A 115,343-nucleotide genomic window follows, 5' to 3' on the forward strand; every position below is an offset into this window, starting at 1 on the left:
GCCATCATAAAAAATCTAATAAATTCTGCGACCGCAACTGCTGTAGCAGCAACATAAGTCATTGCAGCTGCAGATAAAACACGTTTCGCATGTTTATATTCTTCTGCATTTACAATTCCTAGCTTTTCAATTTGATGCATTGCACGATTACTTGCATCAAATTCTACTGGTAAAGTAACAATTGAAAACAATACTGCAAATGACATTAAAATGACACCTGCCCAGATTGCCATCGTACCTATGCCGCCACCTTGAGCACTTAATCCCGTTAATACTGCACCTACCATAATGAGTAAGTAACTGAATGTTGTACCTAAATTTGCTAGTGGTAACAATGCACTACGTAACTTTAACATACTATAGCCTTTCGCATGTTGTATTGCATGCCCTACTTCGTGCGCAGCAATTGCTGTGCCTGCAACGCTCGGTTGTCTGAAATTTGAAGGACTGAGTACTACAAGTTTCTTTGTCGGATCATAATGATCAGATAAGAATCCTTCGCCTTCTACAACACGTACATCTGTAATACCGTTCGCTGCCAGAATTTCCTCTGCAACTTGTTGTCCTGATTTTCCACTGGTAGATTTAACACGACTATATTTATTATAAGTCGACTTAACTTTATACTGGAAATACATTGGAACTAACATAATAATAATAAAATAAAAAATATAGCTCATGTAAACACTCCTTCATAAGTATAGTTATATTTTAATTTATTGGTCAATTTTAATCAAATTATTTTGTTTGTATAAATAAAACAGTAGTAAGAAACTGCTTATAGTAAGCCAGAATGAAAAATAGCCAATATGATGTATGTAATCTGACAGCATACTATATACCGGATACTGCATATAGACGTAATCAATCACATCATTATGGAACACCCATACCGCACTAATCGTCATCACTTTTAAGTTAATTTTAAATAAAGGAAAAAACATAATCGCCTGAATGGCCATAATACCGTGTGAAATAAGAAGCATCATACCGATAGTCGTTATCGTATCGAGTTTAATAAATACGAGAATATTCATTACAACTGCCCATATACCGTATTTAAATAACGTTATAAAAGCAAGCGTTTCAAATAATGGTAAATGCTTTTTCAACAATATCGCTATTAGCGCAATAACTAAAAATAAAGATGCTGTCGGACTATCAGGGATAAATGGCATGAAATACCACTTTGCTTGCTGTAACTGTCCTGCATACCAATAGTAGCCATATAGCGTACCTAATATATTACAGACAATTATTATAGATAAAAATATTTTGTTCTGAATTAAGAAATAATATTGTGACATATCTTCACCTTATAAAAAAAGAATCATCTTTTGCAAGATGATTCTTTTAGTCATTATTTTTTAAGTGGTTTACCGTTCTCGTCAGTTTCTTCTAAACCTTCGATGAACTTACCAACTTCTTTAATTTGTTCTTCTGTCAATGTATCTTTAAATGATGGCATTGATCCAGCACCGTTTTTAACAAACGCTTCTACACCAGCTGCTGGTAAATTAGCTTTCACTAAGTTTGGACCAGCACCACCTGTTAATTCTCCACCGTGACATGAAGTACAGTTTGATTTAATAATCTTTTCATATGTTGGGTCTTTCTTATCTAAGTTCGTAAATACGATTTTACCTTGTGCAGCTTGTTTCTTCCAATCATGGTAATGTGAAGATTCCCAAGTTGTATAGAAAATAACTGCTACAGATAATAACATAAATCCAGAAGCTAACGGACGTTTTGTCCATTTACGTTCTGGTCCACGATCTAACCAAGGTGCTAACATTAATGCACCAAATGCAATACCTGGCATTACAATCGCACCAAAAGTATTAAATGGTCCTGAAGCATACGTATACTTTAAGATTTGGTATAAGAATAAGAAGTACCAGTCAGGTAAAGGTGTGTAACCCGTGTCTGATGGGTCTGCGATACGTTCTAATGGAGATGGATGCGCAACTGTTAAACATAAATATGCAACTAAGAATACCGCACCTGTCATCCATTCTTTTAATAAGAAATCTGGCCAGAAGCTTTCTGTTTTACCAGGAAATTCTGAATAATCTCGATTTAACTTTGGTTTTTCATACGATTTAATACGTGAATCACCAACAAATTTCATCCCTTTTCCGCGATGCATCTGTATAACCTCCTTTTAGAATATTCGTGTTTATAGTGGCCCCGAAATACCTTGTTTTCTAATCATAATAAAGTGAGCTGCTAACAACGCGAATAAACATGCAGGTAAGAAGAATACATGAATCGCGAAGAATCGCGTTAATGTCTGTGCTCCAACAATATGTGGGTCACCAGCTAATAATGTTTTTACCCATGGACCGATAAACGGTACAGATTCAGCGATTTGTAAACCTACTTTTGTCGCAAATAATGCTTTCATATCCCATGGTAATAAATAACCAGTAAATGATAATCCTAACATTACGAAGAAAATTAATACTCCAACTAGCCAGTTTAATTCACGTGGCTGTTTGTATGATCCAGTAAAGAATACGCGTAGTGTATGTAAGAACATCATTACAACTACTAAACTCGCACCCCAGTGATGCATACCACGTACAATAACACCTGCTGCTACATCATGTTGTAAATAATAAACTGATTTCCATGCGTTAACGATATCTGGTACATAATACATCGTTAAGAACATACCTGATAATACTTGAATTACTGTAATAAAGAATGTTAAACCACCAAAACAGTATACGAATGCAGAAAAGTGATAAGCAGGGTTAACATGCTCAGGCACCTCATGATCTGCGATATCGCGCCAAATTGGTGTAATATCGAGTCTGTCATCGACCCAATCATAGATTTTATCGATCATTTTGTCCCCTCCTATTTCACTAATTCATTTTCGTGTTTTTTACCGATTGTTAACATTCCGCCTTTTTCTCCAACTTCATATTGGTCTAAAGGTCCAAGTGGTGGTGTACCAGGAACGTTAGCGCCATTCTTCTCGTAACGACCATTATGACATGGACAGAAGAATTGGTTTGGGTTACCTTTGTCACCATTCCAAGATACTGTACAACCTAAATGTTTACATACAGGCGACATAGCAATAATTTTGTCTCCATCTTTGTAAACCCATGCGAATTCTGTAACTTCGCTCGTGTACCATGCATCTTTTTGTTCGAATTTAAAGTCAACCTTTGTTGGTTCTTCTTTAATTTCAGAAACTTTTACGCTAGTAGTGATCATTTCTCCAGCTGCACCACTTTTAAATACTGGATCTAGTGCAAAACGACCTAAAGGCATAACCATACCAGCAGCCATAAATGATCCAACTCCCATTAAGGAATAGTTTAAAAATTGGCGTCGTGTGACACGTTGGCTCATTTAATTTTCCCCCCTCTAATGCGATTCTTTTATAAAAAATATACTAGGACATATCAATTTTAGCCTATAAATATAGGTTGGTCAATAAGATGTCACAATTTAAGTACTAAAATTGTCATTATTTATTCCATATTGTAATAATATATTTCATTAATGCTTTTACATTGTCCTGAATAAATTCCTGTTTCATATTGTCATCCATTGATTCTAAAGGCATTACCGTCACTTTATGCAGATTTTCAGCTTCTATATTTAAAGTTTGAGGACAAACGATTACGACATGTTTAAAACCAAATTGTTTTAGTTGCTGCGTAACAATTTCAACTAGGTTTAATGCATCAAATAATTGAACCGGTGGTGTAACGAGCAGTCGTCCTTTAAACTGTTGTTCAGTGCCGAGCGTTACATATTGCAGCATCTCATATTCATCAGCAATTTTCAGAAGTTTTTGACTGTAGTCGACAGGAATAACTGGCACAATCGCTGTATCGATATAATCCAGCTGATCATTTAATAATAGTAAATCTCGATGATTAAATAACATACTTCATTCTCCTAACATTTGTTTAAAATTCATAAGCTGATTAAAACGTTCTTTATCTTTATTTAATAGCGTTACTTCAATGAGATTATCAATGTAATTATTTATATGTTGTTTTACAATTTTATTTCGTTGTATAATGTATAAGTTTCGTTCAATATCTTGTATCTGGTTTACATCAACTGAATGTACAAACAGATCGAGCTGTTCTTTCATTTCAATTTGCATATACTTTTGATTATGCGGTAAATAAACTAAATAAAGTGTATGTTTTAATGAAAGTAAGTAATGAAATATTACAAATGCATCTGTCACAATACCATGTGGAAGCACGAGATGAATTTTAAAATCATTGAAAATTATGAGCCGATTACTCATAGCATCATGTCGCATAAATTTTATTTTACTGAGTATATCTTCTCTGTCCTTTAATAAATTTAATATCCAGACTGTATTTTTATTTTCAATCTGATGCTGCATTAGTAAATACTTTAAGAACTGCTGGCGTTCATTTATTAAGTTAGTAATTTCCATCAAAATCCGGTTCCAGAGCAACGATTATTTTTAGCAGTTGTGCACTTCTTTCATTGTCTGCAATTTCTCTGCTGTAATAGTAATAGTCTTTTAAGAATGATATATTTTCGTTTAAACTGTTATATGCTTCCTTATAGAAATGCTTTGCTTCTTTATCTTTCTCCAGTTGTTGATAACTATATGCAAGATGCCATAATATTTCAGGATCTATATCTTCTTCATCAACGACGGTAAACAGCTGGATCATTTCTTCATACATCTCTTCTTTTCTGTAATAGTCCGCTAAAACTAAACCTGCTTCTGTGTATGAAGGATCAATCGTTAACGCCTGGATTAAATATTCTGTTCCTTTTTCGTTATGCATCTTAATCATAATACGCCCTGTATCTGCCAGCAACTCTTTATAAAATTCATTTAAGCGAATACCTTTTTGGCCAGCAATTATCGCATCTTCATATTTGCGCTCACTTTCAAGTAACTGCACAAGTAATAAATATGCCTGCATATAATCTGGATCCTTATCAAGTAACGTTTGAAGTGTTTGTATAGCTCGTTCTATAAAATCAGCTTTCTGGTAACTGATTGCTTTTTTGAAAAAGTCATCACTAGTGTAATCTTTTTCATCAACTTTTTCATAATACATTACAGCCTGTTCATAATCACCTGTTTGTAATAAACTGTCAGCTATTCTTAAATGAAGCATGATATTATTGATTTCATCAATACCACTATTAATCAACGTCTCATAATTTCTAACTGCTGGTAAGTACTGTCCATCAAAGTAATAAAGTTCAGCAAGTGCGAAACTAAGGACTGGGTCTTCACTTGACAATTCATAAGCTTCTTTCACTTTATCAATTGCAACTTCCGGCATATCCTGCTGCTGATAAATATCTGCTTCAAGCAATAAACGTTCTACTGTTTTTGGTAAACCGTGTAAGATCATTAATGCTTTATCCATTTCATTTGTATCAATTAAACTTTCAATATAGAAGCTTAGAACTTCCGGCTCTTCAGGATAAAGTTCAAATAATCTTTCAAAAACAAGCTTACCTTCCTGTACAATTCCAAACTGCATTAATGTTGCTCCGAGCTCGTATAACGCATCATGATCATCAGTAAACAATGCACCTTTCACATTTTCCGATAACCCTTCTAAATGCTGTAGATGAATTTGGTCAATTAATTGATTAATATCCATTATAAATCTCCTTTTAACTGCTTAATATGTTCTAAAAAATTAGGGTATGAGACATTGACCGCTTCAAAACGATGAATCTCTATCGGTTCTAATTCAATAAGTGCAGCAATTGCTAACATCATTCCAATGCGATGGTCATTATATGAATCAAATATATCACGCGTTCTATCTACTCGTGATTGTCCATAAACGATCATACCGTCATGAGTCGGTTGTATGTTGTATCCTAATGCATTTATTTCAGACACGACGGTGTCGATTCTGTTTGTTTCTTTCACTTTAAGTTCTTCAGCATCCTTTATTACACTTTTGCCGTTCGCATGCGCAAGTAAAAGCGCAATCACAGGAATTTCATCAATTAATTTTGGAATTAATTCTCCCTCTATCGTAATTGCGTTTAAATCTCTTGTATATGAAACGATAATATCACTTACTGGCTCTGCATTAACAGATCGCTCATTAATTTCGATATTACCCCCCATCATTTTAACGACTTCAATAATACCATTTCTAGTTATATTCGTCCCTACATTACTTAGAACAATTCTGCTGCCTGGTACGATAAGCGCAGCAACTATAAAAAATGCCGCAGAAGATATATCGCCTGGTATCGTAATGTCGTGCATCATTAATTTATCAATACTTAAAGGTTTTAATGTAATTGTATTATCAATAACGTCTAAATCAATATTGCTTTGATTGAACATAAGCTCCGTGTGATTACGTGAAATATCCTGCTCAGTAATTCGCACTTCACTATTTGCAAACAATCCTGCAAAAAGGAGTGCACTTTTTACTTGCGCACTTTTTACGGGCATAACATAATCAATACCATTGATGTCAGACGGTGTCCCTTCATTAATAACAACTGGCGTAAATCGATTTTCATTACCTTTTATATTCACGCCCATTTGTCTTAATGGCTCAATTACGCGATCCATAGGACGTTTACGAATAGAGTCATCTCCATCTAAGACTGTTTTAAACGGAAGACCTGCCAATAAGCCACATAAAAGTCGTGTTGTAGTCCCTGAGTTTCCTGTATATAATACGTCATCCGGTTCATGAAATGCTTCATATCCGGGTGAATCGACAATAATTTTATCTGAAGTGATAGATATATTTACACCGAGTTGTCTGAAAATATTTATCGTTGATAAACAGTCCTCACCTAATAGCGGCTTATGTATAACCGTTTCTCCATTATAAAGGCTCGCGAGCATTATTGCGCGATGCGTAATGGATTTATCACCAGGAACGGAAATTTCACCTTTTAGTGGACCGATAGATTTTAATTTCATAAAAACTCACCTTCTAGTTTTCTTAGCATCTCAAATGTTTGCTGTAGCTGTACTTCCTCAAATTGACGTATATGAAAGCCTGTTGATGCATTATAAACAACAAAGTTAATATGTGATGCCTCATTTTTTTTATCATTCTGCATAAGTTTATAATAAATATTAAATTCATCAAAATTTAATGACTGTAAACCTAAACGTCTCATCCAGGTTAAAATCAAAGTTAAATCCGACTTTTCAACGCCACTTAATATTAACGCAAAAATCATACCATGTAATACTGCAACACCGTGTGGCAATTTATGATGAAACTCAATCGCATGACCAAATGTATGACCGAAGTTCAGATGCTTTCTAATGCCATTTTCGAATTCATCTTCTAATATTACCTGCATCTTCGTTTTTATGCCAAATGTAATCCATCGCTCAATTTCGTTAAGATGACTTAATGCATGTTTATCAGGAATATCATTCATCAATTGCAGAAGCGTCTTACTTTCAATTATTTTACCTGTACTACTCAGTATTACATGTTTAATAATTTCAGCAAAACCACTGAGTTTTTCAGTTTGCGATAATGTTTTAAGAAAATTCAAATCATAAATCACTTTATCAGGACGTTTAAATGCGCCAATTAAATTTTTACCCGTAGTTGCATTAATCCCGGTTTTGCCTCCGATAGACGCATCATGTGCGAGTATCGTCGTCGGAATTTGAATGAAATGAATGCCACGTAACACTGTTGCTGCAATAAATCCGGTAAAGTCTCCTGTAGCACCACCACCAATTGCAAACAGGCAGCTGTTTCGCGTAACTTGCTTCGTTAATATTTGTTCAGTGAATTTAATATAATGCGCTGAAGTTTTTACTTGCTCACCAAACGGAATAAGCATTTTTTCGATATGATGTTGTTTGATAAAAGACTCAATAGCAACGCTATGTAATCCATATACATGTTCGTCAATTAATGCGATACGTTTATCATATTGCGTAAAATCATAGTTTAAATTTAATGCCCCATGCTCCACAACAATTTCATAATTGTTAACTTTATAATTAGTAGTAAATTTCATAAACACTCCTTAATATTCAAGGATAAATTGGTTGTGACGTGCTATATTTTCTTTAAGTTGATTTAAGTCATTACTCTGGAATTCATTTATTATTTCTTTCGCAAGTTCAAATGCAACAGCATGTTCACAAACGACTGATGCGGCAGGAACTGCACAACTATCGCTGCGTTCAATCGATGCCTGATACACTTCTTTCGTATCAATATCAATGGACTGAAGCGGTTTGTATAATGTCGGTATCGGCTTCATAACGGCATTTACAACGATTGGCATACCATTTGTCATACCACCTTCAAAACCACCTAAATTGTTAGACATTCTATTAAATCCGATTGCGCTATCATAGCCGATTGGATCCTGTACTTTAGATCCAGGTAAATGTTTCATATCATTTCCTGCACCAAAACTTACTGCTTTAAAAGCATTAATACTAATAACAGATTGTGCAATTTTGCCATCAAGCTTTCTATCGTAATGCACATAGCTGCCAAGTCCCGCCGGTACACCTTCAGCAATCACCTGTACTTCACCACCGATAGAGTCACCGTTAGATTTTGCTTCATCAATTTTATCGCGCATTTTTTGTGCCAATGTACCATCGATACAACGTACGTCATTTTGATCATTCTTAGACTTAATTTCAGACAAATTGTAATTACCTGTATCACGGGCGCCACCAATTTCAATGACACGTGAATAAATTTCGATTCCTAATGCATTTAGGAGCACTTTACATACAGCACCGACAGCTACACGAGCTGCAGTCTCACGCGCACTGGAACGCTCAAGAACATTCCTTAAATCTCTATGTCGATACCTCATCCCACCGACTAAGTCTGCATGACCTGGTCGTGGTTTTGTAATTTTTCTGCGATCCGGCGTCATATCTTCAGTAACTTCTACACCCATAATTTTTAACCAATGTTTATGATCATCATTATTAATTTCTATCGTAATTGGGCTGCCGAGTGTCACACCATGACGAACACCTGACGTTATTACAACTGCATCTTTCTCAATCTGCATACGACGCCCACGTCCATACCCACCTTGGCGCTTAAACATTTCTTTATTGATCATGTCACTCGTTAATGCCATATTAGAAGGAATCCCTTCAATAATAACCGTTAACTTTGGACCATGCGATTCTCCAGCTGTTAGAAATCTCATCTTAAAACCTCACAATATATAATAAGTATTATTATAACGCACTTATGACAATAATTATAATCAAAATGAAAAAGGTTAAGACAGTCTGTCTTAACCTTTTTCATATTCAAAGACTCTATTAGTACACCCAAGCAGATGTTACTAAGTCATATGATAAAATTTCTTCTTCTTTGAACCATAACGCGATTTCTTTTTCAGCAGATGCTACTGAATCTGAACCATGGATGATGTTTTTACCAACAGTCATACCAAAGTCTCCGCGAATTGTTCCAGGTGCACTTTCAGCAGGATTTGTTTTACCTACTAAAGTACGTCCGATTTCAACTACGTTTTCTCCTTCAAGAACCATCGCAAATACTGGTCCTGAAGTAATAAAGTCAACTAATTCACCGAAGAATGGTTTTTCGCTGTGCTCGCCGTAATGTGTTTTTGCTAATTCTTCTGAAACTGTCATTAATTTAGCGCCAACAACTTTGATGCCTTTGTTTTCGATACGTTTTACAATCTCTCCGATAAGGCCGCGACCTACACCGTCAGGTTTAATCATTAAAAATGTTTTTTCCATGGTTATCCCTACCTCTTTGTAATTTAGTAAATCCTTAAATAGTTTACCATTGTAAGCGATTACTTGCAATTGTTAATAAACACGTTTTAACATTTTTTCGTGGATTTCTTCTAAATAATTTTTAATATTACTATCCTGTAATTGACTCAAGTGATATTTCGCTTTATCACCATATTTTCTGCTCAGCACTTCTGCAGGTTCAATTCCATATTGTTTAACTTGCGAAACAATATATTGATACACTTCATCTTCTGATGTCGATGTTAATTGTTTAACAACCACTTCAAGTTCATCGTCATTACGCTCTTTCAAATTAGCGATAGCGGCCATAAGCGGATACGTAATATGACCGTTTCTTATATCGCTACCGACAGGTTTACCAAGTGTTGCTTCGTCACTTGTGTAATCTAGAATATCATCAATAATTTGATAACTCATTCCAATACAATGCCCAAATTGTTTTATATGGTATGTGGATTGTTCATCAAGCTGTGAGCTGAGAGCCCCTAAATGACAGCTTGCGTCTATCAGTATCGCTGTTTTACGATTAATACGTCTTAAATATGCAGTAAAGGATACAGGGTAATTAAATCGATCTGCCATCTGGTCGAATTCACCGAAACAAACTTCAAGTATCGTTTTACTAAAAATTTGATGGAATTTCGAATTATTGATAGTTGCAATATTTTGTAATGCACGTGCTAATAAAAAGTGTCCTGTGCGAATTGCTGTGTCTTTATCAAAAGCTATATGAACCGAAGTATTCCCACGACGCATATCACTATTGTCTATGTAATCATCATGAACGAGACTTGCCATATGAACGAGCTCAAGAGATACTGCAGTACGAATTAAGTTATCCTTTTGTGTATCATTAAGAAAACCACTTAACAATACAAACATCGGACGAACACGTTTTCCTCCTGAACTTAATATATGGTGTGCCGCCTTGTTTATCGATTCAGAATCACTCTGAATACACTCATATAACCTTTTTTCAACTTCAATGATATATGGGTTTAAAAACGCTTTATAACTCAAAGCAATCATCCATTCTATTTTTCTTTCGGCTTGTATGCAAGATGCATCGCACTCACGCCACCAGTAAATCCTTTAAATTTAATGTGTGTAAATCCAGTTTCAGCCATTAAATGTGCTAACGTATACTTATCAGGAAATTCAAAAGCACTTTGCTGTAACCAGCTATATTCCTTCATTGACTTAGCAAATACTTTGCCAAACAGAGGCATAACGTATTTGAAATATAATTTGTAGCCTTGTTTAAATACTGGCATTGTTGGATGACTCGTTTCTAAAACGACAATCATACCGCCAGGCTTTAATACACGATACATTTCTTCTAATCCTTTTTTATAATCCGGTAAGTTACGTAAACCAAAACCAATCGTTGTATAGTCAAATACATTATCTTCAAATGGTAATGCCATCGCATTACCATGAATCAATTCAATATTTTGTATATGATTTGTTTTTTCTTGTGCAACGCTTAACATATTCTCACTGAAATCAAGACCTGTAACATGACCATTTTTACCGACAGCCTGTGCCATCTGAATTGTCCAATCACCAGTACCACAGCATACATCAAGTGCTTTCGACCCATTTTTAACATTCATTTGTTTCATCGTATATTTACGCCAGGATTTATGCTGATTAAAACTTATGATATCGTTGAGGCGGTCATACTTTGTCGATACATTCTGGAATACATTATGTACAAGCTCACTTTTTTCCTGTCCATTTAACTGTTTACTCATAAGACACCACTTTCTCATTGTTCATATAAGGTTGTATGAACATATAATGAATTTGTTTATTAATATTATGCAAAGCAATTTCGTCTGTTATCGTTGCTCTTATTGATTTTAATTCATTGATACGACTTACACAATCCGTCAGTACTAAAAAATCATGCTGATAAAATGGCTCTGATAAATACTTATAAAATAATGCACTCAAAACATCCGTTGATAGTACATAATTGTCTTTATTATCTTCATTGATCAAATCCTGCATACGCATACTCGTATCAATGGCAACAATCGCACACTTTACATTTTCATCGACATTTAGATTATCAACGAGCTTAATGATTTCAGCATCAAATTCAATTTTTTTGAAATATGGATATCGACTTGTAAGTCTTTTTAATTCTAGTTCAATTTTATGTAAATAACGCATTGATCTACCTCTATTTTTGTCCTTTTATTATTATAACGATAATTTATAAAAAATGGTATAAGAACAAATAAAAAAAGCCCATAGTGGGCTTTAGATACAATTATTTAACTGCATCTTTTAATGCTTTACCAGCTTTGAATGCTGGAACTTTGCTTGCTGGGATTTCAATTTCATCACCAGTTTGCGGATTACGTCCTTTACGTGCAGCACGTTCGCGAACTTCAAAGTTACCGAAACCAATTAATTGTACTTTCTCACCATTAGATAATGATTTTTGAATTGATTCGAAAACAGCATCTACTGCTAAACCAGCTTCTTTCTTAGTTAAGTTAGCGCTATCAGCAACAGCATTGATTAAATCTGTTTTGTTCATGTCAATTCACCTCCCCAACAATTATGTAAATGATATATAAAATATCATTATGTAATGACTTTAACATAACAAACGTTGTCACTGCAACGATTATTGTATATATTCATGTAATTTTTTGTAGATTTTTAATGTTGAATGGTTTTAAAAACAGGTTCATTTTTGTCATTTACAGTATATGGAACAGAATATGCCGGTAAAATTGGATTATCCTTATACAAAATTGGTCGAATATCTTCACCTGGCTTGAATTTAACCTTATTTTTATTTAAAGCGCGCGCCAAATCGATGCGATAATCAATTTTGAAGTCATTACCACCATTAATGTAAATTGGTAAAGCTTCGCCAGAATATGGACTTTTTACCGTTGGGTATGATTTTAATCCATACTTTTTATAATCAATTTCGTATATGTTCGGTCCTATTTTCTTCCCTAATGCGAGTTCATCAGAACGCGTTTCTAATCTAATACGTAAGTTTTTTAGCGCTTCTGATGTACGGAGATCAATAAGCATTACTTTTGGATGCGTATCAACGTCCATCATCACATATTGATAGTATCCTCCCATTTCAAAAGAAGATCCTGGTAATTGAGATAAATATTTCGGTTTTAGTTTTCCAAAATCAATCGGGTGTTTTAAATACAATTCATAAGACGCATCTCTATCTTTAAGCGGTAGTAATCCTCCAGTATCTTTCTGATAATTCGTAATAGCCTGCTGAACCATATTTAACTGGTCCTGTGGTGCGACTTGATTTTCAGCTAATTCTTCTTTCGGATACATACAACCGCTTAGTAGTAATGAAACGACAACTAACAGTATCATTTTACGCATGACTGGAACCACCTAACACGATAAACATTAATAGTGCACTTATTACTAGTGCCGCATATGCTAAAAACGTTACAAATATATTTAATGGTTTATTCGTAATTTTAAAGCGTGCAACATAAATTAATATCATTGCTGCAAGCATTAACCCTAACGAATAAAACGAAACCCACATTAAGTCCATTCTAGATATATTAAACATATTGTACCTCTATTCGTTCGTTTTTTCTCTATTCATTAAATTTTGTACACCTTCGTGTACATCGAGTCCTTCAAATAAAACTTTGTATAATGATTGTGTAATCGGCATTTCAACACCGAATGCGTCAGCCATTTCATTTGCCGCTTCAGTCGTACGAACACCTTCTACTACCATGCCCATATTGCTTAATGCTTCTTCTAGCGTTAAACCTTTACCGAGCATATTACCACACTTCCAGTTTCTTGAGTGTACAGAAGTACACGTTACGATAAGATCACCGATTCCGGCAAGACCTAAGAATGTCATTGGATCTGCACCCATTCTTGTGCCTAAACGCGTAATTTCAGCAAGTCCTCTTGTCATTAAAGCTGCTTTCGCATTATCTCCATAACCTAAACCATCTGTAATACCTGCGGCTAGTGCGATAATATTTTTTAATGCCCCGCCGATTTCGACACCGACTAAATCATCATTTGTATAAATTCTGAAATATTCATTCATAAAGATATCTTGCGCAATTTGTCGAATCGTTTCATTCTCACTTGCGACAGCAACTGTTGTCGGGTGTTTGAGCGCGAGTTCTTCTGCATGGCTCGGTCCGCTAAGTACAGCTACACCTTCCATATTTTCAATGTCTATCTCTTCAGAAATCATTTCGGATATTCGCTTAAACGTATGCGGTTCGATACCTTTTGATACATGTATAAAAGTTTTTTTATTATTAATTACTTGATTGATTTGCTGCATTACAGAACGTATTGCTTTCGTTGGTACAGCAATAATAATAATTTCTGCATGATGTACGACATCTTCAAGAACGTCAGATGCAGCTAATTTAACATGTAAATCAATATCTTTTAAATACTTTTCATTTGTATGATGCGTATTAATCTCTTCAATTGTCGCTTTCGTCTTCCCCCACATTAATACGTCATGACCATTTTCTGAGAGTACATTCGCTAATGCAGTCCCCCACGAACCCGTTCCAATAACTGAAACTTTCATCATAATACCACTCCTAATTTCTCTTTCTTGCAATTAAATGTAATGGCGTCCCTTCAAATCCAAAGGCAGCTCGAATTCGATTCTCTAAAAATCTTTGATATGAGAAATGCATCATTTCAACATCATTAACAAAGAATACGAATGTTGGCGGCTCAATTGCAACTTGTGTCGAATAAAAGATGTTTAAACGACTACCTTTATGTGTTGGCGTTGGATTCATTGCAACTGCATCCGTAATAACCTCATTAAGTGTACTGCTTTGAACACGTTTACGATGGTTTTCACCTGCCATATTAATTAGTGGGAATAAAGTGTTTAAACGTTTACGCTCCTTTGCTGAAACGAAAGCAATCGGTGCGTAATCCAGGAACTGGAAGTTTTGACGAATCTTATCTTCGAACTTTTTCATCGTTTTAGAATCTTTATCAACAGTATCCCATTTATTAACAACGATTACGATGGCTTTACCTGCTTCGTGTGCATACCCTGCAATTTTCTTATCCTGCTCAATGATTCCTTCTTCAGCATCAATGACAACAAGTACGACATTTGAGCGCTCAATAGCTTTTAATGCACGTAATACCGAGTATCGTTCAGTCGATTCATAAACCTTACCTTTTTTACGCATACCGGCAGTATCAATCATTACATATTCCTGATTTTCAAATGTATATACTGTATCAATTGCATCTCGTGTAGTTCCGGCAACAGGTGATACGATTACACGTTCTTCACCTAAAATAGCATTAATTAAGCTTGATTTCCCTACATTCGGTCGCCCAATTAAAGAAAACTTTATGACATCATCATCATAATCTTCTTCATGCTGCTCAGGAAAATGCTTTGCCGCTTCATCAAGTAAGTCACCAATACCTAAGCCGTGTGAACCTGAAATCGGAAAAGGTTCTCCAAATCCTAATGAATAAAACTCATAAATATCTGCACGCATCTCTGGGTTATCAATTTTGTTTACGCCAAGCACAACTGGCTTATTTGATTTAAATAATAACTTCGCTACGAAGTCATCTTCATTCGTTATGCCATCTCGACCATTAACCATAAAAATTATTACATCTGCTTCATCAATTGCTATTTCAGCTTGTGCTCTAATTTGTTCCTGGAATGGCTCATCACCTAGTTCAATTCCTCCTGTATCAATAATATTGAACTCATGTGTTAGCCATTCTCCGCTTGAATAAATTCTGTCTCTTGTCACGCCGGGCGTATCTTCTACAATTGATACACGTTCTCCGACGATTCTATTGAAAATTGTAGATTTACCTACATTGGCACGTCCTACAATCGCTATCGTTGGTTTCGTCATTTTATCTATCCTCTCAAATAATATCCCTATTATTTTAACATATATTCGCTTATATTAATATTTAAATAAAAAAGGCAAGGATCAGTGCGATCCTCACCAAATATATAAGATGATTATAAATTTAAGTTTTTAAGTTTCTCTCCGAAAACATCACCTAATGTAGGTGCATCTTCGTCATCTTGTGCATTTTCATTACTTAAGTAAGAAGTATCAAAATCTTCTACTTGTTCCTGAGTTGCTTTAATTGATAAACCGATACGTTTTTCTTCTTTGTTAATATCTAAAATTTTAACGTTTACTTTTTGACCCACTTCTAAAACTTCAGATGGGTTGCCAATATGATCATGACTAATTTGTGAAATATGTACTAAACCTTGTAGTCCTTTGTCAATCTCAACAAATGCACCGAAGTTTGCAAGACGCATCACTTCACCTTCAACTACATCTCCAACATTGTATTTTTCTTCAATCGTTTCAAATGGCCCTGGTAATGCAGCTTTAATTGATAATGATACACGTTCAGCATCTTTATCTACGCTTAATACTTTAACTTTTACTTTATCACCAATTGATACAGCATCTTCAACTTTATCAATGTGGTCATGTGTAATTTGTGAAATATGCACAAGTCCGTCAACTTGACCAATGTCAACAAATGCACCGAAGTTAGTAATACGGAGCACTTCACCTTCAAGTACTGATCCGACTTCAATTTCATCTAGACGTTGTTCTTTCTTCACTTTATTTTCTTCTGCTTCAATCACTTTATGATTTAATATCACACGATTTTTCTCCTGATCAAGCTCTTCAATTTTTAAAGTTAACACTTGATCTACATAATTAGAAAAATCTTCAATGTAATTTGTAGAAATAAGTGATGCAGGAATAAATCCTCTTAAACCAACATCTACAACTAATCCGCCTTTTACAGCTTCTTTAACTTCAGCTTCAAGCGTTTCACCACGTTCGAATTTCTCTTTTAAAGTTTCAAATGATTCTGATTCATCAAGTTTACGCTTTGATAAAATATAATGTCCATCTTCTTCTTTGTCTTCAATCTTTGTAACAAACGCTTCAATCTCATCGCCAATTTGTACGACTTCTTCAGCGCTTTCGATATGTAAACTTGAAAGTTGACTAATCGGAATAATACCGTCATATTTCGCACCATCTAAGTTAAGTACAACATGCTTTTCTTCGATTGCCTGAACGGTACCTTTAACTTTATCTCCTTCATGAATTTCTTTAATCATTGCTTCGTTAAATTCTTCTGTCATTGTGGATTCCTCCTTGAGTTTACAACTAGTGTTATAATAAACTTCTTATAAATTGACTAGAAAGTCAAGAAATTAGCATTGTCTATTTCTTTCGTGCAAGTTCAATGATTCTGTTCGTTACTTCTTCAATTGACATACCTGTCGTATCAATTTCAATTGCATCATCTGCTTTTGTTAATGGCGAGATTTCACGGGTCATATCTAAATGATCACGACGTTCAATGTCTATTATTAGTTCTTCAAGTGTAGCTTCAATACCTCTATTTTGATTGTCAAGTAGTCTACGCTCAGCACGTTCCTGAACTGAAGCTATCATATAAATTTTAAGTTCAGCATCCGGTATTACTTTAGTACCGATATCACGACCATCCATCACTACACCTTTATTTTCTGTCATTTCCTGCTGTAACTTCACAAGTTTCGTTCTAACACTTTCGTAACTTGCGACTTTTGATACATTTAACGTGACATCATTCTCTCGTATACGGTCACTTACATCAATACCATTTAAATATATACGTTGTCCATTGTCATTGACAATCTTCAAATCAATCAACTGAACTAAATCATCAATTTCCTTATCCGGTTGTTGAATATGTAACAGCGTCATTGCACGGTACATCGCACCTGTATCAACATAAACCATTCCGAGAATTTCAGCTACACGTTTCGCAATCGTACTTTTCCCGGCAGCTGCTGGTCCATCAATTGCAATATTTATTTTTTTCATAACGATACCTACCTTGTTGTTTAATCTTAATTATTTTATCATAGAGCTATATTAATGTATATTGGAGGAACAAAATGAAGAATATTCTCGTCATGCATACAGGTGGCACAATCAGTATGTCTGAAAACGCACATGGTGTTGTAACAACGAATGACACAAATCCGATGACAAATATTGAAATGATCAGAAATATCGCAAACATTACTGAAAAACATCTTTTTCAAGTTCCATCACCTCATATGACTTTAAAACATATGAATATTTTGCGTAAAACAATAATAAATGAAATATATGAAGAAAATTATGACGGAATCGTCATCACACACGGGACAGATACTTTAGAAGAAACAGCATATTTCTTAGATTTAACTTTAAATGTTTCAATTCCGGTTATCTTAACAGGGGCAATGCGTTCATCAAATGAAATTGGTGCTGACGGTCTGTACAATTACATTTCAGCTATACGCACAGCTTGCCATGACGACGCTAGAAATAAAGGTGTCCTTGTCGTATTTAATGACGAAATTCATACAGCGATGAACGTTACAAAAACACATACTTCAAACACAAGTACATTTCAAAGTCCTAATTATGGACCTCTTGGCATTATTACGAAAAAGGACATTTTCTTTCACCACTTACCATTAACATATCCACCACTTGTAAAGGTTAATGAAAACGTAAAGGTAGGACTTATTAAAGCACATAGTGATCTGGATGCAGATTTAATTAAATTTTTTGCTGATAATCATTACGATGGACTCGTTATTGAAGCATTAGGTCAAGGAAATTTACCACCGAGTGCATTACATGGTATCCAATATTTAATCGACAAAAATATTCCAATCGTCATTGTTTCCAGATGCTTCAATGGTATTGCAAGCGGCAATTATCAATACGAAGGTGGCGGCTTCGAATTACTTAATATGGGACTTATTTTCTCAAATGGTCTAAACGGACAAAAAGCCCGACTGAAACTCATCGTAGCAATAAGCAATGGTCTGGCTGACACGTCACTTCAAAATTACTTCAAAAAATAAAGAGGCTTTTCAGCCTCTTTTTCTCTTTATATCTTCAGCAATCATTCCTCCATGAAATTTTCCGTTCTCAATGAAAATCGTATTAGCATCGTTTCCCGCTGCGATAACACCCGCAATATATAAATTCTTAATATTTGTCTCCATCGTTTCATGATTATAAAATGGTGCAGTTCCATATTCATTCGTGATAAGCTCAATTCCCATGTCACTTAAAAAAGTATAATCCGGGTGGTAACCAATCATTGCAAAGACTGTATCATTTTTAATCGTTTTTTCTCCATCAGGCGTTTCAATCGTAACTTCATCTTCAGTAATCGACTTTACATGACTATTAAAATGCAGTTTTATTTTTTCATGATTAACAAGTGATTCATAAAGAGGTAATATCCATGGTTTTACACTTTTAGAATAAGCATCTCCACGATAAACAGCTGTAACACGTGCACCCGCTTTCTCAAGTTCAATTGCTGCATCTACTGCAGAGTTTTTTCCACCGATAATGACAACATCTTTATCGAAATATGGATGCGCTTCTTTAAAGTAATGATGTACTTTCTTTAAATTAGCGCCTGGAACTTCCAGTTTATTTGGCTGACCGTAATATCCTGTTGCAACAGTCACATATTTACATTCATAGTTATTCTTATTTGTCGTGACGATAAACGTATCATCTTGTTTATATACTTTTAATACTTCTTCATTTGAATGAATATTTAAATCATGGTGCTTTACAACACTTCTGTAATATACAAGCGCCTGATTCCTTCTCGGTTTATGTTCTTCTACAATAAACGGAATATCACCAATACTTAACTTTTCACTTGTTGAGAAAAATGTCTGATGTGTCGGATAATTATAAATCGCTTCGACGACATTCCCTTTCTCAATAACGATATTTTCAATACCACGTTTTTTCTGCTCTATACTTGCAGATAAGCCACACGGTCCTGCACCTATTATAATACTTTCGATTTTAATCATAGTCGTCACCTTTCTTTAAAGAAAAAAGGACTCCTCAAGAGTCCAGTTTTTATTCGTGTTCCTGAATATCGAGTATTTTAAACCCATTGTTTTTTAAATACTTCGTAAATTTTTTTATATTTTTATGATCTTCAACTTTTACTATCATTCTGCGATGCATTTTATCTGTCTCATCGAATGTTACAAATGAAATTGCATTCAATTTATATTTTTTAAGTGCAGATGCTAAACGCATAATACGTCCTTCAGCATCAATTGATGTTATCGCAATACGTACACCTTTTTGCTTCATTCCGAATGCAGATTTAAATTGTTCCATCACGTCAAAACGCGAAACTACGCCTAAAAATTCATTTCTATCATTAATAACACTTAAAATCGGAAAATCCTGTAATGTTAAAAATGATTCTTCAAATAACGTGTCATCTTTAACGCTATATTCATCTAGAGGTAAAATATCTTTAATTTTAGTTTCTTCAATAAATTCATCACGCGTTTTATTTGATTTCATAAAGAAGAAATGCCTAAAAATACTATAACGTGTAGCAGTGCCTACATACTTACCAGCTTCTACTACCGGCATCCCATCTATACCATGATGTTCAAGCTTATCGATAACACTTTTTACGGTATCATCCGGATTTGCAACATAACACTTTTCTTTAGGAATCATTATTGATTTTAAATACATAAATCCATCCCCTTTAATATTATTTAGGAATTACTAAAGTTTGGCCTTGAGCAACATTATTTCCAGATATTCCATTTGCTTGTCTAATTTTTTCTACGTTTTCTGGAGATCCACTACCATAATATTGAATTGCAATACGATATAAATTTTCTTTAGCTCCGACAACATGCGTTGATTGTGTATTAATATTTTGTGAATCATTTGCTGAATTTTGGTTATTTGATGTATTTTGAGTATCGTTTTCTACAGTCGCTTTTTCTTCGGCTAATTTTTTCGCTTCTTCTTGATCTTTCGCTTTTTGTTCAGCTGTTTTTTCTGCTTTCTCTTTTTCTGTTGCTGCTTTTTCTGTTGCTGCTTTTTCTGCTGCCGCTTTATCTTTTGCAACCTGCTCTTCTGCAGCTTTTTCTTCAGCAGCTAATTCTTTCTCTGCTTGCTTTTTCTCTTCTGATGCATTCTTATCTGCATTAGACTTTTCTGCATTAGACTTTTCTGCATTTTTTGTAGCAACTTTCTCAGTTTTATTTTCATTGTCACCTTGAGAATTAATGTAGTTCGCAAGTAATAACATAATCGGTAATAATATTAAAATTCCTGCAATAAGTGGGATAAATTTCTTTAAACCACTATCATCGCTTTTATGATTTTCTTCTTTAACTTTATTTTGTTGATGATTATTCTCGTTTGGTTGATTCTCTTTTGCATTTGCTTTATTAACTGTTGCTCCGGCTGCCGCACCAGTAACAGCTGCTGTTTTCTTAGTTTTAGAATTATTCTGTTTTCGCTGTTCTTTTTGCTTTTGATTTGAAGTATTAGCTGGAGCTACTGCTGCACCTTTTTTATGTTTTGAGTTGTCCTCACGCTTTTTTCTTTCTTGAGAACGATTGCGACGAGAAGCACCACGTGGTGGGAATATGTCTTCTTTTTCTTGTTCTCCTTCGTAAGTCTCACTTACAACTTCTTCTTTTTCCACTTCTACGTCTTTTTGTCTTTCAACTTTTTGCTTGCTCTTTTCAAATTCATCTTTAAAATCGTTTTTTGTCACAATATCCACCCACATTCATATTTATAGTCTAATCATATTATAGACAAACATGATTACTTTAGTAAAGTATTACAGTTAATTAAATAACCTGTTTAAAATTGCTGCTACAGTTTCTAATTCATTATAATAAATTGCACTTTTAAAGCGCTGAATTTCGTTTGACTGACAATAGTCACAATCTTCGTTCAGTCGATTTCCTGACTTGGTGTTATCTAAAGAATTTATACTTAAATTTTCTAATTCATTGTGCAAACAATTGTTACAATTTACATAGCGTAACATACTGTTTAAATTGTGTTGCTGCTCTTCAAACTGCTTTTTTAATCTCATTGGCAGTTCTTCATCATTAAACCGCTTTCTGAAAATATTGATTCTTTCAATCAGAGTCTCATCTTGTAAATTATTATGATAATAATTATATAGAACTGACTCATCTATCCTATCAAGTTCAATCATCCGTCTAGCCTGCACAATATCATGGTCATTATATAATAATATTGACTGACAAACTTCCCCGTCACGTCCAGCACGCCCGATCTCCTGTATGAACTGATATATTGATGAAGGCATATGATAATGAATCACTGTACGTATATTCTTCTTATTAATTCCCATACCGAATGCACTCGTAGCACAAATAATCTGCACATCATCAGCCATATATCTGGACTGTACATCAGCACGATCTTTATATTCCATATCCGCATGATATCGGTCGACAGTATATTCCTTACTTAGAATTGAATAAATTTCATCACAAATCCTTTTGGACGAAAAATATATTATCGTCGGTCCGGTGTCATTAAGTGTTTTTCTTAAAAACGTAATCTTATCCTGCTCTTCTATTTCAAATTTATATAAAAATATATCTTTATCCATATGAAGAAAGTTTAATACATTTAAATCTCTTTCAGTCACTTCTATTATATCGTTAATTATTTTTTGTGAAGCTGTTGCAGTTAGTCCGATTACAACTGCATTGCATTTATTTATAATGCGGTTTACAAGCAAATAATACGGCCTGAACTGATACCCCCATTGAGAAATACAGTGCGCTTCATCTAGTATAATATGTGTAATGCGTACTTTAGATAAAATAACATCACATAATTCGCTTTGCAGCCATTCTGGTGAACAGTAAATAAACTGGTAACGTTCTATATCCCCCATAATTAAATGAATTGCTTCACTTGAAAGACCACTATGTATTGCAACAGCTCTTATACGGTTCATATTCAACTGCATAACTTGATCTTCCATTAATGCAATAAGTGGTGTAATGACGAGTGCCCTACCACCACAATAAATTACTGGTAGCTGAAATGTAATTGATTTACCACTACCTGTAGGCATAAGGGCTAGTACGTCTTCTTTTTCGAGTATATTATTGATAACGGTAATTTGAGCAGGCTTCAATGAATGAATGCCAAACACTTTCTGAGCAAATGATTCAATACTCATATATACTCCTTTCACTTATACTCGCTTTAGTAATACCAAGTTTCAATTTAAAATAGTCATCAACTTGTGAATTAACATAAAATGTTTTCAGTTTCCCATATTGAGCAGTTTTATACTGTTCGCAAATCACGTCCATTTCAAATGCATCAATATAACGCATTATATCTACTTCGTAATCTTTTATGATCATTTCTATTATATGATCCTGAATCGTATGTGTCCTTAGCTTTAACTGTTTTGATGTCGCTTCTATATCATTATTATGAATTAAACGATAAGTCTTCAGCGTATTTTTGTGCAGCGGAACTCTGTAATACAATTGATTAAATACTTTAAATGGCGCATTTCTGAGTAAATGAATGATAAAGTTTTTTTCAATAAATAATTTGAATTTTAGTTCATGCGTTTCTATATTTAAACTACGTGCTAACTGAGCATCATTTAATGCCCTTGTATTATTACCGCTTAACTGATAAATAAAAATATTATGTCCAAATTTTTGATGAACTGCATCTACAAGCATCTTTAAATCGTCCCTCACGTAATGCAGCTGATCCGGGTTTATCTCGTGTACAATACGTTTAACTTGTCGCTGTATCATTATATCAGAGGAAACAGGCATAAATTTATTATTGTGATAACTCAACTCAGATGATGTTTGAACGAGTAATCTTAACGCTTGAAACGATACTTCGGATGCTAAATAAAAATAAGGGTAAAGTTTTAATGAACAGTTATCATCAAGTGCTTTAATTTTTTCTTCAAATTTATGTAAAGGATAGCTCGGTGAAAGTTCATAAACAGGTAGTAACTGTTGCATTGCAGCGTCAAAATATGTTTGCTGAGTTCTCGCGCCAACCACAATATTCCACAAACTTTTAAGTGATTTGTCTGTTCTGTAATTTGATTTTATGTATGCTGTAATAGAATTCATTGGAAGCTCCTAAATCTTTTTGTTGAAAAAGCATTAAACAATCACTAAAATAGTTATGTATGATATAAATATATTTTATCACGAATTTGCAAGGAGGCGAAGAAATTGGCAGGTAAATATACTATCGTTGATATGGATACATGTATCGCATGTGGTGCTTGTGGCGCTGCTGCTCCAGATATATATGATTATGATGATGAAGGCATTGCATATGTAATTTTAGATGATAACCAAGGTACTCAAGTAATTCCAGAAGAATTGGAAGAAGATATGATCGATGCATTTGAAGGATGTCCTACAGACTCTATTAAAGTAGCAGACGAATCATTTGATGGCGATGCACTTAAATTTGAATAGTATAAAAAAAGAACGCTGCAAATAAGCAGCGTTCTTTTTTTATATTAGTCGCGGTAACATTTTTATTAAAATTGCCGCGATTATTGAAACGATTAATCCTTTAATAATATTAAACGGAATAATACCTGATGTAATAATAGCTTTTAAGTTTGCTGCGATATCAGAAAAATTCATAATCATTCCGTATAGAGGCAACAATACAAAATAATTCATTAAGCTCATTACAATTGTCATAACAATCACTGCACAAATAAAACCAATTAATAATTTATGTTTGCGGCCTTTTGTAATGATAAATAAAGTTAATACAAATGAACTACCTGCTAAAAAGTTAGCAAGTGGACCGATTGGGTCCGCCATATTAATTAAAAAGTTTAAAACGTTTTTAATGATTTCTACACCTATAGCACCAACAGGACCTACTGTAAACAATGCAATAATCGCAGGTATATCACTTAGGTCAACCGTTAAGTACGGTGGTAAAAATGGTAGCGGAAACTTTAAAAACATAAGTAAAAAAGCAACCGCACTGAGTAGACTCACAATTATGAGCCTTCTTGTCTTATTAAATTGTGTCATTTCCTTCTCCTTCTATTCATCTTACAAAGAGGAGGATAACCTCCATCTTCTCCCATCCAGACTGTACTGTCGGTACTGGAATTCCACCAGATCAGCCAGCGCATAGCACCAGGTCGCGGACTATAACCGCCGGTTCGGAATTTCACCGACCCCGAAGATGAATGATAAATTTTCATAAATTATATATTACGCAATTGTATTACTGCCGTCAACTTTAGGGATTTTAATAATAAACGTCGTTCCGACACCTAATGCACTTTCTACACTTATCGTACCATTGTGCGCTTCAATAATAGACTTAACGATAAACAGACCGAGCCCAGTTCCATGTTTACCACGCGTTCTTGCCTGGTCTACTTTATAAAACCTTTCAAAAATATTGTCTATATGTTCTGGTGCAATACCAACTCCTGAGTCTGAAATTGTTATTAAAATATGCTTGTCTGACTCTTTTGTTTCAACGGAAATATTGTCACCACTTACCGTATATCTAACTGCATTATCTATTATATTCGTCAGCACTTGAATCATTTTGTCGTAATCCATTAAAGCAAGTGATGTATGATGAAATGCAACGTTTAATTTGATGTCATTTTCCTTCATCGTCTGCTTAAAGTTTATTAAAGTTCTATTGACTAAATCGACAACATCGACCGGCTCAATCGTCATAATTTGTTCTCCTGCATCAATACGTGCAACATTCAGTAATTCATTTACAAGACGATTAAGTCGTTTTGATTCGTCTAAAATAATATTTAAAAATTCTTCAACATCTCTTTTTTCTGTTACAATGCCGTCCAGTATCGCTTCAGTATAACCTTGTAACATCTGAATAGGTGTTCTAAGTTCATGAGAGACATTAGCAATAAACATTTGTTTCATCTGATCAAGTTTTCTTTCTTCAGTCATATCACGGATGATAACAACTGCACCGTTACCTTGTTTTATATCGCGATTGATAACCGGAGAAACGATGAGTACATAATGTTTATCCTGCGCCACCATATCATGATAAATCGTATCACCATATTGCATCACTTCGTTTACAATTTGGCTTAATTCATCTATCTGATGCGAGTCAATATCATCCAGAAACTTTACAGCTTTCGGATTCTGGAGCTGCTTCTCAAGATGCATATTAAAACTTAAAACACCATCTTCCATCGCATTAATGAGTCGGTCCCTTAAATTACGTTCTGAATAAATTCGATTCATGTTCATGGAAATATCTTCTTCCATTTTATTGAACGCCAATGCAAGTTCTCCGATTTCATCTCTTGACTGAACTTTAATTTTTTCATTCCTTTCCCCTCGTGCTAATTTAAATGCGGCATGCTTTAAATGTATTAACGGTTTCGTTATTCGCGTAGACAGGAAAAAAGCAAAAATCGTAGTTAATATCAAAAGTACTAATGCGACAAGAAAAATAATAATGGCGATGTAATTAAATGCATCTGAAATTGTATTTGTATCTTGATAAATAAATATCGCACTGCTGTTATTATTAAAAGCCTGTGATGGATATCCTAATAAAATATATTCATGTTTACTACCTTGATATTTTACTTTTATCGACTGGACGACTGTTTCGTCTTTTTTGAAAACTTTTTCAAATTTTTTATTTGTATTTATTTCATTAAGCATAAGTGCTTTGAGTGGATCATCATACTTAATATTTTTATCAGAATCATTTGTAATTAATATTAGTCCTGCTGGATTTTCAATTAATTCTTTCACGTAATTCATCGCATCATTTTTATCATGACGACTCATTAAAACAAGTTCAACCTTCTCAGCTTGCTGCTTTAAATTATGTCCAGACTCACTCATTAAATATGCATTAAAAAAGCTCATAAGTGCTATTGATAATATAATTAAAACTGTGGTAACTATAAATAATATAGTTAACCACAGTTTAATTACAACGCTATTCATATATTTCATGCGTCCTTAACCTCAAACTTATAGCCGACACCCCATACTGTATGAATCATCTCTGCTGCATTAGGTGATACTTTATTTAGTTTCTCACGTAATCGTTTTACATGTGTATCTACAGTACGTAAGTCACCGTAAAACTCATAATGCCATACATCTTTCAACAATTGTTCACGATCAAAAACTTTATCGGGACTTTTTGCGAGGAAGAGCAATAATTCATACTCTTTCGGTGTTAAATTCACCTCTTTATTATCAGCTAATACACGGTGTGCATCGTTATCAATAACGAGTGAATCAAACACGATTAAATCTTTTGCATGCGTATCCTGCTGTAAAAACATTGTTGATTGTGAACGTCTTAAAATTGCTTTAACACGTAAAACAACTTCTCTCGGTGAAAATGGTTTTACGATATAATCATCAGCACCGATTTCAAATCCCTCGACACGATTGTTCTCTTCACCTTTAGCCGTTAACATAATAACAGGCGTAGACTTTTCTTCACGTAGGCGTTTACAAACTTCAATGCCATCAATCCCTGGCAGCATAATATCCAACAGTATACAATGAAAATTCTCTTCAAGCGCTAATTTTAACGCTGTTTCACCATCTTCTGCTTCGACTGTTTCAAATCCTTCGCGTTCAAGATACATCTTCGCGAGTTTACGGATTCTATCTTCATCATCAACGATTAATATCTTTTCTTTCATCATTAATTCACCCTTTCATTATGCATAAGAATGAAGCCCTGCAATAATCAAATTCACTGCAATTACATTAAATAAAATTATTGCCATACCTATAACTGCTAACCAGGCAGACTTTTTACCTTCCCATCCTTTACCTAATCGTAAATGTAAGAATATTGCATAGAATAAGAACGTAATAAGCGCCCATACTTCTTTCGGATCCCAACCCCAAAATCTGCTCCACGCAATTTGTGCCCATATACTTGCAAACAATAAACCACCAAGCGCAAAGAGCGGGAAACCTATAATTACTGAGCGATAACAAATCTCATCCATTAACCTTAATGATACTTTATTCGTTAACGGTTTTACAATTGAGAAGATTGTTCTACGTAATATGAGTCGTATTAATCCATACATTATTGAACCAATTATAATTGACCATAGTACCGTATTTAACTTTTGTGCATTAATTACTGGTGGTAATTCAATTCCCGTATCAAAACGTTTTACTTCTTTGTAATCATTCTTCGTACCTTCAATTTTTACAACAGGTTTACTGTCTTTAAACGTGACAAGTCCTGGTAAATGATATTCTGCAACCGCATCAACGCCGTTTTTATCCTGATAGAAATAATCTTCTTTATAATCTACAATACCTTTCATGACAATCGTCGTTAATATAAACGCTAATACAAGTACGATAAAATACATTACGACTTCTAACCAGAAAGCGTCCTTTGACTTTTCCTTCGCATCAACAAATCTAAGTAAATAGATTAATCCTGCAACTGAACTCACTGATAAAATCCCATAACTAATCGTTACAGTAATAACGTGAATCGCAAGCCAGTTACTCTGTAATGCCGGAATTAATGGAGATACATCTCTAGAGAACATGCTCGCATAAACGATTACAAGCATTGCGATTGGTAACGAGAATAATGCGAGTACCGGCGTGTGATAAATCAAGTTGATAACTAAAAAACCACCAACCATCATAATGCCGAACATCGTTAAAAATTCATACATGTTACTTACAGGTGCATGACCTGCTGCAATCCAGCGTGTAAAAAAGTATACAAGTTGCATAACAAAACCAATTATTGTTAATGTAATCCCTATTTTTTCATAACGTTTCGACTTCGCTTTTATACTTGCAGAAAACGGTAATATAGCAATTAAATATAAAATAAATGCTGCATACAATGATGTACTACTTATATTTAATAAAGTTTCACTATTCATCTTTATCCTCCATCTCATACTTATCATTTACTTTTTGTAAATGATGTTTTTCTAACATACTATCTATTTCTTTTTTGAATCCATAATAATTTCTATTTGTATGAGCTGCTAAAGTACCATCATTTGTGTTAATCCAGATTCGTCTATGGTTAATATATGATCCGATAGCTAAACCAAATAAGAAAATCGAAAACCCAATGAATAATACGGGCAATGTAAGATCTTTCTTAACAGTTAAATACGTCACCGTTTTATTCGTAGCACTTACGAACTTAATATCGTATTTGTTGTTTTTTGAAATTTCCTGAGACGATCTAATTTTAAGTAAACTGTATTCTGACTTATTTCCGTCATTCACTTCAAATACAAATGCCGGATTATTCGGTAATGGAGATTTTGTTGTTAATGTTCCATTTTCCGATATATTATCGAAATCTGGTGCATAGTTTCTTAAATGCACACTCATTTGTTTTGAAACTTTATAATCATTATCTGGATTATCTAGTTTTACTTCAAATGTATCTCCAATTTGTTTTCCTGATTTATCCTGTACTTTAAAAATCATTGTTTTAAGTTGTGATTGATCAAAACTGTTTTGATATAACGCAAACTGATCAAACTTCACCGGATGATTAACACGCACACTATCATCTTTTAATTTAGTAAGTTCTGGCGCACTTCCGATTACTGAAGTATCTGCATTATTTTTATATATCGTAACTTTTGACTCATAATTTTTTGCAATTTTATTCATCGCGGCGTCAGTTGATTTACTATTAATATTTGACATAGAATCTTTGTCATATTGTTCGAAAATAAATTTGTTATTTTTAATGTAAAACTCGTTATGCGTACCAGGAATTACTTTCGTATCACCTTCAGCAATACCTACAAACTCATCAATATAAAACGCAGGAACGAATCGAAGCATTGCCCCAAGCAATAAAATTATCAGCCCAGTATGGTTAATATATGGACCATATCTACTGAAACGCCCTTTCTCAGCAAGAATATGTCCATCCTCCATGCGTACTTTATATTTGTTTTCCTTTAAAGTATCAGCAATTTCCGTATTCAATTGCTGATCATGTAATGTCAGACGTTGACGTCTGAAAAATGATGCATGTTTTTTGACTGTCTGGTTTTTAAGTGACTTATGTAATGGAACACCTCTGTCGATACTTGCAGCAATAATTGAAAATGCGACAAATACTAGTAGGATTAGAAACCACCACGATGTATATAAGTTATCAAACCCTAATTGGTAATAAATTTTGCCGAGTACCCCATACTTTTCCTCATAAAAAGTTGACGGATCTTCTCCAACAGGAATGAAATACTGTTGCGGAAACATCGTTCCAAGTGCAGATGCCACTACTGTTAATACAAGTAATGTTACTCCCGTTTTAACTGATGCAAAGAAGTTCCAAATTTTATCAGTAACAGATTTATTCTTCGTTTTACTTCTTACTGCCTGTCCATCATAACGCATTACATCAGTAATTTTTTTCTTATCATAATCGTCATTTATCAGCCTACCACAGTTTTGACAAAGCTGAGTACCTGGTGGATTTACATGTCCACATGTACAAGTAATAGATTGATCTTTCATTTAAACTGCCCCTTTTATGGTTGAACTAATTCCATATATTTTTTTATTTCTGCCTGAGACATCTGCCCTTTATGATGCGCCTTTATAACACCATTTGCGTCGATTACATATGTATTCGGTAAATCATTAGCATTATATGCTTTCATCACGTCATTCGATCCATCTAAAGCCACCTTAAGATTAACTTCTTCAGGTAACTCGCTAAAAAATTGTTTCACTTGTTGTGGCGAATCCTTTACATGAACTGTGAGCACTTCAACGCCTTTAGATTCATATAATTTATGCATACGATTTAAGTCTGGCATCTCTTCTTTACAAGGTTTACACCATGTTCCCCAGAAATTTAGAATGACACCTTTCCCTTTATAATCTTTAAGTGCTACTTTATCACCATCTAGCGTCTTCAATTCAAATAATGGTGCTTTGTCACCTATTTTCACAACTTTTTCGCCATCTTTAAATACACTTACATATAATATAAAGCCAATCGCAACTAGAATAAGCAACATTATAATGTACTGTATCCACCTTTTTTGTGCTTTCGCCATAGTAATCCCCTCTCAATAAACATTATAAATTTAATTATAACATGCAAAAACACATAGTCTGTGGCAACTATGTGAATTTTGAATCTTTATGATTTATTTAAAGCAAGGTTACGTAAAGTTTTAACTTCATGCGGTGAAAGTTCACGTGCATCACCGGCATTCAGCCCTTTTAACGTTAATGGTCCATATTCAATGCGAGAAAGCTTGACGACTTCGTGGCCGAAATGCGCAAACATACGACGCACTTGACGGTTTCGTCCTTCATAAATCGTAATTTCTACAAGTGTCGTATTTTTCTCTCTATCCTGAGACTTCACTTTTACTTTAGCAGGTGCTGTCATACCATCTTCAAGCTTAATGCCACGTTCCAGTTCCTTAACTTGCTCACGTAATAGAAAACCTTTTAATTTCGCAACGTATTTCTTCTGCATTTTATATTTCGGGTGTGTCATCTGATTTGCAAAGTCCCCGTCATTCGTAAGTAATAATAACCCTGAAGTATCATAATCAAGTCTGCCCACCGGGAAAATTCTTAAATGTAATCCGGGGAAGAAATCTGTAACAACTTTTCTTCCTTTATCATCTGATACACTCGTAATCACTCCAGTAGGTTTATGGAAGAGAATGTATACTTTTTCCGGATTCTCTAAAGGAATCCCTTCTACTTCAATAATGTCACTTGGTTTAACTTTAGTCCCTAATTCTGTAACCGTTTTGCCATTAACAGTAACTTTACCTTCTGTAATTAACACTTCCGCTTTACGTCTTGAAGTAACCCCACTTTTAGCAATAACTTTTTGTAGCCTTTCCAATTGTTCACTCATTTTTATTCCTCCGACTCTAAATTTTTGAAGAATTGTTCTATTTCTTCAGTTTCTGTCGTACCATGTTCATCATTCGGTAAATCATCAAGTGACTTTAAGCCGAATGTTCTTAAAAATTCCTGTGTAGTAATGAGTTGCTGAGCTCTCATATCTTTTTGCTGAACAGATTCTATCAACCCTTTTTCTAACAAAGTTTTTATTGGACCATCTGAATTGACACCGCGCGCAATTTCAACATCATGTCTTGTAATAGGTTGATTATAAGCAATTATTGCTAAAGATTCCATTGATGCCTGCGTTAGTTTTTTATGCTTCGAATTTGTAACAAGGTGCTGCAAATAAGGATTAAGCTTTTCGTTTGTCATTAAAAAATATTTGTCACCTAATTTACGAATATCTAATATGTCATGTTCAAATGTTTTAACAAGATCATCAATCTGGATTGGCGTTAGCTGAATAATTTCACTTAACGTTTCTGAATCAATTCCTTCATCCCCTGTTGCATAAAGCATCCCTGTAATAATATCAAGTTTGTTCAATGTCAAATTGAGTTCCCCTTTCTATCAAAATTTCCCCAAACATCTTTTCCTGATATAGCGTTATTACTTCAGATTTCATAAGTTCAAGTATCGCCATAAATATTGTAATGAGCTGCGTTTTTGTTTCAGAATACGTTACAAAATCATCGAATGTGATCGTCTCTTTGTACATTAGCTGTTGCTTTATTGTATGCGTAGCTTCTTCAATTGAATAATGATCTCTAGTAACATTAATTTCAGGCCTAATTAACTTATGTCTACTTTTCGCTTTATTATAAGCAGTAATCAAATCCATGATATCTAATTGTAATGGTACATCACTCACTTCAAAATTAGAGAGATCATTAGCACGTTTAACAAAAAACTTATCTTCTTCTTGTTTTCGTTCATTTAAAATATCTGCATATAATCGATAGTTCTGGTATTCAATTAACTGCTTCATCAGTTCTTCTCTTGGGTCTTCGTCATCTTCGTATTGTACAGGGCTTTCTGGTAATAGCATCCTACTCTTGATGCGAAGTAACTCGCTCGCCATCACTAAATACTCACCATGCACATTAATATCTAAATCAGGGATTTCTTTGATATAATTAATATATTGTTCTGTTAGTATCTTCATTGAAATATCATAAATATCGATTTCATATTTCTTAATGAGATGCAGCAATAAATCTAATGGCCCTTCAAACGAGGCCAACTTAACTTCATACATATATTCCACCTAAATTCCGGAGTGATAATTTTGAAAAACACATTGTTATTATTTGTACATTACTTTGAAAATAAAAGAGATTATTTTGAGTGCCATGAAATAATGGAAGATTCATGGAAATGCAAAGCACATTATACTAAACAGGATTTTGAAGTTGTGCTTATCCTTTTTGCTACAGGACTGTATCATTTACGTCGTAATAATATTACTGGTGCAATCCGCACCTTAAGAAAAGCACAATTTACGTTACGTCAAATTGACTTAAGTCCTTATCATCAGTTTATCGATATACACCACCTGGATAGTACGCTTTCATCATTAATTGAAAGTGAACAATATCGTCAAATAACATTTCCACTTAAAAGTGAAATGAGAGCGTTATTCAATGAGCAATATGGTACACATTCTGATGAAATTAACGATGAAATTATTCATAAGCATGTACGGCGCGATAGAACTCAAATTATTAATGCGCGCCTTAAAGCTTTAAACGATAAAAAACCAGTACATAAGTCCCCAGACAAGTGCCATCATTGTAATAAACGTCAATAGCATCATATTATTTCTTGGTTTTTCATCTTGTCTCAGCTTTTGTTCAGGTTCGTCACTGACCGTTTTTTTCTGAGTAGATTTTTGACTTCTTTTAATGGACCTTACTTTGCTCATAATATCCTCCTATGCTCGTGGATGAGTATTTTTATAAACTTCTCTAATTTGTTTCGTATCAATATGCGTATACAGCTGTGTAGATGAAATATCAGCATGTCCAAGCATTTCCTGCACAGCTCTCAAGTCTGCACCATTTTCAAGCAAGTGCGTTGCAAATGAATGCCTTAATGTATGAGGCGTAAGCTTCTTTGTAATTCCTGCTTCAAGCTGTACTTGTTTCATAATTTTCCAGAAGCCCTGTCGTGTCATACGTCGTCCGTGAAAATTCAAAAATAGGCTATCCGTAATTTCTTTTTTTATCATTTTATATCTCGTATGCGCAATATAGTCATCCATCATTTTTATCATACGCTCGCCGATTGGAACAATGCGTTCTTTGTTACCTTTTCCCGTAACTTTTACAAAACCCATAATCGTATTGACATCATCTACATTCAGATTAATTAATTCTGAAACACGCATACCAGTTGCATACAGTAACTCTAACATTGCCTGATCACGTTTACCGGTTACTTTAGAAGTGTCAGGTGCATTTAAAAATGCATCAACTTCATCAATCGTTAAAACATCCGGCAGTCGTCTTTCAAACTTAGGGGGTTCAAGTACAATAGTTGGGTCTTTTACTGCATACTTTTCTCTAAGTGCAAATTGATGAAATCCGCGTACCGAGGCAGTTATTCTTGCTAATGTTTTTGAAGACTTTCCGTCGTCCTTTAATTTACCAAGAAATCTTGAAATCGTAAATTTATCGATATTATCAATCGATCCAATTTTTTCTGATTCAATAAAAGATTGATATTGATTCAAATCTCTTCTGTATGCCGCAATGGTATTTTTGCTTAATCCTTTTTCAATCATTATAAAGTGCAAAAACTCATCAATGATTTCCTGCATGCCGTCACCCCTTTTATATTCGTATGTATATTTTAGTTTACCATAATATATTATGCGTTAACATAAAAAAAGAGACGAAACGCCTCTTTATTCATTGATTCTATTATTCAATTGATCTGCTTCGACACCCTTAGCTCTGCAAACACTGCAAATACCATGAAATGTTAAGCGATGGTCCATAATCAGGAAATGATATTCACGTTCAACTTTCTTTTCTACATCCTCTAATAAATCTTCCTCAATTTCTTCAACTGAACCACAGTTCATACAGACTAAATGGTGGTGAAAATGTTTCGCACCTTCTTTGCGCAGATCAAATCGCGCAACACCATCACCAAAGTTTATTTTATCTACTACTTTTAATTCTGCGAGCAACTCCAGCGTACGATAAACTGTTGCTAAACCGATTTCAGGAGATTTTTCTTTAACTTTTAAAAATACATCTTCTGCACTGAGATGATCCGCTTCATTTTCTAGTAAGACCGTAACAGTCGCTTCCCTTTGAGGGGTTAATTTATAAGAAGCCTCATGTAATTGCTCCTTTATTCTATTAATTCTCTCCTGCATAATTTCACTCCTAAAGGTTACGATTAATATATATAAAATATCAGTAATTGAGAATTAATGCAACTTATAATGAAACCAAATTAGAATTATTATCATTTAATAATTAAATTTATTATTTATTTTGCTCTAATTGAAAATGCATTAATGCAATTATCGTTTTTGCATCTTCAATTTTACCTTCTTTCATCCATTTAATTGCCTCATCCAATGTTAGCCAGTGATGTTTCACAAATTCATCATCATCCGGTTTCAGTTCATCTGATTCAACTAAAGTATCTGTATAATATAAAGAAATATATTCATCACAAAATCCTGGTGAGACGTAAAACTCATGCACGAGTGAAAGTTGTTCCGAAGTATAACTTGTTTCTTCTTCAAGTTCTCTTTTTGCAGTTTTCATTCTCTCTTCACCAGATTCCACTTTTCCTGCTGGAATCTCAATTAAAGTATGTTCCAGTGCTTTACGAAATTGTTCTACGAATAATATTTTCCCATCTTTAACTGCAAGAATTGCGACAGCGCCAGGATGTTTTACTACTTCTCTTATGCTCTCCTTTTGATTTGGAAGTGTTACACGATGTTTCTCAACTTTTATGACTTTGCCATCCATTATCAGTTCTTTTTGTAGAGTATGCTCTGTTAAATCCATATCAATTCACTCCCTCACTTCAATCATGTTAAACTATATCTATTATAACGAATGGAGGAATAGACTTGAAGATAAATTATACAAAAAGTGGCATCCCTTTATCAGCATTCGGATTAGGCGCAATGAACTTGCCTACGGACCAGGAACAAACAAACGAAATTCTTAAAGCAGCGATAGACAATCAAATTACATATATAGATACAGCAGATTTGTATCAAAAAGGTAAAAACGAAGCAATTATCGGTAAGTTTTTAAAAGAAAACAAATTAAGGCAAGACGTTATCATCGGTTCTAAAGTTGGAAATGCATTTAATATGAATAACGATGAGGTCACATGGGATCCATCTGCAAAACATATTAAAGAAGGTATTATAAACAGTTTGAAACGATTAAACACAGATTATATCGATTTATATATGCTACACGGTGGGACTATTGAAGACAATAAGGAAGAAGTGATACATACTTTTGAATCACTTAAAAAAGAAGGTATTATTCGCGCTTACGGGATAAGCTCAATTAGGCCGAATGTAATTGATTACTACTTAAAACACAGTAATATTGATACGATTATGATGCAGTTCAACTTAATTGATAATCGACCTGAAAGTTTGATTGACAGCATAGAAAGTAAAGACGTAAAAATATTGGCACGTGGTCCACTTATGAAAGGATTACTTACAGACAAATATGAGAGCATTCTCGATCGTAAGTTCCGAGAAGGTACACTTGACCTCAGTTATGAATCGATAAAGCATGCGCTTGAAACAGCAAATAAATCAGGCAATTTATCTGAGTTATCTTACGAATACTTAATGCAGTTCCCTGTCGCTTCGATAGTAAATGGTGCATCTTCTAAAGCACAGTTAATATCAAACATCAGACATTTTGAAAATGTAATGAAAAGTGAAACTAACAATCGCACGATCAATGACATCAGAAAGATGTTCAGCAATCTTGAATATAAGGATCATCTCGTATGAAATCAAAAACGATAATCAATACTTTACTCGGTCTTTCTGTTGCAAGCGGCATTACTTCCAGTATTACAGGAATCATTGCATCTAATTATTTGCTAAACTTCAAATTACGTGATGTAGAGGTAATTAGAAGACGTGAAATAAAAGCGAAGCGACTTGATGAAGCGGCTTTTCAAGCACTTAATCCTAAAGATGTTACAATTCAATCCCGAAATGGATACAACTTGAGTGGAACGGTTGTAAAACCTCATAACCATAATCACTGGATGATTTTCTGTCATGGTGTTACAGAAAACAAAATTACAAGTATTAAATATTTAAACTTATTTATATCGCTCGGCTTTAATGGTATTATATTCGATCATAGAAGACATGGACAAAGTGAAGGTCATTATTCAACGTATGGGTATTATGAAAAAATTGATTTAGAAAGTGTTATCACCTACTTAAAAGAGCATTATGGATATGATATTAAATTTGGTGTTCACGGTGAATCTATGGGTGCTGCAACGACATTACTCTATGCCGGAGAGCTTGCAAACGAAGCTGAATTTTATATTTCTGACTGTGCATTCAGTAATTTCAGTTTGTTGTTAACACAAATTATCGAACAAAAGTCATATATCGGAAGTGGCTTTTTGCTCTATTCACTAAATCAAATGCTGAGATTCAGAACTCACTTCACTTTAAACCAAGTATCGCCAATTAAAGTGATTCATAATATTGAGCAACCGATCTTATTCATTCATTCTAAACCTGATACATTCATACCATATACGCATTCTGTAGCACTTTATAACAAAAAGCAAGGTCCAAAAATGCGCTGGTATCCAGAACATGGGGGACACGCTGCCAGCTACAATGTGAATCCATTAACTTACAAAGAAAAAGTAAAGCAATTTCTGACGCAATATGACTTATTACCACCTGCAGAAACAGACATGCAATTAAAACTATAAAATTTAAAGCCACTTTTTATAACTTTGTCATAAAAAGTGGCTTTAATATGCGTTCAATTGTACGTGGTGCAATATTGTATATTTTTAAACCCGCATACATCCACAGCGGACGGTTAATTTCATGTTTCGGATGTTTGATAACTTTAACAATATCTGAAACGATTGAATCCGTTTTAATCATAATTAATTGATTTAAACGTGAAATTTTACCTGTAGCTTTATATATAAATGCGGTATCAATTGGCCCAGTGTTGATCATCGTAACATTAAGACTCGGATTTTCAAGTCTTAGTGCATTCATCAACTGATTTAATGCAGCCTTACTCGCTGAATAAATTGCACCACCTGGTGTCGCACTATATGCAGATAATGAACCGAGTACGATAATATGTGGTAGTTTATGTTGTTTCAGCAAAGATTTTGTTATCACATATATACTTTGATAATTTACATAATTCATAGCATCCATCTCTTCAATTGATAACTGCTTTATATTTGCATATTGTGCATATCCTGCACTGAAAATAACGACATCAAAGTCTATATCTTTAATTTTTTCCACAAATTTTATTGTCGAGTCAGCATTGCTAAAATCACATTTTATTACTGTGCACTGCGGATACGCTTTAGCGAGTTTATCCAGGCTGGAAATATTTCTGCCACATAAAATTAAGTGATGTCCTTCTTCAAGAAGTTTCACTGCTGTATTATATCCTACACCACCCGTTGCACCCGTAATTAATATCGTTTTATTCATAATATTCTCCATCATAATTGTAATTTACTTATAGTTTACACTATAATAAATGCTATAAACAATCACGGGGGGATAATATGAAAATCGTATTTTTTGGATCTGGTAATATGGCAAGTGCTGTATTTATCGGTCTTGTAGAAAGTAAAACAATTAACGGTGAAGATATTTATATTACGAATCGTTCTAATCGTGAAGAGTTACAAAAATATCATGAACAGTATCAAATAAAGTATAGCTATGATGACGAAGCATTATTGAAGGATGCGGATTTTGTATTTTTAGCTGTAAAACCATATGACTTTGATACCGTTGCTGAACGCATCAAGCCATACCAATTTAAAGAAAACCATTTCGTATCCATGATGGCTGGCGTACCCATTAATCAAATTAAAAATAAATTGAATACATCAAACCCAGTTGCACGTATTATGCCTAATACGAACGCGCATGTACAGCAATCCGTAACTGGTATTTCATTCTCAGAAAACTTTGAGCAATCTTCAAAAGAAAATTTAATGCAGTTGCTGGAAGCTTTCGGTACTGCAATTGAAGTTCAGGAAGAGTCTTTACATGATGTTACCGCTATTACAGGTAGTGGTCCTGCATTTTTATATTAGGTTTACGAAGAATATATTAAAGCCGCAAAACATTTAGGGCTTACCCCTGCTGACACTGATATCGCGGTTCGTAATTTAATTATCGGTACAGGAAGAATGCTTGAAAATTCTGAGTTATCGATTGATCAATTAAGAGAAAACATAACTTCTAAAGGTGGTACTACGAAAGCTGGATTAGATGCGCTTAGAAAACATCCAATTGAAGAAATGTTTATTGATTGTCTGGAACATGCGTTAAAACGCAGCAAAGAACTGAGCGAATAAAAAAACGAGACAACAGTGTCTCGTTTTTTTATTTTAATTCATAATTATAAAAGTCATCAGCAATATGAACAGTACAATTAAGCTGATGCTCAATTTCTGTAAGTAAACATTGAATATCTTCACGTGTATATCGATTACTCACATGATTAATAATTAAATGTTTAACATTGCATTGATTAACGAGTTGTTTTACATCTTCAAAATGACTATGAAAATACTTATGGCTTAAATCAATATCACCATCGAGGTAAGTACATTCATGAACAATGACGTCTGCATCGTGCGCAAGTAACATTTCATTTTCACATGGCATAGTATCTCCATAGAATACTAATACTTTCCCTTTTTTACTTTCTGTTTTGAACTGAGCTGTGTCATATGTAATTTTATCAATTGTAACAACAGCATTATTTTTAAATTGCTTATAAATCGGCCCCGGCATTATGCCTTGTTCAATCAATTTTTCTTTTATTAAGTTACCTTGAATATCTGGCATTTGTACACGATAACCAAATGATGGCACTCCGTGTTTTAGCAATGCAACTTTAATATTAATATCATGTATTTGGAAGCATTGTTTGTCACTAACTTCTATAATTTCAAGCGGATAGTTCAGATGAGATGTTGAAATTTCAAGTGTTGTTTCAACAAACGCTCGAATGCCTACTGGACCGTATATCGTTAAAGGCTTACGCTCTCCACCTTGAAAACTGCGCGATGTAAGAATTCCGGGCAATCCAAATATATGATCTCCATGAAGATGCGTAATAAAGATACGTGTTAGCTTACCGAGTTTAATATTCGTATGTAAAATTTGATGTTGTGCAGCTTCACCACAATCAAACATCCAGTATTCATTGTAATGTGGATTCAAAGATAAAACTGTCGTTTGTGTCTTACGCTCTTTCGTAGGTAAACCGGCGCTCGTTCCTAAACAAATAATTTTCATTACAAAAACCACCTTTTCATCACGTAATTATAGCATGTTTTCATTGTATTTTTATGTTTTCTATGAAAAAATATAAAAGAATATTAATAGAATCGAGGTTATCTATTTTGGATATTGAAAAGCAAAATATTCCCTGTCTCATCACGATTTTTGGAGCTACAGGTGATTTAAGTCATAGAAAGTTATTCCCATCATTGTTTCACCTATTCCAGCAAGGAAACCTAAATGAACAGATAGCGATTATTGGTATCGGCCGTAGAGACTGGACAAATGATAAATTTCGCAGTGAAATTAAGGCTTCAATTGAAAAATTTGTTGAAGATACACATAAAATAGACGTTTTTATGTCACATGTATTTTATCAGTCACATGATGTAAATGATTTAGCGAGTTATGAATCATTAAAGGTTTTATCGGATGAGCTGGATAGTACGTTTAATTTACTTGGTAACCGTCTCTTTTATTTAGCGATGGCACCTGAATTTTTTGGCACAGTATCAGATCATCTAAAATCAAGTGGCCTGACGAAAACAACTGGTTTCAAACGTTTAATTATAGAAAAACCATTTGGAACTGATTTAAAATCAGCAGAAATATTAAACAAGCAAATACGTAAATCATTTAAAGAGGAAGAAATTTACCGTATTGATCATTATCTCGGAAAAGATATGGTTCAGAATATTGAAGTTATCCGTTTTAGTAATGCGATGTTCGAACCTTTATGGAACAACAAATATATTTCAAATATTCAAGTTACATCATCAGAGGTACTCGGTGTAGAAGATCGTGGTGGATATTATGATAAAAGTGGTGCATTAAAGGATATGGTTCAGAACCATATGTTACAAATAGTATCACTTCTTGCAATGGAGCCTCCTATTTCATTATCATCAGAAGATATTAGAAATGAAAAAGTTAAAGCGTTACGTTCTATACGTAAAATCCAACCGGAACATGTGCGCAGTTATTTTGTGCGTGGACAATATGATGCAGGTGAAATTAACGGTGAAAAAGTTAAAAAATACCGTGATGAAGATAATGTTGCACCTGATAGCAATACGCCAACGTTTGTTGCTGCAAAAGTTATGCTCGACAATTTCAGATGGGCAGGCGTTCCTTTTTATATTCGAACAGGTAAACGCATGAAAGAAAAGGAAATAAGAGTTGTTGTTGAATTTAAAGAAATGCCAATGAATTTATATTACCAGAAGGATAAAGAACTGGATTCGAACTTGCTTATCATAAATATTCAGCCAAATGAAGGAATAGAACTTCACCTTAATGCTCGTAAATATATTGAAGGCATTGATACAGAACCTGTTAAGTTATCTTATGCAATGACAACACAGGACAAAATGAATACTGTAGACGCATATGAAGGTCTTATCTATGACTGTTTAAGAGGTGACGCTACAAACTTTACGCATTGGGAAGAATTGAAAGCGACCTGGTCTTATGTTGATACTGTTGCAGAATACTGGGACAAAAATCCTGCACCATTCCCGAATTATCCTGCAGGTAGCAATGGACCGATTAAAAGTGAATTATTATTAAGTCGTGATAACTTCCATTGGTGGGACTTTTAATTTTTAGTACCGAGTCATTAATTTTTAATGACTCGGCTTTTATTTTAATTACAGTTATGGTATCTTTATCAATAAAAAGGAAGTTACATATGAATGATGCACAATATGACGCACAATTAAATATAAATACTGAAATATACTATGAATCATATTCAAGAAGTAATATTCATCGGTATGAACCAACGTATTATCGTCATCTTGAGCAATTATTTCAAGCGATAGCGCATAAAATTCAAACTGATGATGTTTTGATTGATATCGGTTCTGGCATGCACCGCGTCCCAATATATGCAGCGGATTATTTCGGCATTAAAACTAAAGGTGTGGAAATAAACAAACAGCTTTATATGAGTGCGTTAAAAAATATAAAACAATACAATACAATAAAGCAATGTCAAATTGAAGCATATAATTGTGATATATTAAAATATAATATAAAGCAAGAAGATACTATTTTCTTTTTCTTTAATCCGTTTTCAATTAATGTTTTCAGAACATTCATCAACATGTTATTAAAAAAGAACAAAAAAAGATGCATTATTATTTTATACTATCCAGATGATGCTTTTATCTCCTATTTACGTGATTTAAATGTATTTCAATGTACAATGGTGATTGAACTAGAACATTATTATAAAGACGAAAGAGAACAAATATTAATTTTTGAAATTTAAATGATATATAGGAAGAGTGATGTTATGCAATCTATAGAAGTAGTTCAAAAATCTATCGTTTATTTGGAAGACCATCTACTCACACCATTCACTTTTGATGATATGAGTGATTATTTAGAAGAAAGTGCATTCCACATTAATCAATCTTTCACAATGATTACAGGCATGAACATTGATGAATATGTATATTGTAGAAAAATGACAGAAGCTGCGAAGTATTTATTAAATGGTAATTACAGACTTGTTGATGTTGCAGAGAAATATGGATTTAATAATGCTCATGAATTCAGTACTGCTTTCAGTGAATTTCATTCAATATCTCCATTACAGGCAAGATCGAATCCAGAACGTCTTAAAATGCAGGAACGAATTTACCTCCAGCTATCAGTTACACAAACACCGCCAATGCATTACGAAATTAAACCTATCGATAATATAGAAATTGTTGGTAAAAGCATAAGACTGGACAACGAAGCTTTACTCAATCACTTCTTTATTCCTGATTTGATTTATAATGAAAATAGAGATGGATTAATAGATACACTTTTAAAAATAAGCAGTGATAATAAATTATATGTTACTCTTCAACCTGTGTTTAATGGTGTACAACTATTTCTTGGCGTAAAGTCGCCAAGAACGTATGAATATGAATCAAGTTTCATACATAGTATGAATTATGCAATATTTCATTCAAGAGGAAACTTAGACTATATATTTAATGAAATCTGGCATTCTATAGAGAGACAAGTTGATCTACAAATCAATTATTTAAGGAATGAACAATACATATATGTATTCCCTGGGGATTATGCATTCGATAATGATTTAAATAAAGTTGAACTGCTAATACCTGTGTCTAAAGCATAAAAACGCTCAGAAACAAAATTGTTTCTGAGCGTTTTTATATTACTTCCAATCTGTATGGTATGTGCCTGCTTTATCTTTACGTTCATAAGTATGGGCACCAAAGTAGTCACGTTGCGCCTGTATTAAGTTAGCCGGTAAATCTTTAGCTGTATAAGAATCAAAATAATTAATAGCTGATGCAAATGTAGGTACTGGAGTTCCAGTCATAATAGCGGTTGACGCTACTTTTCTTAAACTATGCTGGTACTTTTCGACAATTGCTTTAAAGTAAGGATCAAGCAATAAATTTTGTAAGTCGTTATTATTGTCATATGCGTCTTTAATTTTCTGTAAAAATTGCGCACGAATAATACAACCCTCACGCCAGATCATTGCAAGGTCACCTAATTGTAAATCCCAGTTATAGCTGTTTGATGCTTCTTTCATTTGCGCAAAGCCTTGTGCATAACAACAAATTTTACTCATATAAAGTGCTTCTCTTATTGCTTCTAAAAATTCAGCCTTGTCACCTTCATATGAAGATTTTTCGTTTTGAATTGCTTCATGTGCGATAACGCGTTCTTCTTTTTGACTTGAAATTGTTCTTGCAAATACAGACTCTGTAATAATCGTTAATGGCACGCCTAAATCTAATGCATTTATTGAAGTCCATTTACCTGTACCTTTTTGACCTGCTTTGTCTAAAACCTTCTCAACAAGCGGTGTACCATCTTCGTCAAGCTTATTGAATATATCAGCTGTAATTTCAATTAAGTAACTGTCTAATTCGCCCTCATTCCATGATTTGAAAGTATCTGCAATTTCTTTATGATTCATATTTAATACATTTTTCATTAAATCATAACTTTCAGCGATAAGCTGCATATCAGCATATTCAATACCGTTATGAACCATTTTTACGTAATGACCAGCACCGTCCGGTCCGATATAAGCAACACATGGCTTACCATCATTTGCTTTTGCTGCAATTGATTCCAGAATTGGTTTAACAAGTTCATATGCTTCCTTTTGTCCACCTGGCATTATAGAAGGTCCGTGTAAAGCACCTTCCTCACCACCTGATACACCTGTTCCGATAAAATTAATGCCTTTATCTGATAAATAAGCGTTACGTCTTACAGTATCATTGTAATTTGTGTTACCACCGTCAATTAAAATATCACCTTTATCTAATAAAGGGAGTAAACTTTCAATTGTTTTATCTGTTGCTTCTCCAGCTTTAACCATCATCATAATTTTTCTTGGCTTTTCAAGACTGTCTACAAAATCTTCAAGCGTATAAGCAGGATGAATATTTTTACCGATTGATTCTTCCATCATTTGATCCGTCTTTTCACGTGAACGGTTATAAACTGATACAGAATTTCCACGAGACTCAATATTCCACGCTAAATTTTTACCCATTACTGCAAGTCCAATAACTCCAATTTGTTGTTTACTCATACTATACCTCTTTCAATAATTATTCGTTATTATTATAACATATTGTCTCGCAAACATTATACTATCTTAATAATTTCAATAACTTGCTCTGTAAGCTTTTCCATTTCAATGATTGGCATGCATTCATTTACAGTGTGAATTTTTTCATAACCTACTGCAAGTACTACAGTCGGCACACCATGGCCGTTAATGAAGTTTGCATCGCTACCCCCACCTGTTGGGATTACTTCCGGTGTTCTACCAATATTTAATGCCGATTGTTTCGCGATTTGAACAACTTCACTATTTTCATCAACTTTAAATGAAGGATAGTTGACCGTCACATTAATATCAGCACTACCACCGAGTTCAGCCGCAGCTGTTAAAATTGCTTCTTTCATATGATTTACTTGTGCGTTCATTTTTTCTTCACTTAAACTTCTTGCTTCAGCTAGAATATAACATTTATCAGCAACAATATTCGTTTTATCTCCACCTTCAATACGTCCGATATTCGCTGTCGTCTCATCATCAATACGACCGAGTTTCATATTGTTTATTGCACGAGAAGCAATGTTAATTGCACTTACACCTTTTTCAGGTTCGATACCTGCATGTGCAGTAGTTCCTTTAATCGTTACTTCAATCGTTGCATTTGTAGGCGCCTGATTTACGGTAACGCCGACTTTTCCACCTGCATCAAGTGCATAACCTAAACCATTGACTAACATTTTGCCATCAAGAGCACTAGAACCTACAAGTGAAGATTCTTCCCCTACTGTAATTACAATCTGGATAGGACCGTGCTCGATATTCTGTTCCTTAATCGTTTGAATCGCTTCTATAATTGTTGCAATCCCTGCCTTATCATCTGCACCTAAAATTGTAGTTCCATCTGTATGAATGATATCATCCGTAATAATAGGCTCAATCCCTTTACCTGGTGTAACAGTATCCATATGACATGATAATAATAAAGGTTTACGTGTTGCGTCACCATCTAGTGTAATGAATAAATTACCTGCACCGAAACCTGTTTCTTTTTGAGTGTCATCTTCAACAACTGTTAAACCAAGATTACGAAATAAATCAATAAGATGATCGGCTATTTGTCGCTCATGTCCTGTTTCACTATCAATCTTTACAAGCTCAATAAACGTATTTACTAATCGCGTTCTGTTCATAATATCTCTCCTTTAATTTTCCTTAATATAAATGTACCAAAGGATGCACAAACATAAAAGTATAACCATTCTATTATTATCTTTGTTATAATATAAATAATCATCATATGAAAGGTTGTCGCAAATGAATAAAAATTTTATGCGAATATTTATTATTATATTACTTGTATTAATTGTCACAGCATTAATTTTAAGCAGTGTTTTAGCTTATTTAACAGATTATTAAAAAGCAGACAACCAAATGGTTGCCTGCTTTTTTTAATAAAGTTTCAATGAACCGAAATTTGATTTAATTTCTAAATAATGTTCAATTTCATTTAATAACTGCATCAGTGCTGCACGTGATTTCATCTGAGCATTTGATTGGGGTAAAGGATATTGCTCTACTTCTAACATAATTGCATATAAATCATGTAATCGCATTGCAGTAAAGTTATTACTCGAAATATTATTCGATAAATCCAGTAGTAAATTACTACAATTGACATGCAGCTTATCACAATGGCCCATCTGATTAATTAAATCTACCATACGATAAAGTAATTCGAGCTGGTCTTCTCGCATATCAAAATAATGATAATACGAGTTTTCATTTCGTGTAAAATGATTTTCAACCTCTGTATATGCGACAGACTTCGCCTCTTCAATTGTAATATGTAATTGTTTTAATTTATTTTTACTTAATATAATATCAGGATACATTAATGCATCACTTAATTTAGCAACAATGAGCTGAAGATCTGTTTCAATAATATTTTTATATCGTTGTAAATCCTTTGATAAACTCGGCATATATAAATTAAGCATTAATGCAATAGTAAGACCAACGATAATGAGTGTTAGTTCATTTATAATGACATGCCAGTTGATGTAACCGAAATTAAAACAATGCAGTATAATAACACAACTCGTAACGACACCTTCTTCAATCCGAAACATGACCGTAACTGGAATAAAAACTAAAACAAGTAATCCTAGCACAACCGCATGAAACCCTAAATTCGTAAAGAAAATATAAGAAAATAATAATCCAATCGTACACGAAAAGAATCTTGCACTTGCAGCCTGAAGAGATTTAACGCGTGTATTTTTTACACATAAAACAACAAGGATAGCTGCTGAGGCATAATTATCAAGCCCTAACAGCTTACAAATAATTACACCTAGCGCCATCCCGAATGCTGTTTTTACTGTTCTAAAACCTATTCTATAAGGTCTTATTTTCATGAATTAACGCTCTTCACAATGTTCTTCGAATAGCGCCTGGATACTAGTAATAACGCTCATCGGATCATGACCTTCAATTTCATGTCTTTCAATCATTGAAATGATTTTTCCATCTTTTAATAATGCGAAAGATGGGCTTGAAGGTGGATAACCTTCAAAGTATTCACGTGCAGTCGCTGTTGCCTCTTTATCCTGACCTGCAAAAACAGTTACAAGCTGATTCGGTACTTTATCATAATGAATCGCATGTGCTGCTGCTGGACGCGCGATTCCGCCTGCACATCCACAAACTGAATTGATCATTACAAATGTTGTACCTGGCTTATTGAACGCTTCTGTTACAGCTTCTGGAGTCGTTAACTGTTTATATCCGGCACTTTCAATTTCTTGTCTCGCAGTATTGATAAAGTCTTCCATATACATATTAAAATTCATGTCCATGTTTTACACCTCTTAATTTATATTGATATATTTATAATACATAAATTATTTACTTAAATCTACTTGTGCGTTCAAAAAAACAGAAGAAGCTATAATAAGGCAATAGCTTCTTCTGTTTATAGATGATATTATCTTGATTTTCTTGATATTAAAGAATGTTCGTTTTTACTGAATGTGCTTCTGACACGCATCATCTGATCTATTCTTTCTTCAGCTAATCGTTCAGCAGCTAAAGCTGTTGTTATATTATCACGTTTTGCAATTTCAAATACTTTGTCCATCTGATCATAAATTTCATTAACTTTCTTTGTTGCACGTTCCTCATTGTAACCACTTAATTCATCAGCTACGTTAATTACGCCTCCAGAGTTAACGACAAAGTCCGGTGCATATATAATATTACGTTCTTTAAGCATCGCAGCGTGTCTCTCCATATCTTTCAACTGGTTATTTGATGAACCACATACTGCTTTAACTTTCAATTGTGGAATCGTTTCATCGTTAAGAATCGCTCCAAGCGCACATGGTGCAAAAATATCCGCTTCAACTGAGTAAATCTCTTCGGGTTTCACAGCAGTTGCACCAAAGTCATTTACAGCCCTGTCGATTGATTCCTGGAAAATATCCGTAACAATTAATTTTGCACCTTCTTCATGTAAATACTTACATAAAGTATAAGACACGTTTCCTACACCTTGTACAGCAATCGTCTTACCAGCAAGACTATCATCGCCAAATGCTTCTTTTGCAGTACGTTTCATCGCACGATAAACACCAAGTGCTGTTTTAGGGCTTGGATTTCCGCTTGAACCATATGATTCAGATAACCCAACAACATAATCAGTTTCTGCATAAATTGTATCCATATCATCTACTGAAGTCCCTACATCTTCAGCAGTGATATATCGACCATTCAAACTGTTGATATATCTTCCAAGCGCACGGAACAATGCTTCAGATTTATCCTTTTTAGGATCTCCAATAACAACAGTTTTTGCACCACCTAAATTTAAACCAGCTGCAGCGTTTTTATACGTCATACCTCTAGCTAATCTTAATGCATCTTCTATCGCTTCTTCCTCACTACTATATGGCCACATTCTGCATCCCCCGAGTGCTGGCCCTAGTGTAGAGTCATGAATTGCAATAATGGCTTTTAGCCCACTTGCTTTATCCTGACAAAAAACGACTTGCTCATAGTCATATTGTTCTATTGTTTCAAAGATCATTGCTATTCCCCTTTTCATTTCAATATGTATAAATCATACATACTTATTATACTTTTTTTGCGTAAATATTTCAATTTACGAAGTTTTTTATATAAAAAAATTACAGTGATTTATTATGTAATTCAATGGTATAATATTTGTATATAATTTATGAAACGGTGATATTTTGAAAAAAATTATAGCATTGATGGTGCTTGTTATACCGATTTACTTCGCAGGTCTAGGTATAAAATGGATGCGCGATGCTTTATTCGGCATACTTGTACCTGAACTTCATTACATTTGGTTGCAATTTACGATTGGATTTGTTCTGATGCTCATCGGTGTAAGTTTTGTTGGGGGATATATTCTGCATATCGAAAAGAAATCAAAACGCGCACAAGAGAAATTTATGAAGGCATCTAACAATAAAAAAACGAGACATTAGTCTCGTTTTTTTACTTGCTTTAATTTAACTGCACGTTCAACTTCGTCTGTAATAATTCCAGCTACACTACTATTTATCCACATTGCAAGTTCTTTTTCTTTATTAACTGTATAAACACGTGCTGGTAGTTCATGTTCATGAAGTTCTATTAAATGATCTACTTTAATGTGTTTCGCATTTGGGTGAATGCTCTTTATATTATTATTCGTCTTAAAGTCCCATGGTGACTCATGATATTTATCAAATAATAAAGCTGTTTCATAGTCAGAATCAATAGATTCGATCATGATAAGATTTTCTATATTGAAGCTTGATATAATAATACGATCATTCATACTATATTTTTCAAGTAGTTCGTGAAGCACAAGCTCAATCTTACCACTTTCTGCTTTAATTTCTATATTTAATAATAAGTTATAATCACGAACGATATTTAAAACGTCTTCAAGTAAAGGCACCGGCTCATCAATCACTTTAAATAATCCTGATTTAATGCGATACTGTTTGATTTCATCGTACGTCATATGCTGTACTTTTCCACGTCCGTTCGTCGTTCTGTTAATTGAATCATCGTGTATGACAACAATTTGATTATCTTTCGTTAAATGAATATCAAGCTCAAAACCATCCGCCCCGTGAATGACTGCTTGTTTAAATGCAAGCATAGAGTTTTCAGGATACTTTGCAGAATAACCACGATGTGCAAATATTAAAGTCACAGGGCACCATCCTTAATCATTTTTAAGAGTTCTCCAATCGTCGGTTTAACAAACTTTCCTTTTTCATTAAATTTCTGCTCTAGTCCATTCGACCACGCTTTCTCAATTGCATGACGGATTGAACGTTCAACATTTGCTGGCTTTACAAGATTTAGTTCGGCGATTTCTGGATACAACTTAATCGTCAATTGAATTTTGTCTTCAGGATTTTTATTTATGATAATAAGTGCATCTCTTAAATACTTTGTGCCTTTATGTTTATCATTAAAACCTAGTCGCTCTAATACTTCATCCGATTGACTTTCACCTTCTATATTACATATTTGATGAATACGATTAATAAAATTATCAAAGTTGATCGGTTTTAATATAAAATAATCGACGCCTAAAGCCATTGCCTCTGTTAGAATTGTATCTTTTCCGAAGGCACTTAAACAAATAATTTTGTAATTGTGATCCTTCGGTATATATGTTTCCAATAAGCCAATACCATCAATATAAGGTAAAATTAAATCGAGTAGAAGAAGGTCAAATTCAGTATTTTTTAACATTTCGATTGCATCTTTGCCATTATGGCACATACTCACAACTTCCATACCATATTGTTCAATGTGAGACTTTATTGATAATGCAAGTTCTCTGGAATCCTCTACTATTACAACTTTAAGTACCATTTTATCCCTCTTCTACTTAGTGTTTTGAGCTATTAATTCAGCAGCATGTTCCAATGTTAATTGTGTTACTTCTACACCAGAAATCATACGTGCAACTTCCTGTATACGCATATCTCCATCTAATTCTGTAACTGTTGTTACCGTTCTATCATCATGTTCAATCTTTTCAATGTATAAATGATGATCACTAATAGCAGCGACTTGGGGTAAATGTGATATACATATTACTTGAATGTGGTTTGAAATTTCATGCATTTTTTCAGCCATTTTTTGTGCTACTTTGCCGGAAACTCCTGTATCTACTTCATCGAATAATATTGCAGTTTTCCCTTTAGACTCTGCAAAAATACTCTTTAATGCGAGCATAATACGTGAAAGTTCTCCACCAGATGCAATTTTATAAAGGGACTTCAACGGTTCACCTTTATTTGGACTAATCATAAATTCTAACGATTCAATTCCTTCTGCTGTAGGTTCAGTCTTCACAAATGCCATTTCAAAATTTGCACTTTTCATTTCCAGATGGTGTATTTCATCCAGAATATTATCCCTTAATTGTTGTGCAACGCGTCTTCTTTCCTTACTTAGTGATGCACCATATTTCATTAATTCTTGATATAATATTTCGATTTCATTTTGTAGTTGAGATGTTGATGCTTCTAAATTTTCGATTTTATTAATCTCAATATTTAGTTCTTCTATAAATGGTATCAGTTCATTCAAAGATTTTCCATATTTTCTTTCAAGAAATTGAATTTCATTGACACGCGTCTGCATATGATTTAATTCCTGCTCATCATACTCATTGTTTGATAAAGCATCATGTAAACTATGCTTAACATCGTCTAAAATATAATAAAGTCCTTCTGTTTCCTCTTTCGCTTTTTCAAACTTTCCAGGTAATATTTGATTTACTTCACTTAACTGTGATTTAAATTCAAAAAGAAGTTCAAGTATTTTACCTTCATCATTTAATAAAGTGATAGATTTTGATAAAGCTTCATTCAATTTCTCAAAATTTTGAAGACGGTGAATATCTTCTTCAAGCTGCTCTTTTTCATCTTTGATAAGGTTTTTATCCGTCAGTTCTTTGTACTGATATTTAATTAGATCTAATCGCTGCAGTAACGCTTCATCTTTCTGTTGAAGCTGTTCAAGTTCTTTTAACTTCTCTTTATAATTAAAATATGTCGTTCTATACGTATCATATATAGAGCTATATGAATTTTCTGCGTATTCATCAAGTAACATAATATGGTACTTCGGTTTTAATAAATGCTGCGTTTCATGTTGGCCGTGTATATCAAGTAATTCCTGCATCACTTCACGCAATTCACCTAATGTTACAAGTTGATTGTTTATTTTACATAAGCTTTTGCCACTTTTAAAAATTTCACGTTTAACAAACATGAAATCATCGAGTGGAATATTTTTTTCTTCTAATAGTTGCTGAACTTTTTGGTTATCTTCGATATCAAAGACACCTTGGACAATTGCTTTTTGTTCTCCATGTCTGACCATCGTATTGCTGGCACGTACCCCAATAAGTTGTCCGATGGCATCAATAATTATAGATTTACCAGCACCTGTTTCCCCACTTAAAACCGTCAAACCATTCTTTAATTCAATTTCTAACGATTCTATAATTGCAAACTGCTGAATTGATAATGAAACAAGCATCCAATACCCCCATTATAACATGTTAAAAATTCGTTCTGTTACAGCTTCTGCCGCGTTCTTATCTCTGCATATTAATAAACATGTGTCATCACCACAAATTGTACCGATAACTTCATCCCATTCAAGTTGATCGATAATCGCTCCGATAGATTGTGCATTACCTGGTAGTGTTTTTAGCACTAGTAAATTATCCGTTCCGTCAAGCTTAACGAATGAATCCATTAAATATCGTCCAAGTTTATCAATTGGATGATATTTACGATCTCTAGGCAATGAATATACATATTTACCTTCTTTAGTCGGAACTTTAATAAGTTGCAGTTCTTTTATATCACGTGAAATTGTTGCTTGCGTAACGTTCAGATTATATTGATTCAGTTTTTCTACTAAATCTTCCTGCGTTTCAATTTGCTGGTTTGAAATTATTTCACGAATTTTTATTTGACGCATCGTTTTATTGGCCATAGTGAACCTCCATGTGCATATTTATACGGTCAATTTTAACATAAGCGCTTATTTTTGTATATTAAAAAACCACTGATAAATCAGTGGTTTATTGTATTAAATGCTACTTGTACAACTTCATCAATATACAAATCATTATGACACAATGCAGTCTTATTTGAATTTTTATCCAATGATTGCTTCACATTCTTTAAATATAATAAGTATTCAATATTGCCTTTTGTTCCTGAAATCGGTGAAAAGGTAATATCAATTGGCGTCATTCCATAATCTTCCGCGTAGTGCATCACTTTTTTAATAACATTAATGTGCGTATCTCTGTCATATACAATCCCTTTATCTACTTCATCTTTATGTGCCTCAAACTGTGGTTTTATTAATGCTACAATTTCAGCATTATGATCAACAACTTGAACTAACGTCTTAAAAATAAGTGACAATGAAATAAAGCTTACATCAATACTTACAAAGTTCGGTGATGGTTGAAATTGATCTTTCGTAACGTATCGGAAATTTGTCTGTTCCATAACCGTCACATCTGGATGTATGCGAAGTCTATAATCCAGTTGGTTTGTACCAACATCCAGTGCATATACATGTTTTGCGCCATTTTGCAGCGCACAGTCTGTAAACCCACCGGTAGAAGAACCAATATCAAGATGAACTTTGCCCTTTAGATTTAAGTTAAATGATTGAATCGCTTTTTCAAGCTTCAATCCACCACGACTAACATACTTTTTTCTTTTATCTTTAACTCTAATCTTAATCGTTTCAGGATTTATTTTCTCGCCTGCTGTGTCAATTCTAATATTATCATTGTAAATTAAACCTGCCATTATCGCGCGCATTGCACTATCTTTCGTATCATAATAGTCTTGTGAAACAAGCCATTCATCGATTCTAACTTTCTTCATTACGTAAACCTAACTGTTTAATTTCATGAATTAATGTAGATTCGTTAATCCCGATATCGTCCAATAGTAAAGATACGTCACCGTGCTCAATATATTCATCATCAATCCCAATGCGTTTTACGGTAACATCTGCGTTCAAATCAGAGAAATAATTCACAACTGATGCACCAAATCCGCCACTCAACATCGATTCTTCAACGGTAATAACAGGAATATTTCTTTTAGCGACTTCATTTAAGTATTCAACATCCATCGGTTTTATAAATCTGGCATTTACAACTTCAACATTTATGCCTTCTTTAAGCAACGTTTCATAGACTGATTCAACTAACTTTAAAGTTGGTCCAAAACTCATGACAACTACATCTGTTCCTTCATGTAATACTTCCCAGCTACCTCGTATGATAGTTTTTGGTTCACTATCAATTGTAACACCATAACCGTTACCACGAGGATAACGTATCGCGATCGGTCCATTATATTTATAAAATGCATTATGTAGTAAATGGAACGCTTCATTTTCGTCTTTTGGCATTGCAATTGTCATATTAGGCATATGTGATAAAAATGAAATATCATATACGCCTTGATGTGTTTCACCATCTGCACCAACAAGACCTGAGCGATCAATTCCAAATACGACATGAAGATTTTGGCGATCCACATCGTGTAGCATCTGATCATATGCACGTTGTAAAAACGTAGAATAGATCGCTACATAAGGCTTCATACCGTTCACAGCCATACCAGCGGCCATCGTTACAGCATGCTGTTCTGCAATGCCGACATCAAAGAATTGCTGTGGCAGTTCTTTTTGAAACTTAGTTAATTTACTACCAACTGGCATTGCTGGAGTTATCGCGGCGATTGACTTATCCTGTTCTGCAAATCGCTGCACGGTATCACTAAAAAACTGACTCCATGATGGTCCATTTGCACTACCTTTTAAAACTTCACCTGTTTCTAACTTATATGGCCCGAGTCCATGCCAAGTCCCTATCTTGTCATTTTCAGCAGGATGAAAACCTTTACCTTTTTTCGTAATCACATGCACGATAACAGGTCCATTAATACGTTTAGAAGTTAATAATGCATCTTCTAAATCTTTAAAGTTATGTCCATCTACAGGCCCTATATATTTAATGCCCAACTCTTCAAAAAATATACCGTTTACGACAAGATACTTTAAACTATCCTTTACACGGTCTGCAGAATCTCTTAATTTATGACCGCCTGGTAACTTACTTAATAATGCATCGATATCTGATTTTGCACGATTATAATTTGAATTAGTTCGAAGTCTGCCAAACATATTATGCATTGCACCCACATTAGGAGCGATACTCATCTCATTATCATTTAAAATAATTGTCATATTCGTTTTATCGTGACCGATATGATTTAATGCTTCAAGCGCCATACCACCTGTCAATGCACCATCACCGATAATCGGAATGACATCATAAGATGCCCCTTGAATATCACGTGCTTTCGCCATACCCATCGCAGCTGAAAGTGATGTTGAACTATGGCCCGCTTCCCACACATCATGTTCGCTTTCACTTAATTTTGGAAAACCACTTAATCCTTTGTATTGTCTTAACGTATCAAATTGATTCGCTCTGCCCGTTAAAATTTTGTGAATATATGCCTGATGGCCAACGTCAAATATAAGTTTATCCTGAGGACTATTAAATACTTTATGCAGGGCTATTGTGAGTTCAACGACTCCTAAATTTGCTCCGATATGGCCACCTGTTACAGAACACTTTTCGATTAAAAAAGTTCTAATATCCTGGCTTAATGATTCTAATGATTCGTATGATAAATCCTTTAAAAAGGAAGGATCTTTAATTTTTGTTACATCCATTACTTCCCCACCTACAGTCTATACTTTAGTAACCCTTATTATAACACGCTTTCGTAACACATGAAAAATAATAATCACATTTCAAGAATTAATAAACAAAAGCAATCAATAAAAGTAAAAACCAAAGCTTTTATTGATTGCTTATATTATTTATTTCTTTCAACGACATAAGTAATTAATGTTTTTAGATCGTCATTAATCGGTTGTAACGTTTCAAGCGCATCATATGTTTCAGTTAACTTATCATAAAGTAATTGCTTTGAAGCTTCAAGTCCTAAGAGTGATACATATGTACTTTTATCGTTATTTAAATCACTGCCCACTGTTTTTCCAATTTCTTCAAATGACCCTTCAACATCAAGAATATCATCTTTTATCTGGAACATTAAACCTACGTTCTTACCAATGATATTGAGTTGCTCAATTTGTGCATCATTATAATTCATTATGATACCTGCACTAACAATTGCCGCACGAATCAGCTCACCGGTTTTATTTATGTGAATTCGTTCCAGTTCATTTAATGTCAATGTTTTATGTTCTCCCTGCATATCGAGCATTTGACCATAAACCATGCCATTAGAGCCAGAAGCAGTACTTAATAAATTAATCAATGCTAATTTAATTTCTGCGTTTAACTGCGCATTTGAAATGCATTGAAAAGCATCAGTGAGCAATGCATCTCCAGCGAGTATAGCTGTTGCTTCATCAAACTGCTTATGATTCGTAAGTTTACCGCGACGATAGTCATCATTATCCATTGCTGGCAAATCATCGTGAATTAAAGAATACGTATGAATCATTTCAAGTGCAATGCCAAATGGCAAACCGTCATGTACATTGCCACCTAAACTATCTAAAGTAGTCAGAACAAGTAATGGTCTAATGCGCTTGCCACCTGCACTTAGTGAATAGTTGATTGCTTCATCCAGTCTTGATTGCGCAGGATGATATTTATTTAACAATGATTCATTAATTAAATTAAGAAAGTCACGATTCATTGTCAGTCTCTCCTGTAGTATTTAATTTTGCAATCTTATCTTCTGCTTCAGATAGCTTTAATTGGCATGCTTGAGATAATTTGACACCTTGCTCATATAATTCAATGGATTTCTCTAAACTCACCTGATCATCATCCAAAGATTTCACAATTTGTTCTAATTGCTGCATCATTTCTTCAAAAGTTTTCGCCATAATAATCTCCTCTTATTTCTTTATATTCATGACTTTCGTTTCAACGTATCCATCACTCAACTGAATGTTTAGCGTATCAGTTTCATTTAATGCTTTTACTGAGTTAATGATTTTATTATCTTTACGCGCTATTGCATAACCTCTAAGCAAAGTTTCTGAAGGACTTAATGACGATAAAAGCGCAATTTGATGATGTAACTGCTGCTGATATGTAGAAATATTGTATTTCAATGTTCGTGCCATACGCGCTTTTAAATTATCAACACGCTCATGCTGAAAGGCGAGTTTTGTTCGTAGTTGCTGTGCATTGATTTTATTTTCAAAATATTGATAATTTTTAACATGGTGATTCAGCTGATTATTTACAATCATCTTCATTCTGTTATCGAGTTCATCTACTTTTTGAAGTTTTTGCTCAACTAAAATGTTCGGATTCGTAAAAATATAATAATTTGATAAATAGTTAAGCTTCTCTCGTTTCGCTTTCAAATGATTCTGCATGTATCGTTCAAGGTGCAGATCAACCTGTTTCAACATTACTTTCAGTTCTTTGCTATCAGGTGTTGCCATTACAGCAGCTGCAGTCGGCGTTGGTGCCCTGAAATCGGCAACAAGATCGCTTAACGTCGTATCAGTTTCATGTCCAACGGCTGAAATTACAGGACTTGTGCAATTATAAATTGCCTCAACGACAACTTCTTCATTGAATGCCCATAAATCTTCAATCGAACCACCACCACGACCGACAATGATTACATCAGGATTAAGTGCATCTGCCTGTTTAATATTTTTAGCGATATCATCTTTCGCTTGCGCACCTTGGACGAGTGTAGAAATATATGTAACTTTAGCAAGTGGGTATCTTTTTTTCAGTGTCGTACGTATATCCTGTACAGCTGCACCCGTACTTGCAGTTAATACTGCAATATGCTCTGGATATTTACGTAACTGCTTTTTATGTGTTTGATCAAAATACCCTTTCGCATAAAACGCTTTTTTTAATGCTTCTAGTTTTTCATAAAGCACACCAATGCCATCTAAACGCATTTCTTCAGCGTAAACTTGGTAATTCCCTCTCGCTTCATATACGCTGATGCGACCAGTCAACAACACACTATCGCCTTCTTTCGGGTCAAATGAAAGGTGAGCTGCATCGCGTTTAAACATCATACAATTAATGACACTGCCGTTATCTTTTAACGCAAAATAAAGATGACCAGTTGAATGTCGTTTAAAATTTGACAGTTCGCCCTGAATAAAAACTTTATTTAAATATGGGTCTTTATCGAATTTCGTTTTAATATATTTTGTTAACGCACTTACAGTTAAGTACTTTTCCATACTATCACTACGCCTTATGTTTTATAATTTCACTCAGTACACCGTTAATAAATTTATAACTCTCATCATCGCTGAATTTTTTAGCTAAATTTACCGCTTCATTAACTACAACCTTTTCTGGCGCATCTGAATATAAAATTTCATATGTGCTTAATCGCAGAATAATTCTGTCTACTTTATTCAATCGATCTAAAGTCCATGATTTTAAATGCGGAGCAATTGCAGCATCGATTTGTTCACGATTTGTATTTACACCGGATACGAGTTCATTTGCAAAATGATCCTGTTTTGGAGGTTCCACGATAAAACTTGTCGCATCTTCAATTGTAATTTCATGTGCTTCATTTTCTACTTGAAATAATATTTGTATTGCATGTTCTCTTGATTCAGTTCTAGACATAAGTTTCTCCTTCAATTAAAAAGGGATGCAAGCATCCCAATATTAATTCTCTTTAAATTTTACGCTAACAATGTGAATGTTAATTTGTGATGGTTCAAGTGCCGTCATATTTCCAAGTGCTGTTTTAATGGACTGTTGTACGAGTGTCGCAGTTTTAGCGATTTTTGTACCATAATCAAACGCACAGTATGCATCAATAATAATTGCATCATCTTTCGTATCAACTTGTACACCACGTTGATTTTTTACGCCAAGTTTCTCAAGTGATTTACTCTTTTGAACGAGTGACACACCTTTAACTTCTGAAACTGCAATTGACGCGATAAGTTCAATAACGCTTGGTGCGATTTCTACCGTTCCAAGATTACCTTTTTTATTCGTTTCGATCATGACATAACCCTCCTGTCTATATCAATAACTATACCATGAATTTATTATAAAATAAAAACAGAAATAAAAAAACGCTTTACGCGTTTTTTAATCTGACAATATATTGTTTTCTTCAAGAAATTTTGTATTATAGTCATTCGAACGGAATGTTTCGTTCTGAATCAATGCCATATGGAATGGTATGGTCGTTTCAATGCCTAATATAATAAATTCAGAAAGTGCACGATATGCAGTATTCAAAGCCGTATCTCTATCCTTATCATGAACGATGAGTTTCGCAACCATCGAATCATAAAATGGTGGAATGCTGTAATTTGAATAACATGCAGAATCTATTCTGACGCCATAACCACCTGGTGCGATATACTGCGTAATTAATCCTGGCGAAGGCATAAAATTGTGATGAGGATTTTCAGCATTAATTCTGAATTCAATCGCATGACCATTAAACTTAACATCCTCCTGCGTCATCGTTAATTTTTCCCCGCGTGCAATTTTAATCTGCCATCTTACAAGGTCTGTTCCAGTTACCATTTCAGTTACAGGATGTTCAACTTGAATTCTCGTATTCATTTCCATAAAGTAAAATTGCTTCGTATCAATATCATATATAAACTCGACAGTTCCAGCACCCTCATAGTTCACTGCTTTCGCTGCATTGATCGCCGCCTGTCCCATCGCTTGACGCGTAGCTTCATCGATATATGGTGAAGGGCTTTCCTCTACAAGTTTCTGCATACGGCGCTGTATCGTACAGTCTCGTTCTCCAAAATGTAGTGTATTACCATATTGATCCGCAAGTACCTGTATTTCAACATGACGGAAATTTTCAATAAATTTCTCTAAGTATAATCCTTTGTTACCAAATGCAGTTTCTGCCTCCTGTTCAGTCATACGGTACCCATCACGTAACTCCGCTTCGTTTCTGGCTACACGTATACCCTTTCCGCCACCACCGGCTGTTGCTTTAATAATGACCGGATATGTCATAGACTCAGCTAGTGAAACTGCACTTTCAATATCTTTAAGTAATCCGTCACTTCCTGGCACAACAGGTACACCTGCTTTTATCATTTCTTTTTTAGCGACATCTTTAATCCCCATCTTACCAATAGACTGATGGCTCGGTCCGATAAATTTAATCTGACATGCTTCACACATCTCAGCAAAATTAGCATTTTCTGCAAGAAACCCGTAGCCAGGGTGAATACCGTCGCATCCAGTACTGCTTGCAATCATCAATATATTCGGAATATTTAAATACGAATCTTTAGATTGCTTCGGACCAACACAATAAGCTTCATCAGCGATTTGTGTGTGCAATGCATCTTTGTCTGCTTCTGAATATATTGCAACTGACTGGATACCTAAGTCTTTTAATGCGCGAATTATACGAACAGCAATTTCTCCACGATTTGCAACAAGTACTTTCTTCATATTATTTCACCTTAAATAGTGGTTGCCCGTATTCAACCATTTGTCCGTCTTCAACTAATATTTCAACAATTTCACCGCTTACTTCTGCCTGTATCTCATTGAATAATTTCATCGCCTCTAATATACAGACGATGCTGTCATTACTTACTTTGTCCCCTACTTTAACGTATGGATCTGCTTCTGGAGAAGGTGACTTATAAAATGTTCCAACCATTGGTGCATTAATTGTCATACCAGTTTCAGTAACTTCAGAAGTTTCAGGAGCCTCCTGCTGAATTACAGGTACAGTATTTTCTTTTATTTCCTGTACCGGTACTGATGCCTGCTGTACAATTGTTTCTTTTTCTTTTTTAAGTTTAAGTTTTAAATCTTTATCTTCATAATTTAATTCAGTTAAGTTTGAAGCATCAATCATTTCAACTAATGCTTTTATTTGATCAAGGTTCATAAAATACTCCTTTATACATAGTTTTAAGACTAGCTACTAATCCATTTTAAACTAGTGGTCTGACCAATTCAACAATAAAATAAAAAAGACATGTATAAAACATGTCTTTCTCATTCGATTATCCACGTGATACGTATGAACCATCCGTTGTATTGATGATTAATAAATCACCTTCGTTAACGAATAAAGGTACATTCAATGTGTAACCAGTTTCGACAGTTGCAGCTTTCGTTGCACCTTGAGCAGTATCACCTTTAATACCAGGTTCTGTCTCAGTCACTTGTAATGTTACTGTGTTTGGTAATTCAACACCTAACGTTTCTCCTTCATACATTTGAATATGAACTTCCATGTTCTCTTTTAAGAACTTTAATTCATACTCAATTGTGCTTTCAGGTAATTCTAATTGTTCATAAGATTCGTTATCCATAAATACATGCTGATCACCTGAAGCATATAAATATTGCATACGTTTATTGTCGATTTGCGCTTTACCTACTTTTTCACCAGCACGGAATGTTTTTTCCTGAATCGCACCAGTACGTAAGTTACGTAACTTAGAACGTACGAATGCCGCACCTTTACCTGGTTTAACGTGCTGGAATTCCATAACACGCCAAATACCATTATCTACTTCAATTGTTAAACCTGTTTTAAAATCGTTTACTGAAATCATGAATTTTCCTCCTCAATTTACCTACTATAAAATAATAAGGTCTTTTGTTGAATGTGTAAAGCGCTTTAGTCCATTTTTAGTGACCAATACGTCATCTTCTATACGCACGCCACCTAAACCTTCTACATATATACCCGGTTCTAATGTAATGCACATGTTCTCCTCCAGTACAGTATCACAACGCGATGATAAAATCGGACTTTCATGCACTTCTAACCCGATACCATGTCCGAGACTATGGCCGAACTGTTCACCATAACCGTGACTTGCAATAACATCTCGCGCAATTTTGTCAGCGTCTTTCGCTTTCATACCAATGGTAATTTCATTTAAAGCTTTAAGTTGTGACTCTAAAACGATGTTGTATATTTTGACCATTTCTTCTTTCGGTTCACCGACAGCAATAGTACGCGTTATATCTGATATATACCCATTATATAGTGCACCGTAATCAAACGTAATCATTTCACCACTTTCGATTACTTTATTACTTGCAACACCGTGTGGCAATGCACCACGTACACCAGAAGCTACAATTGTATCAAATGACGAGCTCGTGGCACCCAGTTCTCTCATTTTCATCTCAATCATATTATTCAGCTGCATTTCAGTCATACCAGGCTTTGTTATCTTTAATATATAATCAAACGTTTCATCAGCGATATTTGCTGCTTTTTGAATAATTTCAATTTCATCAGCAGTTTTAATCATTCTGATTTTTTCTATTTCACCTGATATATCGATAAAATCAGCCGATTTACTCAGTGCAGCATAATCGTGATAAGTAATTAAATCACCTTCAAAACCGATTGATTTTATAGATAATGAATCAATAATCTCCACAATCATTTGTAGTATAGATGTTTTCTGCTTCATAATTTCAAATTGCTCAGCCTGTTGGGTCGCTTGTTCAATATATCTGAAATCTGTAATAAGAATGTTACGATCCATCGTTATTAACAGCCCCGCACTACTTCCAGTAAAACCTGATAAATATCTGCGGTTAAAAGGTGAAAGCACGACGATAGCATCTAATTGTCTTTCTCTTAAGAGGTTTCTCACTTTTTCTATTTTCATTTTATTCTCCTTTGTAGTAACATATTAACTATATTTTCTGAATATATATATGTTAACATAATATATAGGAAAACGAACCTTTAAGGAGTAATTTATGAAACATTTTAATATTATGTCGTTAATTATAGCTGCAAGTTTACTTTCAGCGTGTGGAAACAATGCCCAAAACGATTTAGCGACACAGGAAGCGGATTTAAAAAAAGAAGTAAAAGATTTAAAAACTAAAGTTGAAGATGAAAAAACAAATCATATTACGAAGAAAAATACATTAAACGCTACAAGTAATGAATTAAAACAGCAGGACAAGTCAATAGTTATGACAAACAGTGACTATATGTCATATTTTAATACATATGCTACAAATTTAGGGCTTGCAATTAAAGACTACTCATCAATAGAAGATAGCCTAACAAATAATGATGCGCAATCAAAAGATGAACTAAAATCGATTCACGAAGATGTTAAAAGTACAATAGAGCAGTACGATGACCATTTCAAAAAAACAGATCCACCTGCAACATTTGCTGACGTTCACAAACAAGTTGAAGATGCAAATACGCATATAAAAGAAGCGATGGATGAAATCAATGATGGCTATCAGAACAATGATAATAAGAAATTACAGGACGGCAAAACGAAATTACATAATGCGATTGATACATTTAATAAAATTACGATAAAATAAGAGATTGAGACATAAGTCTCTATCTTCTTTCGATTAATAGACGAAACGGCGGAACAAAAGTTGCCACTACGACAAAAACCGAACAAAACTATAAATCAAAGTGTAGTGAACCCTAAAAGTTAGACTATTTGGAATGGAGAAATCCATTCCATTTTTTTATGCAATTTTTACATTTAGTCTACTTTCTCTGAACCCTATCGGGCTCTTCCATTCTAATTTTGATTTAATTCGCTTATTGTTGTAATACCATATATAATTTTCAATTGCTGCTTCAAGTTGTTCATAACTTTCATAAACTTTTCCGTAGAATATTTCCTGTTTTAAAATACTGAAAAAGCTCTCCATCGGCGAGTTATCCAGACAATTTCCCTTACGGGACATACTCTGAAATATTTTATTATCTTTAAGCTTTTGCCTATATTTTTTCATCTGATAAGCCCAACCTTGATCGCTATGAAAAGTTCTTCTAAACTCACATGCATCTGTTAATGCCACAGCTTTTGTAAGTGCTGACATAATACCTTCTGCATTTGGCTTTTTGGATATACTATATGAGATAATTTCTCTATTAAACAAATCCATAAATGGGTCAAGATAAAGCTTCCCAGTACAAATTAAACCATTTTCATTAAGATAATGGTATTTAAACTCTGATGTATCTGTAGTTATTTTCTGATAGGGAATATTTGTATCAAACCTACGGTTAACCAAATTATCAGCGATACGGCCAATTTTTCCTTTGTAGGATGAATATTTTCTATTTTTTCTAGTAAATGAGATTGATTTTAAATTCAATTTACTCATGATTCTCTGAACTTTCTTGTGATTAATAATATATCCTCTATTTCTAAGTTCACCTGTAATCCTTCTGTAGCCATAATTCATGGCGTTTTCCTCAAAAATTTCCTTTATTTGATTTTCTATTTTCTGATCCTTATTTTCTTTATCAAACTGCTTCTGCCAATACATATATGTAGATTTTGGGAATTTCAGTGCTTCAAGGACAATGTTTAATTTGAAATCTTTTCGGAGCTCTTTAATGACTCTTGATTCGATTTTAGCAGTCGGTTCGGTATACTTATCCCTGAAGCTTTCAACTTTTTTATATAGGCAAGTTCAGCTCTTAAAAGTTCATTTTCATGTTCAATTTTTTTCACATAGTCACTATTACTATTATTAATTTTTTTCTTCTTCATAGATGGACTTCCTTTCTTCTTTTCAGACAATCCATCAATACCATGCTTATTATAAGCATTCACCCAAGAAGATATAAGAGATGGATTATTAATACGGAATTTGGTTGAAGTAATACTTAATGAAGCATTATTCTCTTTCATCCATCTCAGTATAACAATCTTATCCTCTAAACTGTATTTATTCTTACTTCTTTTTCTTTCTAACCCTTCAATGCCGAAGGCACTATATGCTCTATACCAATCTCTAACCATAGAGCGACTTATACCATTACGCTTACCAACAACACTGAATCCACCTGTGCCATTAATATATTCAATTACGATTTTCAGCTTGAATTCCAAATCATATTTAGCCAAATAAAACACCCCAAAAGTTAGATTTTAAGTCTAACTTTTGGGGTGCACTACAAAGAGCGATTTATTAGTTTTGCTCGGTTTTTGCTTGTGGCAGAACACTTTTTTCCCAGCCTCTTATCTTCTATTTAACCATTCTTCACTTTTATATTTCTCTATAACTATTTTTAATTCTGATTCAATCAAGTCGTTCACTTCAAAAGGTTTTAATGTAATATTTAAACCTTTCTCAAAACCTTTGTAAAAAGCATTTTCCATCATTTCTATCGTTATTGTTTCATCAGTTAAGTCGGCAATACTCACTGCTTTCGAATAAAACGTACGTTTCATACGCTCCTTTAATCGGTCGCTTGAAAAGATAAACAAGTCAAATAGCTCGTCTACATCAATAGACTGTAATATTGAACCGTGCTGCAGAATTATCCCTTTTTGTCTTGTTTGAGCACTACCGGCAATTTTTTTATTTTCTACTACGAGTTCATACCAGCTCGATGCGTCAAAACATACTGAACTTCTCGGATCTTTCAGTCGCGCTCTATCTTCCTTAGATTTAGGAACTGAAAATTGTGCATCAAAACCTAAGTTACGAAACCCTTCTAATAGACCCTTTGAAATCACTTTATAAGCAGCAGTAACCGATTCTGGCATTTTAGGGTGTGATTCAGGAACGATTACGCTATATGTTAGCTCTTTATCATGGAGCACTCCACGTCCTCCGGTAGCACGTCTTACGAGCCCATAACCACCTTCCTTTACTTTATTTAAATCTATTTCTTTCTCTAGTTTCTGAAAGTACCCAATTGATAATGTCTTCGGGTCCCAACCATAAAACCTTATAACTGGTGGTAAGTCACCGCTCGAAACTAAATTAAGTAACGCTTCATCCATCGCCATATTATAGTATGGATCATGCTTATGCGTATTGATAAATAACCATTCTTCCGTCATATTAATACCTCTTTACATTAAGACTTCATAAAAACCCTTTGAAAATAACTACTATTAAATCTATAATATATCTATGAAACAAAAAGGAGGAATACCTGTATGAATATATGGTATGTGTTAGGTATTGTTCTTCTCTTATTATTCATCTATATTCTAATTAATTACTTTATTAATCGTAAAGCTGTAACAGAATTAAGTCAAGATGAGTTTCAACAAGGGTTAAGAAGAGCACAAGTGATTGATTTACGTGAAAAAGCAGATTATGATTATGGACATATTGTCGGTGCAAGAAACATCCCGATGTCAATATTCAGAACACGTATGCTTGGTTTACGTAAAGACCAGCCAATTTATTTCGTCGATGCAAACGGTATATCAAGTTACCGTGCTGCACGCATGATGAAAAAACACGGCTATACAGACCTTTATATGCTAAAAAATGGCTATAAAAACTGGACTGGCAAAATAAAATCAAAATAATATAAACAAGGTTGAGACTTTCGTCTCAACCTTGTTTTAATTTTGATTACTTTTCAATTGTTCCTTCATATTTTAACACTGGTTTACGCGCTGCCTGCGTTTCATCTAAACGACCGATAACAGTATGATGTGGTGCTTCTAATACGATATCTGGATTTTCTTCTGCTTCTTTAGCAATTTGAATCATCGTATCACAGAATGAATCTAATGTTTCTTTAGACTCTGTTTCTGTCGGCTCAATCATCATACACTCTTCAACGTTAAGTGGGAAGTAGATTGTTGGCGGATGGAAATTAAAGTCTAACAGGCGTTTCGCCATATCTAAAGTTCTTACGCCAAGTTTCTTCTGTTTAGATCCACTAATTACGAATTCGTGTTTACAGTGACGATCGTACGGTAATACGAAGTAATCCTGTAGACGACGCATCATATAGTTCGCATTTAATACCGCTACTTCTGAAGCTTCTTTCAGGCCGTCTGGTCCCATCGTACGAATATACGTATATGCACGTAAGTAAATACCGAAGTTACCGTAGAATGGTTTCACACGTCCAATTGAATCTGGTCTGTCATTATCAAACTTATAACCATCTTCAGTCTTAACGATATGTGGTTTTGGTAAGTATGGAATTAAATCAGCTTTAACACCAACTGGTCCAGAACCTGGTCCACCACCACCGTGTGGGCCAGTAAATGTTTTGTGTAAGTTTAAGTGTACTGCGTCAAATCCCATGTCTCCCGGGCGTACTTTACTCATAATCGCATTTAAGTTCGCACCATCATAGTATAATTTACCACCAGCAGCATGAACGATTTCACGAATTTCAAGAATGTCTTCTTCAAATAAGCCTAACGTATTTGGGTTTGTTAACATGATTGCAGCTGTATCATCACCTACAACACGTTTTAAATCCTCAATATCAACTAAACCAAATTCGTTTGATTTAACAGTAATCGTTTCAAATCCTGCTACAGTTGCTGATGCCGGATTCGTACCATGCGCTGAGTCCGGAACGATGACTTTCGTACGATTGAAATCACCATTTGCTTCGTGGTATGCACGAATCATCATTAATGCAGTCCATTCACCATGCGCACCTGCAGCAGGTTGAAGTGTTACTTCATCCATACCGGTAATTTCTTTTAAGTGTTCCTGAAGATCATAAATTACTTCTAATGAACCTTGAATTGTCTTTTCATCCTGTAATGGATGCGCATTTGCAAAACCAGACATACGCGCAACTTTTTCGTTAATTTTCGGATTGTATTTCATCGTACAAGATCCAAGTGGATAGAAACCTGAATCTACACCGTGGTTTTTATTAGAAAGTTCTGTGTAATGACGCATTAAATCAAGTTCTGCTACTTCCGGTAACATTGGACGCGCTTTACGGATGAACTTACTATCTAAAATATCTTCAATATTTTTATTATCTACTTCTAATTCAGGTAATGAATAACTGAAACGATTTTCTTTAGAACGTTCAAAAATTAATGGGCTACTTCCCTTAAGCATTGAACACACCTACTTTCGCGATAAATGTATCAATTTCTTCTTTCGTACGTAATTCTGTTACTGCGATTAACATATGGTTGTTATATTTTTCCTCTACTTGACCGAGATCATATCCACCAATAAATCCTTCTTCAAGTAACTTCTCATTAATCTCTTTAATCGGATGATTGAACTTCACTACAAACTCATTGAAAGTAGTACCTTCAAGTATTTCAAATCCTTCTTCAATCATACGTGATTTCATGTAATTTGCTTTTTGTAAGTTCTGATTTGCCATTTCAAACACACCATTTTTACCTAATGCACTCATTGCAACTGAAGCTGCTAATGCATTTAAAGCTTGGTTAGAACAAATATTTGAAGTCGCTTTATCACGACGAATATGTTGTTCACGTGCCTGTAACGTTAATACAAATCCTCGGTTACCTTCATCGTCCTGAGTTTGACCAACAAGACGTCCTGGCATTTTACGCATTAATTTCTTAGTCGCAGCAAAATAACCACAGTGTGGACCTCCTAATTGTGCTGGAATACCAAACACTTGTGCATCACCAACAACAATATCAGCACCAAATTCACCTGGTGGTGTTAATAGTCCTAAGCTCATAGGGTTACTTGACACAACGAATAATGCTTTTGTACCTTCAGTATATGATTTAATCGTTTCTAAATCTTCTACACTACCGAAGAAGTTAGGATATTGCACCATTACACATGCAGTATCTTCATCGATTGCTGCTTTTAATGCATCTAAATCCGTTAAAGTATCTTTAACATCAATTTCAACAACTTCTAAATGCTGACCTTTTGCATAAGTTTGCAGAACAGCACGAGATTGATCATTGACTGCTTTAGACACGATAATTTTTTTCTTCTTCGTGTGACCACATGCAAGCATCGCTGCTTCTGCAAATGATGTGCCGCCGTCATACATAGATGAATTTGCACAATCCATGCCAGTAAGTTCTGCAATCATCGTCTGGAATTCAAAGATTGCCTGTAATTCACCTTGAGAAATTTCAGGTTGATACGGCGTATATGCAGTATAAAACTCACTACGTGAAATAACGTGATCGACTACAGTCGGAATATAATGATCATATACTCCTGCACCTAAAAACGATACGTGTGTATCACTTGTAACATTTTTGTTTGCAAGTGCTTGAAGTTCTCTTAGTAAAGGTGTTTCCGATTTACGTGGTCTAATATTTAATTCGCCCTGGAAACGAACTTTCTCCGGAATATCCTGGAATAATTCATCAATTGAATTAATTCCGATCGTTTCCATCATTTCTTTTTTATCAGTTTCTGTTAATGGTATATAACGATGACTCATTTTCTTCGCCCCTTAATTTTTATGGAATGGAGTTTTTACAACTTTAGCTGGAATACGTTTCTTACGAACTTGTACGAACACTTCAGTATCAACTGCAGTAAATTCAGGATCTAATAACGCTAAAGCGATAGAGCGTCCTGTTGATGGTGACTGTGTTCCGCTCGTAATATATCCAATTTTATTATCTTCTTTATCAAACACTTCATAATCAGTACGTGCAATCCCACGTTCTAATAATTCGATACCCGCAGACTTACGCTTAACACCATCTGCTTTTTGTGCTTCAAGAACAGATTTACCGATAAAGTCACCTTTATCAAGTTTAACACTAAAGCCCATCTTCGCTTCATATGGTGTAATTTCAGCAGATAAGTCCTGACCATGTAATGGAAGGCCTGCCTCTAATCTTAAAGTATCACGTGCACCTAAACCACAAGGCGCTATACCTAAGTTAAGTAGTGCTTCCCAGATTGCTACTGTATCTTCAGCTTTACAATAAATTTCAAATCCATGTTCACCAGTATAGCCTGATTGACTTAAAATTACGTTTTTACCGAAAATCTCAACATCTTTTAAAAATTCAAACAATTTCAATTCTGAAATATCTTCTTTAACTTCAGGTGCAAGCTTATCTAAAGTTTTAGGACCTTGAACTGCAATTTGCCCGTACTCAGAAGATACGTTTGTAATTGTTACCCCATCAATTTCGTGTGACTTTAACCATTCGAAGTCAATATCAGTATTTCCGGCATTCACAACAAGTAAATACTTGTTTTCTTCTAGTTTGTAAACGACTAAATCATCAACTACTCCGCCGTTTTCATTACAAATCATTGTGTATTGCGCTTTTTTATCTGTCATTTTTGAAGCGTCGTTCGTCAATACGTATTGAAGATAATCTAATGCTTTTTCACCTTCAACAATGATTTCACCCATATGACTGACATCAAACATACCGACATTTTCTCTTACTGTGATATGTTCTTCCTTAATGCTTGAAAATTGAACAGGTAGTGCCCAACCAGAAAAATCAATTACTTTCGCACCATCTTCCACATACTTCTCATAAAGTGGTGTTTTCTTTAACTCTGACATGATATTCCTCCTAATTGTTAAAAATAAAAACAGCATAGCATAATGCTATCCTGCTTAATACAGGGTTCGTCCGGAAATTATCCTTTTGCCTGAGAGTTTAATATAGCTTTGCCCCTTCGGCGATGAATTCTCATTCTCTCTAATTTCCTTCATCCGCAATAATAAAATTGTAGATTTCCTGCACACAGCTCGACAGTTCATTATTATTAACGACGCAAATGTATGCGATTTCATTATAACGTGAACGTCTTTCAAAGTACAAGTTTTTGATTGAATCAAATGATTTATTGTTCGCATTAGGGCGATTAATATCATTTACAATTCTATTATACACAGTGCTAATGTTCGTATCTACCCATATATTCATTTTATTTTCTTTTAAAAGTGAAATATTGTTCGGATTTTCGACGATTCCGCCACCAGTTGCTAATACAATATTCATGTTTATGTATTTTTTCAGTACTACATATTCCAACTCCCTGAAATATGCCTCACCGTATTCAGTAAAAATATCCGGTATCGCAGATCCAGTCATTTTTTCTATTTCTGTATCCGTATCGATAAATGGAACTGCGAGCAGTTCAGCTAACGCTTTACCGATAGATGTTTTCCCTACACCCATAAAACCAATCAGTGTATATGCCATTTACTTCTGCCTACTTTCTATTTCCTTAATAATTTCACTATAATAATATTGTTCTAAATGCTCCATCGTTTTCAATTTTAACACATAACGATTACTGAAATAACTAAGGAAAAATGCCGTCAGTAATAACAAAATCATTACATAAGGAAATATAAATCCATTATAGTAAGAGGAATTTTTCTTTTTTCTGTTTGTAAATTGATTGTATAGTAACATATAAGTGTTTATCTTCAATTGTAAATACACCTTCTTTAATGCCTTCCAGCATGATAACATAACCTTCATTATTCACTTTTCGAACAATGCGCCCTTTATGAAAGGTATAACTTAATTGATTTTCATTTTTAGTCAATATTAATTGATCACCATTTATCTCGACAGTCCCGGAAGTTTTAAGCTCAGTCGATAGTTCACGTAAAAACATTGCACAGTTAATATCAAAATGATTTACTGATTTACCATTCAACTGACTTAACTGCATGTAAATCATCGGAATAATAAACAATATTACTAAAACGATTGATAAATTGATCATCATTTCAATAAGTGTGAATGCCGAATAATTTTTTAGAGCATATCGTGTTCTGATTTTGAATACAGATCTTAGTTTCATCACTGAAATAATCTCCTTTACGTACGACGATATGAGTATAAATTTGTCTGGATGTTTCAAGTGACTGCCACTTTTGTTCATATGTATAATTTAACTTTTGATAAACCGGAAATAAAACGAGAACTATTATTAGCAATGCAGAAAATGAAAGCATGCTATCAATAAGTATAAATGCTTTACAGTTTTTCAATTCTGATTCGCCCCCACTGTAATTGAAATATTATTTTGTAATGCGTCTGATTAATGCGATAATGAACTGTACCGCCTTTATTAATACCATGACCATCGAAGTAAAATTGCGTGTTCGTCGTATTATTCCGTTTATCTATCATTCCATCTTTAATTTTATAGCGATAGTTTAAACTCAGCTGGCTGGATTTAATAAAAATCGTGTCACTTCCTGGTGGAAATGACACATAAATTACTGACTTCGTCGCAATCGCTTTCGTTTGATAATAATTTAATAGCGCAATCAATTCTGCATTAATCTCATCTTGTTCATAATGGCTAAAATCAATGCGATTGACAGGTGCTAATAGTATCAGTAGCATTACTGCCATCAATACAAGCACCATTTCTATATATGAAAATGCTTTAACCACTGGTAACTTCTCCATCACTATTAACGATAATCTCTGTCCCATCCTTACATTTTACTTGAGATTCATTTAAATATTCAGGTACTAACTGTTGTACAGAAGTAGGCACTTTACCCGTTTGGATGCGATATGCTTCAACTTGCCCCTGAACCATCTTAATCTGGGCTTCACAACCTTTAGCCTGAACTGTATCAGATTGTTTAGCAATATTCGGAACAATTAATATGATTAATACAGAAATGACGAGTAAAACAAGCAACATTTCTATGAGTGTAAATCCTTCATCCTTTTTAAATTGTTCAATAAAACGTTTATACATGTTTTTCATCGCTTCCTCCTTATTTTATACCTTCCATCATCTGAAGCATCGGCAGAATAATTACTAAATACATCGCAATGATTAATATTGCTAAAACAGAAAAAATAATCGGCTGAATACTTTTTATATATTTGAATAATTGCATTTCAAACTTACGAAATATAAATTCACTGTAATACTTTAATTCTTTATCTAATTTAGAGTTTTTCTCACCGTGTGCCATAAAGTTAATAATCGAATGTTCATATAAGTTCAATTGACAAACAGCTTCTTTTAAATCACTGCCCTGTATTAAGCAATGATTAATTTGATGCGCACTGTATTTGAAAACTTTATTTTTATCTTGGTGTTCAAGTATCTCTATAATGCGTTTTATCATTACACCATTCGACAAGAAAAACGAAAGCATCTCACTGAATCGATATGTGATATATAAACGATAAATCGTTTTAATAAATGGTAAACGATATATAATCTTTAGCTGATACTCAACAGATAGACGTCTGAACTTATAGTAATAATAAAAAAGAAATATTATGAACAATGTAATAATCAAATAAATAACATTTGGCAGCATAAATAATATAAACGTCATCACTTTAATTTCCAGTCCAACTTTCACATTCATCGATGCATACATCGATTCAAATTGAGGCAGAACTGTAGCATTTACAGTTAATATTAATGCAATAAATATTATTATTAATATTAGAGGATATTGTACCGTTTTTAATAAATGTTTATAGAGTTCGGACTTACTCACTAAAAATTGATAACATTTTGATAATGCCATGTTTACATCTCCATATTGTTCAGCAAACTGTACTTGCATCACAATATCGTTACTGTACTTTAAAACATTTAATACTTTTGATAAAGGGTCGCCTTGTTGTATCATTTCAAGACAATTTACTTTTATATCATGATTTACCTCCTCATACTGAGAAAACAAAAATTTCATTGCTTCATATAAAGTAAACCCATTCTGAGTCATTTCATTAAGACGCAGTAAAAAGTCTTTATCGTACATATATAGATGCGTTGTATATTTAATACTTTTCAAATTCACATTGAGAAATTTGATCGTTTTCATAGAGCTCCTTTATTTGTGCGCTTAGCGTTTCATACTCAATATTCTCCTGTGTAAGAAACGCTTTTATATCACTTTGCGATAAATATTCATATATGCGTTTTCGATGCGATTGTGTGCTCAATTTAATAAGTCTCTGATTAATAATTAAATTCAAACTCTGCATTATATCCGATTGCTTAATTCCCATGTCTTTTAAGCGATGTAATGCACCTACACAATCATTCGCATGTAATGTCGTAATCACAAGATGTCCACTTAAACTTGCATTAATCACTTCTTTCGCAACTACTTCATCTCTTACTTCGCCCATCATGATAATATCCGGATCACACCTCAAAATAGCTTTTAATGCACTTTCATATATTATATTCGCTTTTTCATTCAAATTTACTTGTATAATTCCATCGATTTGCTGCTCCACTGGATCTTCTATTGAAATTACATGTCGATTTAAATTATGTTTTGCAAAATGAATGAGTTCATACATTAAAGTACTTTTTCCACTACCTGTTGGTCCACTTATAATGATTAATCCGCTGCTTTTCTTAATATGTTCCATCAATATATCGTCCAACGAATCAATATCTGTTTCAAAGGTTTGTTTTATCACCCTCATTACGCATGCTTCATCTCCTAAAGCAAGAGGAAGTGTAGATGCTCTTATGTTAAATAAACATTCATCAATCTCCATTTGTATTATGCCGCTCTGCGCTTTATTTTTTTCACTCACATCTAGATGTGCAATAAATTTAATATATGAAAGTAATTTATTAAAGTATTCGATTTCAATCGTCGTATAATATTGAATTTCACCATGCACTCTGAATTTAACTAAAACTTCATTGTCGGTTGGAATAAAATGTATATCTGAAGCAAATTTATTAATCCCGTCATTTATAATATCTGTTAAAAACTGTTCCATCATAACCTCCTCACACTTTATATATAAGACAGTTTGAACTTTCTTCTAATTTTAATAAATAAACTGATAATTAATTTATTTATTAAAAATTAAAAAAGAATATGTAAAAAAATGTATGTATCAAATTTCGCAAAATTAAGGTTTACTTATTTATATGTTATCTTTATAATAATAAGTGATATGAAGAGTCTGAGATTAGGGGGAATTGCCAAATGGATAAGGTTTATAAAACTTTAGGATTCTGGACAGCAATCTTTGCAGTAATGTTCTATGTAGGCGGAATGTCTATGATGTCATTCGTATTTGTTGCTCAAACAGGATTTTTTGTATTACTTGGATATTTAAACTTATCAGAAAGAATGTATATGTATATATTTGCAGCATACTTAATCGTTTGTTTCGTAGGCTTCACTTATTATTCTACATTTTTATTAGAGCCAAGTTTTGGCCACCACGAATAAAACCTTCCATGATGGAAGGTTTTTTATTTTAAATATGGATTATTTAGTTTTTCGTGTTTAACAGTTGTATCTGGTCCATGTCCAGGACATATTATAACATCATCTCTTAACGATAAAAGCTCTCGAGTAATACTATTCAGCAATTGAGATGTATTCCCTTCATACAAATCCGTTCTTCCGATACCTTCTTTAAATAAAGTATCTCCAACTATTGCAAAATCATCAAAAATAAAACTTAAACTTCCTGGTGAATGTCCTGGTGTATGTTTTACATCAAACGTAAAAGTCCCTAAAACATTGTGGCCAGTATTTAAATACTTAGGCTTTGCATTAACGGTTATCGGTTCAATACCATACTGTATAAATTTTGCTGATCCGTTTTTCTCAGGATCTGTTAAAAAATACTTTTCAATTTCCGACATATAGACATCACAATTAAAATAATCACTAATAGCATCAATCGCACCGATATGATCAAAGTGTGCATGCGTTAATAATATTCCTGCTACTTTTTTATCTGAAGCACGCATCGCTTCAATTATACGTTCATGTTCACTTCCTGGATCTATAATAAGCCTTTCTGATTCATTTTCAAGTATATAACAGTTTGTTTCCACCATACCTAATGGTAATTTCTTTCGTTTCAAATTAATTCCTCCTAAAATGTACTCGACAAATATATACTTTAATTATACAATATTAATGATAACAAAAGAAATTCATGGGGGTTATGATATGCCATTTATTAACACGGGCGAATTATTCGAAATATTCGGCGCTAAAATTCACATCGGTGTGAATATTTTTGCTATTTTAATGTTTTTAGTATTTTTATTATCAGTTAAAGCATTTATGAATGCAATTAAATCTAAAAATGTTTTAGGTATCATTTTTGGTTTATTAGCAACATTATCTTTTGGATTCTTTTCATTAGCTACAATTCTTACTTACGGATATCCAATTTTACATCATTAAAAAAAAGACATCTATTGATGTCTTTTTTTTATTGCATATGTTTTTTAACTGCGTCCAGTTTGTCGTTCATTTTTCTTTTCTTATCACGAGGATCATCAATTCTGATGTTTGTACATACACGTTCTACTCCTTTTTGAAACGGTGACTCATGTATGCGTTCTAAAGCCATTAAACAGTCATGCAGCTCTCCTTCAATTAAAGTACTCATCGGTGTAAGCTGATAGTCTATCTTACCTTCCTGCTTCATTTCTTCTAAAATATTCTGCACTTCTGCAACATACTTACTAATGCTTATGGAAGCGCCATCCATCGGAATTATGACTACATCGATAATTGCCATTACTTATTTCCCCTCCATGACATATGTTTTGATTAATCCGGCGGCACCGATCATACCTGCATCATTTCCAAGTGTAGCAGTAACAATTTTCGTACTTTCTGCTGCTGGTGCAAAGGTCATAGGTTTATAATATGATTCGATATGGTCAACTAAAAATTGTCCCGCACGAGACACACCGCCACCGATAATAATATATTTTGGATTTGTCATAACACTTATAATACTAAAAGCAAATGCAAGGTGCTTTGCTACTTTCTTTATTACATAAAGCGCAAACTCATCACCATCTTTCGCCGCATCAAATACCATCTTTGCCTGAAGTGATTTTTCCTGAATCGCATCTTTAAGCACAGTTTGAAATTGTAATTCTTCATAATAGTAATATGCAAGATTCACAACACCTGTTGCACTTGCCACCGTTTCTAAACATCCTCGCTTGCCACAATTACATGCAAACCTTTGTTTCGTATCGACAGTTATATGTCCAAATTCACCTGCAGCCCCTGTAGCACCATGTACAAGTTGATGATTACTAATGACACCGCCACCAACACCAGTACCTAAAGTTACACATACGACATCCGCTTCATTTCTACCTGCACCTTTGAACTTTTCACCAAGTGTTGCAACATTCGCATCGTTATCAACATATACCGGTAAACCTGAAAGTGTTTCAAACTGAGATTTAATGTTTATTTTTCCGTGCCACTTCAGATTTATTGCACCATTTACCGTTCCAGATTCAAAGTCAACAGGTCCTGGGACCCCTAGACCTACGCCATCACAGTCTTCTATTTTTAAGTTCACTGTCTCAAGATGTTTAACGAATGAATCATATATATTTTTCAGAATGTGCGTACCGTTGTCTTCAGTATTCGTAACAATTTCCCACTTTTTAATTATATTCAGATCATTATCAACAATTCCGAGTTTACAAGTTGTCCCACCAATATCCGCTGCTAAAATCATAGTTTATTCATCCTTCTCTGATTGATTATTAATCTCGCCTGTATAAATGTCTGATGATCAATGAGCATTGCATCATGCAATGCCTTTAACTCCTCATCCATCATTGCAAGCGTATTTTTCTCATCTTTAAAATATATAATAATACCAAATTTCTGTAATAACTTTTGAACATCATAAAATGTATTCAATTCGATCACCTGAATTCCTTAATTTCTTTTTTTAATTGAATATACTCATCCTTTTCATCCAGTACAATTGCTTTATTTATGTATTTCTCTGCTTTTTGATAGTCATCTATCGAGCGATATGCTATTGCAAGCTGATAGTTTAAACGGTCACTCTCAGGAAACTTTTTAATTGCATTCAACCATACTAATAAACCATTTGATAAGCTTTCCTGTTTTGTTTTAACGAGTCCAAATAGTATATAAGTTTCATCATTATCATAGCCTTTATCAATTGTCTGTCTGATGACACGCATACTTTCATCATCGTTACCTTCTATCATATAAGCTTTTGCATATTCATTATAAATATGATGTTCTTTTTCTGAAAATATATTTAAAAGCAGTAATATTGTGATTATAACTATTCCGGCAATCATTATATAAAAATATAACGTATGATATTGATACACATAAAACAACGTTGCAATAATCATACCTCCGAATAAACCACCAAAATGCGCAAAATGATTTACATTTTCAAAAATCGCACTCGCACCTAAAAAAATGCATACACCGATAAATGATTGCAGAATAAATCTTTTATCAAATTTGCTACTAAACACTAAATAAATGATGAATGCGCCAATCAATGCACAAATCGCACCACTCGCACCAACTGAAACCGATGCATTATCGAACGTTAATGAGATTAAATTACCAATTAAACCGCCACCAATATATATACATAGATATTGCCATTTACGATAGAAATATTCAATAAATTTACCGAATATAAATAATGACATCATATTGAAAAGTAGGTGCTGAATATCAAAATGAAGAAATATTGATGTAATTATACGATAATAATCGCCGTGCACAAAATTAAAATGCGTTAATCCACCTTTTTCTATAGCCAAATCAACTTTGTGTGTTATATTCCAGAAAAAAGTATAAATAAATATTATAATATTTACTAAAATCAATATATATGTAATCGGAGAAAATTTACGTGTGGCTTTTTCCATTACATTATCATTTAGAACTAATCTTTTATAAGTGTTAACTGGCTTATCACGATACTTATTAGTTACAGCGTTGTAATGGTGTTTTAATAACTTATTCAGTGTTAACGTATTGTTACATTCTTCCACGTGAATATTTAACGGCATGTCATTCGTAATTTGATTCGTCTGATTGACAAGAATAATCTCAAAATCTTTAATCTGTACACCTGCAGACATTTCTATATCATCAAAATGATCAATTACTTTCTGAACCATAAATAAAGTTGCTTGTGCAGTCTCTTTTCTAAATACAATGCGTTTTATACTGCCTTTTTTACGATGTATTAACCATATATCTTCTTCATCTGCACTATGTGTAAAGTATTCATAACCGGTATATTTTATGAATTCATATATACTTCGCCATACTTGTCGCTCATTTATCATTGTAATTCACCTGTATGCCATTCTTTAGATTCTGTAATAATATATTGCACAGGAATATCATGCTGCTCTACAACTACTTCTCCTACTTGAACATCAAATATTAGGCTTATCGTATAACCGTTATAATTGCTTAAATACTTATCGTAATATCCACCACCGTATCCTATACGGTAGCCATTCTTATTAAACCTTACACCTGGCACTATCATGAGTTCTGGTGCTTCTCCTTTACCAATATCATGATTCATTACATCAATACCAAAACTATCAACAGTAATATCTTCAGGAGATGTATACTTCGTAAAGTACATTTCTTTACTTTTATAATCACACTTCGGTACGTATATTGTTTTACCTGTAATTTGTGCATATCGAATGAGAAAGCGTGTATCAAATTCATGAGCCATTGACATCGTTACTCCGATAGATTTTGCATTCATAAATTTTGAATGATGCATCAGTTTATTGAGAATTATATTTTCTTTATCATATTTATTATTTAATTTTTTTAAATCATTTAATGTATTTGCTCTGAGTTCCTTTTTATTCATATTATCACCTAGCTTAATTATACATGAAAGACATTGGGATAAACAAAAAAACAGACACAAAAATGTGTCTGTTTTAAAAATTATTATTTAGTCTCTCTGTGTAAAGTCTTTTTATTGTCTCTTGCACAGTATTTTGACATTTCAATACGTTCTGGGTTATTACGTTTATTTTTCTTAGTGATGTAGTTACGTTCACCACATTCAGTACAAGCTAAAGTAACATTAACGCGCATAGTTGTTCCCTCCTCACGTTTCTAAATATCCATACGACTTTTATATAATACCACGAGACGTGTGAATTATCTAGTGTAAATTTGTGATTTAGGAAAATCTTTCACCTGTAATCGTGAAATAAACACTCTCAGCGATATTAGTAATATGATCTCCAATTCTTTCAAGGTATCTTCCTGCAAGATGTGCCTGCCCTGAAATATAAGGATCATTATCAATTAAATATGAACTGTTAATAATTTCTTTATATAAATCATCAATATCATTATCACGTTCGATAATCTCTTTAACTAAGTTAACGTCTTGTGACGCGTATGCTTCTTTTAAATCAGCGAGCATTAACATACTCAGTTTCCCCATCGTTTTAAGACGTGCAAGAATGTAAGTATCTTCAATTTTTACACGTTTACGAATTTTTGCGATATTTGATGCATTATCTCCCATACGCTCAAGTTCTGATGCAATTTTATTACTTGAAAGTATCATACGTAAATCTGTTGCAATAGGTTGCTGCTTCGTAATTAAGCTAATAATCTGATCTTCAATATCGCTTTCCTTAGCATTAATATGAACATCGCTTGCGATAATTTCACGTGCAATATCTTTATTGTCATCACTGAGTACATTGATACTTTTTTCAATTGTTCGATAAACATCATCCGCTAAGCTCATTACGCTATTTTCTAAATGTTGTAAACTCTCTTCGTATATTTCTCTCATATTAACCAAACCTTCCTGAAATATATCTCTCTGTCTGTTCATCAGCAGGGTTAGAGAAGATTTTATCTGTAGTATCAAACTCGTTCACATAACCATTTAAGAAGAATGCAGTTTTGTCAGAAATACGCGCAGCTTGCTGCATGTTATGCGTTACGATTATGATTGAGTATTTATCTTTAATTTCCTGTACTAACTCTTCAACCTTTAAAGTTGAAATTGGATCAAGTGCTGATGTCGGCTCATCCATTAAAATAACATCAGGTTCAATCGCTAAACAACGTGCGATACAAATACGTTGCTGTTGTCCACCTGATAAACCATATGCGTTTTTATCAAGACGATCTTTCGTTTCATCCCAAATTGCTGCACCACGTAACGATTTTTCTACGATTTCATCTAAAATCTTTTTATCTGTAATACCGTGAATTCTTGGACCATACGTAATATTGTCATAAATTGATTTTGGGAATGGGTTAGGTTTCTGGAATACCATACCAACACGTGTTCTTAATTGCTCAACTTTGTAGCTTTTATCGAAAATATTGTCTCCACGATACAAAATTTCGCCAGATGTACGAACACTTGGTACTAGTTCAATCATACGATTTAATGTTTTAATGTACGTTGATTTACCACAACCTGATGGTCCGATAATTGCTGTTACTTCATTTTCAAGAATATCCAGATTAATGTTTTGAAGTGCATGGTGATCACCATACCATAAATCTAAATTTTTTGTTTGATAAACGATTTTTTTATCTGTTTTGTTTTCTTCTTCTACATTATTATTTGTTGCCATACTATTTGTAACGATTGTTTTCGTTTCTGTTTCTGTATCATTTGTATTGATAATTTTTACATTTGAATTCATTTTATAGACCCCTCTCAAAATGAGCTAGAATTTTTTCTGATATTTATTGCGGATAAAGATTGCGATAGAGTTCATTGCAATTAACATAATTAATAGCACAATAATCGCTGCTGAAGATACAAATTGAAATTCTTCCTTCGGCAATTTCGCCCAAGTAAAGATCTGCATCGGTAATGCCTGAAATCTGTCCATAATATTATCCGGTGTTTTCATAAAAATTGTCGGTATACCGATAACAACTAATGGTGCAGTTTCACCGATGGCACGTGATAAAGCTAAGATAGTTCCTGTTAAAATACCTGGGATTGATGCAGGTAACACAACATTCGTAATCGTCTGCCACTTTGTAGCACCTAATCCAAGTGATGCTTCTCGTATCGCATTCGGCACTGCACGAATCGCTTCCTGACTCGAAACGATAATAACTGGTAAAATCATTAATGACATTGTAAGTGCCGCAGCTAAAACTGATTTACCTAACGAAAACGCTTCTATTCCGCCACCACGAACAAACAATGTTAACCCAAGCAAACCAAATACTACAGAAGGTACAGAAGCTAAGTTTGCGATATTAACTTTAACAAAACGCGTAAAGAAATTATCTTTCGCATACTCTTCCATATAAATTGCTGTTGCGACACCTAGAGAAATTGCAATCGGTGCAATCGTCATCATAAGCCATAAAGTTCCGATTAAAGCACCTTTAATACCTGCTTTTAATGGTGTTGTACTTGAAAAGTTTGTAAAGAACTCAGGTGTTAAATAACCTGCTCCTTTTTTAATGATGTCAAAGAGGAGCATCGCAAGAACTATTAAACCTATGATTGTGCATATGAAAAATATAAATCTAACAATTGCGTTTTTCGCTAAACGACCAGAGAGTTTCTTCGCTACTCTTTCCTGATTAATTAGTTCCATTTTAATACTCCTCTCTGAATTTATTTGTAATCCATTGTGAAATCATATTCATTACTAATGTAAAGATAAATAACGTAAATCCTACTGCATAAATACTATAGTATATATCAGAACCGAATGTAGCATCACCTGTTGCTACTTGAACGATGAAAGCTGTCATCGTCTGAAGTGAATTTGTGAAATCTAATGAGAATTCTGGTGAACTACCAGCCGCAAGAGAAACAATCATCGTTTCCCCTATTGCACGTGAAATTGCAAGTACGATAGAAGCTAAAATTCCCGAAAGTGCAGCTGGGAAAACTACTTTTAAAGCTGTTTCGAGCTTCGTTGAACCAAGTCCTAAAGCACCTTCGCGTATTGCTTGAGGAACCGCACTCATCGCATCTTCAGATAAACTAGCAATCATCGGTACGATCATAATTCCGATTACTAAGCCTGGGCTAATTGCGTTAAACGAACCTAGGTCAGGCCATACCCTACGCAACATCGGCGTAACAAATGTCAATGCGAAAAATCCATACACAATCGTTGGGATCCCTGCAAGAATCTCTAATATAGGCTTTATAATTCGTCTTACTCTATCGCTTGCATATTCACTTAAATATAATGCCGCACCAAGACCTACCGGCACTGCAAATATCGTTGCAATTAGCGTTACTTTTAAAGTCCCTAAAATTAAAGATATAATACCGTATTTTGGATCTTGTCCGAATGCATTCCATGTTTTCTCAAGGAAGAATTCACTAAGTGACACTCTCGTAAAGAATGTTATCGTTTCAGTGAGTAAAGTAATCAAGATTCCGATGGTCGTAAATATAGAAATTGAAGCAATCACGGCCAAAATGACAGGAATGAATTTTTCAATCACATTTTTTGATCCTTTGCCTTGACGCTGTGCTATCATTTCTTGAATTGATACTTTATTTTCCATAGCATTGACTCCTTCATTTTAAAAGGGACGAAAAATTTCGTCCCTGAAAAATTTCTTATTTAATATTAATTATTTAACTTCTTCTAATTTCTTTAAATCTTCTTCGTATACTTTATCTTCTAAAGGTACATAACCAGATTCCTTAGATGCATCTTTAGCTTTTTCTAAAGTGAACTTCATAAAAGTTTTAAATGCTTCATTCTTTTTAAGTGAATCGTTTTTAGCATAAATGTAAAGAGGACGGCTTAATGGGTATGAACCATCTTTAACAGATTCCTCAGTCGCTTCTACACCTTCACCTTTACCTTCTTTTTGAATCTTCACTGCTTTTAAGTTATCTTTGTTTTCTTGGTAGAAATTGTATCCGAAGAACCCGATACCCGCTTTGTTGTCTTGTACTGATTTAACGATTACATTTGTATCAGCATTTTTCTCAGCTTTAATTTCACCTTTATCTAATACTTCTTCACTAAAGAAATCATACGTACCATGTGATTGGTCAGGAGAGAATGCTTTAATTTCATCTGCTGGGAAATCAGCACGTACATCTTTCCATGTTTTAGCTTCGCCAGAGTATATTTTCTTTAACTCATCAAAAGTTAAGTAATCAACGAAATCATTTTCTTTATTTACAGCTACAGTTAACCCGTCACTAGCAATTTTAAATTCAGTATATTCGATCTTTTTATCTTCTAATGCTTTTTTCTCTTCATCTTTAATGTCGCGTGATGCGTTTGAGAAATCTGTTTCACCTGATATAAATTTCTCGAATCCACCACCAGTACCTGAAGTACCGATTGCAACTGTTACATCTGGATATTCTGTTGCAAACTGTTCATTGATCTTTTCAACTACAGGAGCTACTGTTGTTGAACCATCACCAGCTACTTTACCTTTAATCTCTTTTGATGCCGTGTCAGAACCTTTATCTTCACTCTTTGAGTCAGATTTCTCAGCTGCACCACCACAAGCACCTAATAATAAAGCAGTACCTAAAACAGTTGTTGATCCTACTAATTGCCATTTTTTCATTGTCAAAAATCCTCCTAAAAATAAAGACGAATAAATTTTTTGATTTGTTATTACATTTCTAACTATATAGTTTATTTGTTAATTTAGAATGAATGTATTGTAAATTTTGTGTAAAGATGAATAATTAAATTGTAAAAGGGGTATATTATGCCATACTACAAAAAACCAGCAGACTATTTGTCTGCTGGTTTTTTATCCTTAAAGTATTCGTTTATAATTTCCTTACCTAAATCTCCACCAGGCAACCATGGTGGCGGCACTGGCTGATTCGTGTAAATGATAGAAAAGCTTAATTGTGGATTTTTAATTGGTGCGTATCCGATATAAGAAGAATTAACTCTCGACTCACCATCCTGAAAAACTTCTGCAGTACCAGTTTTACCTGCTGCTTTTACATTCGCATTATTAAAACTTTCGTATCCTGTACCTTCCACCTGATTGAATACCAAATCAAACCCATCTTTTACTTGATTAATTTCTTTTTCACTATTATTGATGCGATTCAGCACTTTTCCTTTATAATGTGCTTTTACTGGACCTATCTTATCCGTTTTTGAAGCACTTCTAATTTCTTTTACGATGTGTGGCTGAATTCTGTATCCATCATTCGCGATTGTAGAAATGTATTGTGATAACTGTAAAGGTGAGTATGTATCATACTGTCCTATTGCTAAATCTAAATAGTTACCTGGATTGTTTTTAAGCTGTCCTGTTTGTCCTGTAACTTCATTTGGCAGATCAATACCAGTCTTTACACCAAGACCGAACTGATTTAAACCTTTTCGTAATTTTTGCCCCGCTTCACTAATATCATCCGGTAATGCCATATTAGAAGAATAATTTAATCCTGCAAGTTTCAATGCTGTTTTAAACATATATACGTTAGATGAATGCATTAAGGCTTGTTTATCATTTATCGAAATACTGCCAGATTGATTGAAGTATGATTTCTTTTCAATGCCACCTTTAAATACTAGTGGTTGGTCAACCATCGTCTCACCGACATTAATAGCATTATTACTATAGCCAGTAAGTAATGTCGCACCTTTTACAGATGAACCTACGGCATATTGCGACGTAAATGTTCCATAATGATAATCAGTAATTTTTCCGGACTTATCGATTTGACGCCCGGCTAACGCTAATATATCGCCATTATGTGGATCCTGAACGACAACAAGCACTTTATCCATAGACGTCGCACCCATTCCACGTAACTTTTTAATATTGTTATCTACTAACTGTTCAACTTTTAATTGTAAATCAATGTCAATCGATAAGATTAAGTCGTCCCCACGTGATCCTTCTGAAAGTACCTCAGAGTTAATAATTTTCCCTGATTTATTTGTAATGTATCGCATCTTTTTCTTTTTTCCACGAAGTACATTTTCATATTGATATTCCAGGTAACTCTGACCAACACGATCGTTCCTTGAATAACCTTTAGACAAGTAATAATCTGTTAATTCTTTCGGTAATCCTTCCTCTTTTGAAGAAACGCGACCGAACATCGTACGTAGAGTATCACCATATAAATATTTGCGATCCCAGTCCATAGAAGTATTAACACCTGGTAATTCACTTAAGTTTTGAGACACGAGAGCATATTCCTTCTCTGAGACATCTTCATTTTTTATAATTTGAGGGCTAAGTTGACTACCACTCGACATCTCACGATAAATTGCTGCAACTTGAAGTTCTTTATTCGAGAGCTTTTTTAATTTATCTTTTGTGAGCTTTTTATAAACCGTATCATTATATTCATCTTGAAAAATCTCTCCGGTTTCAAGCAATGTTTTTTCTTTTTTCATAATATGATCTACATCTTCTTTATGCGTTAAAATATAAAAATCCTGTTTATCACGCATTGTCAATGCTTTCGTCGGCATATCAATTATTTTTTGAAGCTTTTTGGCAATTGATAATATTTCTTTGTTCGACGTCATTCTGTCTCGTGTATATGTAATCGATTTTTTAGATGTATTGTCTACGAGTAACTTCCCGTTTCGATCATATATTCTCCCACGAGGCACGGATTCATTTACTTCTATGTTCTCATTATTGTTCACCGTTTGTTTATAATCTTCACCTTTTACAATCTGTAAATAACCTAAGCGCAGTACTAAAATTACTAGTAACGACATAATCGCCATAAAAATAACACTTATTCTGCGATTCGTCATTCGTTTTTGTTTTAATTCACTGGATTCCTGTTTTACACGTTTCAAAAAAAATCCCCCATTGATACATTATCCTTCTATAATATATGAAAAGCATTACTTTTTCTATATTTAACTATAAATATGCAATATGTATAAACAAAAAAACCATGCAATGAAAAACATTGCATGGTTTTAGCAATTGTAAATTTAAATTACTTTGCTGCTAAATATAATTCGTTTACTTTTTCCCAGTTCACAACATTCCAGAATGCTGCAATATAATCTGGACGTTTATTCTGATAGTTTAAGTAGTAAGCATGTTCCCATACATCTAATCCTAATACAGGCGTTTTACCTTCCATTAATGGATTCTCCTGATTTGGAGTTGATGTAATTTCTAATTCACCGTTGTTTACTACTAACCATGCCCAACCTGATCCGAAGCGACCAGCTGCTGCATCAGCGAATTGTTGTTTAAATGCATCAAGTGAACCAAATTTCGCAACGATTGCATCTACAACTTCACCTTTTTCTTCCTTACCTGGCGCAAGTAAAGTCCAGAATAATGAGTGGTTGTAATGTCCACCACCGTTATTTACTACAGCAGTCTTTTTATCAGCTGGAACTTCGTTAATTTTTTTCATTAAATCTTCAACTGATAAATTTTCAAATTCAGTTCCCGCAACCGCTTCGTTTAATTTCGTTACGTACGTGTTGTGGTGTCTAGTATGATGGATTTCCATCGTTTCTTTGTCGATGTGTGGTTCTAATGCATCATATGCATAACCTAATTGTGGTAATTCAAATGCCATAATTAATCATCCTCCTGAGTTTACGTAATTGTTTACATATTGATATTATCAGTTATCCACTTATTCGACAAATACTTTGCTTAAATTAACGTATTTTCTGTTAATATAGTAACTAACGGGAGGATTCATATGTATTTCAATCATTTAAAACGTTTATTTCAATTTGATAAATATCCATTGTTCAGAACTGTAAAGATGCGCTATGTACTTTTACATATATTAATGCTTGCAATATTGTTATCAATGTTTAATATCATCAATGCCTTTACAACATTTCAGACTGTTGCAGCTTTAACATCAGCAGAGACAACATCCATTCCTGACTTTAAAGTTGTAGACGGCACTTTAAAAATAGATAAAGAACATTCATTAAAACTAAATGATGTAACCGTCACATTCAGTCCGAAACAAAATTCACCGGCACAAAACCATATTATTCTGGATAAGGATGAGATACTGCTCAGCAATACGACGCGCGTGAAATATTCAAACATTAATATGTTCCAGGACAAAGCGTCATTAATTTCGTTCTTAAATACATTTACTAATTCAATCTATTTTTATTTTATTATTTATGCGCTATTATTACTCGGCACGCAGTACTTTCTGATAACTGTTAAAATAATAATGATTAGTGCATTAAGTCATATCACCGCTCGACTATTCAATAGAAAATCACGCTATATGAACTGGTTAAAAATCAATTCATTCATTTATACAGCACCAACTTTAGTACTCATAATCAGCGTTTCCCGCAATATTAAGTACTTATCATTAATCTCATGGATTTTAATGTTCATACTCATATGCGTTACCATTTATTATTTACCGAAGCAAAAGCATAAAGCTAAACAAATTTGATTTCCATCTATATAATAGAAGTGTTATTCTTAATAAGATAGTAATATATAGTATACAAATGAAGGAGAAATATAAATGCCTGAAATAACACATAGAAAAAATACAAGACCTGTTAAAGTCGGTGACCTTACGATTGGCGGTTCAGATGAACTCGTAATACAAAGTATGACAACAACGAAGACACATGACGTTGAAGCAACTGTAGCAGAAATTAAACGTCTTGAAGAAGCAGGTTGTCAAATTGTTCGTGTTGCATGTCCTAAAGAAGAAGACGCACTTGCGATTGCAGAAATAAAAAAACAAATTAATATACCTTTAGTCGTTGATATTCACTTTGATTACAAACTTGCACTTCTTGCAATCGAAGGTGGTGCGGATAAAATTCGTATCAATCCCGGTAATATCGGCCGCCGCGAAAAAGTTGAAGAAGTTGTAAAGGCTTGTAAAGAAAAAGGAATTCCGATTCGTATCGGAGTTAATGCCGGTTCACTTGAAAAGCATATATTAAAAAAATATGGATACCCTACTGCAGACGGTATGGTAGAAAGTGCACTGCATCATATTAAAATTCTTGAAGATCTGGACTTCCACGATATTATCGTATCGATGAAGGCAAGTGATGTTAACTTAGCAATCGAAGCATATACGAAAGCAGCGCAAGCATTCGATTATCCACTGCATTTAGGTATTACAGAAAGCGGTACATTATTTGCCGGTACTGTTAAATCTGCTGCAGGTCTCGGTGCAATTATGAGTTTAGGTATCGGTAACACGTTACGCATTTCATTATCAGCAGATCCTGTAGAAGAAGTTAAAGTTGCACGTGAACTATTAAAGTCTTTTGGCTTAGCAAGTAATGCTGCAACACTTATTTCATGTCCGACATGTGGTCGAATTGAAATTGACTTAATTTCAATTGCCAACGAAGTTGAAGAATATATTTCTACGATTAAAGCTCCGTTAAAAGTTGCCGTACTGGGATGTGCTGTAAATGGTCCTGGTGAAGCGCGTGAAGCGGATATCGGTATTGCTGGTGCACGTGGAGAAGGTCTGTTGTTTATGAAAGGTAAAACCGTTAGAAAAGTACCTGAAGAGACGATGGTTGAAGAATTAAAGATGGAAATCGATAAACTTGCTGAAGAGTATTTCAAAAAACAAGAAGCTGAAAAATTAGCGAATGCAGAAAAGTAAAATCAGGTTCGGTATAGATATCGATGGCACAGTAACGTGTCCAACCGCACTTGTTCCATACCTTCAGAAATCGTTTGACCCAGACTTTAAATACGAAGATATTACCGCATATGAACTGACGACCGTTTTAGGTATTAGTAACGATGAAGTGGCGCAATGGTTTAAAGAAAATGAACGTGAACTCTATATTCATTCACCCGTTCATAAAGATGCAGATAAAATTTTAAGACAGTGGTCAGATCAGTTTGAACTTTATTTTATTAGCGCCAGACACACATTACTAACAGATATCACATTTGATTGGTTTAATCGACATAATATACCGTACCACCATATTGAACTCACAGGTTCACATAACAAAATTGAAGTCGCACGTGAATTACAGGTTGATGCTTTTTTTGAGGATAAACTGGACAACGCGATTGATATTCATAACGTATTAAATATTCCGGTATATTTATTTGATACACCATATAACCAATCTCATTTACCGAAAGATGTATATCGCGTATATTCATGGATTGAAACAAACAACATAATACAGAAACACTTTAATGACAAATAAAAAAGATGCCGAGGCATCTTTTTTTATTTGCACTTTTCGCACAGTCCATATAATTCAATTTTATGGCTTTCAATTTCAACTTCAGGTAATTCATCCTTGAAAGTATCTATTGGACAATGTTCAACGACCCGTGTATCACCACATGATTTACAAATAAAATGATGATGGTGATGATTTGAACAGGCAAGTCTGAATTTTTTCTCCCCATCAAGTTCTGTCGTTTCAATTAATTTTAAAGATTCAAATAAGTGAAGATTGCGGTAAATTGTATCAAACGATATGCCAGGATACTTATCATTTAAATACGTCTGAATCTGTTTAGCATTTAAGTATTTACTGCTTTCATGTAATAATGTAATTAAATCTTTTCGTTTATCTGTATATTTATGACCATTATCTTTTAATACTTTAATTGCATCATCGATCTTCATAGATTACGCCTCCCTTTCTTTATTCTTCTTAATCATAATTGAACCGATCAAGATTACTACAAGTAACATCACGATTACACCACCTGGTGATATATCGAGATAATATGCAGTAATTAAGCCGATAATAACTGACATTTCACCTATGATGACACTCCATAACATAAGTGCTTTATAACTTCTCGTTAAACGCATTGCACTTGCTACCGGCAATGTAATTAAACTTGAAACTAAAAGTATACCTACTACACGCATCGACGCAGATATTACGAGCGCTACCATCAGCATGAACAATAGATGCACATACTTCGGTACACCAATAATAGACGCGTACTCCTCGTCAAATGACAATATGAATAATTCTTTATAAAGTAATCCAATGAATAGTAAAACTAAAATGAATATTGAAGTAATCACTAATATATCGTTAAATGTAACTGCACTAATACTACCGAATAAATAGCCAAATAAATCTTGATTAAATCCATTTGCAAAGGATATGAAAATAACGCTTAAACCAATTCCTAAACTCATAATTATCGGAATTGCTAACTCCTGGTAATGTTTATATACGCCGCGCAATTTTTCAATCAGGAGTGATCCGGTTACAGAAAATAATATACCCGTCCATACAGGATTAATTGTAAAAGCTAATACTTTTGTAAGCAGCATCCCAAATGCGATACCACCGAGAGTAACGTGACTCAGTGCATCTGCGATTAACGAAAGTCTGCGAACAACGATAAATGTCCCGATTAATGGTGCAAGTATACCGATAAGTATCCCTGCAATAAACGAATATCGAATAAAATCAAATTCGATAATTGCTTCTGTTATACTCATAAACAACACTCCCTATCATGACCGCTGTGATCAATAAACTGTACAGGGTGACCGTATATTTTTGAAATTTCAACTTCATCTAATGATTTAAACTGGTGTGCTGTACCATGGAAGTGTAAATGCTCGTTTAAACAGGCAACTTGTGTTGCAGTATCAACTACAACACCGATATCATGCGTTACGAGTAGTATCGTGATACCTTCATTTTTAAGTTGTTCTAGTAAAGCATAAAATTCAGCAACATGCTTTGCATCAATGCCGACTGTCGGCTCATCAAGTACGAGTACAGATGGATTTGAAATTAAAGCACGTGCAATAAATACACGCTGCTGCTGTCCACCTGACAGATCAGAAATATTTTTATGTTTTAAATGATCGATATGGAGACGTTTTAATATTGCTTCCACTTTTTTGTCGTCCGCTTTATTAAATCTCTGAAATATCGGTTTCATCTGAATTAATCCACTACGTACAACTTCATAAACATTTGCAGGGAATCCAGAACTCGCTGCATTTGCTTTTTGTGACACATAACCTATGCCTGTACGTTTATTTAATTTACGAATATCAGTTCCGTTCATTAATATTTCGCCATCCTGTAAATTTAAAATACCGAGAATCAACTTTAATAGCGTTGATTTACCCGACCCGTTAGGTCCGACGATTGCTAAAAAATCACCAGGATATATACTGATATTAATGTTCGATAACGCCTTCTTATCAGGGTATCGATAAGAAACATCCTTAATTTCAAATACTGGTTTCATATTCTCATCCTTTTATAAATAAAAACAAGCATTAATCTATGATTAATCCCTGTTTTTATTGTCAAATTCTACTGCAATTTAATCTTCTCTAATAATTCAGGATCAAAAGTTTTACTTTTAATCATATTAATTTCAAATTTATAAGGTGGCTTTTTATTTTTCTTATCTTCACCAACTTGAACGTATGGTGTTTCTAAAATTTTAGGAATACTCTGGAATGCTTCATGATAGACGATATTTGTAAGTGCATCAAAGCCAATATTACCAAAACCATAGTTTTCATGTCTGTCTTTTCTAGCACCCATGACATTTTTACTGTCATTAACATGAAGTACTTTTATTCGCTCCAGTCCTACAATTTTGTCAAAATCAGTTAAAACACCATCAAGATTATTGACGATATCATAGCCGGCATCATGTGTATGACACGTATCAAAACATACAGATAGACGTTCATTATGCGTAACTCCTGAAATGATTTCTGCAAGCTCTTCGAAAGACTTTCCGCATTCTGACCCTTTACCGGCCATCGTTTCAAGTGCGATACGCACATCATTATTGTTCGTCAATACTTCATTTAAACCTTCAATAATCTTCTTAATTCCCGCTTCTTCACCTGCACCTACATGAGCACCAGGATGTAAAACGATATCTTTCGCACCGAGTGCCTCAGTTCTTTCAATTTCCTTCTGCAGAAACTCAACACCTAAAGCGAAGACTTCTGGCTTAACAGTATTGGCAATATTAATAATATATGGTGCATGAACAACGATATTAGACAGTCCATGCGCTTTCATATGTGCCTGTCCCGCTTCAATATTTAATTCTTCTATTGCTTTACGACGCGTGTTCTGTGGTGCACCAGTATAGATCATAAATGTAGAAGCGCCATAACTTGCTGCTTCTTCAGATGCTTGAAGCAACATCTTTTTACCACTCATTGATACATGAGATCCGATTAACATAAAATTCACCTTAACCTTTTCTGTTTTGCTTATTCACGCGTTTAGAGTGTGCTTTTTTCTCATTACGCTTAATTTTATCCAGTTCATATCTGAATTTTTTCTTATAGCCTGGTTTTACTTTTTTCTTCTTTTTCACTTTGTGAACGAGTGATTTCTCAATATTATCTTCTTTTTTCTGACGAGATTTACGCTCAGTACGGTCTTTAATTTCAACAAGTTCTCCATTTTTAATATCTGAGTGAATAAATGAGAAACCTTTTTTCTCAATCTGGTTGATTAGATCTTCTTCTTCAGGCGTATACAGTGTAATTGCTATTCCTTTGTAATTACCACGACCTGTACGGCCAACTCGGTGTGTAAAGAAATCAATATCTCTAGGAATATCAAAGTTAAAGACATGACTGACACCTTCAATATCGATACCACGACTCGCAAGGTCACTTGCAATGACATACTGAAATTCTAAGTTTTTAATACGCTTCATCATTTGCGTACGTTCACGTGGTGCAAGTCCCCCGTGAATAATTCCGACTTTCATACCTTGATCCTGCAGGAACTCTGCTAGTTCATCAGCACGGTCACGACTATTTGCAAAGATAATGCCTAAATACGGATTACACGTTTCCATTACGCTTAATAACTTTTCTTTTTTATCATTACTTTTCGTTGGAACGAGATAGAACGTAATATTTTTATTCGTTTTATGATCAGGTTCAATTTCAATAAATTCCGGTTTAGATAAATACTTATTCAGGAATGGATGTAACGCTTTAGGAATTGTCGCTGAGAATACAGCAATTTGTGCTTCACGCGACACGTTTGCTGCGATTTTATCAACTGTCGGTAAAAATCCTAAATCAATCATTAAATCTGCTTCATCGACAACGACTGCATTTGCTAAATGGATATGCAAAACGTTCTCCTCTGCTAAATCTTTAATACGGTTCGGTGTACCGATTACGATTTGTGGCTGTACTTTAGATTTCTGAATATCTTTATTTTTATCAGTACCACCGATATAAAGCCCCGCTTTAATACCTTCTGCAAATGAAATTAAATGCTCACTTGCATCGTATAACTGTTTTGCAAGTTCACGTGTCGGTGCTAAAATAATTACTTGTGGCTGAATTAATTCTTTGTCAATTTTATTGATTAACGGCAACAGGAATGCATGTGATTTACCTGTACCAGTTTGAGATTGTCCGATTAAATGTGTATCTTTTTTTAATTTTGGAATAACTCTTCTCTGGATTTCTGTGGGCTGGTTGAAATTAAGATCTTTCACCGCTTCTATTAAATATGGTGCAAGTTCAAAATGTTCAAATGGGTGTTTGTCCATCATAATCCTCCTCTTTTTCTTCATCTAATGTATTATATAGGAAACATTACTAAAAAGAAAGTAAACATTTTTAAAAGCATATTATAAATGGTATGATGAAAGTACTGAATGCAAGAATTGGAGGCACAACTATGGAAATCATTAAAATTACACCACGTGGATATTGTTATGGCGTCGTAGATGCAATGGTTATTGCACGCAATGCATCATTAGATAAGAATTTACCACGCCCTATTTATATACTTGGTATGATCGTTCATAATAAACACGTTACAGATGCATTTGAGAGTGATGGCATAATTACGCTTGATGGCCCGAACAGACTTGAAATATTAGAAAAAATTGAATCTGGAACGGTTATCTTTACGGCACACGGTGTCAGCCCTGAAGTAAAACGCCGCGCAAAAGAAAAAGGTCTCGTATGCATTGATGCAACATGTCCGGATGTTGAAAACACACATACATTAATTCGCCGTAAAAAAGCTGATGGTTATCATGTCGTATACATCGGTAAGAAAGGTCATCCAGAACCTGAAGGAGCAGTAGGTGTTGCACCTGATATCGTACACCTCGTTGAAAATAAACAGGATATTGATAATTTACCCGCTGCATTAAATGACAGGAAATTAATCGTTACAAATCAGACGACGATGAGTCAGTGGGATGTAAAACATTTAATGGATGATTTAAAAGTGAAGTTTCCAAATATAGAAGTTCACGAGGAAATTTGTCTTGCAACACAAGTGCGTCAGGAAGCAGTTGCAAATCAAGCTTCAGGCGCTGATGTACTCATTGTAGTTGGAGACCCTAAAAGCAACAACTCGAACCGACTTGCACAAGTATCTAAAGAAATTGCACATACGAATGCATATCGTATCTCAGATATTAGTGAATTAAAACTCGAATGGCTGGAAGGCGTATCTACAGTTGCCGTAACTGCAGGTGCATCTACACCGACACCGATTGTTAAAGAAGTAATAGACTACATTAAAAATTATGATCCTTTAAATCTTACACCTATCCCTGAGAAGTCCGGTGTTCCAGTTGAGAAGATTTTACCTAAAATTAAAAATGCAACACCAGTTAAAATATTGGATTAAATTTATAAGCTTGAGCAAAAGTGTTCAGTCGTTTCGGCTGTTAATCGATAAAAAGATAGAGACGAAAGTCTCTATCTTTTTATTTATACTTCTTTAAACGGATTCGTATTTGTCGATGAAGCGATGACTTTAATTTCTGGCAACATGTTTTGAATAATTGCCTTTAATCCTTCTTTCATTACGTACTCACTATAATGCCCGATATCAATAGCAATCTGTCCTTTCATCAGTAAATCATGAGCTTCATGATACTTTATATCCCCTGTTAAAAACACATCAGCACGTCCTGCAATTTGATCCATATACGATACTCCAGCACCACCAATTATAGAAACTGAAGAAACTTCAGCACTTAAGTCACCTATAACTTTTACTGATGGAATATTGAGTGTTTCTTTTATGCGTTGTGCAAACGTACGAACTGTCATACGATCTACGATTCCAATCGACCCTGTACCATATTCTGCTGGTACATCATATTCAAAAATATCATATGCCGGCGTTTCATACGGATGTACATTTGTAATGACGTTTTCGACCTGCTGCTTTAAATGAGGCTCAAATACACACTCAACCTTCATTTCCTTTTCATAATGGACTTCACCATTCTTACCTACAAACGGGTTGGCGCTTGATGACGGCATAAATTCTCCTGTACCTTCTGATGTGTAGAAACAGTGTGCATATTCCCCAATTTGCCCAACGCCGATTTGCGATAATGCATCCTTCACCTGCGATGTATAATCATTCGGTACAAACAACTGCAATTTGCAAAGCTTTCTCGATGCTCGTAATAAAATGGTCTGCGCTTTCAGTCCAATTTGTTTACCGATCATATAACTCACACCATATTTGTAATTATCTAAATTTGTATGCATCGCAATCAGTTGAATATTATGCTTAATTGCATGACGTATAACATTACCATATCCTCCGGCATTTATTTGTTTTATGCCGCTAAAAATTAATGGGTGATGACAAATTATTGTGTTGATTCCTTGTTCAATCGCCTCATCAATCACTTCTACAGTACAGTCCAGAGTCGTCAAAATACCTGTTACTTCAGTCGACATATCACCAATTAATAATCCTACATTATCCCATGATTCCGCTGTATGCTTCGGTATTACATTATGAATCAACTGCTCTAATTCACGAATGTTCAATGTTTAAGACCTCCTGTAATATATTAATATCATTTAATATCTCTGCTGCTTTTTCTACGTGTTTTTCTTCCGATTTGATTGCATCATATACTGTTGTAAGATGATGATATTCACGTAGCCACTTCTCATAAAACACTTCGTCCTTTTTAGTTAATAACACCGGTCCAAACTTCAATTCGATGTCATTATAAGTTATACCTGTATCATTACGTTCTGCCACGATGATTTCGTATACATGCTTACGCTCTTTCATAATGACTTCATCTTTTATCATATACCCTAATGCGATAAGTTTATTCCTGACAGCTTCAGTATGAATATTACTTTGTAGTATAAGCGTTGGAAAGTTTGTAAGTTTGTCTTGACCATTATGTAATATTTCGCTGATTAAAGGCCCACCCATTCCACAAATCGTAATACAGTCTACTTCATTTTGTTCAATAACTTCAAGACCATTACCTAGTCTGACGTCAATTTTATTATCCAGATTATATTTCTTAACATTTTCTACAGCTGCCATATAAGGGCCTTGTACAACTTCACCTGCTACAGCACGTTTTACTTTACGTTGTTCAATTGCATAAATCGGTAAATAAGCATGATCTGAACCGATATCTGCTAATTTCTCATGATTAATATATGAAGCTACTGCCAATAATCTATTATTTATCATCACGTTAATCCTTTCATTCCATTCAATTTAAAAAGGATGAGACAACGTGTCCCATCCTCTCATATTGAAAAATATTATTTAGCGCCATCTTTAAGATACTTCACTAATGTATCTAAATCTTTATCTGAAATAGATGCTTGATCATGCGCTGGCATTGCCCCTTTACCTTCACGGATAATTTTCTTAACTGCAGCATCATCTTTAGAAATGCCCGCTAATTTAGGACCCATACCACCTTCTAAGTTTTGACCGTGACATGATGTACAGTTATCCTTAGCATAAGTTTTTGCATCAAACTTCTGTTCAGTTTTAGCACCGTCTTTTCCTTCTTCTTCACCTTTGTTTGCACCGTGTGCTGACATAAAGAAAATAAGACCAACACCCATAAGCATGATAAGAATAAACGGTATCACTGGATTACGATTCATTCAATTTACCTCCCTTTAATTTCACCATATACATATCTATTTTATATTAAAAAACGGGATTGTCAAAGACTTTTCACAATTTAATTTAATTAATCCATAAAATCTTTTAAGCGCTTACTTCTTGAAGGATGTCTTAACTTTCTTAACGCTTTCGCTTCAATTTGACGAATACGTTCACGCGTAACACCGAACACTTTTCCGACCTCTTCTAGCGTACGTGTTCTACCGTCATCAAGTCCGAATCGTAATCGAAGAACGTTTTCTTCTCTATCCGTTAACGTGTCCAGCACATCTTCTAATTGTTCCTTTAATAACTCATAGGCTGCATGATCTGCCGGGCTTTGCGCATCCTGATCCTCGATAAAGTCACCTAAATGACTGTCATCCTCTTCACCGATCGGCGTTTCGAGTGATACAGGTTCTTGTGCAATCTTTAAGATTTCTCTTACTTTCTCAGCTGGTAAATCCATCTCTTCACCGATTTCTTCTGGAGAAGGGTCACGGCCTAAATCCTGCAGTAACTGACGTTGTACACGAATTAACTTATTAATCGTTTCCACCATATGTACCGGAATACGAATTGTACGTGCCTGATCCGCAATTGCACGTGTAATTGCCTGACGAATCCACCATGTTGCATACGTTGAAAACTTAAATCCTTTCGTAAAATCAAACTTCTCAACCGCTTTAATAAGGCCCATATTCCCTTCCTGAATCAAGTCAAGGAATAACATACCGCGTCCCACATATCGCTTAGCGATACTTACAACAAGACGTAAATTCGCTTCTGCAAGACGTGCTTTTGCTTCTTCATCACCTTGTTCGATACGTTTCGCTAATTCAATCTCTTCTTCTGCACTTAATAAATTTACACGACCAATTTCCTTTAAGTACATACGGACAGGGTCATTAATTTTAACGCCTGGTGGTGCTGATAAATCATTAAGATTTATTTTGTCGTCGGTGTCTTGTGCATCCTTTTCGTTAATTAATGTAATATCATTTTCTGCGATTGCTTCGAAAAATTCATCCATATGGTCTGAATCCATCTCGAAGTTTTGTAATTTATCCGCAATTTCTTCATGACTAAGATGACCATTTTTCTTACCTGTTTCGATAAGCTGTGCTTTTACCTGGTCAATTGTCAGTAATACTTCATCTTTTGCTTTCAGTTCTTTTTTGGCCATAAATGGATAACCCCCTGTGGAATCTACTGTTTCTTTTGTCGTTGTAAATTAATAATTTCACGCATTATTTGTGCACGTTTTTCGTGATTCTGCGCGCGTACAGCATCACTGAGCTGTGCTTTTAAATTTTGTAGCTGTTCTAATTGTTGTGGTTCATCTTTAAATGCATAAATATAATCATTGACTTCTTCGACTGATGGTTCATCATTAACCACCATATCATCCAGCTTCAAACAAATTTCATGACAGTCATGTGGGACGTGTGAAAGAAAAGCACTGATAGAAAAATCTTTCTCATTCATATAGTACCCTTTTAACGCGTCGTAAATCATCTGATGTGCTGATGAAGTAAATTGTGATGTATCAATGTGACGACTGAATTGATCAAAAAGCATGTAATCATTCATAAAGTACTTTAATACAGTACGCTCAGCCATTAACTGACGTGAGAGTTTCTCCTGTTCGTATGTCACGATATGATGCTTTGCTTTTGGCGCTTTTTGTACTTTGAATTTTAAACTGTCAAAGTCTACATTAAACAATTCAGTGATTTCGTGCAATACTTTTTTCTGTAAATGCTCGGAATTCATAAGTTTAGCATCTTGAATGACGTTATTCAAATGTTTTTCATACATTAAATCATTATTCTTAATTTCATCGATAAAATGACGCATATAGAAGCTGACATAATTTAACTTATTATGATTTAAATACGTTAAAAACTTGTCTTCACCAAGTTCAGTAATCATTTCATCTGGATCATACCCTAGTTTCATCGGAACAACAAATACATTCATACCTTCTTGATTTAACTGTTTACCTATCTTCAACGTTGCATCTATTCCGGCACGGTCGCCGTCGTACATGAGCGTAATATTACTTGCCAGCTTTTTAAGCTGTAATACATGCTCTCGACTTAATGCTGTCCCCATCGTAGCAATTGCATTTTGAATACCAATTTCATTCAGCTTTAAAACATCCATGAAACCTTCAAGTAATATTACTTCATCCTGATTACGAATTGGTTTTCTTGCGACGTCGATATGGTACAGGACATTTCTTTTTTGGAATATAAGTGTCTCAGGACTGTTTAAATATTTCGGTTCACTTCCATCAATACTTCTTGCCGAAAACCCTATTACTTTCCCTCTAAAATCTTTAATCGGGAACATAATTCGGTTTCTGAATCTGTCAAAATACGAAAACGTCTCTTCGTTACGACTGAGTAACCCTGCATCATATGCCAGTGCTTCGTCATATCCTTTATTTTTTAAGTAGTCCCGTGTAAAGGTTGAGACGTTCGGACTGTATCCAATTTGCTCCTTTGCAATTTGCTCGTCCGTAAATCCACGAGAGTGTAAGTACTTCAGTGCAGGTTCTGCTTGCTCAATCGCTTTTAGCACATAATGATAGTAGCCCGCCATCGCTTCATGCATTTCTATCATTTTACTCTGCGTATTATCCGCTTTAGGTGTGTCATCATGCGTCTGAACTTCAATCCCTGCACGTTCACCCAGTATTTTTACCGCTTCTACAAAGCTGATTGACTCAATTTGTTCTAAAAACTGAAACACATTGCCACCTTTCTTGCAGCCAAAACAATGACAAATCTGTTTTTCTACTGAAACGGAGAAAGATGGGGTCTTTTCATCATGAAAGGGACATAAACCAATATAGTTTCGTCCCCTCTTTTCTAATTTTACATATTGACTCACAACATCTAAAATATCATTTTTCTGCTGAATTTCATTAATTAATTCCGGATCTATATGCAAATTATGCACCTCTTTAATGTTCGTTCTTGGAAATAATCTTTATAATTTCATTCGCCGTTTCTTCTATTGCTTTATTCGATACGTCAATCACCTGACATCCGATGCGATCAACTATCCTATTAAAATATGCAAGCTCTTCGTGAATTCTGTCATCCTTTGCATAATTTGCATCGTTTTTAAGCCCAAGCTGTGCAAGACGTTCAACACGTATTTTATTAAGTTTAGCCGGGTCAATTTTAAGGGCGATGCACTTTGCAGGATCAATCTCAAACAACTGCTCTGGTGGGTCTACTTCTGGTACGAGCGGTACATTCATTACTTTGTAACGCTTATGCGCTAAATATTGACTGAGAGGTGTTTTTGAAGTTCTGGATACACCAATAAGTATAATATCTGCTTTAGATAATCCTCTGACATCTCTACCATCGTCATATTTAACAGCAAATTCAATTGCTTCAATTTTCTTAAAGTAATCTTCATCCAGCTTATGTACAATACCAGGCTCATTTAATGGATGTTCGTCTAATGTCTCTACAAGCAAGGACATTAAAGGTCCCATAATATCTACATTCTTAATATTGTTTGCTTGCAGCTGCTCATACATATATTTGCGAATATTCGGTTTTACTAATGTGTATACTACGATTGATTCCTGCTCTTTCGCAAGGTTGATAACTTCATCAATGTTTTCTGTAGTTTCAATATAAGGTAATCGAATTGTATCAATAACATTATTCAATAAATTAAACTGAGAAATACATGCTTTCGTTACGAGTTCAGCAGTCTCACCTACAGAATCTGATGCGATGATCAATCTAATTTCTTTCATATAAGTTTGCTCCTATTCATCTTCAATTAATGATACGAACGCACGTGTTATCGTCGTTTTCGTTATGCGTCCTGTAACTTCGTAATGGTCGCCTGCTTTTTGTACGACAGGGAGTGAATCAATCTGTTTATCAATCAGTAAGTTCGCAGCATAAATCAGTAAATCATCCTGTACACATACTGAAATATTCGGCATGCGCGACATAAATACATGTACAGGTAAATTATGAATTTCCTGATTCCCCATTGAAGCGCGCAGTAAATCCTTCCTAGAACAAACTCCTACGAGATGATTATCATGATTTGTTACAAATAGAGTGCCGACATCTTCTAAAAACATCGTGCAAATTGCATCATAAGCGGAAATGTCCTCATGAATCACAACTGGGATTGATTGAAAATCTTTCACTTTAAATTTCTTAATAGATGCTGATAATAACTGCGTACTTGATTTACCCGTATAAAAATAACCAACACGTGGCCTTGCATCAAGATAACCAGCCATCGTCAATATCGCTAAATCGGGTCTTAATGTCGCACGTGTTAAATTTAATTTCTCTGCAATTTTCTCACCAGTAATGGGGCCGTTATTTTTAACAATTTGTATTATCTTTTCTTGTCTTTTGTTCAGTTCTATGTGAATCACCCCATACACGCATAATTTGATAACTATATTATACCTATCCACAACACTTTTTACAAATAACATGACTAACAACTTGAGTCTTTCTATAAAAGATGATATATTCATTTTAAGCGAGTTAAGGTTGGTGTGAGCTTAACAAAACAATTGGCGCAGTATCACAACTTAACATTTATAAAAGTGAGTAAACACTAATTTGGGTGGAACCGCGGGTTTATATACTCGTCCCAAGGCTTAATAGCCTTGGGACTTTTTTGTTTACTCTAAATTAATAGGAGGTCATATTATGGCAGAAAAAAACATGGAAACAATTGTTAATCTTGCAAAACACAGAGGATTTGTCTTTCCTGGGAGTGAAATTTACGGTGGACTTGCAAATACTTGGGATTACGGTCCATTAGGTGTAGAACTTAAAAACAACGTGAAACGTGCATGGTGGCAAAAGTTTGTTCAGCAATCACCTTATAACGTAGGTCTTGATGCTGCGATTCTGATGAACCCAAAAACTTGGGAGGCAAGTGGTCACTTATCTAACTTTAATGACCCTATGATTGATAATAAGGATTCTAAAATTCGTTACCGCGCTGATAAATTAATTGAAGATTATATGCATGCTCAAGGTGATGAGCACTTTATCGCTGATGGTATGAGCTTTGATGAAATGAAAAAGTTCATCGATGAAAAAGGTATCGTATGCCCTGTTTCAGGAACAGCAAACTGGACTGAAATTCGTCAATTCAACTTAATGTTTAAAACGTTCCAAGGTGTTACTGAGTCGTCTACGAATGAAATTTTCCTGCGTCCTGAAACAGCACAAGGTATTTTTGTAAACTATAAAAATGTTCAGCGTTCAATGCGTAAGAAACTCCCGTTCGGTATCGCACAAGTTGGTAAATCATTCCGTAACGAAATCACACCAGGTAACTTCATCTTCAGAACGCGTGAATTCGAACAGATGGAATTAGAATTCTTCTGTAAACCAGGGACAGAAATTGAATGGCAGGAATACTGGAAAAACTTTGCTGCTAAATGGTTAAAAGATTTAGGTATTAAAGAAGAAAACACAAAACTGCGTGATCATGATGAAGACGAGTTATCTCACTACTCTAACGCAACGACTGACATTGAATATAAATTCCCATTTGGCTGGGGTGAATTATGGGGAATTGCGAGCCGTACAGACTTTGACTTAAAAGCACATATGACAGCAAGCGGAGATGACTTCAGCTATCATGATCAGGAAACGAACGAGAAATACGTACCATACTGTATCGAACCTTCACTTGGTGCTGACCGTGTTACATTAGCATTTTTATGTGATGCGTATGAAGAAGAAACGCTTGAAGGCGGAGATTCTCGTACGGTTATGCGTTTCCACCCGGCACTTGCACCTTATAAAGCTGCAATCCTACCATTAAGCAAAAAGTTATCACCAGATGCAATGAAAGTTTATGAAGCATTAAGTGCTGACTTTGCGATTGATTTTGATGAAAGTCAGTCAATTGGTAAACGTTACAGAAGACAAGATGAAATTGGTACTCCATTCTGTATTACATTTGACTTTGATTCATTAGAGGACAACCAAGTAACAGTTCGTGACCGTGACACGATGGAACAAGTTCGTATGCCAATTAGTGAAGTAAAAGCCTTTTTAGATGAAAAAATTAAATTTTAATATAATAAAATCGAGTTCATTGATATGAACTCGATTTTATTTTTTTGTTTGATCCAGCCTTCTCATCTGCTCCATTATTTTACGGGATTTAATATATACACCGATAAACTCATCATACATTTTAAAGATTAATGATTCCATCTCGTCAATTAAAACACCATCAATATTAATCGAACTTAAATTTTCGATCGGTACTTCACTCATCATATAAAGTAAATATAAACTTTTATTCGACATACGGATTGCATGCGGATCATCTATTAACGCTTCTTTCGTTACTACACTATTAAACTTAAAGGAATATGCAGTAAAATCTTTATGCGTCATATTACCATCGAAAGTACTGTATTTGAAGTTTGGTACATAACCATATAGCGGCATGCATTTTACGCTGATCAACAGTGCAATAATCCTTGCATTATCACTATCATTCATATGTGATAATGCTGATTTCAGTAATTTGTACGCATATGGATTAGACTCACCATCTTCAAGCGCACGGTCGATAAGTTCTACTGTATATTGTGCATATGTTAACTTATAAATGTCTTCACGTATTGCATAATGACTATTAATCGTATCTACTGAAGATAACGTCCCCATACCTTTAAACTGGGAGAAAATAAACAAATTCTCATAAAACAAATCTAATCCCGCACCATACTTCGTTGATTTTCGTGCGTTCCTTGCCATTAAAGCAACTTTAACACCCGCTTCATTCAAAAAGGTGATAATCAAATGATTATCACCATAAGCGACGCGTCTAATGACGATACCTACAGCTTTTTTAAGCATTAATACTCGTCTTCTCTATAGCCAATCTGTCTTATGAAGTTCGGTTTATTTCTCCAGTCTTTCTGAACTTTCACCCATAACTCCAGATACACTTTAGAACCTAATAACATTTCGATATCTTTACGTGCCATCTGACCAATTTTCTTTAACATCGATCCTTGTTTACCGATAATGATACCTTTTTGAGATTCGCGCTCTATATAAATTGTCGCTTCGATATGCACACGTTCTTCAGATTCCTTCACCACCTTCTCAACTTGAACACCGATTGCGTGCGGTATTTCCTGACTCGTTAAATGCAGTGCTTTTTCACGAATAAGTTCTGCAACGATAAACTCTTCCGGGTGATCTGAAATCTGGTCTTTCGGATAATACATCGGACCTTCCGGCATATACCCTTCAATTACTTGAACGAGATGATCGACATTGTTACCTTGCAAAGCTGAAATTGGCACGATTTCTGCAAATGGTAATAAGTCCTTATACTTCTCAATTTCTTTAATCAGCTCGTCTGGGTGTATTTTATCAATTTTATTCAGCACTAAAAAGATTGGCGTACGATTGTTCTTAAGCAGTTCAATAATAAACTCATCTCCACGGCCAATGCTTTCTTCGACATTTACCATAAACATAATCGCATCAACTTCACGTAACGTGTTTTTGGCAACCTTCATCATATAGTCGCCAAGCATATGTTTCGGTTTATGGATTCCTGGTGTATCGATAAAGATGATTTGTGATTGTTCTGTCGTTAAAACACCTTGTACTTTATTTCGTGTCGTCTGTGCTTTATCTGACATAATCGCAACTTTCTGACCGAGTACTTTATTCATAAATGTAGATTTACCTACATTCGGGCGTCCGATAATCGCAACAAACCCTGACTTAAATTCATTTGACATTATTTCAAATCCTTTCCTGAGAAACCGAGCGGCAATAAATCATCAACAGTACGTGCGATAACATCACCTTTAACATTCGTTAAAAATACCGGCATATCATCATCACATAATTCCTTGATCACTTGTCGGCATGAACCACATGGCGATGATGGTGTATCTGTATCCGTTGTAATGACTAACACTTCAAAGTCACCTGGCTTATAACCATCTGCTATCGCTGAAACAAGTGCTGTACGCTCGGCGCAGATACAATCACCATATGCAGCATTCTCTACGTTACAACCATCAAATGCTTTTCCATCTTTCGCAATTAAATAAGCACCAACTTTAAAGTTTGAGTACGGTGCATGTGCTTTTTGCTGAGCGCGTATAACGCCCTCTAACCATTCCTGTTTGAATTCCATGATCATTCCTCCTAGAATAACTTTGATATATACGGTATAAAAATAATCATACCGATAAGCAGGCTCATGATGGATGCAATTAGTACTGCAAGACTTGCTGTGTCCTTTGCGTATTTCGCTAATAGATGATATTCATCTGTAACGAGATCTACAACATATTCAACAGAAGTATTGATTACTTCCATAAAGAGTACTGCACTTATAGCAATAATGATAAACAACCATTCCGTTCTCGTGATATTAAATAATACACTAATAATGATGACGAATAAAGCAGCAATTAAATGAAGGAGAAAATTTTTATCTTTGCGTAATAATACAATCAGTCCTTCAAGCGGATGTTTAAACCGTTTAATCATGCGTCGCGACTTAAACCGAAAGCATTTAATATTTCGTCCTGACGACCGAACATACGCGCTTCGTCTGCTTCGTTCATATGATCATAACCAAGCAGGTGCAGTAAACCATGCAATGATAAAAACCCAAGTTCACGTTCAAATGAATGTCCATATTCCTCAGATTGCTCTAATGCGCGTTTCACACAAATAATGATATCGCCAAGTACACGAGGTGCATCCGGCATTTCAAAGTCATCTTCACCTTCTTCAAGCGCGAAGCTAATTACATCTGTTACAGCATCTTTATTACGGTATGCTTTATTTATCGCCTGAATTTCTTCCTCATCAACGAATGAAACTGCTACTTCAGCTTCCTCATCAATACCTTCCTGCGAAGCTGCAAAAATAAGTAATCGTTCGATCTCAGGTAAATGTTTCGCATCAATTTGTCCATTATCATCAATAAAATCTACAGTTAACATTTATACGTCTCCTTCATATGCATTAATAATCTTTCCAACGAGTGGATGTCGTACTACGTCCGCACCATCAAAATGATGCACTTCTATACCTTTAACATGGCTTAAGCGTTGAACCGCTTCAATTAACCCGCTCTTAACACCTTTAGGTAAGTCAATTTGTGTTTCATCACCTGTAATGACCATCTTAGATCCAAAACCTAAACGTGTTAAAAACATCTTCATCTGTGCCTGTGTCGTATTTTGTGCTTCATCTAATATTACAAATGCATCTTCAAGTGTACGTCCACGCATATAAGCAAGCGGTGCGATTTCAATAACACCTCGTTCAATAAGACGTGCTGTATGCTCTGCACCTAAAACGAAATGCAGACCATCATATAACGGTCGTAAATATGGATCTACTTTCTCTTTCAAGTCACCAGGTAAGAAACCTAATGATTCACCCGCCTCAACAGCCGGACGTGTCAGTACGATACGCTTAACTTTACCATTGCGTAAGCTTTGAGCTGCCATAACAACAGCGAGGAACGTCTTACCTGTTCCTGCCGGTCCTATCCCTATAACTAAATCATTCTTCTTAATCTGATGAACATATAATCGCTGTCCCATCGTCTTCGCACGAATAGACTTCCCTGATGCATCTTTCGTAATTTCTTCATCATACAGATCACTTAAATAGTGTATCGTTCCTTTTTCTGACATCTGAACAGCAGACTGTACATCACGCAACGTAATTGTCGTACCCTTTTGAATAATCTTAAGCAAACTTATAATGACTTCCTCAGCCTTACGCACAGCTTCATTATCGCCATGAATCGTAAGTTCCTGACCACGGGTATGCAGTTCCACACCATAAACTTCCTCAAGATAATTTAAATATTCATCGTTATTGCCAAGCATCGCCTGGGCTTCATTTATATTGTCAAAGCGAATGATATCAGACATTCAAAAACTCCTTTATTTATCGTTAATTTAACTTTATCAGTTTGAGAAATAACAAACAATTAATTTATATTACGCAGTGTTTAACATTGTATCCGCTAAATTGAAGTTCTGAATTTGTATGTCAGGATTTACCTTCTTTAGATGTGCTATAAATTCCAGCGTCAACTTCGGCTTCACAACGACTTTCTGTTCATTACCGTAAAGCTCTACAAGAATATTATCCCTAACTTTCACAAGATTGATTAACTCAATATCGCGTATATTAACCGCTTTACGCTCAAACCCTTTCGTAATGAATAAAACATTGCGTTCTATATCATAATATTCCCTGAATAACGTAAAAAGCAGCAAGCTACCAAGTAATAGTGATGCAACGCCGCTTGTAACAGGATTCAGATAAAATGCAATGGATACGAGAACGATTATGATTATGAGCATTAATTTCTGAAATGAATTGACGATACTTTTATATCTCATGCCATCACCTCTTACCATTATTTTATCAAATTTTAAACTGCATACGTTAATACTTTCTACAGAAAGATCCAAACTTATAACTAAAAAAACCTTAAGTGATTTACATCACTTAAGGTTTAACTATTGCATTGATTTCGGCTTTCCGAGTACTTCACTCATGATTATACCATTAACAACTGCAGCTTTATCGAAAGTCAGATCATCAGCTGCAACTTCGATCTCCTGTGTCATTACTAAACTTTGTATACGATTTTGTTTCTGGCGTGCTGTCAGATTATCGTCATTTTCAATCTTATAAATCTGTTCAGCGAGCGTGAAGTTATGTGATGGTTTCATACGTGTAACTTTTTCTTCAGCACGCTTAACATTTTGTTTCGCATGCTGCGTCACACTTTGTTGCTGTACTACTTTTTTCGGTTTTATTCGACCGAGCGTCTGTCCACGAGGTTTTTCTGATTTCTGCTCAGTATCATTATTCATACCTTGATTAATCGTGGCCTCGATTTGCTGTAATTGCTGCTGAAACTCCGATAAGACACCTTTAGCATCAGAAGCTTTACGATTACTGCTACTTTCGTTACCTTTATTTTTGTCCAGTAATGCAGAAACACCACTAATAACAGCAATCATAATAAATATAATTGTACCTACACTCATCAAATCACCCTTTATTTTTTAGGCGTATCATCATTCTTATCTGTCATCTTATTAATTGCGTTGCGCATACCAGTGTCTGATTCAATATTCTTTAAATTGTAATATTCTTTAACACCAATATTACCTGACTTTAACGCTTCAGCCATCGCAAGTGGTACTTCAGCTTCAGCTTCCACAACTTTCGCACGCATTTCCTGTACGCGGGCTTTCATTTCCTGCTCTTGTGCTACGGCCATCGCACGACGTTCTTCTGCTTTCGCCTGTGCGATATTCTTATCTGCAAGCGCCTGTTCTGTCTGAAGATCAGCACCGATATTTTTACCGATATCTACATCAGCAATATCAATTGACAGAATTTCAAATGCTGTACCAGAGTCTAAACCTTTCCCTAATACTGTTTGAGAAATCATATCCGGATTCTCTAATACTGACGTATGCGAATGACTTGAACCGATTGTAGAAACAATCCCTTCACCTACACGGGCTACAATCGTTTCTTCACCAGCACCACCGACAAGACGCTCGATGTTGGCACGTACAGTAATACGCGCTTTCGCTTTTACTTCGATACCGTTCATCGCTACACCTGCAATAAATGGCGTTTCGATTACTTTCGGGTTAACAGACATCTGTACCGCTTCTAACACGTCACGGCCTGCTAAATCAATTGCAGCACCGCGCTCAAACGGTAAATTAATATCTGCACGTTGCGCTGCTATAATTGCATCAACAACGCGGTCAACGTTACCCCCTGCTAAATAATGTGACTCTAACTGGTTTGTCGTTAATGATAAACCAGCTTTATGCGCTTTGATTAATGGATCGATAACGCGACGTGGTGATACACGACGTAATCGCATACCAACAAGTGTACCGATACCGACTTTAACACCTGCAGCTAACGCTGAAATCCATAGTCCTACAGGTACAAACGAGAATAATATCATCAAGAAGACGATAACGATAAATGCAATAATTCCAATACCGATTAAACCTGACATTCATTCCACTCCTTAAATTAAATTGATTTAACGACGACACGTGTGCCTTCAACTTCAATAATTTTAACTGAAGTATCCTTCTTAATAAACGCACCTTCACTCACAGCATCGATACGTTTATCGTCATGCACAATTATACCGGAAGGTCTTAGATCAGTTAAACAAACAGCCATCTGCCCGACTAAATATGACCTGTCATCATGTGATGTATAACCTGATTCCTTATTCGTTGAATCGTGCAGCACGACTTGCTGGAATAAAGGAATTCTCTTTTTGAAAAACTTTACAATAATCACCCATTCTATTAATGCAATAATGATACAAATCGATACGAATAGTGCCATCATCAGCATATTATCCCCAATAAGCAGGAAACTAACAACAATACAGATCATACCGAGTATACCGATCACCGCACCGATAATAAACAACTCTAAAATGACGAGTAATATACCGCCTGCAAACAGTATCATTGCAAGTGCTTCAATATCATTATGATATAAATTCATAATAAAAAATAACAAGCTTGCAATCACACAAATAATACCCGCATTACTGATTCTCGGTGTATAAAGTTGCCATATACATGACACCGTCATAACGATCATCAATAAAAGCAAGATGATATTCTGTAATGAAAAATCCAACTGAACACCTCCTTATATCCATTATACAGAAAATTGACTCACAATATATGTAAAAATATAAACTTTATGAAAAGTTCACAAAAAAAGAAGTCTGGAATAATTTCCAGACTTCTCATCTATAAACAATATTTGAGGGAGCAAATATTATTTGAATTTACGTTTACGCGCTGCTTCTGATTTCTTTTTACGTTTAACACTTGGTTTTTCGTAGAATTCACGTTTACGAACTTCTTGAATCGTACCATTTTTAGAAACAGTACGCTTGAAACGACGTAAAGCATCTTCAATTGATTCGTTTTTACGAACTACAGTTTTAGACATATAATTTCCCTCCCTCCAAATATCAACGGAACATTTTAAACATAGATATAAGTAAAATATTCTATGTACTAAAACATTATAATACAACAGTTACACGAGGTCAATAACGAATTTTTCGTTAATGAACTTGCATTTCTGCCTTCTTATAAGCATTCGGAATGACAGTAACAAACGTACCTTCATTCACAGGATAGCCACTCTTATCAATCTTCACTTTAACGAGCTCACCAATTAAACGCTCATCTGCTTCAAACTGAACCTTTAAATAGTTATCCGTATAACCAACAAGCATGTTACCATTGCTAGCTTTCTCTTCCGGGATAACTTCTAACACTTCACCTTCGAAATGACTTGCGTATTCTTTTGCAAGCTGATCGCTTAACGCAATTAAGCGATGTACACGGTCATTCTTCACGTTCTCATCAATCTGATCCGTCATTCTGGCAGCAGGCGTACCTGTACGCATTGAGTACGGGAAGACGTGCAGTTCACTGAAACCGTGCGCTAAAATAAAGTCATACGTTTCCTGGAATTCTTCCTCAGTTTCACCAGGGAAACCGACAATAACATCACTCGTTACCGCTAGGCCTGGCATAATCGCATGCAATTTCTTCAGACGCTCAGAAAAATGTGACATCGTATATTTACGACGCATACGTTTTAACACAGTATCACTACCAGACTGAAGCGGAATATGTAGATGACGCACGACTTTATTACTCTTGTCGATAACATCAATAACTTCATCCGTTAACTGACTCGCCTCAATAGAAGAAATACGAATACGTTTCAGACCATCGATTGTTTCGAGATCACGAAGTAACTGCGCTAGATTATAATCCTTTAAATCTTCACCATAACCACCAGTATGAATACCCGTTAAAACAATCTCCTGGTAACCAGACTGAACAAGCTGTGTTGCCTGACGAACAACTTCTTTCGGATCACGAGAACGCATTAAACCACGCGCCCAAGGGATGATACAGAATGTACAGAAGTTATTACAACCTTCCTGAATCTTCAAAGACGCACGCGTGCGGTCAGTAAAGTAAGGTACATCTAACTCTTCATACGTACGATTCTTCATAATATTTGTCACACCGTTAATCGGTTGACGCTCTGCGCGGTATTGTTCGATATATGGCAGCATCTTATGACGATCCTGCGTACCGACAACGATATCTACACCAGCTATATCCATAATTTCTGCAGATGATGTTTGTGCATAACAACCCGTAACACAAATTACCGCATCAGGATTACGACGAATCGCACGGCGAATCACCTGACGACTCTTCTTATCACCTGTGTTTGTTACTGTACATGTATTAATAACATAGACATCAGCATTTTGTTCAAAATCAACACGCTCATAATCAGCATCTTTAAATAACTGCCAAATCGCTTCTGTTTCATAATGGTTTACTTTACAGCCCAATGTATGAAATGCAACTGTTGACATATATTCACCTCATTTATAATTCTTTGCATTATATAAAAATACCACGAATAGTAATAAGTTTCAATGTCATTGCATACAATATCAATGCGCATCACTATATAACACTACAAATTTAACGTCAGCATTACATGAAATCATCAACGGTGACAGGATTTGTAATCTTCACATTCTCCTGTGTTAATTTTCTCGGTTTATCTACAATAATGTCGGTTAAACTTGAATCGATGATGACGTCCTTCAAGGAAATCATATCATTCTTAACCCCTCGTACCGCGCCCTCTTCATCAATTTCTATAAATTTCGTTCTCTCAATATTCAGCTGACCACCTTGCGTTACGACACCGGCAATGGTAGTGTCAATCTCACTGTCCTCCACATTGATCACACTTGCTTTCAAACCAGATAACGCTGCCATATTCGCATTATCAAACTTGCTACGCTTAACGTTTAATACCGATTTCTGATCAACAGTGACATGATTTTCATCTGCGTATGAAAATATACAATCTTCAACAGCGATACTGCAGTTCTTTCCGATTTGTATATTAGAAGTTGCTTTTCTAAATTTTGAATTTTTTATTTTCAATTCAGACCCATCTTCACTATAAATTGCTCTATAAAAACCTTCAAAATTTGAATTTTTAACAACTATTTTACTATTTGATTTCGTTTGAATTCCAACATGTGCGTTATATAAATTAGATTTGTAAATCATTATGTCCATACTTTCTTTACTATAGAATAACGGAAAATTTTGATTTCCAGTTATATTTGAATTTTCAACTGAAACCTTACAATGTTTTTCGACACTAGCAACTGCTAAGTTAACATCAATATTAGAATTAATGATATTTAAATCTGTTGTATTAATTTTCATGACACTGTATGCGTTGTTTTTATTGTATGGCCTAATCATCTCACAATCTATAAGATTGATAGCGCTGTTTTCAGAAACAATACCAATTTCATCAATTATTATCTTACAATTTTTTAAATTTAATTTTCCATTATATACTGGTATTAAAAAGCCTTCCTCAGCCTCCAGAATTAAATTTTCTAAAGTCAAAGCATTACCATCAATTTGGAAAATTCCTTCTTGTTTAGCTGCTTTAAGTTTTGTTTTTCCATCTCCTTTTATATGTATATCCCTGTTAATCTTTGTACTTAGCTCGAAAACACCATTTGGTAATTCAATCATTGAATCAGAACTATTTTTAAGAAAATTTAAAATTATATCACTTGATTGTAATTTTAATGATTCATTTTTATGTATATACTTATTATCAATGAGATTTAACACATCTTCTCTATTAAATTCTAGTGCATTTTTTCTGAATATTGGAATATATTCTTTGCTCGCATGCTTTAACATATATTTAATAAATTCATAGTCAAATTGATAATAGAAGCTTAATTGAACATTTTTACGATCAATCTTTAAATCATTATTAATTAAAAACAATGCAATTTTTTTATTTCTTGTTCTCAAAGCCTTAGTTAATAAATTATCATCATTATTTTCGGGGATAAAATTAATATCAATTAATTGATTTGTAATCACATACTCAAGAATATCTAAGCGATTGCAAGATATTGCATAGTATACAATTGTTTCATTCATAAATATATTATCCAAAATATTTGGTTTTTTTATTAGTGACTTAAAGTCATCTAACGTACCTTCCCTCACTATTTTATAATTTTCTTTAATATTAATTTCTTCCATCTTTAGACCCCCAATAAAATGCTATTTCCCCATGTTTATTTAAGACTTCGATTATTTCAGTTCTACCTAAACCAGCGTTATGAACATTAATCAAATCATCAACTAATTTTTCTAAATTTTCTGTGCAGTGTAACCCTTTAATATTTGGTACCCAAACTAAGTTTTCTAAACCTTTAATTGGATTAATTCCATAATGACTTAATATCTCCTGTCCACTTTTAGATAACCTTTTTTATTTTAAACCAAGACCACACTTGTAAACAATATGGTGAGCATGTGGTCTTACCATCCACTCTGGTGGATCACCTACATAACTACTAGTAAATCACCATTATCAAACTGATCTCTCACAAAGACTGTACAATCTATTTTTACCAGCACTCTTACATTTCAACCGAAATAACCATGATAATCCTCCACCTCAAAGTTATATACTTCCGTATTTGCGAATATAATTGTTTTGATGATGTCAGTTTGGTTATGGAATATATCCGTGACAACCTAAAAATTATTAGTCTCTTTTTTATAGTTTTAGTATATAAAACAGGCTGCAATATTTCTATTTGCAGCCTGTTTACATTCATATATTATAAATCATCAATCGTTACAGGATTTGTAATCTTCACATTCTCCTGTGTTAATTTTCTCGGCTTATCTACAATAATGTCGGTTAAACTTGAATCGATGATGACGTCCTTCAAGGAAATCATATCATTCTTAACCCCTCGTACCGCGCCCTCTTCATCAATTTCTATAAACTTCGTTCTCTCAATATTCAGCTTACCACCTTGCGTTACGACACCGGCAATGGTAGTGTCAATCTCACTGTCCTCCACATTAATCACACTTGCTTTCAAACCAGATAACGCTGCCATATTCGCATTATCAAACTTGCTACGCTTAACGTTTAGTACAGATTTCTGATCAATTGTGATATGGTTTTCATCTGCAGATGAAAACTGACTATCTTCAATATTCAATTCACACTTTCTACCCGCTTGAATACAAGAGCCAGCCAATTTCATTTCAGTGTTATTGACTTGAACATTGTTGTTATCACGACAATAAATCATTCGATCAAAATGTCTGAACATTGTATCAGTCACTTTAATATTACTATTATCCTTAACCATTATTCCTGCTTTGGCATTGAATAATGAAGAATCACTTATTTCAATATCCATACTCGTATTCGTGTAGAACATTGCGTGTTCTATATTACCTTCGAACTTAGAATGCTCTACAACCACCTTACACCCAGACTTCATCTGCGCAAATGCAATCTCTACTTCAACCATTGAACCTGAAATTGTTAATGCACTGCGGTCTATCGTAATCACACTATGCGCCGGCATGTCTGTTCCTTCTTGAACAATTTCACAGTCAACAAGTTCAATCGTACTATCCTCCCCGAAAATACCATAAGCCCCAATTGAAAGCTTACAGTTCTTCAGAACTAATTTCCCATTAATCACAGGAACAAGGAACGCGTCTTTCGCTTCAAGTATCAATCGTTCGAGAACAACACTTGCTTGATTCACCTGGAAAATCCCTTCAAATTGAGAAGGCTTAAATTTTGTATTCTCACTCCCAATAATATGAACGTCTCTCGTTATCTCATGACTCAATTCGTATGTAGCATCAGGTAACTCAAGAACAGTTTCAGCACTATTATCAATAAATTCTATAATAACGTCACTAGATTGACGTTTTGCTTCCGGTGTTTTTGGAAGATACTTCTCATCTATTAATTCAACTATGTCAGTTCTATGTAACCTTTTACTAATATCACGTAGCTTTCTAAAATCTATTTCTAA

At 34.4% G+C, this 115,343-nt stretch carries 132 protein-coding genes, 1 pseudogene and 2 riboswitches (2 of these 135 only partly in view); of the genes and pseudogenes, 19 read left to right on the forward strand and 114 right to left on the reverse strand.

What is annotated here, in order from left to right; genetic code table 11:
• The 22 genes from LAU42_RS05930 to cmk all read right to left on the reverse strand — a co-directional run.
• A protein-coding gene (locus LAU42_RS05930; protein WP_224182728.1) for a zinc metallopeptidase crosses the window boundary here: on the reverse strand, nt 1–680 show its 5' portion. Its footprint begins 16 nt before the window's first position; only the first 680 of its 696 coding nucleotides appear in the window; the start codon lies at nt 678–680; the stop codon falls past the left edge of the window.
• 36 nt (nt 681–716) lie between these two features.
• Nucleotides 717–1,307 (reverse strand): DUF1405 domain-containing protein, encoded by a 591-nt coding sequence (locus LAU42_RS05935; RefSeq protein ID WP_224182729.1) that lies wholly within the window; start codon nt 1,305–1,307, stop codon nt 717–719.
• A 53-nt stretch (nt 1,308–1,360) separates the two neighbouring features.
• Nucleotides 1,361–2,149, reverse strand: coding sequence for a menaquinol-cytochrome c reductase cytochrome b/c subunit (locus LAU42_RS05940; RefSeq protein ID WP_224182730.1), 789 nt, complete (start codon nt 2,147–2,149; stop codon nt 1,361–1,363).
• Between the two features lie 30 nt (nt 2,150–2,179).
• Nucleotides 2,180–2,854 carry a menaquinol-cytochrome c reductase cytochrome b subunit gene (gene qcrB, locus LAU42_RS05945; protein ID WP_012657017.1) on the reverse strand — a complete coding sequence of 225 codons (675 nt, stop codon included), beginning with the start codon at nt 2,852–2,854 and terminating at the stop codon, nt 2,180–2,182.
• Between the two features lie 11 nt (nt 2,855–2,865).
• A complete protein-coding gene (locus LAU42_RS05950) occupies nt 2,866–3,369 on the reverse strand; it encodes a QcrA and Rieske domain-containing protein (RefSeq protein ID WP_224182731.1) in 504 nt (167 codons plus the stop codon).
• A 118-nt stretch (nt 3,370–3,487) separates the two neighbouring features.
• Nucleotides 3,488–3,913: a DUF2487 family protein gene (locus tag LAU42_RS05955; protein WP_224182732.1), complete on the reverse strand. Its 426-nt coding sequence runs from the start codon at nt 3,911–3,913 to the stop codon at nt 3,488–3,490.
• A gap of 3 nt (nt 3,914–3,916) precedes the next feature.
• Nucleotides 3,917–4,444 (reverse strand): YpiB family protein, encoded by a 528-nt coding sequence (locus LAU42_RS05960; RefSeq protein ID WP_224184754.1) that lies wholly within the window; start codon nt 4,442–4,444, stop codon nt 3,917–3,919.
• A complete protein-coding gene (locus tag LAU42_RS05965; protein WP_224182733.1) occupies nt 4,431–5,645 on the reverse strand; it encodes a tetratricopeptide repeat protein in 1,215 nt (404 codons plus the stop codon). Before LAU42_RS05965 ends, LAU42_RS05960 begins: the two co-directional genes overlap by 14 nt.
• Nucleotides 5,645–6,946 carry a 3-phosphoshikimate 1-carboxyvinyltransferase gene (aroA, locus tag LAU42_RS05970; protein ID WP_224182734.1) on the reverse strand — a complete coding sequence of 434 codons (1,302 nt, stop codon included), beginning with the start codon at nt 6,944–6,946 and terminating at the stop codon, nt 5,645–5,647. Before aroA ends, LAU42_RS05965 begins: the two co-directional genes overlap by 1 nt.
• The gene (locus tag LAU42_RS05975) at nt 6,943–8,016 is read right to left on the reverse strand and encodes a 3-dehydroquinate synthase (RefSeq protein WP_224182735.1); all 1,074 of its coding nucleotides are present in this window, start codon (nt 8,014–8,016) and stop codon (nt 6,943–6,945) included. The genes aroA and LAU42_RS05975 overlap by 4 nt, the downstream gene beginning before the upstream one ends.
• 9 nt (nt 8,017–8,025) lie before the next feature.
• A complete protein-coding gene (gene aroC / locus LAU42_RS05980; RefSeq protein WP_224182736.1) occupies nt 8,026–9,186 on the reverse strand; it encodes a chorismate synthase in 1,161 nt (386 codons plus the stop codon).
• A 118-nt stretch (nt 9,187–9,304) separates the two neighbouring features.
• Nucleotides 9,305–9,751 carry a nucleoside-diphosphate kinase gene (gene ndk, locus LAU42_RS05985; RefSeq protein ID WP_224182737.1) on the reverse strand — a complete coding sequence of 149 codons (447 nt, stop codon included), beginning with the start codon at nt 9,749–9,751 and terminating at the stop codon, nt 9,305–9,307.
• 72 nt (nt 9,752–9,823) lie between these two features.
• Nucleotides 9,824–10,801 carry a hexaprenyl-diphosphate synthase large subunit gene (hexs-b, locus tag LAU42_RS05990; protein ID WP_224182738.1) on the reverse strand — a complete coding sequence of 326 codons (978 nt, stop codon included), beginning with the start codon at nt 10,799–10,801 and terminating at the stop codon, nt 9,824–9,826.
• Between the two features lie 5 nt (nt 10,802–10,806).
• Nucleotides 10,807–11,529, reverse strand: coding sequence for a demethylmenaquinone methyltransferase (locus tag LAU42_RS05995; RefSeq protein ID WP_224182739.1), 723 nt, complete (start codon nt 11,527–11,529; stop codon nt 10,807–10,809).
• Nucleotides 11,522–11,953 (reverse strand): hexaprenyl-diphosphate synthase small subunit, encoded by a 432-nt coding sequence (gene hexs-a, locus LAU42_RS06000; protein ID WP_224182740.1) that lies wholly within the window; start codon nt 11,951–11,953, stop codon nt 11,522–11,524. The genes LAU42_RS05995 and hexs-a overlap by 8 nt, the downstream gene beginning before the upstream one ends.
• 100 nt (nt 11,954–12,053) lie before the next feature.
• On the reverse strand, nt 12,054–12,326 hold the full coding sequence (locus tag LAU42_RS06005) for an HU family DNA-binding protein (protein ID WP_224182741.1): 273 nt from the start codon (nt 12,324–12,326) through the stop codon (nt 12,054–12,056).
• A 125-nt stretch (nt 12,327–12,451) separates the two neighbouring features.
• Complete coding sequence (locus LAU42_RS06010) at nt 12,452–13,159, reverse strand: hypothetical protein (RefSeq protein WP_224182742.1); 708 nt, start codon at nt 13,157–13,159, stop codon at nt 12,452–12,454.
• Nucleotides 13,152–13,358 (reverse strand): DUF2768 domain-containing protein, encoded by a 207-nt coding sequence (locus LAU42_RS06015; protein ID WP_224182743.1) that lies wholly within the window; start codon nt 13,356–13,358, stop codon nt 13,152–13,154. Before LAU42_RS06015 ends, LAU42_RS06010 begins: the two co-directional genes overlap by 8 nt.
• A 9-nt stretch (nt 13,359–13,367) precedes the next feature.
• Nucleotides 13,368–14,366, reverse strand: coding sequence for an NAD(P)H-dependent glycerol-3-phosphate dehydrogenase (locus tag LAU42_RS06020; RefSeq protein ID WP_224182744.1), 999 nt, complete (start codon nt 14,364–14,366; stop codon nt 13,368–13,370).
• Nucleotides 14,367–14,376: 10 nt separating this feature from the next.
• Nucleotides 14,377–15,687 carry a ribosome biogenesis GTPase Der gene (gene der, locus LAU42_RS06025; RefSeq protein WP_224182745.1) on the reverse strand — a complete coding sequence of 437 codons (1,311 nt, stop codon included), beginning with the start codon at nt 15,685–15,687 and terminating at the stop codon, nt 14,377–14,379.
• A gap of 113 nt (nt 15,688–15,800) precedes the next feature.
• Complete coding sequence (gene rpsA / locus LAU42_RS06030) at nt 15,801–16,964, reverse strand: 30S ribosomal protein S1 (RefSeq protein WP_224182746.1); 1,164 nt, start codon at nt 16,962–16,964, stop codon at nt 15,801–15,803.
• Nucleotides 16,965–17,046: 82 nt separating this feature from the next.
• Nucleotides 17,047–17,694, reverse strand: coding sequence for a (d)CMP kinase (cmk, locus tag LAU42_RS06035; protein ID WP_224182747.1), 648 nt, complete (start codon nt 17,692–17,694; stop codon nt 17,047–17,049).
• Between the two features lie 74 nt (nt 17,695–17,768).
• Here cmk and LAU42_RS06040 point away from each other — a divergent pair, with 74 nt between their 5' ends.
• On the forward strand, nt 17,769–18,734 hold the full coding sequence (locus tag LAU42_RS06040; RefSeq protein ID WP_224182748.1) for an asparaginase: 966 nt from the start codon (nt 17,769–17,771) through the stop codon (nt 18,732–18,734).
• A gap of 9 nt (nt 18,735–18,743) precedes the next feature.
• On the opposite strand, the gene LAU42_RS06045 is transcribed toward LAU42_RS06040, so the two are convergent.
• The 5 genes from LAU42_RS06045 to LAU42_RS06065 all read right to left on the reverse strand — a co-directional run bounded on the left by LAU42_RS06045 (nt 18,744) and on the right by LAU42_RS06065 (nt 23,843).
• Complete coding sequence (locus LAU42_RS06045) at nt 18,744–19,715, reverse strand: YpdA family putative bacillithiol disulfide reductase (protein ID WP_224182749.1); 972 nt, start codon at nt 19,713–19,715, stop codon at nt 18,744–18,746.
• A gap of 49 nt (nt 19,716–19,764) precedes the next feature.
• A complete protein-coding gene (locus LAU42_RS06050; protein WP_224182750.1) occupies nt 19,765–20,406 on the reverse strand; it encodes a CBS domain-containing protein in 642 nt (213 codons plus the stop codon).
• Between the two features lie 19 nt (nt 20,407–20,425).
• Entirely contained in the window at nt 20,426–21,448 is a 1,023-nt protein-coding gene (locus LAU42_RS06055; protein ID WP_224182751.1) for a LysM peptidoglycan-binding domain-containing protein, read from the reverse strand.
• Between the two features lie 75 nt (nt 21,449–21,523).
• Nucleotides 21,524–22,909, reverse strand: a complete 1,386-nt coding sequence (locus LAU42_RS06060) for a RecQ family ATP-dependent DNA helicase (protein ID WP_224182752.1) — start codon at nt 22,907–22,909, stop codon at nt 21,524–21,526.
• Nucleotides 22,899–23,843: a helix-turn-helix domain-containing protein gene (locus LAU42_RS06065; protein ID WP_224182753.1), complete on the reverse strand. Its 945-nt coding sequence runs from the start codon at nt 23,841–23,843 to the stop codon at nt 22,899–22,901. Before LAU42_RS06065 ends, LAU42_RS06060 begins: the two co-directional genes overlap by 11 nt.
• Before the next feature lie 132 nt (nt 23,844–23,975).
• Between LAU42_RS06065 and LAU42_RS06070 the strand changes: the two genes are divergently transcribed.
• A complete protein-coding gene (locus tag LAU42_RS06070; RefSeq protein ID WP_224184755.1) occupies nt 23,976–24,200 on the forward strand; it encodes a ferredoxin in 225 nt (74 codons plus the stop codon).
• A 39-nt stretch (nt 24,201–24,239) separates the two neighbouring features.
• On the opposite strand, the gene LAU42_RS06075 is transcribed toward LAU42_RS06070, so the two are convergent.
• The 9 genes from LAU42_RS06075 to LAU42_RS06115 form a co-directional block, all read right to left on the reverse strand.
• A complete protein-coding gene (locus tag LAU42_RS06075) occupies nt 24,240–24,779 on the reverse strand; it encodes an ECF transporter S component (RefSeq protein WP_224182754.1) in 540 nt (179 codons plus the stop codon).
• A 40-nt stretch (nt 24,780–24,819) separates the two neighbouring features.
• Nucleotides 24,820–24,942: riboswitch (FMN riboswitch) on the reverse strand.
• Between the two features lie 23 nt (nt 24,943–24,965).
• Nucleotides 24,966–26,633, reverse strand: a complete 1,668-nt coding sequence (locus tag LAU42_RS06080) for an ATP-binding protein (RefSeq protein ID WP_224182755.1) — start codon at nt 26,631–26,633, stop codon at nt 24,966–24,968.
• Nucleotides 26,634–26,719: 86 nt separating this feature from the next.
• Nucleotides 26,720–27,430, reverse strand: coding sequence for a response regulator transcription factor (locus tag LAU42_RS06085; protein ID WP_224184756.1), 711 nt, complete (start codon nt 27,428–27,430; stop codon nt 26,720–26,722).
• 18 nt (nt 27,431–27,448) lie between these two features.
• Complete coding sequence (gene ccsB / locus LAU42_RS06090; RefSeq protein WP_224182756.1) at nt 27,449–28,657, reverse strand: c-type cytochrome biogenesis protein CcsB; 1,209 nt, start codon at nt 28,655–28,657, stop codon at nt 27,449–27,451.
• Nucleotides 28,650–30,269: a cytochrome c biogenesis protein ResB gene (resB, locus tag LAU42_RS06095; RefSeq protein WP_224182757.1), complete on the reverse strand. Its 1,620-nt coding sequence runs from the start codon at nt 30,267–30,269 to the stop codon at nt 28,650–28,652. Before resB ends, ccsB begins: the two co-directional genes overlap by 8 nt.
• 14 nt (nt 30,270–30,283) lie before the next feature.
• Nucleotides 30,284–30,817, reverse strand: coding sequence for a thiol-disulfide oxidoreductase ResA (gene resA, locus LAU42_RS06100; RefSeq protein ID WP_224182758.1), 534 nt, complete (start codon nt 30,815–30,817; stop codon nt 30,284–30,286).
• Between the two features lie 86 nt (nt 30,818–30,903).
• Entirely contained in the window at nt 30,904–31,641 is a 738-nt protein-coding gene (locus tag LAU42_RS06105; protein WP_224182759.1) for a pseudouridine synthase, read from the reverse strand.
• A gap of 2 nt (nt 31,642–31,643) precedes the next feature.
• A complete protein-coding gene (gene scpB / locus LAU42_RS06110; RefSeq protein ID WP_224182760.1) occupies nt 31,644–32,186 on the reverse strand; it encodes an SMC-Scp complex subunit ScpB in 543 nt (180 codons plus the stop codon).
• Nucleotides 32,167–32,892 (reverse strand): segregation and condensation protein A, encoded by a 726-nt coding sequence (locus tag LAU42_RS06115; RefSeq protein ID WP_224182761.1) that lies wholly within the window; start codon nt 32,890–32,892, stop codon nt 32,167–32,169. Before LAU42_RS06115 ends, scpB begins: the two co-directional genes overlap by 20 nt.
• A gap of 30 nt (nt 32,893–32,922) precedes the next feature.
• Here LAU42_RS06115 and LAU42_RS06120 point away from each other — a divergent pair, with 30 nt between their 5' ends.
• Nucleotides 32,923–33,444: a DUF309 domain-containing protein gene (locus tag LAU42_RS06120; protein ID WP_224182762.1), complete on the forward strand. Its 522-nt coding sequence runs from the start codon at nt 32,923–32,925 to the stop codon at nt 33,442–33,444.
• 123 nt (nt 33,445–33,567) lie between these two features.
• Here the strand turns inward: LAU42_RS06120 and xerD are convergent, their stop codons facing one another.
• The 3 genes from xerD to LAU42_RS06135 form a co-directional block, all read right to left on the reverse strand.
• On the reverse strand, nt 33,568–34,455 hold the full coding sequence (xerD, locus tag LAU42_RS06125) for a site-specific tyrosine recombinase XerD (RefSeq protein ID WP_224182763.1): 888 nt from the start codon (nt 34,453–34,455) through the stop codon (nt 33,568–33,570).
• An 87-nt stretch (nt 34,456–34,542) separates the two neighbouring features.
• Nucleotides 34,543–35,022, reverse strand: a complete 480-nt coding sequence (gene fur, locus LAU42_RS06130; protein ID WP_224182764.1) for a ferric iron uptake transcriptional regulator — start codon at nt 35,020–35,022, stop codon at nt 34,543–34,545.
• 112 nt (nt 35,023–35,134) lie between these two features.
• Nucleotides 35,135–35,671, reverse strand: coding sequence for an NUDIX hydrolase (locus LAU42_RS06135; RefSeq protein ID WP_224182765.1), 537 nt, complete (start codon nt 35,669–35,671; stop codon nt 35,135–35,137).
• 65 nt (nt 35,672–35,736) lie between these two features.
• Here LAU42_RS06135 and LAU42_RS06140 point away from each other — a divergent pair, with 65 nt between their 5' ends.
• The gene (locus tag LAU42_RS06140; RefSeq protein ID WP_224182766.1) at nt 35,737–36,654 is read left to right on the forward strand and encodes an aldo/keto reductase; all 918 of its coding nucleotides are present in this window, start codon (nt 35,737–35,739) and stop codon (nt 36,652–36,654) included.
• Nucleotides 36,651–37,610, forward strand: a complete 960-nt coding sequence (locus LAU42_RS06145) for an alpha/beta hydrolase (protein ID WP_224182767.1) — start codon at nt 36,651–36,653, stop codon at nt 37,608–37,610. Before LAU42_RS06140 ends, LAU42_RS06145 begins: the two co-directional genes overlap by 4 nt.
• A 16-nt stretch (nt 37,611–37,626) precedes the next feature.
• On the opposite strand, the gene LAU42_RS06150 is transcribed toward LAU42_RS06145, so the two are convergent.
• Nucleotides 37,627–38,367 carry an SDR family NAD(P)-dependent oxidoreductase gene (locus LAU42_RS06150; RefSeq protein ID WP_224182768.1) on the reverse strand — a complete coding sequence of 247 codons (741 nt, stop codon included), beginning with the start codon at nt 38,365–38,367 and terminating at the stop codon, nt 37,627–37,629.
• 77 nt (nt 38,368–38,444) lie between these two features.
• On the opposite strand from LAU42_RS06150, the pseudogene proC reads away from it, so the two are divergent.
• Nucleotides 38,445–39,248: pseudogene (gene proC / locus LAU42_RS06155) on the forward strand (pyrroline-5-carboxylate reductase).
• A 28-nt stretch (nt 39,249–39,276) separates the two neighbouring features.
• Here proC and rnz read toward each other — a convergent pair.
• Nucleotides 39,277–40,197, reverse strand: coding sequence for a ribonuclease Z (rnz, locus tag LAU42_RS06160; protein WP_224182769.1), 921 nt, complete (start codon nt 40,195–40,197; stop codon nt 39,277–39,279).
• 62 nt (nt 40,198–40,259) lie between these two features.
• Here rnz and zwf point away from each other — a divergent pair, with 62 nt between their 5' ends.
• The 3 genes from zwf to LAU42_RS06175 are packed head-to-tail and all read left to right on the forward strand — an operon-like array spanning nt 40,260 to nt 43,324.
• On the forward strand, nt 40,260–41,783 hold the full coding sequence (gene zwf, locus LAU42_RS06165) for a glucose-6-phosphate dehydrogenase (RefSeq protein ID WP_420908199.1): 1,524 nt from the start codon (nt 40,260–40,262) through the stop codon (nt 41,781–41,783).
• 56 nt (nt 41,784–41,839) lie between these two features.
• Nucleotides 41,840–42,457: an SAM-dependent methyltransferase gene (locus LAU42_RS06170; protein ID WP_224182770.1), complete on the forward strand. Its 618-nt coding sequence runs from the start codon at nt 41,840–41,842 to the stop codon at nt 42,455–42,457.
• Complete coding sequence (locus tag LAU42_RS06175) at nt 42,458–43,324, forward strand: helix-turn-helix domain-containing protein (RefSeq protein WP_224182771.1); 867 nt, start codon at nt 42,458–42,460, stop codon at nt 43,322–43,324.
• A 39-nt stretch (nt 43,325–43,363) separates the two neighbouring features.
• Here LAU42_RS06175 and gndA read toward each other — a convergent pair whose 3' ends face one another.
• The 5 genes from gndA to LAU42_RS06200 all read right to left on the reverse strand — a co-directional run bounded on the left by gndA (nt 43,364) and on the right by LAU42_RS06200 (nt 48,827).
• Nucleotides 43,364–44,767 (reverse strand): NADP-dependent phosphogluconate dehydrogenase, encoded by a 1,404-nt coding sequence (gndA, locus tag LAU42_RS06180; RefSeq protein ID WP_224182772.1) that lies wholly within the window; start codon nt 44,765–44,767, stop codon nt 43,364–43,366.
• Between the two features lie 56 nt (nt 44,768–44,823).
• Nucleotides 44,824–45,930 carry a M20/M25/M40 family metallo-hydrolase gene (locus LAU42_RS06185; RefSeq protein ID WP_224182773.1) on the reverse strand — a complete coding sequence of 369 codons (1,107 nt, stop codon included), beginning with the start codon at nt 45,928–45,930 and terminating at the stop codon, nt 44,824–44,826.
• Between the two features lie 258 nt (nt 45,931–46,188).
• The gene (locus tag LAU42_RS06190) at nt 46,189–47,157 is read right to left on the reverse strand and encodes an aromatic acid exporter family protein (RefSeq protein ID WP_224182774.1); all 969 of its coding nucleotides are present in this window, start codon (nt 47,155–47,157) and stop codon (nt 46,189–46,191) included.
• A 3-nt stretch (nt 47,158–47,160) separates the two neighbouring features.
• Complete coding sequence (locus LAU42_RS06195; RefSeq protein ID WP_224182775.1) at nt 47,161–47,598, reverse strand: BrxA/BrxB family bacilliredoxin; 438 nt, start codon at nt 47,596–47,598, stop codon at nt 47,161–47,163.
• A gap of 128 nt (nt 47,599–47,726) precedes the next feature.
• Nucleotides 47,727–48,827: a Glu/Leu/Phe/Val dehydrogenase dimerization domain-containing protein gene (locus LAU42_RS06200; protein WP_224182776.1), complete on the reverse strand. Its 1,101-nt coding sequence runs from the start codon at nt 48,825–48,827 to the stop codon at nt 47,727–47,729.
• Between the two features lie 166 nt (nt 48,828–48,993).
• On the opposite strand from LAU42_RS06200, the gene LAU42_RS06205 reads away from it, so the two are divergent.
• The gene (locus LAU42_RS06205) at nt 48,994–49,254 is read left to right on the forward strand and encodes a DUF2627 domain-containing protein (protein WP_224182777.1); all 261 of its coding nucleotides are present in this window, start codon (nt 48,994–48,996) and stop codon (nt 49,252–49,254) included.
• Here the strand turns inward: LAU42_RS06205 and LAU42_RS06210 are convergent.
• The 15 genes from LAU42_RS06210 to LAU42_RS06280 all read right to left on the reverse strand — a co-directional run bounded on the left by LAU42_RS06210 (nt 49,251) and on the right by LAU42_RS06280 (nt 62,539).
• A complete protein-coding gene (locus LAU42_RS06210) occupies nt 49,251–49,973 on the reverse strand; it encodes a glycerophosphodiester phosphodiesterase (protein WP_224182778.1) in 723 nt (240 codons plus the stop codon). The two genes, LAU42_RS06205 and LAU42_RS06210, sit on opposite strands and share 4 nt — an antisense overlap.
• Nucleotides 49,970–50,647: a response regulator gene (locus tag LAU42_RS06215; protein ID WP_224182779.1), complete on the reverse strand. Its 678-nt coding sequence runs from the start codon at nt 50,645–50,647 to the stop codon at nt 49,970–49,972. Before LAU42_RS06215 ends, LAU42_RS06210 begins: the two co-directional genes overlap by 4 nt.
• A 12-nt stretch (nt 50,648–50,659) precedes the next feature.
• Nucleotides 50,660–52,327 carry a DNA repair protein RecN gene (gene recN, locus LAU42_RS06220; RefSeq protein WP_224182780.1) on the reverse strand — a complete coding sequence of 556 codons (1,668 nt, stop codon included), beginning with the start codon at nt 52,325–52,327 and terminating at the stop codon, nt 50,660–50,662.
• 12 nt (nt 52,328–52,339) lie between these two features.
• Nucleotides 52,340–52,792, reverse strand: a complete 453-nt coding sequence (gene ahrC / locus LAU42_RS06225) for a transcriptional regulator AhrC/ArgR (RefSeq protein ID WP_224182781.1) — start codon at nt 52,790–52,792, stop codon at nt 52,340–52,342.
• An 80-nt stretch (nt 52,793–52,872) separates the two neighbouring features.
• Entirely contained in the window at nt 52,873–53,706 is an 834-nt protein-coding gene (locus tag LAU42_RS06230; protein ID WP_224182782.1) for a TlyA family RNA methyltransferase, read from the reverse strand.
• Nucleotides 53,693–55,576: a 1-deoxy-D-xylulose-5-phosphate synthase gene (gene dxs / locus LAU42_RS06235; RefSeq protein WP_224182783.1), complete on the reverse strand. Its 1,884-nt coding sequence runs from the start codon at nt 55,574–55,576 to the stop codon at nt 53,693–53,695. The genes LAU42_RS06230 and dxs overlap by 14 nt, the downstream gene beginning before the upstream one ends.
• A 146-nt stretch (nt 55,577–55,722) precedes the next feature.
• A complete protein-coding gene (locus LAU42_RS06240) occupies nt 55,723–56,577 on the reverse strand; it encodes a polyprenyl synthetase family protein (RefSeq protein WP_224182784.1) in 855 nt (284 codons plus the stop codon).
• Nucleotides 56,567–56,770: an exodeoxyribonuclease VII small subunit gene (xseB, locus tag LAU42_RS06245; RefSeq protein WP_224182785.1), complete on the reverse strand. Its 204-nt coding sequence runs from the start codon at nt 56,768–56,770 to the stop codon at nt 56,567–56,569. Before xseB ends, LAU42_RS06240 begins: the two co-directional genes overlap by 11 nt.
• Before the next feature lie 12 nt (nt 56,771–56,782).
• Nucleotides 56,783–58,111, reverse strand: coding sequence for an exodeoxyribonuclease VII large subunit (gene xseA, locus LAU42_RS06250; RefSeq protein WP_224182786.1), 1,329 nt, complete (start codon nt 58,109–58,111; stop codon nt 56,783–56,785).
• Nucleotides 58,112–58,118: 7 nt separating this feature from the next.
• The gene (gene nusB / locus LAU42_RS06255; RefSeq protein WP_224182787.1) at nt 58,119–58,511 is read right to left on the reverse strand and encodes a transcription antitermination factor NusB; all 393 of its coding nucleotides are present in this window, start codon (nt 58,509–58,511) and stop codon (nt 58,119–58,121) included.
• A gap of 42 nt (nt 58,512–58,553) precedes the next feature.
• Nucleotides 58,554–58,901 carry an Asp23/Gls24 family envelope stress response protein gene (locus LAU42_RS06260; protein ID WP_224182788.1) on the reverse strand — a complete coding sequence of 116 codons (348 nt, stop codon included), beginning with the start codon at nt 58,899–58,901 and terminating at the stop codon, nt 58,554–58,556.
• Nucleotides 58,902–58,988: 87 nt separating this feature from the next.
• The gene (gene accC / locus LAU42_RS06265) at nt 58,989–60,338 is read right to left on the reverse strand and encodes an acetyl-CoA carboxylase biotin carboxylase subunit (RefSeq protein WP_224182789.1); all 1,350 of its coding nucleotides are present in this window, start codon (nt 60,336–60,338) and stop codon (nt 58,989–58,991) included.
• Nucleotide 60,339: 1 nt separating this feature from the next.
• Complete coding sequence (accB, locus tag LAU42_RS06270; protein ID WP_224182790.1) at nt 60,340–60,786, reverse strand: acetyl-CoA carboxylase biotin carboxyl carrier protein; 447 nt, start codon at nt 60,784–60,786, stop codon at nt 60,340–60,342.
• 118 nt (nt 60,787–60,904) lie between these two features.
• Nucleotides 60,905–61,462: an elongation factor P gene (gene efp / locus LAU42_RS06275; RefSeq protein WP_224182791.1), complete on the reverse strand. Its 558-nt coding sequence runs from the start codon at nt 61,460–61,462 to the stop codon at nt 60,905–60,907.
• A gap of 24 nt (nt 61,463–61,486) precedes the next feature.
• On the reverse strand, nt 61,487–62,539 hold the full coding sequence (locus LAU42_RS06280) for a M24 family metallopeptidase (RefSeq protein WP_224182792.1): 1,053 nt from the start codon (nt 62,537–62,539) through the stop codon (nt 61,487–61,489).
• A 94-nt stretch (nt 62,540–62,633) separates the two neighbouring features.
• Here LAU42_RS06280 and LAU42_RS06285 point away from each other — a divergent pair, with 94 nt between their 5' ends.
• Complete coding sequence (locus tag LAU42_RS06285; protein ID WP_224182793.1) at nt 62,634–63,224, forward strand: DUF6376 family protein; 591 nt, start codon at nt 62,634–62,636, stop codon at nt 63,222–63,224.
• Between the two features lie 156 nt (nt 63,225–63,380).
• Here LAU42_RS06285 and LAU42_RS11950 read toward each other — a convergent pair whose 3' ends face one another.
• From LAU42_RS11950 to LAU42_RS06295, 3 genes are all read right to left on the reverse strand, one after another.
• Complete coding sequence (locus LAU42_RS11950) at nt 63,381–64,280, reverse strand: IS3 family transposase (protein ID WP_331463387.1); 900 nt, start codon at nt 64,278–64,280, stop codon at nt 63,381–63,383.
• The gene (locus tag LAU42_RS11955) at nt 64,235–64,777 is read right to left on the reverse strand and encodes a helix-turn-helix domain-containing protein (protein ID WP_338147625.1); all 543 of its coding nucleotides are present in this window, start codon (nt 64,775–64,777) and stop codon (nt 64,235–64,237) included. Before LAU42_RS11955 ends, LAU42_RS11950 begins: the two co-directional genes overlap by 46 nt.
• Before the next feature lie 114 nt (nt 64,778–64,891).
• Nucleotides 64,892–65,722 carry a lipoate--protein ligase family protein gene (locus LAU42_RS06295; protein ID WP_224182795.1) on the reverse strand — a complete coding sequence of 277 codons (831 nt, stop codon included), beginning with the start codon at nt 65,720–65,722 and terminating at the stop codon, nt 64,892–64,894.
• A 99-nt stretch (nt 65,723–65,821) separates the two neighbouring features.
• Here LAU42_RS06295 and LAU42_RS06300 point away from each other — a divergent pair, with 99 nt between their 5' ends.
• On the forward strand, nt 65,822–66,202 hold the full coding sequence (locus tag LAU42_RS06300) for a rhodanese-like domain-containing protein (protein ID WP_224182796.1): 381 nt from the start codon (nt 65,822–65,824) through the stop codon (nt 66,200–66,202).
• Between the two features lie 46 nt (nt 66,203–66,248).
• Here the strand turns inward: LAU42_RS06300 and gcvPB are convergent, their stop codons facing one another.
• The 10 genes from gcvPB to comGA all read right to left on the reverse strand — a co-directional run bounded on the left by gcvPB (nt 66,249) and on the right by comGA (nt 74,344).
• Nucleotides 66,249–67,718: an aminomethyl-transferring glycine dehydrogenase subunit GcvPB gene (gene gcvPB, locus LAU42_RS06305; RefSeq protein WP_224182797.1), complete on the reverse strand. Its 1,470-nt coding sequence runs from the start codon at nt 67,716–67,718 to the stop codon at nt 66,249–66,251.
• Nucleotides 67,711–69,054 carry an aminomethyl-transferring glycine dehydrogenase subunit GcvPA gene (gene gcvPA, locus LAU42_RS06310; RefSeq protein ID WP_224182798.1) on the reverse strand — a complete coding sequence of 448 codons (1,344 nt, stop codon included), beginning with the start codon at nt 69,052–69,054 and terminating at the stop codon, nt 67,711–67,713. Before gcvPA ends, gcvPB begins: the two co-directional genes overlap by 8 nt.
• Nucleotides 69,055–69,066: 12 nt before the next feature.
• The gene (gene gcvT, locus LAU42_RS06315) at nt 69,067–70,152 is read right to left on the reverse strand and encodes a glycine cleavage system aminomethyltransferase GcvT (protein WP_224184758.1); all 1,086 of its coding nucleotides are present in this window, start codon (nt 70,150–70,152) and stop codon (nt 69,067–69,069) included.
• A 64-nt stretch (nt 70,153–70,216) separates the two neighbouring features.
• A riboswitch (glycine riboswitch) is annotated at nt 70,217–70,302 on the reverse strand.
• On the reverse strand, nt 70,289–70,795 hold the full coding sequence (locus LAU42_RS06320) for a shikimate kinase (protein WP_224182799.1): 507 nt from the start codon (nt 70,793–70,795) through the stop codon (nt 70,289–70,291). It overlaps the preceding riboswitch by 14 nt.
• Before the next feature lie 160 nt (nt 70,796–70,955).
• The gene (locus LAU42_RS06325; RefSeq protein WP_224182800.1) at nt 70,956–71,333 is read right to left on the reverse strand and encodes a ComGF family competence protein; all 378 of its coding nucleotides are present in this window, start codon (nt 71,331–71,333) and stop codon (nt 70,956–70,958) included.
• A 1-nt stretch (nt 71,334) separates the two neighbouring features.
• Nucleotides 71,335–71,598, reverse strand: a complete 264-nt coding sequence (locus LAU42_RS06330) for a hypothetical protein (RefSeq protein WP_224182801.1) — start codon at nt 71,596–71,598, stop codon at nt 71,335–71,337.
• Nucleotides 71,585–72,010 (reverse strand): type II secretion system protein, encoded by a 426-nt coding sequence (locus LAU42_RS06335; protein ID WP_224182802.1) that lies wholly within the window; start codon nt 72,008–72,010, stop codon nt 71,585–71,587. Before LAU42_RS06335 ends, LAU42_RS06330 begins: the two co-directional genes overlap by 14 nt.
• On the reverse strand, nt 72,003–72,326 hold the full coding sequence (gene comGC / locus LAU42_RS06340) for a competence type IV pilus major pilin ComGC (protein WP_420908110.1): 324 nt from the start codon (nt 72,324–72,326) through the stop codon (nt 72,003–72,005). The genes LAU42_RS06335 and comGC overlap by 8 nt, the downstream gene beginning before the upstream one ends.
• A gap of 19 nt (nt 72,327–72,345) precedes the next feature.
• Nucleotides 72,346–73,419 (reverse strand): competence type IV pilus assembly protein ComGB, encoded by a 1,074-nt coding sequence (comGB, locus tag LAU42_RS06345; RefSeq protein WP_224182804.1) that lies wholly within the window; start codon nt 73,417–73,419, stop codon nt 72,346–72,348.
• Nucleotides 73,376–74,344 (reverse strand): competence type IV pilus ATPase ComGA, encoded by a 969-nt coding sequence (comGA, locus tag LAU42_RS06350; RefSeq protein WP_224182805.1) that lies wholly within the window; start codon nt 74,342–74,344, stop codon nt 73,376–73,378. The genes comGB and comGA overlap by 44 nt, the downstream gene beginning before the upstream one ends.
• 209 nt (nt 74,345–74,553) lie before the next feature.
• Between comGA and LAU42_RS06355 the strand changes: the two genes are divergently transcribed.
• On the forward strand, nt 74,554–74,802 hold the full coding sequence (locus LAU42_RS06355) for a DUF2626 domain-containing protein (protein WP_224182806.1): 249 nt from the start codon (nt 74,554–74,556) through the stop codon (nt 74,800–74,802).
• A gap of 23 nt (nt 74,803–74,825) precedes the next feature.
• Here LAU42_RS06355 and LAU42_RS06360 read toward each other — a convergent pair whose 3' ends face one another.
• Nucleotides 74,826–75,449, reverse strand: a complete 624-nt coding sequence (locus tag LAU42_RS06360) for an MBL fold metallo-hydrolase (RefSeq protein ID WP_224182807.1) — start codon at nt 75,447–75,449, stop codon at nt 74,826–74,828.
• 88 nt (nt 75,450–75,537) lie between these two features.
• Here LAU42_RS06360 and LAU42_RS06365 point away from each other — a divergent pair, with 88 nt between their 5' ends.
• Nucleotides 75,538–75,777: a DUF2759 domain-containing protein gene (locus LAU42_RS06365; protein WP_224182808.1), complete on the forward strand. Its 240-nt coding sequence runs from the start codon at nt 75,538–75,540 to the stop codon at nt 75,775–75,777.
• A gap of 28 nt (nt 75,778–75,805) precedes the next feature.
• Here LAU42_RS06365 and LAU42_RS06370 read toward each other — a convergent pair whose 3' ends face one another.
• The 13 genes from LAU42_RS06370 to LAU42_RS06430 form a co-directional block, all read right to left on the reverse strand.
• Nucleotides 75,806–76,117, reverse strand: coding sequence for an MTH1187 family thiamine-binding protein (locus LAU42_RS06370; protein ID WP_224182809.1), 312 nt, complete (start codon nt 76,115–76,117; stop codon nt 75,806–75,808).
• 3 nt (nt 76,118–76,120) lie between these two features.
• Nucleotides 76,121–77,086, reverse strand: a complete 966-nt coding sequence (locus LAU42_RS06375; RefSeq protein WP_224182810.1) for an ROK family glucokinase — start codon at nt 77,084–77,086, stop codon at nt 76,121–76,123.
• Nucleotides 77,083–77,283, reverse strand: coding sequence for a YqgQ family protein (locus LAU42_RS06380; RefSeq protein WP_338147626.1), 201 nt, complete (start codon nt 77,281–77,283; stop codon nt 77,083–77,085). Before LAU42_RS06380 ends, LAU42_RS06375 begins: the two co-directional genes overlap by 4 nt.
• Nucleotides 77,280–78,707, reverse strand: coding sequence for a rhomboid family intramembrane serine protease (locus LAU42_RS06385; RefSeq protein WP_224182812.1), 1,428 nt, complete (start codon nt 78,705–78,707; stop codon nt 77,280–77,282). Before LAU42_RS06385 ends, LAU42_RS06380 begins: the two co-directional genes overlap by 4 nt.
• A complete protein-coding gene (locus LAU42_RS06390; protein WP_224182813.1) occupies nt 78,704–79,258 on the reverse strand; it encodes a 5-formyltetrahydrofolate cyclo-ligase in 555 nt (184 codons plus the stop codon). Before LAU42_RS06390 ends, LAU42_RS06385 begins: the two co-directional genes overlap by 4 nt.
• Before the next feature lie 83 nt (nt 79,259–79,341).
• Complete coding sequence (gene rpmG, locus LAU42_RS06395; RefSeq protein ID WP_096076353.1) at nt 79,342–79,491, reverse strand: 50S ribosomal protein L33; 150 nt, start codon at nt 79,489–79,491, stop codon at nt 79,342–79,344.
• Between the two features lie 88 nt (nt 79,492–79,579).
• A complete protein-coding gene (phoU, locus tag LAU42_RS06400) occupies nt 79,580–80,218 on the reverse strand; it encodes a phosphate signaling complex protein PhoU (protein ID WP_224184759.1) in 639 nt (212 codons plus the stop codon).
• Nucleotides 80,211–81,008 carry a phosphate ABC transporter ATP-binding protein PstB gene (gene pstB, locus LAU42_RS06405; RefSeq protein ID WP_224184760.1) on the reverse strand — a complete coding sequence of 266 codons (798 nt, stop codon included), beginning with the start codon at nt 81,006–81,008 and terminating at the stop codon, nt 80,211–80,213. Before pstB ends, phoU begins: the two co-directional genes overlap by 8 nt.
• Before the next feature lie 96 nt (nt 81,009–81,104).
• Nucleotides 81,105–81,998, reverse strand: coding sequence for a phosphate ABC transporter permease PstA (gene pstA, locus LAU42_RS06410; protein ID WP_224182814.1), 894 nt, complete (start codon nt 81,996–81,998; stop codon nt 81,105–81,107).
• A 1-nt stretch (nt 81,999) separates the two neighbouring features.
• Nucleotides 82,000–82,929 (reverse strand): phosphate ABC transporter permease subunit PstC, encoded by a 930-nt coding sequence (gene pstC / locus LAU42_RS06415; protein ID WP_224182815.1) that lies wholly within the window; start codon nt 82,927–82,929, stop codon nt 82,000–82,002.
• A 69-nt stretch (nt 82,930–82,998) separates the two neighbouring features.
• Nucleotides 82,999–83,961 (reverse strand): PstS family phosphate ABC transporter substrate-binding protein, encoded by a 963-nt coding sequence (locus LAU42_RS06420; protein ID WP_224182816.1) that lies wholly within the window; start codon nt 83,959–83,961, stop codon nt 82,999–83,001.
• A gap of 173 nt (nt 83,962–84,134) precedes the next feature.
• The gene (locus LAU42_RS06425) at nt 84,135–86,144 is read right to left on the reverse strand and encodes a peptidoglycan D,D-transpeptidase FtsI family protein (protein WP_224184761.1); all 2,010 of its coding nucleotides are present in this window, start codon (nt 86,142–86,144) and stop codon (nt 84,135–84,137) included.
• 191 nt (nt 86,145–86,335) lie between these two features.
• The gene (locus LAU42_RS06430; RefSeq protein ID WP_224182817.1) at nt 86,336–86,935 is read right to left on the reverse strand and encodes a superoxide dismutase; all 600 of its coding nucleotides are present in this window, start codon (nt 86,933–86,935) and stop codon (nt 86,336–86,338) included.
• A gap of 129 nt (nt 86,936–87,064) precedes the next feature.
• Between LAU42_RS06430 and LAU42_RS06435 the strand changes: the two genes are divergently transcribed.
• The 3 genes from LAU42_RS06435 (at nt 87,065) to LAU42_RS06445 (ending at nt 89,552) form a co-directional block, all read left to right on the forward strand.
• Nucleotides 87,065–87,796 carry a DUF1189 family protein gene (locus LAU42_RS06435; RefSeq protein WP_224182818.1) on the forward strand — a complete coding sequence of 244 codons (732 nt, stop codon included), beginning with the start codon at nt 87,065–87,067 and terminating at the stop codon, nt 87,794–87,796.
• Between the two features lie 84 nt (nt 87,797–87,880).
• Entirely contained in the window at nt 87,881–88,987 is a 1,107-nt protein-coding gene (gene ispG, locus LAU42_RS06440) for a flavodoxin-dependent (E)-4-hydroxy-3-methylbut-2-enyl-diphosphate synthase (protein WP_224184762.1), read from the forward strand.
• Entirely contained in the window at nt 88,974–89,552 is a 579-nt protein-coding gene (locus LAU42_RS06445) for a 5' nucleotidase, NT5C type (protein WP_224182819.1), read from the forward strand. Before ispG ends, LAU42_RS06445 begins: the two co-directional genes overlap by 14 nt.
• 23 nt (nt 89,553–89,575) lie before the next feature.
• On the opposite strand, the gene LAU42_RS06450 is transcribed toward LAU42_RS06445, so the two are convergent.
• The 5 genes from LAU42_RS06450 to LAU42_RS06470 all read right to left on the reverse strand — a co-directional run bounded on the left by LAU42_RS06450 (nt 89,576) and on the right by LAU42_RS06470 (nt 93,894).
• Nucleotides 89,576–89,983 (reverse strand): Fur family transcriptional regulator, encoded by a 408-nt coding sequence (locus tag LAU42_RS06450; RefSeq protein WP_224182820.1) that lies wholly within the window; start codon nt 89,981–89,983, stop codon nt 89,576–89,578.
• Between the two features lie 3 nt (nt 89,984–89,986).
• Nucleotides 89,987–90,817, reverse strand: coding sequence for a metal ABC transporter permease (locus LAU42_RS06455; protein ID WP_224184763.1), 831 nt, complete (start codon nt 90,815–90,817; stop codon nt 89,987–89,989).
• A gap of 2 nt (nt 90,818–90,819) precedes the next feature.
• Nucleotides 90,820–91,590 carry a metal ABC transporter ATP-binding protein gene (locus LAU42_RS06460; RefSeq protein ID WP_224182821.1) on the reverse strand — a complete coding sequence of 257 codons (771 nt, stop codon included), beginning with the start codon at nt 91,588–91,590 and terminating at the stop codon, nt 90,820–90,822.
• Between the two features lie 68 nt (nt 91,591–91,658).
• A complete protein-coding gene (locus tag LAU42_RS06465; RefSeq protein WP_224182822.1) occupies nt 91,659–92,555 on the reverse strand; it encodes a deoxyribonuclease IV in 897 nt (298 codons plus the stop codon).
• A gap of 10 nt (nt 92,556–92,565) precedes the next feature.
• Nucleotides 92,566–93,894 carry a DEAD/DEAH box helicase gene (locus LAU42_RS06470; protein ID WP_224184764.1) on the reverse strand — a complete coding sequence of 443 codons (1,329 nt, stop codon included), beginning with the start codon at nt 93,892–93,894 and terminating at the stop codon, nt 92,566–92,568.
• Nucleotides 93,895–94,025: 131 nt separating this feature from the next.
• On the opposite strand from LAU42_RS06470, the gene LAU42_RS06475 reads away from it, so the two are divergent.
• Nucleotides 94,026–94,994, forward strand: a complete 969-nt coding sequence (locus tag LAU42_RS06475; protein ID WP_224182823.1) for a 4-hydroxy-3-methylbut-2-enyl diphosphate reductase — start codon at nt 94,026–94,028, stop codon at nt 94,992–94,994.
• An 83-nt stretch (nt 94,995–95,077) separates the two neighbouring features.
• Here LAU42_RS06475 and LAU42_RS06480 read toward each other — a convergent pair whose 3' ends face one another.
• From LAU42_RS06480 to ccpN, 7 genes are all read right to left on the reverse strand, one after another.
• A complete protein-coding gene (locus tag LAU42_RS06480) occupies nt 95,078–96,160 on the reverse strand; it encodes a Nif3-like dinuclear metal center hexameric protein (protein ID WP_224182824.1) in 1,083 nt (360 codons plus the stop codon).
• Nucleotides 96,147–96,833, reverse strand: coding sequence for a tRNA (adenine(22)-N(1))-methyltransferase (locus LAU42_RS06485; RefSeq protein ID WP_224182825.1), 687 nt, complete (start codon nt 96,831–96,833; stop codon nt 96,147–96,149). Before LAU42_RS06485 ends, LAU42_RS06480 begins: the two co-directional genes overlap by 14 nt.
• Before the next feature lie 74 nt (nt 96,834–96,907).
• Nucleotides 96,908–97,261 (reverse strand): c-type cytochrome, encoded by a 354-nt coding sequence (locus LAU42_RS06490; RefSeq protein WP_224182826.1) that lies wholly within the window; start codon nt 97,259–97,261, stop codon nt 96,908–96,910.
• Nucleotides 97,262–97,350: 89 nt separating this feature from the next.
• Nucleotides 97,351–98,448 carry an RNA polymerase sigma factor RpoD gene (gene rpoD / locus LAU42_RS06495; protein ID WP_224182827.1) on the reverse strand — a complete coding sequence of 366 codons (1,098 nt, stop codon included), beginning with the start codon at nt 98,446–98,448 and terminating at the stop codon, nt 97,351–97,353.
• 23 nt (nt 98,449–98,471) lie between these two features.
• Nucleotides 98,472–100,223, reverse strand: coding sequence for a DNA primase (dnaG, locus tag LAU42_RS06500; protein ID WP_224182828.1), 1,752 nt, complete (start codon nt 100,221–100,223; stop codon nt 98,472–98,474).
• A 13-nt stretch (nt 100,224–100,236) separates the two neighbouring features.
• A complete protein-coding gene (locus tag LAU42_RS06505) occupies nt 100,237–101,052 on the reverse strand; it encodes a pyruvate, water dikinase regulatory protein (protein WP_224182829.1) in 816 nt (271 codons plus the stop codon).
• A 12-nt stretch (nt 101,053–101,064) separates the two neighbouring features.
• Nucleotides 101,065–101,697 (reverse strand): transcriptional regulator CcpN, encoded by a 633-nt coding sequence (ccpN, locus tag LAU42_RS06510; protein WP_224182830.1) that lies wholly within the window; start codon nt 101,695–101,697, stop codon nt 101,065–101,067.
• Between the two features lie 283 nt (nt 101,698–101,980).
• Between ccpN and LAU42_RS06515 the strand changes: the two genes are divergently transcribed.
• Entirely contained in the window at nt 101,981–103,369 is a 1,389-nt protein-coding gene (locus LAU42_RS06515; protein ID WP_224182831.1) for a glycine--tRNA ligase, read from the forward strand.
• A 36-nt stretch (nt 103,370–103,405) separates the two neighbouring features.
• On the opposite strand, the gene recO is transcribed toward LAU42_RS06515, so the two are convergent.
• The 14 genes from recO to LAU42_RS06585 form a co-directional block, all read right to left on the reverse strand.
• Complete coding sequence (gene recO, locus LAU42_RS06520) at nt 103,406–104,164, reverse strand: DNA repair protein RecO (protein ID WP_224182832.1); 759 nt, start codon at nt 104,162–104,164, stop codon at nt 103,406–103,408.
• Nucleotides 104,164–105,066, reverse strand: a complete 903-nt coding sequence (era, locus tag LAU42_RS06525; protein ID WP_224182833.1) for a GTPase Era — start codon at nt 105,064–105,066, stop codon at nt 104,164–104,166. The genes recO and era overlap by 1 nt, the downstream gene beginning before the upstream one ends.
• A complete protein-coding gene (gene cdd, locus LAU42_RS06530) occupies nt 105,066–105,470 on the reverse strand; it encodes a cytidine deaminase (RefSeq protein WP_224182834.1) in 405 nt (134 codons plus the stop codon). The genes era and cdd overlap by 1 nt, the downstream gene beginning before the upstream one ends.
• Before the next feature lie 11 nt (nt 105,471–105,481).
• Nucleotides 105,482–105,826, reverse strand: coding sequence for a diacylglycerol kinase family protein (locus tag LAU42_RS06535; RefSeq protein WP_224184765.1), 345 nt, complete (start codon nt 105,824–105,826; stop codon nt 105,482–105,484).
• Complete coding sequence (gene ybeY, locus LAU42_RS06540) at nt 105,826–106,290, reverse strand: rRNA maturation RNase YbeY (protein WP_224182835.1); 465 nt, start codon at nt 106,288–106,290, stop codon at nt 105,826–105,828. Before ybeY ends, LAU42_RS06535 begins: the two co-directional genes overlap by 1 nt.
• Entirely contained in the window at nt 106,291–107,235 is a 945-nt protein-coding gene (locus LAU42_RS06545; RefSeq protein ID WP_224182836.1) for a PhoH family protein, read from the reverse strand.
• A 69-nt stretch (nt 107,236–107,304) separates the two neighbouring features.
• A complete protein-coding gene (locus LAU42_RS06550) occupies nt 107,305–107,712 on the reverse strand; it encodes a PH domain-containing protein (protein ID WP_224182837.1) in 408 nt (135 codons plus the stop codon).
• A 120-nt stretch (nt 107,713–107,832) separates the two neighbouring features.
• The gene (locus tag LAU42_RS06555) at nt 107,833–108,369 is read right to left on the reverse strand and encodes a hypothetical protein (RefSeq protein ID WP_224182838.1); all 537 of its coding nucleotides are present in this window, start codon (nt 108,367–108,369) and stop codon (nt 107,833–107,835) included.
• An 11-nt stretch (nt 108,370–108,380) separates the two neighbouring features.
• Complete coding sequence (gene floA, locus LAU42_RS06560) at nt 108,381–109,370, reverse strand: flotillin-like protein FloA (protein WP_224182839.1); 990 nt, start codon at nt 109,368–109,370, stop codon at nt 108,381–108,383.
• A gap of 17 nt (nt 109,371–109,387) precedes the next feature.
• The gene (locus LAU42_RS06565; protein WP_224182840.1) at nt 109,388–110,017 is read right to left on the reverse strand and encodes an NfeD family protein; all 630 of its coding nucleotides are present in this window, start codon (nt 110,015–110,017) and stop codon (nt 109,388–109,390) included.
• 144 nt (nt 110,018–110,161) lie between these two features.
• Nucleotides 110,162–110,338 carry a 30S ribosomal protein S21 gene (rpsU, locus tag LAU42_RS06570; protein ID WP_041636032.1) on the reverse strand — a complete coding sequence of 59 codons (177 nt, stop codon included), beginning with the start codon at nt 110,336–110,338 and terminating at the stop codon, nt 110,162–110,164.
• A 118-nt stretch (nt 110,339–110,456) separates the two neighbouring features.
• The gene (gene mtaB, locus LAU42_RS06575; protein ID WP_224182841.1) at nt 110,457–111,800 is read right to left on the reverse strand and encodes a tRNA (N(6)-L-threonylcarbamoyladenosine(37)-C(2))-methylthiotransferase MtaB; all 1,344 of its coding nucleotides are present in this window, start codon (nt 111,798–111,800) and stop codon (nt 110,457–110,459) included.
• A gap of 124 nt (nt 111,801–111,924) precedes the next feature.
• Nucleotides 111,925–113,526: a right-handed parallel beta-helix repeat-containing protein gene (locus LAU42_RS06580; RefSeq protein ID WP_224182842.1), complete on the reverse strand. Its 1,602-nt coding sequence runs from the start codon at nt 113,524–113,526 to the stop codon at nt 111,925–111,927.
• A gap of 587 nt (nt 113,527–114,113) precedes the next feature.
• Nucleotides 114,114–115,343, reverse strand: the 3' portion of a protein-coding gene (locus tag LAU42_RS06585) for a right-handed parallel beta-helix repeat-containing protein (RefSeq protein WP_224182843.1). Its footprint extends 372 nt past the window's final position; 1,230 of the gene's 1,602 nt are visible here — the last part of the coding sequence; the start codon falls outside the window, past its right edge — the gene reads right to left on this strand; the stop codon is at nt 114,114–114,116.

Source organism: Macrococcus armenti (genome assembly GCF_020097135.1).
Lineage (GTDB): Bacteria > Bacillota > Bacilli > Staphylococcales > Staphylococcaceae > Macrococcoides > Macrococcoides armenti.

What these genes read in the sequence shown, in the direction of transcription:
- LAU42_RS06550 (WP_224182837.1), bottom strand. Translation starts at nt 107,712, where the DNA reads ATGAGATATAAAAGTATCGTCAATTCATTTCAGAAATTAATGCTCATA.
- hexs-b (WP_224182738.1), bottom strand. Translation starts at nt 10,801, where the DNA reads ATGATTGCTTTGAGTTATAAAGCGTTTTTAAACCCATATATCATTGAA.
- LAU42_RS06200 (WP_224182776.1), bottom strand. Translation starts at nt 48,827, where the DNA reads ATGATCTTTGAAACAATAGAACAATATGACTATGAGCAAGTCGTTTTT.
- LAU42_RS06105 (WP_224182759.1), bottom strand. Translation starts at nt 31,641, where the DNA reads ATGAGTGAACAATTGGAAAGGCTACAAAAAGTTATTGCTAAAAGTGGG.
- LAU42_RS06045 (WP_224182749.1), bottom strand. Translation starts at nt 19,715, where the DNA reads ATGATTAAAATCGAAAGTATTATAATAGGTGCAGGACCGTGTGGCTTA.
- cdd (WP_224182834.1), bottom strand. Translation starts at nt 105,470, where the DNA reads ATGGAATTCAAACAGGAATGGTTAGAGGGCGTTATACGCGCTCAGCAA.
- LAU42_RS06135 (WP_224182765.1), bottom strand. Translation starts at nt 35,671, where the DNA reads ATGGATTTAACAGAGCATACTCTACAAAAAGAACTGATAATGGATGGC.
- LAU42_RS05975 (WP_224182735.1), bottom strand. Translation starts at nt 8,016, where the DNA reads ATGAAATTTACTACTAATTATAAAGTTAACAATTATGAAATTGTTGTG.
- aroC (WP_224182736.1), bottom strand. Translation starts at nt 9,186, where the DNA reads ATGAGATTTCTAACAGCTGGAGAATCGCATGGTCCAAAGTTAACGGTT.
- nusB (WP_224182787.1), bottom strand. Translation starts at nt 58,511, where the DNA reads ATGTCTAGAACTGAATCAAGAGAACATGCAATACAAATATTATTTCAA.
- rpmG (WP_096076353.1), bottom strand. Translation starts at nt 79,491, where the DNA reads ATGCGCGTTAATGTTACTTTAGCTTGTACTGAATGTGGTGAACGTAAC.
- LAU42_RS06385 (WP_224182812.1), bottom strand. Translation starts at nt 78,707, where the DNA reads ATGATAAATGAGCGACAAGTATGGCGAAGTATATATGAATTCATAAAA.
- ahrC (WP_224182781.1), bottom strand. Translation starts at nt 52,792, where the DNA reads ATGGCCAATAAAACGATGCGTCAAATAAAAATTCGTGAAATAATTTCA.
- ybeY (WP_224182835.1), bottom strand. Translation starts at nt 106,290, where the DNA reads ATGTTAACTGTAGATTTTATTGATGATAATGGACAAATTGATGCGAAA.
- LAU42_RS06050 (WP_224182750.1), bottom strand. Translation starts at nt 20,406, where the DNA reads ATGTATTTAAAATCAATAATGATTCCTAAAGAAAAGTGTTATGTTGCA.
- LAU42_RS06465 (WP_224182822.1), bottom strand. Translation starts at nt 92,555, where the DNA reads ATGTTAATCGGATCTCATGTATCAATGAGTGGTAAAAAGATGTTGCTT.
- LAU42_RS06080 (WP_224182755.1), bottom strand. Translation starts at nt 26,633, where the DNA reads ATGAGCTTTTTTAATGCATATTTAATGAGTGAGTCTGGACATAATTTA.
- LAU42_RS06230 (WP_224182782.1), bottom strand. Translation starts at nt 53,706, where the DNA reads ATGAAGAAAGTTAGAATCGATGAATGGCTTGTTTCACAAGACTATTAT.
- LAU42_RS06085 (WP_224184756.1), bottom strand. Translation starts at nt 27,430, where the DNA reads ATGAAAGAAAAGATATTAATCGTTGATGATGAAGATAGAATCCGTAAA.
- pstC (WP_224182815.1), bottom strand. Translation starts at nt 82,929, where the DNA reads ATGGAAAATAAAGTATCAATTCAAGAAATGATAGCACAGCGTCAAGGC.
- accB (WP_224182790.1), bottom strand. Translation starts at nt 60,786, where the DNA reads ATGAACCTTGATCAAATAAAAGCATTAGTTGAAATGATTGATGCTTCA.
- hexs-a (WP_224182740.1), bottom strand. Translation starts at nt 11,953, where the DNA reads ATGCGTTATTTACATAAAATTGAACTAGAATTAAAAAGACTTACAAGT.
- LAU42_RS06010 (WP_224182742.1), bottom strand. Translation starts at nt 13,159, where the DNA reads ATGCGTAAAATGATACTGTTAGTTGTCGTTTCATTACTACTAAGCGGT.
- LAU42_RS06295 (WP_224182795.1), bottom strand. Translation starts at nt 65,722, where the DNA reads ATGACGGAAGAATGGTTATTTATCAATACGCATAAGCATGATCCATAC.
- LAU42_RS06190 (WP_224182774.1), bottom strand. Translation starts at nt 47,157, where the DNA reads ATGAAAATAAGACCTTATAGAATAGGTTTTAGAACAGTAAAAACAGCA.
- LAU42_RS05995 (WP_224182739.1), bottom strand. Translation starts at nt 11,529, where the DNA reads ATGAGTAAACAGTTAAATGGACAGGAAAAAAGTGAGCTTGTACATAAT.
- LAU42_RS06475 (WP_224182823.1), top strand. Translation starts at nt 94,026, where the DNA reads ATGGAAATCATTAAAATTACACCACGTGGATATTGTTATGGCGTCGTA.
- LAU42_RS06450 (WP_224182820.1), bottom strand. Translation starts at nt 89,983, where the DNA reads ATGAAGATCGATGATGCAATTAAAGTATTAAAAGATAATGGTCATAAA.
- LAU42_RS06040 (WP_224182748.1), top strand. Translation starts at nt 17,769, where the DNA reads ATGAAGAATATTCTCGTCATGCATACAGGTGGCACAATCAGTATGTCT.
- pstB (WP_224184760.1), bottom strand. Translation starts at nt 81,008, where the DNA reads ATGGCAACAAATAATAATGTAGAAGAAGAAAACAAAACAGATAAAAAA.
- rnz (WP_224182769.1), bottom strand. Translation starts at nt 40,197, where the DNA reads ATGAAAATTATTTGTTTAGGAACGAGCGCCGGTTTACCTACGAAAGAG.
- recO (WP_224182832.1), bottom strand. Translation starts at nt 104,164, where the DNA reads ATGCTTAAAAAAGCTGTAGGTATCGTCATTAGACGCGTCGCTTATGGT.
- LAU42_RS06420 (WP_224182816.1), bottom strand. Translation starts at nt 83,961, where the DNA reads ATGAAAAAATGGCAATTAGTAGGATCAACAACTGTTTTAGGTACTGCT.
- LAU42_RS06060 (WP_224182752.1), bottom strand. Translation starts at nt 22,909, where the DNA reads ATGAGTATTGAATCATTTGCTCAGAAAGTGTTTGGCATTCATTCATTG.
- LAU42_RS05965 (WP_224182733.1), bottom strand. Translation starts at nt 5,645, where the DNA reads ATGGATATTAATCAATTAATTGACCAAATTCATCTACAGCATTTAGAA.
- gndA (WP_224182772.1), bottom strand. Translation starts at nt 44,767, where the DNA reads ATGAGTAAACAACAAATTGGAGTTATTGGACTTGCAGTAATGGGTAAA.
- resB (WP_224182757.1), bottom strand. Translation starts at nt 30,269, where the DNA reads ATGAAAGATCAATCTATTACTTGTACATGTGGACATGTAAATCCACCA.
- LAU42_RS05955 (WP_224182732.1), bottom strand. Translation starts at nt 3,913, where the DNA reads ATGTTATTTAATCATCGAGATTTACTATTATTAAATGATCAGCTGGAT.
- xseB (WP_224182785.1), bottom strand. Translation starts at nt 56,770, where the DNA reads ATGGCGAAAACTTTTGAAGAAATGATGCAGCAATTAGAACAAATTGTG.
- LAU42_RS06425 (WP_224184761.1), bottom strand. Translation starts at nt 86,144, where the DNA reads ATGACGAATCGCAGAATAAGTGTTATTTTTATGGCGATTATGTCGTTA.
- LAU42_RS06470 (WP_224184764.1), bottom strand. Translation starts at nt 93,894, where the DNA reads ATGGACAAACACCCATTTGAACATTTTGAACTTGCACCATATTTAATA.
- gcvPA (WP_224182798.1), bottom strand. Translation starts at nt 69,054, where the DNA reads ATGAGTCATCGTTATATACCATTAACAGAAACTGATAAAAAAGAAATG.
- dxs (WP_224182783.1), bottom strand. Translation starts at nt 55,576, where the DNA reads ATGGATGTAACAAAAATTAAAGATCCTTCCTTTTTAAAGGATTTATCA.
- LAU42_RS06145 (WP_224182767.1), top strand. Translation starts at nt 36,651, where the DNA reads ATGAAATCAAAAACGATAATCAATACTTTACTCGGTCTTTCTGTTGCA.
- gcvPB (WP_224182797.1), bottom strand. Translation starts at nt 67,718, where the DNA reads ATGCTTAAGGGAAGTAGCCCATTAATTTTTGAACGTTCTAAAGAAAAT.
- LAU42_RS06505 (WP_224182829.1), bottom strand. Translation starts at nt 101,052, where the DNA reads ATGAAAGAAATTAGATTGATCATCGCATCAGATTCTGTAGGTGAGACT.
- LAU42_RS06430 (WP_224182817.1), bottom strand. Translation starts at nt 86,935, where the DNA reads ATGGCATTTGAATTACCACAATTAGGTTATGCATATGATGCATTAGAA.
- recN (WP_224182780.1), bottom strand. Translation starts at nt 52,327, where the DNA reads ATGCTTGTTTCATTATCAATTCAGCAGTTTGCAATTATAGAATCGTTA.
- LAU42_RS06215 (WP_224182779.1), bottom strand. Translation starts at nt 50,647, where the DNA reads ATGGTACTTAAAGTTGTAATAGTAGAGGATTCCAGAGAACTTGCATTA.
- LAU42_RS05940 (WP_224182730.1), bottom strand. Translation starts at nt 2,149, where the DNA reads ATGCATCGCGGAAAAGGGATGAAATTTGTTGGTGATTCACGTATTAAA.
- LAU42_RS06515 (WP_224182831.1), top strand. Translation starts at nt 101,981, where the DNA reads ATGGCAGAAAAAAACATGGAAACAATTGTTAATCTTGCAAAACACAGA.
- resA (WP_224182758.1), bottom strand. Translation starts at nt 30,817, where the DNA reads ATGGCGAAAGCACAAAAAAGGTGGATACAGTACATTATAATGTTGCTT.
- LAU42_RS06280 (WP_224182792.1), bottom strand. Translation starts at nt 62,539, where the DNA reads ATGAAAATAGAAAAAGTGAGAAACCTCTTAAGAGAAAGACAATTAGAT.
- der (WP_224182745.1), bottom strand. Translation starts at nt 15,687, where the DNA reads ATGACGAAACCAACGATAGCGATTGTAGGACGTGCCAATGTAGGTAAA.
- LAU42_RS06460 (WP_224182821.1), bottom strand. Translation starts at nt 91,590, where the DNA reads ATGAAACCAGTATTTGAAATTAAGGATGTTTCTTATCGATACCCTGAT.
- xseA (WP_224182786.1), bottom strand. Translation starts at nt 58,111, where the DNA reads ATGGAAAAGTACTTAACTGTAAGTGCGTTAACAAAATATATTAAAACG.
- LAU42_RS06355 (WP_224182806.1), top strand. Translation starts at nt 74,554, where the DNA reads ATGGATAAGGTTTATAAAACTTTAGGATTCTGGACAGCAATCTTTGCA.
- LAU42_RS06555 (WP_224182838.1), bottom strand. Translation starts at nt 108,369, where the DNA reads ATGAGTGTAGGTACAATTATATTTATTATGATTGCTGTTATTAGTGGT.
- LAU42_RS06065 (WP_224182753.1), bottom strand. Translation starts at nt 23,843, where the DNA reads ATGAATTCTATTACAGCATACATAAAATCAAATTACAGAACAGACAAA.
- xerD (WP_224182763.1), bottom strand. Translation starts at nt 34,455, where the DNA reads ATGCAGGAAATCATTGATGAGTTTTTGCACTTTATAATGATTGAAAAA.
- fur (WP_224182764.1), bottom strand. Translation starts at nt 35,022, where the DNA reads ATGCAGGAGAGAATTAATAGAATAAAGGAGCAATTACATGAGGCTTCT.
- pstA (WP_224182814.1), bottom strand. Translation starts at nt 81,998, where the DNA reads ATGGAACTAATTAATCAGGAAAGAGTAGCGAAGAAACTCTCTGGTCGT.
- comGC (WP_420908110.1), bottom strand. Translation starts at nt 72,326, where the DNA reads ATGTATAAACGTTTTATTGAACAATTTAAAAAGGATGAAGGATTTACA.
- floA (WP_224182839.1), bottom strand. Translation starts at nt 109,370, where the DNA reads ATGTCAGGTTTAATCGGTATTGGAATTATTGCATTTATCGTTATCGTC.
- ccsB (WP_224182756.1), bottom strand. Translation starts at nt 28,657, where the DNA reads ATGAATAGTGAAACTTTATTAAATATAAGTAGTACATCATTGTATGCA.
- LAU42_RS06240 (WP_224182784.1), bottom strand. Translation starts at nt 56,577, where the DNA reads ATGAATCGTGACTTTCTTAATTTAATTAATGAATCATTGTTAAATAAA.
- LAU42_RS06115 (WP_224182761.1), bottom strand. Translation starts at nt 32,892, where the DNA reads ATGTATGAAGTTAAGTTGGCCTCGTTTGAAGGGCCATTAGATTTATTG.
- accC (WP_224182789.1), bottom strand. Translation starts at nt 60,338, where the DNA reads ATGAAGAAAGTACTTGTTGCAAATCGTGGAGAAATTGCTGTTCGTATA.
- comGB (WP_224182804.1), bottom strand. Translation starts at nt 73,419, where the DNA reads ATGAAAACGATCAAATTTCTCAATGTGAATTTGAAAAGTATTAAATAT.
- aroA (WP_224182734.1), bottom strand. Translation starts at nt 6,946, where the DNA reads ATGAAATTAAAATCTATCGGTCCACTAAAAGGTGAAATTTCCGTTCCT.
- LAU42_RS05950 (WP_224182731.1), bottom strand. Translation starts at nt 3,369, where the DNA reads ATGAGCCAACGTGTCACACGACGCCAATTTTTAAACTATTCCTTAATG.
- cmk (WP_224182747.1), bottom strand. Translation starts at nt 17,694, where the DNA reads ATGAAAAAAATAAATATTGCAATTGATGGACCAGCAGCTGCCGGGAAA.
- LAU42_RS06020 (WP_224182744.1), bottom strand. Translation starts at nt 14,366, where the DNA reads ATGATGAAAGTTTCAGTTATTGGAACGGGTTCGTGGGGGACTGCATTA.
- LAU42_RS06015 (WP_224182743.1), bottom strand. Translation starts at nt 13,358, where the DNA reads ATGTTTAATATATCTAGAATGGACTTAATGTGGGTTTCGTTTTATTCG.
- LAU42_RS06365 (WP_224182808.1), top strand. Translation starts at nt 75,538, where the DNA reads ATGCCATTTATTAACACGGGCGAATTATTCGAAATATTCGGCGCTAAA.
- LAU42_RS06175 (WP_224182771.1), top strand. Translation starts at nt 42,458, where the DNA reads ATGATATATAGGAAGAGTGATGTTATGCAATCTATAGAAGTAGTTCAA.
- LAU42_RS06435 (WP_224182818.1), top strand. Translation starts at nt 87,065, where the DNA reads ATGTATTTCAATCATTTAAAACGTTTATTTCAATTTGATAAATATCCA.
- LAU42_RS06375 (WP_224182810.1), bottom strand. Translation starts at nt 77,086, where the DNA reads ATGATTTTAGCAGCGGATATTGGTGGGACAACTTGTAAACTCGGAATT.
- era (WP_224182833.1), bottom strand. Translation starts at nt 105,066, where the DNA reads ATGTCAAATGAATTTAAGTCAGGGTTTGTTGCGATTATCGGACGCCCG.
- LAU42_RS06195 (WP_224182775.1), bottom strand. Translation starts at nt 47,598, where the DNA reads ATGGACATGAATTTTAATATGTATATGGAAGACTTTATCAATACTGCG.
- LAU42_RS06320 (WP_224182799.1), bottom strand. Translation starts at nt 70,795, where the DNA reads ATGGCATATACACTGATTGGTTTTATGGGTGTAGGGAAAACATCTATC.
- efp (WP_224182791.1), bottom strand. Translation starts at nt 61,462, where the DNA reads ATGATTTCAGTAAACGATTTTAAAACAGGTTTAACAATTGAAGTAGAT.
- comGA (WP_224182805.1), bottom strand. Translation starts at nt 74,344, where the DNA reads ATGATGGAACAGTTTTTAACAGATATTATAAATGACGGGATTAATAAA.
- LAU42_RS05960 (WP_224184754.1), bottom strand. Translation starts at nt 4,444, where the DNA reads ATGGAAATTACTAACTTAATAAATGAACGCCAGCAGTTCTTAAAGTAT.
- zwf (WP_420908199.1), top strand. Translation starts at nt 40,260, where the DNA reads ATGAAAAAATATAAAAGAATATTAATAGAATCGAGGTTATCTATTTTG.
- LAU42_RS06325 (WP_224182800.1), bottom strand. Translation starts at nt 71,333, where the DNA reads ATGATGATCAATTTATCAATCGTTTTAGTAATATTGTTTATTATTCCG.
- LAU42_RS06285 (WP_224182793.1), top strand. Translation starts at nt 62,634, where the DNA reads ATGAAACATTTTAATATTATGTCGTTAATTATAGCTGCAAGTTTACTT.
- LAU42_RS06445 (WP_224182819.1), top strand. Translation starts at nt 88,974, where the DNA reads ATGCAGAAAAGTAAAATCAGGTTCGGTATAGATATCGATGGCACAGTA.
- LAU42_RS06005 (WP_224182741.1), bottom strand. Translation starts at nt 12,326, where the DNA reads ATGAACAAAACAGATTTAATCAATGCTGTTGCTGATAGCGCTAACTTA.
- LAU42_RS06075 (WP_224182754.1), bottom strand. Translation starts at nt 24,779, where the DNA reads ATGACACAATTTAATAAGACAAGAAGGCTCATAATTGTGAGTCTACTC.
- LAU42_RS06185 (WP_224182773.1), bottom strand. Translation starts at nt 45,930, where the DNA reads ATGAACAGAACGCGATTAGTAAATACGTTTATTGAGCTTGTAAAGATT.
- LAU42_RS06300 (WP_224182796.1), top strand. Translation starts at nt 65,822, where the DNA reads ATGAATATATGGTATGTGTTAGGTATTGTTCTTCTCTTATTATTCATC.
- rpsU (WP_041636032.1), bottom strand. Translation starts at nt 110,338, where the DNA reads ATGTCTAAAACTGTAGTTCGTAAAAACGAATCAATTGAAGATGCTTTA.
- LAU42_RS05935 (WP_224182729.1), bottom strand. Translation starts at nt 1,307, where the DNA reads ATGTCACAATATTATTTCTTAATTCAGAACAAAATATTTTTATCTATA.
- ndk (WP_224182737.1), bottom strand. Translation starts at nt 9,751, where the DNA reads ATGGAAAAAACATTTTTAATGATTAAACCTGACGGTGTAGGTCGCGGC.
- LAU42_RS06390 (WP_224182813.1), bottom strand. Translation starts at nt 79,258, where the DNA reads ATGAATAAAAAGGAACTCAGAGCAAATACATTAAATGATTTAAAAAAA.
- rpsA (WP_224182746.1), bottom strand. Translation starts at nt 16,964, where the DNA reads ATGACAGAAGAATTTAACGAAGCAATGATTAAAGAAATTCATGAAGGA.
- rpoD (WP_224182827.1), bottom strand. Translation starts at nt 98,448, where the DNA reads ATGGCCAAAAAAGAACTGAAAGCAAAAGATGAAGTATTACTGACAATT.
- LAU42_RS06580 (WP_224182842.1), bottom strand. Translation starts at nt 113,526, where the DNA reads ATGGAAGAAATTAATATTAAAGAAAATTATAAAATAGTGAGGGAAGGT.
- LAU42_RS06545 (WP_224182836.1), bottom strand. Translation starts at nt 107,235, where the DNA reads ATGTCTGATATCATTCGCTTTGACAATATAAATGAAGCCCAGGCGATG.
- mtaB (WP_224182841.1), bottom strand. Translation starts at nt 111,800, where the DNA reads ATGTCAACAGTTGCATTTCATACATTGGGCTGTAAAGTAAACCATTAT.
- LAU42_RS06170 (WP_224182770.1), top strand. Translation starts at nt 41,840, where the DNA reads ATGGTATCTTTATCAATAAAAAGGAAGTTACATATGAATGATGCACAA.
- LAU42_RS06070 (WP_224184755.1), top strand. Translation starts at nt 23,976, where the DNA reads ATGGATACATGTATCGCATGTGGTGCTTGTGGCGCTGCTGCTCCAGAT.
- LAU42_RS06150 (WP_224182768.1), bottom strand. Translation starts at nt 38,367, where the DNA reads ATGAATAAAACGATATTAATTACGGGTGCAACGGGTGGTGTAGGATAT.
- LAU42_RS06490 (WP_224182826.1), bottom strand. Translation starts at nt 97,261, where the DNA reads ATGAATCGTAATCCAGTGATACCGTTTATTCTTATCATGCTTATGGGT.
- LAU42_RS06260 (WP_224182788.1), bottom strand. Translation starts at nt 58,901, where the DNA reads ATGATCGAAACGAATAAAAAAGGTAATCTTGGAACGGTAGAAATCGCA.
- LAU42_RS06370 (WP_224182809.1), bottom strand. Translation starts at nt 76,117, where the DNA reads ATGGCAATTATCGATGTAGTCATAATTCCGATGGATGGCGCTTCCATA.
- LAU42_RS06485 (WP_224182825.1), bottom strand. Translation starts at nt 96,833, where the DNA reads ATGATAAATAATAGATTATTGGCAGTAGCTTCATATATTAATCATGAG.
- qcrB (WP_012657017.1), bottom strand. Translation starts at nt 2,854, where the DNA reads ATGATCGATAAAATCTATGATTGGGTCGATGACAGACTCGATATTACA.